This is a genomic window from Bradyrhizobium sp. WSM1743 (genome assembly GCF_000473065.1).
GTDB lineage: Bacteria > Pseudomonadota > Alphaproteobacteria > Rhizobiales > Xanthobacteraceae > Bradyrhizobium.
This window is the reverse complement of the sequence record NZ_AXAZ01000002.1, coordinates 1-115343: the sequence shown is the minus strand read 5'-3', so window position 1 is coordinate 115343 and position 115343 is coordinate 1. Positions and strand designations below refer to the sequence as shown.

Annotated in this window: 99 protein-coding genes and 9 pseudogenes; 75 read left to right on the top strand and 33 right to left on the bottom strand. The window is 58.8% G+C overall.

The window, feature by feature from the left end; genetic code table 11:
- Positions 1-189: 189 nt before the first annotated feature.
- Positions 190-885 carry a secretin N-terminal domain-containing protein gene (locus tag YU9_RS0102745; protein ID WP_245266287.1) on the bottom strand — a complete coding sequence of 232 codons (696 nt, stop codon included), beginning with the start codon at positions 883-885 and terminating at the stop codon, positions 190-192.
- Between the two features lie 120 nt (positions 886-1005).
- Between YU9_RS0102745 and YU9_RS47355 the strand changes: the two genes are divergently transcribed.
- From YU9_RS47355 to YU9_RS0102685, 13 genes are all read left to right on the top strand, one after another.
- Positions 1006-1572: a nodulation protein NolB gene (locus YU9_RS47355; protein ID WP_245266286.1), complete on the top strand. Its 567-nt coding sequence runs from the start codon at positions 1006-1008 to the stop codon at positions 1570-1572.
- An 8-nt stretch (positions 1573-1580) separates the two neighbouring features.
- Entirely contained in the window at positions 1581-2432 is an 852-nt protein-coding gene (gene sctJ / locus YU9_RS0102735) for a type III secretion system inner membrane ring lipoprotein SctJ (RefSeq protein ID WP_027571382.1), read from the top strand.
- An 11-nt stretch (positions 2433-2443) separates the two neighbouring features.
- A complete protein-coding gene (locus YU9_RS40760; RefSeq protein ID WP_036016860.1) occupies positions 2444-3076 on the top strand; it encodes a hypothetical protein in 633 nt (210 codons plus the stop codon).
- Positions 3073-3693 (top strand): type III secretion system stator protein SctL, encoded by a 621-nt coding sequence (gene sctL, locus YU9_RS0102725; protein ID WP_027571380.1) that lies wholly within the window; start codon positions 3073-3075, stop codon positions 3691-3693. Before YU9_RS40760 ends, sctL begins: the two co-directional genes overlap by 4 nt.
- Positions 3690-5045, top strand: a complete 1356-nt coding sequence (gene sctN, locus YU9_RS0102720; RefSeq protein WP_027571379.1) for a type III secretion system ATPase SctN — start codon at positions 3690-3692, stop codon at positions 5043-5045. The genes sctL and sctN overlap by 4 nt, the downstream gene beginning before the upstream one ends.
- On the top strand, positions 5021-5548 hold the full coding sequence (locus YU9_RS0102715; protein WP_027571378.1) for a hypothetical protein: 528 nt from the start codon (positions 5021-5023) through the stop codon (positions 5546-5548). Before sctN ends, YU9_RS0102715 begins: the two co-directional genes overlap by 25 nt.
- Positions 5549-5554: 6 nt before the next feature.
- On the top strand, positions 5555-6676 hold the full coding sequence (sctQ, locus tag YU9_RS0102710) for a type III secretion system cytoplasmic ring protein SctQ (protein WP_027571377.1): 1122 nt from the start codon (positions 5555-5557) through the stop codon (positions 6674-6676).
- Positions 6669-7334: a type III secretion system export apparatus subunit SctR gene (gene sctR / locus YU9_RS0102705; protein ID WP_027571376.1), complete on the top strand. Its 666-nt coding sequence runs from the start codon at positions 6669-6671 to the stop codon at positions 7332-7334. Before sctQ ends, sctR begins: the two co-directional genes overlap by 8 nt.
- 2 nt (positions 7335-7336) lie before the next feature.
- Entirely contained in the window at positions 7337-7612 is a 276-nt protein-coding gene (locus tag YU9_RS0102700; RefSeq protein WP_027571375.1) for an EscS/YscS/HrcS family type III secretion system export apparatus protein, read from the top strand.
- Positions 7613-7622: 10 nt separating this feature from the next.
- Entirely contained in the window at positions 7623-8444 is an 822-nt protein-coding gene (sctT, locus tag YU9_RS0102695) for a type III secretion system export apparatus subunit SctT (protein WP_027571374.1), read from the top strand.
- A complete protein-coding gene (locus YU9_RS0102690) occupies positions 8441-9478 on the top strand; it encodes an EscU/YscU/HrcU family type III secretion system export apparatus switch protein (RefSeq protein WP_027571373.1) in 1038 nt (345 codons plus the stop codon). Before sctT ends, YU9_RS0102690 begins: the two co-directional genes overlap by 4 nt.
- A 168-nt stretch (positions 9479-9646) precedes the next feature.
- Positions 9647-9928, top strand: coding sequence for a hypothetical protein (locus tag YU9_RS47350; RefSeq protein ID WP_156951639.1), 282 nt, complete (start codon positions 9647-9649; stop codon positions 9926-9928).
- 328 nt (positions 9929-10256) lie between these two features.
- Positions 10257-11789, top strand: coding sequence for a S10 family peptidase (locus YU9_RS0102685; RefSeq protein WP_084298887.1), 1533 nt, complete (start codon positions 10257-10259; stop codon positions 11787-11789).
- 3643 nt (positions 11790-15432) lie between these two features.
- Here YU9_RS0102685 and YU9_RS45355 read toward each other — a convergent pair.
- The 6 genes and pseudogenes from YU9_RS45355 to YU9_RS0102650 all read right to left on the bottom strand — a co-directional run.
- Positions 15433-15663, bottom strand: a pseudogene (locus YU9_RS45355) (IS66 family transposase); the annotation flags it as partial.
- Positions 15664-15881: 218 nt separating this feature from the next.
- A complete protein-coding gene (gene tnpB, locus YU9_RS45350; protein ID WP_084298886.1) occupies positions 15882-16055 on the bottom strand; it encodes an IS66 family insertion sequence element accessory protein TnpB in 174 nt (57 codons plus the stop codon).
- Positions 16056-16548: 493 nt separating this feature from the next.
- The gene (locus YU9_RS40745; RefSeq protein WP_245266285.1) at positions 16549-18681 is read right to left on the bottom strand and encodes a hypothetical protein; all 2133 of its coding nucleotides are present in this window, start codon (positions 18679-18681) and stop codon (positions 16549-16551) included.
- A 1246-nt stretch (positions 18682-19927) separates the two neighbouring features.
- Positions 19928-20590, bottom strand: coding sequence for a CpaD family pilus assembly lipoprotein (locus YU9_RS0102660; protein ID WP_027571369.1), 663 nt, complete (start codon positions 20588-20590; stop codon positions 19928-19930).
- A gap of 10 nt (positions 20591-20600) precedes the next feature.
- Complete coding sequence (locus YU9_RS0102655; RefSeq protein ID WP_027571368.1) at positions 20601-22052, bottom strand: type II and III secretion system protein family protein; 1452 nt, start codon at positions 22050-22052, stop codon at positions 20601-20603.
- A 28-nt stretch (positions 22053-22080) separates the two neighbouring features.
- Positions 22081-22770, bottom strand: coding sequence for a response regulator transcription factor (locus YU9_RS0102650; protein ID WP_027571367.1), 690 nt, complete (start codon positions 22768-22770; stop codon positions 22081-22083).
- Positions 22771-24926: 2156 nt separating this feature from the next.
- Here YU9_RS0102650 and YU9_RS47340 point away from each other — a divergent pair.
- The 13 genes and pseudogenes from YU9_RS47340 (at position 24927) to YU9_RS40725 (ending at position 43759) form a co-directional block, all read left to right on the top strand.
- On the top strand, positions 24927-25193 hold the full coding sequence (locus YU9_RS47340) for a hypothetical protein (protein ID WP_156951638.1): 267 nt from the start codon (positions 24927-24929) through the stop codon (positions 25191-25193).
- Positions 25194-25629: 436 nt separating this feature from the next.
- Complete coding sequence (locus YU9_RS0102640) at positions 25630-26070, top strand: VirK family protein (RefSeq protein WP_027571366.1); 441 nt, start codon at positions 25630-25632, stop codon at positions 26068-26070.
- A gap of 2367 nt (positions 26071-28437) precedes the next feature.
- Entirely contained in the window at positions 28438-29778 is a 1341-nt protein-coding gene (locus YU9_RS0102625; RefSeq protein WP_027571364.1) for an NtaA/DmoA family FMN-dependent monooxygenase, read from the top strand.
- Between the two features lie 43 nt (positions 29779-29821).
- Complete coding sequence (locus YU9_RS0102620; protein ID WP_051380322.1) at positions 29822-31510, top strand: ABC transporter substrate-binding protein; 1689 nt, start codon at positions 29822-29824, stop codon at positions 31508-31510.
- 4 nt (positions 31511-31514) lie between these two features.
- Positions 31515-32471 carry an ABC transporter permease gene (locus YU9_RS0102615; RefSeq protein ID WP_245266284.1) on the top strand — a complete coding sequence of 319 codons (957 nt, stop codon included), beginning with the start codon at positions 31515-31517 and terminating at the stop codon, positions 32469-32471.
- Positions 32468-33331 (top strand): ABC transporter permease, encoded by an 864-nt coding sequence (locus tag YU9_RS0102610; protein ID WP_027571361.1) that lies wholly within the window; start codon positions 32468-32470, stop codon positions 33329-33331. Before YU9_RS0102615 ends, YU9_RS0102610 begins: the two co-directional genes overlap by 4 nt.
- A complete protein-coding gene (locus YU9_RS0102605; protein ID WP_027571360.1) occupies positions 33332-35056 on the top strand; it encodes an ABC transporter ATP-binding protein in 1725 nt (574 codons plus the stop codon).
- Between the two features lie 894 nt (positions 35057-35950).
- Positions 35951-37432, top strand: a complete 1482-nt coding sequence (locus YU9_RS0102595) for a pentapeptide repeat-containing protein (protein ID WP_027571359.1) — start codon at positions 35951-35953, stop codon at positions 37430-37432.
- Positions 37433-37629: 197 nt separating this feature from the next.
- Positions 37630-38511, top strand: a complete 882-nt coding sequence (locus YU9_RS0102590) for a pantoate--beta-alanine ligase (protein ID WP_027571358.1) — start codon at positions 37630-37632, stop codon at positions 38509-38511.
- 331 nt (positions 38512-38842) lie between these two features.
- Positions 38843-40084, top strand: coding sequence for a cytochrome P450 (locus tag YU9_RS0102585; RefSeq protein WP_027571357.1), 1242 nt, complete (start codon positions 38843-38845; stop codon positions 40082-40084).
- 230 nt (positions 40085-40314) lie between these two features.
- On the top strand, positions 40315-40659 hold the full coding sequence (locus tag YU9_RS0102580; protein ID WP_245266283.1) for a hypothetical protein: 345 nt from the start codon (positions 40315-40317) through the stop codon (positions 40657-40659).
- Between the two features lie 697 nt (positions 40660-41356).
- A pseudogene (locus tag YU9_RS40730) lies at positions 41357-42990 on the top strand (hypothetical protein).
- Between the two features lie 508 nt (positions 42991-43498).
- Entirely contained in the window at positions 43499-43759 is a 261-nt protein-coding gene (locus YU9_RS40725) for a hypothetical protein (protein ID WP_051380321.1), read from the top strand.
- Here YU9_RS40725 and istB read toward each other — a convergent pair.
- Positions 43754-44552 (bottom strand): annotated as a pseudogene (gene istB, locus YU9_RS45050) (IS21-like element helper ATPase IstB). The gene YU9_RS40725 and the pseudogene istB overlap by 6 nt on opposite strands.
- A gap of 79 nt (positions 44553-44631) precedes the next feature.
- Positions 44632-45896 (bottom strand): annotated as a pseudogene (istA, locus tag YU9_RS50970) (IS21 family transposase).
- A 1285-nt stretch (positions 45897-47181) separates the two neighbouring features.
- On the opposite strand from istA, the gene YU9_RS45345 reads away from it, so the two are divergent.
- Entirely contained in the window at positions 47182-47877 is a 696-nt protein-coding gene (locus YU9_RS45345; RefSeq protein WP_084298885.1) for a GntR family transcriptional regulator, read from the top strand.
- Here the strand turns inward: YU9_RS45345 and YU9_RS0102535 are convergent.
- From YU9_RS0102535 to YU9_RS47335, 4 genes are all read right to left on the bottom strand, one after another.
- A complete protein-coding gene (locus tag YU9_RS0102535; RefSeq protein WP_027571355.1) occupies positions 47786-49483 on the bottom strand; it encodes an ABC transporter ATP-binding protein in 1698 nt (565 codons plus the stop codon). The two genes, YU9_RS45345 and YU9_RS0102535, sit on opposite strands and share 92 nt — an antisense overlap.
- Positions 49470-51101, bottom strand: coding sequence for an asparagine synthase-related protein (locus YU9_RS0102530; protein ID WP_210163509.1), 1632 nt, complete (start codon positions 51099-51101; stop codon positions 49470-49472). The genes YU9_RS0102535 and YU9_RS0102530 overlap by 14 nt, the downstream gene beginning before the upstream one ends.
- Before the next feature lie 20 nt (positions 51102-51121).
- Positions 51122-51679, bottom strand: a complete 558-nt coding sequence (locus YU9_RS45340) for a lasso peptide biosynthesis B2 protein (RefSeq protein ID WP_084298884.1) — start codon at positions 51677-51679, stop codon at positions 51122-51124.
- Positions 51680-51751: 72 nt separating this feature from the next.
- Positions 51752-51898 carry a hypothetical protein gene (locus YU9_RS47335; RefSeq protein WP_156951637.1) on the bottom strand — a complete coding sequence of 49 codons (147 nt, stop codon included), beginning with the start codon at positions 51896-51898 and terminating at the stop codon, positions 51752-51754.
- Positions 51899-52702: 804 nt separating this feature from the next.
- On the opposite strand from YU9_RS47335, the pseudogene YU9_RS49695 reads away from it, so the two are divergent.
- A pseudogene (locus YU9_RS49695) lies at positions 52703-52914 on the top strand (IS256 family transposase); the annotation flags it as partial.
- Here the strand turns inward: YU9_RS49695 and YU9_RS40705 are convergent.
- Positions 52911-53330, bottom strand: coding sequence for an SET domain-containing protein (locus YU9_RS40705; protein ID WP_036016935.1), 420 nt, complete (start codon positions 53328-53330; stop codon positions 52911-52913). The pseudogene YU9_RS49695 and the gene YU9_RS40705 overlap by 4 nt on opposite strands.
- A gap of 193 nt (positions 53331-53523) precedes the next feature.
- Here YU9_RS40705 and YU9_RS49690 point away from each other — a divergent pair.
- The 3 genes and pseudogenes from YU9_RS49690 to YU9_RS45335 all read left to right on the top strand — a co-directional run.
- A pseudogene (locus YU9_RS49690) lies at positions 53524-53769 on the top strand (DDE-type integrase/transposase/recombinase); the annotation flags it as partial.
- Positions 53770-54100: 331 nt separating this feature from the next.
- Positions 54101-54740, top strand: a pseudogene (locus YU9_RS47330) (IS3 family transposase); the annotation flags it as partial.
- Between the two features lie 77 nt (positions 54741-54817).
- On the top strand, positions 54818-54922 hold the full coding sequence (locus YU9_RS45335; RefSeq protein WP_084298883.1) for an integrase core domain-containing protein: 105 nt from the start codon (positions 54818-54820) through the stop codon (positions 54920-54922).
- Between the two features lie 555 nt (positions 54923-55477).
- On the opposite strand, the gene YU9_RS40685 is transcribed toward YU9_RS45335, so the two are convergent.
- Together YU9_RS40685 and gspD are read right to left on the bottom strand one after the other, a co-directional pair.
- Positions 55478-56110, bottom strand: a complete 633-nt coding sequence (locus tag YU9_RS40685; RefSeq protein WP_371259098.1) for a tetratricopeptide repeat protein — start codon at positions 56108-56110, stop codon at positions 55478-55480.
- Positions 56100-58307, bottom strand: a complete 2208-nt coding sequence (gene gspD / locus YU9_RS0102500) for a type II secretion system secretin GspD (protein ID WP_036016852.1) — start codon at positions 58305-58307, stop codon at positions 56100-56102. The genes YU9_RS40685 and gspD overlap by 11 nt, the downstream gene beginning before the upstream one ends.
- A gap of 1385 nt (positions 58308-59692) precedes the next feature.
- On the opposite strand from gspD, the gene YU9_RS0102495 reads away from it, so the two are divergent.
- Genes YU9_RS0102495 through YU9_RS0102450 form a run of 10 tightly spaced genes read left to right on the top strand, consistent with a single transcriptional unit; the run spans position 59693 to position 67864 of the window.
- Positions 59693-61345, top strand: coding sequence for a GspE/PulE family protein (locus YU9_RS0102495; protein ID WP_027571351.1), 1653 nt, complete (start codon positions 59693-59695; stop codon positions 61343-61345).
- A 9-nt stretch (positions 61346-61354) separates the two neighbouring features.
- Entirely contained in the window at positions 61355-62566 is a 1212-nt protein-coding gene (locus YU9_RS0102490; RefSeq protein ID WP_027571350.1) for a type II secretion system F family protein, read from the top strand.
- Between the two features lie 21 nt (positions 62567-62587).
- Positions 62588-63100 carry a type II secretion system major pseudopilin GspG gene (gspG, locus tag YU9_RS0102485; RefSeq protein WP_084298881.1) on the top strand — a complete coding sequence of 171 codons (513 nt, stop codon included), beginning with the start codon at positions 62588-62590 and terminating at the stop codon, positions 63098-63100.
- Positions 63093-63554 (top strand): prepilin-type N-terminal cleavage/methylation domain-containing protein, encoded by a 462-nt coding sequence (locus YU9_RS0102480; protein ID WP_027571348.1) that lies wholly within the window; start codon positions 63093-63095, stop codon positions 63552-63554. Before gspG ends, YU9_RS0102480 begins: the two co-directional genes overlap by 8 nt.
- Positions 63526-63936, top strand: a complete 411-nt coding sequence (locus tag YU9_RS0102475; RefSeq protein ID WP_027571347.1) for a type II secretion system protein J — start codon at positions 63526-63528, stop codon at positions 63934-63936. Before YU9_RS0102480 ends, YU9_RS0102475 begins: the two co-directional genes overlap by 29 nt.
- The gene (locus tag YU9_RS40680; RefSeq protein ID WP_156951636.1) at positions 63933-64664 is read left to right on the top strand and encodes a type II secretion system protein J; all 732 of its coding nucleotides are present in this window, start codon (positions 63933-63935) and stop codon (positions 64662-64664) included. Before YU9_RS0102475 ends, YU9_RS40680 begins: the two co-directional genes overlap by 4 nt.
- Complete coding sequence (locus YU9_RS0102465; protein ID WP_027571346.1) at positions 64664-65602, top strand: general secretion pathway protein GspK; 939 nt, start codon at positions 64664-64666, stop codon at positions 65600-65602. Before YU9_RS40680 ends, YU9_RS0102465 begins: the two co-directional genes overlap by 1 nt.
- 2 nt (positions 65603-65604) lie before the next feature.
- Positions 65605-66666, top strand: coding sequence for a PilN domain-containing protein (locus YU9_RS0102460; protein ID WP_245266280.1), 1062 nt, complete (start codon positions 65605-65607; stop codon positions 66664-66666).
- Positions 66663-67223 (top strand): type II secretion system protein GspM, encoded by a 561-nt coding sequence (gene gspM / locus YU9_RS0102455; RefSeq protein ID WP_027571344.1) that lies wholly within the window; start codon positions 66663-66665, stop codon positions 67221-67223. The genes YU9_RS0102460 and gspM overlap by 4 nt, the downstream gene beginning before the upstream one ends.
- Positions 67220-67864: a hypothetical protein gene (locus YU9_RS0102450; protein ID WP_051380318.1), complete on the top strand. Its 645-nt coding sequence runs from the start codon at positions 67220-67222 to the stop codon at positions 67862-67864. The genes gspM and YU9_RS0102450 overlap by 4 nt, the downstream gene beginning before the upstream one ends.
- 427 nt (positions 67865-68291) lie before the next feature.
- On the opposite strand, the gene YU9_RS0102445 is transcribed toward YU9_RS0102450, so the two are convergent.
- Complete coding sequence (locus YU9_RS0102445; protein ID WP_027571342.1) at positions 68292-68777, bottom strand: prepilin peptidase; 486 nt, start codon at positions 68775-68777, stop codon at positions 68292-68294.
- Between the two features lie 827 nt (positions 68778-69604).
- On the bottom strand, positions 69605-69847 hold the full coding sequence (locus YU9_RS0102440; protein WP_027571341.1) for a hypothetical protein: 243 nt from the start codon (positions 69845-69847) through the stop codon (positions 69605-69607).
- A gap of 616 nt (positions 69848-70463) precedes the next feature.
- On the opposite strand from YU9_RS0102440, the gene YU9_RS40675 reads away from it, so the two are divergent.
- From YU9_RS40675 to YU9_RS0102395, 5 genes and pseudogenes are all read left to right on the top strand, one after another.
- Positions 70464-71549 (top strand): M20/M25/M40 family metallo-hydrolase, encoded by a 1086-nt coding sequence (locus YU9_RS40675; protein ID WP_051380317.1) that lies wholly within the window; start codon positions 70464-70466, stop codon positions 71547-71549.
- A 104-nt stretch (positions 71550-71653) separates the two neighbouring features.
- Complete coding sequence (locus YU9_RS40670; protein WP_156951635.1) at positions 71654-73288, top strand: M4 family metallopeptidase; 1635 nt, start codon at positions 71654-71656, stop codon at positions 73286-73288.
- A 272-nt stretch (positions 73289-73560) separates the two neighbouring features.
- Positions 73561-73806, top strand: coding sequence for a hypothetical protein (locus YU9_RS47325; RefSeq protein ID WP_027571340.1), 246 nt, complete (start codon positions 73561-73563; stop codon positions 73804-73806).
- A 1135-nt stretch (positions 73807-74941) separates the two neighbouring features.
- Positions 74942-75877: pseudogene (locus YU9_RS40665) on the top strand (transposase); the annotation flags it as partial.
- Positions 75878-76255: 378 nt separating this feature from the next.
- Positions 76256-76438 carry a hypothetical protein gene (locus YU9_RS0102395; protein ID WP_027571338.1) on the top strand — a complete coding sequence of 61 codons (183 nt, stop codon included), beginning with the start codon at positions 76256-76258 and terminating at the stop codon, positions 76436-76438.
- A gap of 2641 nt (positions 76439-79079) precedes the next feature.
- On the opposite strand, the gene YU9_RS0102375 is transcribed toward YU9_RS0102395, so the two are convergent.
- Both YU9_RS0102375 and YU9_RS0102370 read right to left on the bottom strand, forming a co-directional pair.
- Positions 79080-79463, bottom strand: coding sequence for a hypothetical protein (locus tag YU9_RS0102375; protein WP_027571335.1), 384 nt, complete (start codon positions 79461-79463; stop codon positions 79080-79082).
- Positions 79464-80483: 1020 nt separating this feature from the next.
- Entirely contained in the window at positions 80484-80732 is a 249-nt protein-coding gene (locus YU9_RS0102370) for a hypothetical protein (protein ID WP_027571334.1), read from the bottom strand.
- Between the two features lie 1036 nt (positions 80733-81768).
- On the opposite strand from YU9_RS0102370, the gene YU9_RS0102355 reads away from it, so the two are divergent.
- The 8 genes from YU9_RS0102355 to YU9_RS0102320 all read left to right on the top strand — a co-directional run bounded on the left by YU9_RS0102355 (position 81769) and on the right by YU9_RS0102320 (position 90509).
- A complete protein-coding gene (locus tag YU9_RS0102355; RefSeq protein ID WP_156951634.1) occupies positions 81769-83154 on the top strand; it encodes an ABC transporter substrate-binding protein in 1386 nt (461 codons plus the stop codon).
- Positions 83155-83224: 70 nt separating this feature from the next.
- A complete protein-coding gene (locus YU9_RS0102350; protein ID WP_027571331.1) occupies positions 83225-84187 on the top strand; it encodes a carbohydrate ABC transporter permease in 963 nt (320 codons plus the stop codon).
- An 11-nt stretch (positions 84188-84198) separates the two neighbouring features.
- Positions 84199-85059 (top strand): carbohydrate ABC transporter permease, encoded by an 861-nt coding sequence (locus YU9_RS0102345; RefSeq protein WP_027571330.1) that lies wholly within the window; start codon positions 84199-84201, stop codon positions 85057-85059.
- Positions 85060-85073: 14 nt separating this feature from the next.
- Positions 85074-85997, top strand: a complete 924-nt coding sequence (locus YU9_RS0102340; protein WP_245266279.1) for a ribokinase — start codon at positions 85074-85076, stop codon at positions 85995-85997.
- Complete coding sequence (locus tag YU9_RS0102335) at positions 85994-86764, top strand: SDR family NAD(P)-dependent oxidoreductase (protein ID WP_027571328.1); 771 nt, start codon at positions 85994-85996, stop codon at positions 86762-86764. The genes YU9_RS0102340 and YU9_RS0102335 overlap by 4 nt, the downstream gene beginning before the upstream one ends.
- Positions 86757-87584, top strand: coding sequence for an HAD-IIA family hydrolase (locus YU9_RS0102330; protein ID WP_027571327.1), 828 nt, complete (start codon positions 86757-86759; stop codon positions 87582-87584). The genes YU9_RS0102335 and YU9_RS0102330 overlap by 8 nt, the downstream gene beginning before the upstream one ends.
- Positions 87584-88696 (top strand): ABC transporter ATP-binding protein, encoded by a 1113-nt coding sequence (locus YU9_RS0102325; RefSeq protein WP_027571326.1) that lies wholly within the window; start codon positions 87584-87586, stop codon positions 88694-88696. The genes YU9_RS0102330 and YU9_RS0102325 overlap by 1 nt, the downstream gene beginning before the upstream one ends.
- Positions 88697-88754: 58 nt before the next feature.
- A complete protein-coding gene (locus tag YU9_RS0102320) occupies positions 88755-90509 on the top strand; it encodes a phosphoenolpyruvate hydrolase family protein (RefSeq protein ID WP_245266278.1) in 1755 nt (584 codons plus the stop codon).
- Positions 90510-90513: 4 nt separating this feature from the next.
- Here YU9_RS0102320 and YU9_RS0102315 read toward each other — a convergent pair whose 3' ends face one another.
- The 4 genes from YU9_RS0102315 to YU9_RS0102300 all read right to left on the bottom strand — a co-directional run bounded on the left by YU9_RS0102315 (position 90514) and on the right by YU9_RS0102300 (position 94237).
- The gene (locus YU9_RS0102315; RefSeq protein ID WP_051380314.1) at positions 90514-91065 is read right to left on the bottom strand and encodes a hypothetical protein; all 552 of its coding nucleotides are present in this window, start codon (positions 91063-91065) and stop codon (positions 90514-90516) included.
- 669 nt (positions 91066-91734) lie between these two features.
- Positions 91735-92733 (bottom strand): NrtA/SsuA/CpmA family ABC transporter substrate-binding protein, encoded by a 999-nt coding sequence (locus tag YU9_RS0102310; RefSeq protein ID WP_027571323.1) that lies wholly within the window; start codon positions 92731-92733, stop codon positions 91735-91737.
- Positions 92734-92750: 17 nt separating this feature from the next.
- Positions 92751-93470, bottom strand: coding sequence for an ABC transporter ATP-binding protein (locus tag YU9_RS0102305; RefSeq protein ID WP_027571322.1), 720 nt, complete (start codon positions 93468-93470; stop codon positions 92751-92753).
- Positions 93467-94237 (bottom strand): ABC transporter permease subunit, encoded by a 771-nt coding sequence (locus YU9_RS0102300; RefSeq protein ID WP_156951659.1) that lies wholly within the window; start codon positions 94235-94237, stop codon positions 93467-93469. Before YU9_RS0102300 ends, YU9_RS0102305 begins: the two co-directional genes overlap by 4 nt.
- A 404-nt stretch (positions 94238-94641) precedes the next feature.
- On the opposite strand from YU9_RS0102300, the gene YU9_RS0102295 reads away from it, so the two are divergent.
- From YU9_RS0102295 to YU9_RS0102285, 3 genes and pseudogenes are all read left to right on the top strand, one after another.
- Positions 94642-95736 carry an LLM class flavin-dependent oxidoreductase gene (locus YU9_RS0102295; protein ID WP_027571320.1) on the top strand — a complete coding sequence of 365 codons (1095 nt, stop codon included), beginning with the start codon at positions 94642-94644 and terminating at the stop codon, positions 95734-95736.
- Between the two features lie 106 nt (positions 95737-95842).
- Positions 95843-96193 carry a hypothetical protein gene (locus tag YU9_RS49685; RefSeq protein ID WP_027571319.1) on the top strand — a complete coding sequence of 117 codons (351 nt, stop codon included), beginning with the start codon at positions 95843-95845 and terminating at the stop codon, positions 96191-96193.
- Positions 96194-96277: 84 nt separating this feature from the next.
- Positions 96278-96460: pseudogene (locus YU9_RS0102285) on the top strand (ATP-binding cassette domain-containing protein); the annotation flags it as partial.
- A 17-nt stretch (positions 96461-96477) separates the two neighbouring features.
- Here the strand turns inward: YU9_RS0102285 and YU9_RS50965 are convergent.
- Together YU9_RS50965 and YU9_RS40650 are read right to left on the bottom strand one after the other, a co-directional pair.
- Complete coding sequence (locus tag YU9_RS50965; RefSeq protein WP_051380313.1) at positions 96478-96846, bottom strand: hypothetical protein; 369 nt, start codon at positions 96844-96846, stop codon at positions 96478-96480.
- Complete coding sequence (locus YU9_RS40650) at positions 96818-97582, bottom strand: FAD/NAD(P)-binding protein (RefSeq protein WP_051380312.1); 765 nt, start codon at positions 97580-97582, stop codon at positions 96818-96820. The genes YU9_RS50965 and YU9_RS40650 overlap by 29 nt, the downstream gene beginning before the upstream one ends.
- Before the next feature lie 1145 nt (positions 97583-98727).
- On the opposite strand from YU9_RS40650, the gene YU9_RS48825 reads away from it, so the two are divergent.
- Positions 98728-98928 (top strand): hypothetical protein, encoded by a 201-nt coding sequence (locus YU9_RS48825; RefSeq protein ID WP_027571317.1) that lies wholly within the window; start codon positions 98728-98730, stop codon positions 98926-98928.
- A gap of 124 nt (positions 98929-99052) precedes the next feature.
- On the opposite strand, the gene YU9_RS40645 is transcribed toward YU9_RS48825, so the two are convergent.
- Positions 99053-99883, bottom strand: a complete 831-nt coding sequence (locus YU9_RS40645; RefSeq protein ID WP_051380311.1) for a polysaccharide deacetylase family protein — start codon at positions 99881-99883, stop codon at positions 99053-99055.
- 766 nt (positions 99884-100649) lie between these two features.
- Between YU9_RS40645 and YU9_RS0102260 the strand changes: the two genes are divergently transcribed.
- From YU9_RS0102260 to YU9_RS0102250, 4 genes are all read left to right on the top strand, one after another.
- Entirely contained in the window at positions 100650-100886 is a 237-nt protein-coding gene (locus YU9_RS0102260; RefSeq protein WP_027571316.1) for a hypothetical protein, read from the top strand.
- A gap of 98 nt (positions 100887-100984) precedes the next feature.
- Positions 100985-101119: a hypothetical protein gene (locus YU9_RS50730; protein ID WP_256375852.1), complete on the top strand. Its 135-nt coding sequence runs from the start codon at positions 100985-100987 to the stop codon at positions 101117-101119.
- Between the two features lie 136 nt (positions 101120-101255).
- The gene (locus tag YU9_RS0102255; protein ID WP_027571315.1) at positions 101256-101495 is read left to right on the top strand and encodes a hypothetical protein; all 240 of its coding nucleotides are present in this window, start codon (positions 101256-101258) and stop codon (positions 101493-101495) included.
- Between the two features lie 74 nt (positions 101496-101569).
- Positions 101570-102034, top strand: a complete 465-nt coding sequence (locus YU9_RS0102250; RefSeq protein WP_027571314.1) for a hypothetical protein — start codon at positions 101570-101572, stop codon at positions 102032-102034.
- 58 nt (positions 102035-102092) lie between these two features.
- On the opposite strand, the gene YU9_RS0102245 is transcribed toward YU9_RS0102250, so the two are convergent.
- A complete protein-coding gene (locus YU9_RS0102245) occupies positions 102093-102524 on the bottom strand; it encodes a hypothetical protein (protein WP_156951633.1) in 432 nt (143 codons plus the stop codon).
- A 388-nt stretch (positions 102525-102912) separates the two neighbouring features.
- On the opposite strand from YU9_RS0102245, the gene YU9_RS44515 reads away from it, so the two are divergent.
- Positions 102913-103482: a potassium channel family protein gene (locus YU9_RS44515; protein ID WP_051380310.1), complete on the top strand. Its 570-nt coding sequence runs from the start codon at positions 102913-102915 to the stop codon at positions 103480-103482.
- Here the strand turns inward: YU9_RS44515 and YU9_RS47315 are convergent.
- The 4 genes from YU9_RS47315 to YU9_RS0102225 form a co-directional block, all read right to left on the bottom strand.
- Positions 103479-103631, bottom strand: a complete 153-nt coding sequence (locus tag YU9_RS47315) for a hypothetical protein (protein ID WP_156951632.1) — start codon at positions 103629-103631, stop codon at positions 103479-103481. The genes YU9_RS44515 and YU9_RS47315 overlap by 4 nt on opposite strands.
- A 63-nt stretch (positions 103632-103694) precedes the next feature.
- Complete coding sequence (locus tag YU9_RS47310; protein ID WP_156951631.1) at positions 103695-103850, bottom strand: hypothetical protein; 156 nt, start codon at positions 103848-103850, stop codon at positions 103695-103697.
- 420 nt (positions 103851-104270) lie between these two features.
- The gene (locus YU9_RS0102230) at positions 104271-104504 is read right to left on the bottom strand and encodes a hypothetical protein (protein ID WP_027571312.1); all 234 of its coding nucleotides are present in this window, start codon (positions 104502-104504) and stop codon (positions 104271-104273) included.
- A gap of 207 nt (positions 104505-104711) precedes the next feature.
- Positions 104712-105044, bottom strand: a complete 333-nt coding sequence (locus tag YU9_RS0102225) for a hypothetical protein (protein WP_027571311.1) — start codon at positions 105042-105044, stop codon at positions 104712-104714.
- 1496 nt (positions 105045-106540) lie between these two features.
- On the opposite strand from YU9_RS0102225, the gene YU9_RS0102215 reads away from it, so the two are divergent.
- The 5 genes from YU9_RS0102215 (at position 106541) to YU9_RS45310 (ending at position 108988) form a co-directional block, all read left to right on the top strand.
- On the top strand, positions 106541-106924 hold the full coding sequence (locus YU9_RS0102215; RefSeq protein ID WP_156951630.1) for a hypothetical protein: 384 nt from the start codon (positions 106541-106543) through the stop codon (positions 106922-106924).
- Positions 106925-107061: 137 nt separating this feature from the next.
- Entirely contained in the window at positions 107062-107397 is a 336-nt protein-coding gene (locus tag YU9_RS47305; protein ID WP_027571308.1) for a hypothetical protein, read from the top strand.
- A 259-nt stretch (positions 107398-107656) separates the two neighbouring features.
- Positions 107657-108136: a hypothetical protein gene (locus YU9_RS0102205; protein WP_156951629.1), complete on the top strand. Its 480-nt coding sequence runs from the start codon at positions 107657-107659 to the stop codon at positions 108134-108136.
- Positions 108137-108370: 234 nt separating this feature from the next.
- Positions 108371-108721, top strand: coding sequence for a hypothetical protein (locus YU9_RS0102200; protein WP_027571306.1), 351 nt, complete (start codon positions 108371-108373; stop codon positions 108719-108721).
- A gap of 117 nt (positions 108722-108838) precedes the next feature.
- A complete protein-coding gene (locus tag YU9_RS45310; protein WP_245266277.1) occupies positions 108839-108988 on the top strand; it encodes a hypothetical protein in 150 nt (49 codons plus the stop codon).
- A 31-nt stretch (positions 108989-109019) separates the two neighbouring features.
- Here YU9_RS45310 and YU9_RS40620 read toward each other — a convergent pair whose 3' ends face one another.
- On the bottom strand, positions 109020-109661 hold the full coding sequence (locus YU9_RS40620; RefSeq protein WP_036016843.1) for a hypothetical protein: 642 nt from the start codon (positions 109659-109661) through the stop codon (positions 109020-109022).
- 1008 nt (positions 109662-110669) lie between these two features.
- On the opposite strand from YU9_RS40620, the gene YU9_RS0102185 reads away from it, so the two are divergent.
- From YU9_RS0102185 to YU9_RS0102155, 7 genes are all read left to right on the top strand, one after another.
- The gene (locus YU9_RS0102185; RefSeq protein WP_027571304.1) at positions 110670-111035 is read left to right on the top strand and encodes a hypothetical protein; all 366 of its coding nucleotides are present in this window, start codon (positions 110670-110672) and stop codon (positions 111033-111035) included.
- Positions 111032-111322 (top strand): hypothetical protein, encoded by a 291-nt coding sequence (locus tag YU9_RS0102180; RefSeq protein WP_027571303.1) that lies wholly within the window; start codon positions 111032-111034, stop codon positions 111320-111322. Before YU9_RS0102185 ends, YU9_RS0102180 begins: the two co-directional genes overlap by 4 nt.
- A 31-nt stretch (positions 111323-111353) precedes the next feature.
- Positions 111354-111794, top strand: a complete 441-nt coding sequence (locus YU9_RS0102175) for a hypothetical protein (RefSeq protein ID WP_027571302.1) — start codon at positions 111354-111356, stop codon at positions 111792-111794.
- 72 nt (positions 111795-111866) lie between these two features.
- The gene (locus tag YU9_RS0102170; RefSeq protein ID WP_027571301.1) at positions 111867-112529 is read left to right on the top strand and encodes an SOS response-associated peptidase; all 663 of its coding nucleotides are present in this window, start codon (positions 111867-111869) and stop codon (positions 112527-112529) included.
- Between the two features lie 21 nt (positions 112530-112550).
- Positions 112551-113567 carry a hypothetical protein gene (locus YU9_RS0102165; RefSeq protein WP_027571300.1) on the top strand — a complete coding sequence of 339 codons (1017 nt, stop codon included), beginning with the start codon at positions 112551-112553 and terminating at the stop codon, positions 113565-113567.
- Positions 113564-114109 (top strand): thermonuclease family protein, encoded by a 546-nt coding sequence (locus tag YU9_RS0102160; RefSeq protein WP_027571299.1) that lies wholly within the window; start codon positions 113564-113566, stop codon positions 114107-114109. The genes YU9_RS0102165 and YU9_RS0102160 overlap by 4 nt, the downstream gene beginning before the upstream one ends.
- Before the next feature lie 97 nt (positions 114110-114206).
- Positions 114207-114629: a hypothetical protein gene (locus tag YU9_RS0102155; protein WP_027571298.1), complete on the top strand. Its 423-nt coding sequence runs from the start codon at positions 114207-114209 to the stop codon at positions 114627-114629.
- The last annotated feature ends 714 nt before the right edge of the window (positions 114630-115343 follow it).

Genomic DNA, 115343 nt, shown 5'->3' with positions numbered 1-115343 from the left:
GGTGGTGGCGCGCAGCAGCGGCCGCGAGCAGGTGGTGTTCGGCACGGTGGCTGCCACAAACAAGGCAGCCGTCCAGACCTCGCAGGCTCATGCTGGGGACCTTAGCTTTCGAGAAGCTGACGAATCGGATGAATATAGGCTGACGCCGGATGGACCGACTTCGCTCGAAGCGGTTCGCATCTTCGACCATCACTTCTGGCCTGGACCGGCTTCGCGCGAAATGCCCTCCTGGTGTGGCGTTTCGAGAGAACCTTCCGGCCGCCCGTCCCGAAAGACCGTGCTCGAAGAGCCGCGAAACAACATCAAAACCGACTCACGCTGTGGCTTTTCGACCGCGACGGGATTGCGCCGGGCCTGCGCCTCCGCCATTAGGCCCTTAAGGGTCTGGTCCACCAGCGCAACAAAACGGGGTGGGCCAGAAGCAAGGATGAGGCCCTCTCCCGGAGCCGGTTTCACGATATAGCGCTCATCAGAGATGTTGAGCGCGTCGAGCGCGGACTTGAACGCATCGAAGCTGATCGGGTTCAACACAATCAACCGGCTTTGCGCCTCCTGGGCAGCGGAGATGTAAAGGACCAGCCCGTCGTAATACCACTGAAGATTGTAGAGGGCGGTCAAACGGTCGAGGAATTCTCGTGGCGGCAGGTCCGGCATTCGTCCGCGAATCCGGCCCCTGACCTCGGCGCTGACATTGACCCTGATATTGAGATTGTTTCCGAACTCCTGCAGCGCCGCGGAAAGATCCTGATCGAGAACGGTGTAGCTATAAGAGGCGGACGGCAGTGAAAGGGATGCGCCAAACGAGCGCATCATTCCGAGACAGACGAAAACGCCGACACAAAGAATGCTTTTCAAAATTTGTACCATGGTGGATCGCGCGAGCATTCCTGGACGCCTTCCGGTCATGATGAAGTTGGAATTTCACCCCGGCTTGGAAGCCAAACGTGATCTTTAGATGACGCAGTCAGCCCGATCTTCGTCAGGTTTTCGTCAGCTCTCCAGCCTATGAACTTCATCGGTTCGTCGGTCAAAACGCCGAGGTCTCATCACACAAGCACAATGACTCATTCCTTGTTGTTAGGCGCAACGCCGATCTCTCCCAATTCAGCCGACTGTCTTTCCAATGCCTGCTCGCCGGCAGTTCTTGGCGAGCAGGTGCGCTTTGAGCAGTCCCTGGCGCAAGTAGCTTCCAATCAGGGATCTGCTTCCTCGCTCGCGGGCAGGCCCGCAGCGCCTCCGCCGATATTGGAGGTCCAGCGCACGAATGTGCTGGCAAATCCGCCGGGTGACCGAATCCTCCAAACCCTTTCGAGCATTTACCACGGCGGTGCCATTCCTTCGGCGATTGCGCCAGCTGCCGTGACTGGCGTGCAGCCTGGGCCGGCTACGCAGCCGCTTTTGCAGACGGACAGCGCCGGTGCGCATACGACTGTTAAACCGGTTGGAGCCGACTTCGATTCGATGATAACGAATCTGCGAGACGTATACAGAGACGTCATTCAGGTTTCTCTCGTCTCCAAGGGCACCAGCGCTGTCAGTTCGTCGCTAAATAAGCTGCTGGCGGCCGGCTGAGTGCGTCGATGACTGGCGTGATGAAAAGGGGGAACTGTGGCGGCCGTCTTCGCATGTGTCTTGCTCTGCCCTTTCTCTTCCCGCTGATCGGCTGTAAGGCTGATCTCTACACTAAAATTCAGGAGCGCGAGGCCAATGAGATGCTCGCGCTTCTCCTTGGCAAGGGCGTTGATGCTGTCCGTGTTGTCGCCAAAGACGGAACCAGTTCAATCCAGGTCGAGGAAAAGCAGCTCGCCTATTCGATTGACCTGCTAAATGTTGAGGGGCTGCCGCGCCAATCCTTCAAGAATCTCGGCGAGGTGTTCAAAGGATCGGGCCTCGTTGCCTCACCGATCGAGGAGCGGGCACGTTACGTTTACGCTCTAAGCGAAGAATTGTCGCGCACCATCAGCGATATAGATGGCGTCCTTTCAGCACGTGTCCACGTCGTTCTGCCGAAGAACGACTTGCTGCGGCAAGATGCGACCCCATCCTCGGCCTCGGTGTTCATTCGCCATGGCTCCAACGCGAAACTCTCGGCCCTGTTGCCGCAGATCAAGATGCTCGTCGCAAACAGCATTGAAGGGCTGTCTTACGACAAGGTCGCGGTCGTCTTCGTGCCGGTCGAGCGCGCTCCGCTCGAGCAGTCGGCCGCGCCGCCAGCCGCTGCGGCTCAGTCAGCCAGAGCCGGTTCAATGCCGTTACTTGCCCTTGCTGTGGCCGGCGCCGGAGCGGTATTCGGCATCGTAGCTTACGTAGTGCTGGGCCCGCGTATGCGTCAGTTTGGACAATCATCGCGCAAGCTGAGCATGTTCGGTAGACGCTCGAGTGTGCCTGCTGAGCAATCGGCTGGCAAAAAGATGATTGTTGATGCGACATAGTCGGGACGCTCATGTCGGCATCGATGTCATCCACCGAACCCAATCGTTCCTTCACGCTCGCTGCCGATCGGCTGCGCGAGCTTGCTGCCTCGGTCGATCCCAGTCGTTTTGCTGGGCTTCTTGACCCGCTGCTTTCGCCTTCCACAGTGGTTCGGCTACAGCAGAGCGCCCGGCTGCAGCCAAGACTGGCGGAACTGCTGCTGGGCAGCGAGGTGAAGGTGGGCAGCGCCGACTGGAACGAAGATCCTCTCCTCGGCCATGAACCGCGCCGGGCTGCGCTGCTCGCGGGCAGCATCTGGCATGCACGCTCCATCCTCAAGCTGGTTTCCAGGCACGATCTGTCGGTATTGGTCGAGATGATCGGGGCCGAAGCGCATGCTTTTGCAGTACGACATCTATCCAGTGCCGTCGCAACGACCCCTATCGTCGATCCAGAGCAATTGGCCCGACAGATCGAATATGACGGGCATGCTTGTCTCGGCGCCTGGCTCGAAGAGGCTTCATCGCTTGATCGTATCCGCGTGCTTCTACGCTTGCCCATTGGCACGGCCGCGGAGAATCCTGCTGCTGAACACCGTAGCGCAGCAGGCCCGCTACTTTCCCAAGTCGTGGCCCATTTGGGCACAGAGGCTGCGAGGGCATGACGGCCGATGCCCCAGCATCGCCCGCGGCCCCGCAGATTCGGCCTCTTGGACCGCTGATCCCAGCAACGCAGCTCGAGATCTGGCACGATGCCGTACGGGCGCGGGACGCTGCCGAGAGGCATCTGCAGCGGGTTCGCGGTTGGGCACGCCAGGCGTATGAGCGGGAACGGGCGCGGGGCCGCGCCGAGGGCGCAAAGGCGGGCGCAGAGGAAATGGCGCGGCTGATTGCCCAGGCTACTTGTGAACTGGCGCAACGGAAGGCGGTTCTGGAGCGGGAATTGCCGCAGCTGGTCCTTGAGATCCTTAGCGATCTGCTTGGCGCGTTTGATCCGGGCGAGATGCTGGTGCGCGGCGTTCGTCATGCCATCGAACAAAGATATAAGAATACGGAAGTTTGCCTTCACGTGTCCCCAGTGAAAGCCGACCTGCTGGCCAGTGAGTTCAAGGACTATGACGGACTGGAGGGGCGGCCGAAGGTCAGGATTGAGGCGGATCCGGCGCTGAGCGCGGATCAATGTGTCTTGTGGAGCGAGTTTGGCAATGTCGATCTCGACCTCGACGCGCAGCTGCGAGCGCTACGTCTGGGGTTTGGTTTGTCGCAGGAGGGTGAATCGTGACCGTGCAACGACCAACCCATGATGCCGCTGCCGCAGAAGGAACTGTAAGGGCCGCACTCTCATCCTTGAGATCTTCCGCCAAGCAGATCGATACACGCGCCGTCCGCGGCCGGATAACGCGGGCAGTCGGCACGCTGCTGCACGCTGTATTGCCGGAGGCGCGGGTCGGAGAACTATGCCTATTGCGGGATCCTCGCAGCGGATGGTCGCTCGAGGCCGAGGTGATCGGTCTGTTGCCGGACGGGGTGTTACTCACGCCGATCGGGGACATGGTGGGGCTGTCCAATCGTGCGGAGGTGGTGACGACCGGGCGAATGCAGGAAGTGGCTGTCGGCCCCGATTTGCTCGGCCGCGTCATCGACAGTTTTGGCCGTCCGCTCGATGGCAAGGGCCCGATAAAAGCCGGCGAAGCCCGCCCGCTGCGCGGCAGGGCACCCAATCCGATGAAACGGCGCGGGATTGAACAGCCGTTTCCGCTCGGCGTCCGTGTCCTGGATGGTCTTCTGACGTGTGGAGAAGGTCAGCGGATCGGAATCTATGGTGATGCCGGTTGCGGAAAGTCGACGCTGATGTCGCAAATCGTAAGAGGCGCCGCGGCCGACGTCACCATTGTTGCGCTGATCGGCGAACGTGGTCGAGAGGTGCGTGAATTCATCGAACGTCATCTAGGCGAGGCCCTTCGCCGTTCCGTCGTTGTGGTGGAGACCTCCGACCGTTCGGCGATGGAGCGGGCCCAATGCGCCCATATGGCGACGGCGCTGGCCGAATATTTTCGTGATCAGGGCCTTCGCGTCGTTCTGTTGATGGATTCTTTGACGCGCTTTAGCCGCGCCATGCGTGAAATCGGCCTTGCCGCAGGAGAGCCGCCGACCCGGCGCGGTTTTCCGCCCTCTGTTTTTGCGTTGTTGCCGGGCTTGTTGGAGCGCGCCGGTATGGGCGAGCATGGCTCTATTACGGCCTTCTATACCGTGCTTGTCGAGGGTGATGGTACGGGTGATCCAATAGCGGAAGAATCACGCGGCATCCTTGACGGCCATATTATTCTCTCGCGCGCGCTGGCCTCTCAAGAGCATTTTCCGGCTATCGACGTGCTGTCGAGCCGCAGCCGCGTCATGGAAGCCATCGTGTCCGTGCCCCATCGCAAGGCGGCATCCTTCTTCCGTGATCTGCTCTCGCGCTACGTTGAGGCTGAGTTCTTGATCAAGGTCGGTGAGTACAAGCAGGGCTCTGATCCGCTCACCGATCGGGCCATCGCCTCGATCGAGGAGCTGCGGGCCTTTTTGCGGCAAGGGCAGGGCGAGACGTGCAGCTTTGAGGAGACGGTCGCATGGATATCGCGTCTGACCGCCTAAATCCCGTTCACGCCTCGAAGCTGCGGCGCGTCAAGGACATGCGGGAGCGAAGCGCCCGTCGTGAATTGTCCAACATGGAAGGCAAGCGCCATCTCGCGATTCAAGCTGTCCAACAAGCTTGCGAACATCTTGCAAATGCCGAGGGGCGCCGCGCAACAGTCGAGGCGGAGCTCCATCGGGAGATGCTAGCGGCCGATGCGATATCGGTCTGCGAACTGCAGCGACGCTATCATCTCATCATCGGGCGGCTCACAGACGAGATCGCAGCGGCGCAGCGAGTTCTTGACAAGGCCCGTGCTACTCAAGAGCAAGCTGAGGCTGCGGTTCTTGAGGCGAGGGCCGTTTGGACCAAGCGTTCAGCGGCGAGCCAGAAATGGCGTCAGATCGATGGCGACGTTCAGCGCATCACGAATGCTCATTTCGAAGCCGCCGGCGAAATCGAAGCCGATGATGAAGTCTTGCTACGCTACCGGCGAGCGCCCATCAGGGCGGACGGGAGGTGAGCCGACGTGATTGCAGATCCTCTTTCGCGGGAGCCAGGGGCCTGCGACGCGGAAGCCGCACCGGCGACATATCGGCCGGCTGAGCCCGCAGCCTTTATGCCGACGCTGACCCTCTCGCACGCCGTGGCCTCTTGGCTTAACGAGATCGCAGCGTTGCGTGCGCCTCTGCAAGGCCGCCTCGGCGAGAAGCCGCTATCTGTGCGGGTGAGCCGAACCGTCTGGCAGGCGGAGCCGGCTGCGACGTCGATGCTTGACTGCGTCTTCGAAGTAAATGGTGAAACCTTGATCCTATCCTTGCCCGGTCCGCTCGTGGAAGCGCTGATTGGAACCGTGCAGGATGGCCTTACCTTGCCTTCTGAGCCGACGCGTTCGCTGGTCCTGGAACTTGCGATTGAGCCCTTGCTTGCTACGCTGGAAAAATTGACGAAGCGGGATCTGCAGCTTGTTCGCACCGAGGAAGCGCGGAGTACGAAGCCTTATCTTGAATTTGATGTCGCCTATGGTGATCTCGCCAGCAAGGCTAGGCTGCTTCTATTCTCGTCTCTCGACGGTCTGACGCCGCCGGTCTTCCGCGCCCTCGGTGAGTTTTTTGGCCGATCGCCGCGACAGAAGGCCAAACTGCCTTCCGAATTCCCGGTCATCGTTGCAGGCCATATCGGCTCGCTCCGCGTCGCGATCGGCGTTCTTCGCCAAGCAGGGCAAGGCGACGCGCTGCTCCCGGACGCAATTCCCCTCGCGCAAGGCCAGATCATTCTCGCTGCAGACCGATTGTGGGCCCCTGCAGAGATCGGCGGCGACAGGCTGGTGCTGCGAGGACCATTCCGATTGCGATCCCACCCCTTAGAAAGTGGAGATATGATGCCCCAAAGCCAGGTGCAACAGCCGCCCCCGTCAGAGGCGGATATCGACAGCATCGAGATCACACTCGTATTCGAATGTGGCCGCTGGCCAATGCCGTTGGGAACCTTGCGAACCATCAACGAAGGCCACGTGTTCGAACTTGGCCGGCCTCTTGACGGGCCGGTCGATATCCTTGCCAACGGCCAACGTATCGGCCGTGGCGACATCGTGCGGATCGGCGAGGAGCTGGCCGTCAGGTTGCGCAGCAGGTTGGCGCTTAATGGCTGAGATCCAACCCAGCATCCTTGCGCTTCTGGCGATAACCGTCGGACTTGGCCTCCTGGCCTTTGCTGTCGTCACGACTACCGCCTTTGTCAAGGTGTCGGTTGTTCTCTTCCTAGTGCGCAATGCGCTGGGGACTCAATCGATACCGCCGAACATTGTCCTTTACGGAGCGGCACTGATCCTGACCGTCTACATCAGCGCTCCGGTCTTCGAGCAGACCTACAACCGCCTTACCGATCCGCAGCTTCGCTACCAAAGTTTCGATGACTGGGTAACGGCCGCCAAGGAGGGACAGGAGCCGCTGCGTGCTCATCTGAAGAAATTCACCAATGAAGAGCAGCGCAGCTTCTTCCTGTCGTCCACTGAACATGTCTGGTCGGAGGAGATGCGCGGCAGCGTAACGGCAGATGATTTCGCCATTCTTGTGCCATCGTTTTTGATTTCCGAACTCAAGCGTGGGTTCGAAATCGGCTTTCTTCTCTACCTTCCCTTCATCACGATCGATCTGATCGTTACGACGATTTTGATGGCCATGGGTATGTCGATGGTGTCGCCCACGGTGATATCTGTCCCCTTCAAGCTCTTTTTGTTCGTCACTATCGACGGCTGGTCACGTCTCTTGCACGGGCTGGTATTAAGTTACACGACGCCAGGAGGTTGATCATGAACGAAGCCAGCATCCTTACGCACCTGAGTCAATCGCTCGTCCTCTTCATGATCTGGGTTCTGCCGCCGCTGCTGGCAGCTCTCATCTCCGGACTGATCATTGGCCTCATCCAGGCGGCAACTCAGCTTCAGGATCAGACCCTGCCACTGACGGTCAAGCTTCTGGTCGTCGTCGCCGTGCTCGCCGTGTTTTCTCCCGTGCTCAGCGCTCCACTGATCGACCAGGCCGAGCACATTTTCAGCCAGTTTCCAGCACTCACCGCAAGATATTAGCAGAGCTTGGATGGCTGGCCTATCACCGGCAGAGGCGCAAGCTCTCGTTCAGGGCACGATCGAGCTCGTCGCCGCAATGGGCCTGAGTGCGGCCCGCGCCCTCGGCATCATGCTGGTGCTTCCCGTCTTCACCCGAGCGCGTATCAGCGGCCTGGTTCGGGGAAGCCTGACGATTGCGATCGGCCTGCCGTGCCTTGCTCACATCAAACTAGGTCTGCAGGACCTTGACCCAAACACGCGCCTGGTCAGCGTTACCATGCTTGGCCTGAAGGAGGTGTTCGTCGGTCTTATGCTCGGCATCCTGCTCAGTATTCCACTATGGAGCATACAGGCGGTCGGCGACATCATCGATACCCAACGAGGAATTTCAAGCCAAGTTGCGGGGGAGGATCCGGCGACGCACAGCCAAGCGTCCGGGACCGGGCTTTTTCTCGGTGTTACGGCAGTTACGATCTTCGTTCTGGTCGGCGGGCTGCAGACCATGGTCAGCGGCCTTTATGGCAGCTACCTAGTATGGCCTGTCTATCAGTTTCTGCCTGCCGTGACAGCGCAAGGGGCAATGGAATGTCTGGCCCTTCTCGATCGTATCATGATGACGACCTTGTTAGTCGCCGGGCCGGCGCTGATCCTGCTGCTGCTGGTCGATATCTCGGTCATGATGCTCGGCCGTTTTGCATCTCAGCTCAAGCTGAACGATCTCTCCCCAATGATTAAGAATGTTGCATTCGGCGTCATCATGGTGAGCTACGCCGTCTATCTGCTTGAATACGCCGGAGCTGAAATCCTGACCTCGAACAATATGCTCGAGTATCTGAAGAAGCTGTTGAAATGAGCTCTACGAGTGAGGAGAAAAAGCTTCCTGCGACGCCCAAGAAGCTGCGCGATGCCCGCAAGAAGGGACAGGGCGCGCGCAGCTCGGATCTGGTGAGCGGCATCAGCGCCTGTGCCGGTTTCGGCTGCCTGTGGTGGCGAGCGGGTGCGATCGAGGACAAGTGGAAAGAAACAGTCCAACTGGTCGATAAGCTGCAGGAGCAGCCGTTCACAAGCGCGGTGCCACAAGCGCTCAGCGGCTTGCTAGAACTTTCGATTGTAACTGTCGCGCCGCTGCTCGCCGCTGCCGTGACAGCAGCTCTTCTGGCCAATGTCCTGGCCAATGGCGGCTTTATGTTTGCTTCGGAGCCGCTCAAGCCGAAGCTCGAAAAATTGGACCCCATCAAAGGCTTGAAGCGCATCGGCTCTAAACGTTCAGCCATCGAGCTTGGCAAGACGCTGGCTAAAGTGGTTTTGCTTGGTGCGACCTTCTTTCTCATCGTAACCGCGAGCTGGAAGACCCTCGTGTACCTGCCAGTTTGCGGCATGGGCTGTTTTGGCTTCGTCTTCACCGAGGTCAAAGTGCTGACTGGGATTGCCGCGGGAGCTTTTCTGGTCGGCGGATTGGCTGACCTACTAATCCAACGCTGGTTGTTTATGCAGGACATGCGGATGACGGAAACGGAGGCCAAGCGGGAGAACAAGGAACAGCAAGGCAATCCGAAGGTGAAGCGTGAGCACCGGCGGCTGCGGCAAGAGTCGGCCAACGAGGCTCCGCTCGGCATCAGTCGGGCCACGCTGATCGTGCGGGGATCGGCAACGTTGGTTGGGCTGCGCTATGTTCGCGGCGAGACCGGCGTGCCGGTCTTGGTCTGCCGTGGCGAGGGCGAAGCTGCTTCACAGTTGCTTGGTGAGGCGCGCGCGCTGCGCCTCAACATTGTGGATGACGATGTCCTGGCGCGTCAGCTGCTCGGCAAAACAAGGCTCGGCAACCCCGTTCCCTCGCAATATTTCGAGCCGGTCGCAAAGGCACTCTATGCCGCTGGGCTGGTCTAGATCATTATCCTGACGCTGCGATCCGCAACGTGCGCTCGATGGAGGTAATTCTTGCGATTAAACAGATCCAGCCGCGGGCCCATACCGCTTGCTGGATACTCATGAGATGCAATCCTGGCTTATGCAATCGCCGAGCCGTTACTGAGTATTGATGAAGTTGTGTCATTCATGGCGATCATCGATGTTAGTCTGCCTGCGGCTTGTTCAAATGCATCACTGAAGATTTGGCGCGAAAAACTGTTTTGGATCGTTGTAGCTGTGGAACGCGGCACCGAACAATGTTCCGTCTCTGAGTTGCTTGAAAAGGCGCAGCAAATAGAAGCGTTAGCTCCAGATCACGGTCTTTGCAGTGACGTTTGTATCAAAGGGCCGCGCAATCGTGAGCCATCCAGAAAACCGCGAGTTCTGGCTCGAGCCATTTCAACGGCTTTAATCATGGCTCTTGAATAGACCCAACACTTTCTCGGCAGCCCCAGGGTTCGAAGGTTAGTCTCGAACCCAAATATCCCACAAGACAGGAAGCGGCTGGGTGGTCCAAGTTGGGAAGCGGTTACGATGCAGACTTTATACATTGCGGCCTCAGTAGGTGGGTTTGCTGTAGCTTGGAGGGCCATGTCATTGGCTAGATAACTCGCGCAACCGTTCGCAGGGCATCCGGCGATTGTGACGGCTACTGGATTTGGTAGGTTTGTTGTCTCCCGGCCCTGAGCTAGTGGTTAGAGCCGCTTTGACAGATGGGCCTCGCGCACAGGGGGCGCGCCGGGACAGGGGAAACTCGATGCGATTGACCGCGCTGGGCCGTACCTTTATTGCAGCCATCCTGTTTGCCTGTGGGGGAATAGGCAACGCGAGGGCCGACGATTCGGCGCTGCCTGTCCAAGTCATGACGCCGGCCGGCCAGAAGGCCGGCGCCGGCCAAACTCCTAGTATGCCGTCGGCGGCCGAGCAGCATCGGCTGCCGCCGGACTCCAGCACCAGACAAACGCTTGAGCTTCCTGGCAGGACACTCTCTTTCCTCGCGACCGCCGGCTCGATCCGTCTGTTCGACGACAAAGGCGAGCCGCAGGCCGATATCGCCTATACGTCCTATCAGCTCGACGGCACTGATCGCGGCACCCGTCCGGTAACATTCTTCTTCAACGGCGGACCGGGCTCATCATCAGCCTGGCTGCAGCTCGGCAATGCCGGACCGTGGCGGTTACCGATCAATGCGGACGAGGTCACGCCATCGAGCTTTCCGGAGGCGAGTCCAAACGCGGAAACTTGGCTCGATTTCACTGATCTAGTGTTTCTCGACCCCGTAGGTACCGGCTATAGCCGATTCGTGGGTGCCGGCGATGATGTACACAAGCGGCTCTATTCCGTTGATGGCGACGCCAATGCGCTCGCACTGGTGATCCGCCGCTGGCTCGAAAAGCATGATCGACTATTGTCGCCGAAGTACGTCGCGGGCGAGAGCTATGGTGGCATTCGCGGCCCAAAGATTGCCCACCAGTTGCAGATGCGGCAGGGCATAGGCGTTAAGGGTCTCATCATGATCTCGCCAGTGTTCGACTCCAGCGTCCGTGCGGGCCTGTTGGGATACGTCGCGGCGCTGCCAAGCTATGCCGCGACCTTCCGTGAAGCTAAGGAGCCGGTCAAGCGAGCCGATCTCGCTGACGTGGAGGCTTATGCACGCGGCGAGTTTCTGGTCGATCTTATGAAAGGCCAGCAAGACAAGGAAGCGACCACGCGTCTGGCCGACAAGGTCGCGGCGCTGACCGGCATCGACCAAGCGGTCAGTCGTAGGCTCGCGGGCCGCGTCGAACTCGCCGAGTTCCGCCGTGAGTTCGATCGTAAGAACGGCAAGCTAATCGGCAATTATGATGCCTCGGTGCGTGGCCTCGATCCGTATCCGGACTCCGGTTTCCACGTTTCCGGCGATGCCTCGAGCGATACGCTGCTAGCACCTCTGACCAGCGCCACTGTCGATCTCCTTACGCGCAAGCTTAACTGGCGGCCGGACGGCTCCTACGAGCTGGTCAACGGCTCGGTCGGGCGGGCTTGGGACTTCGGCCGCAGCCCTCCGGAGTCGGTTTCGCAGCTGCGCCAGATCCTTGCAACGGACCGAAAGTTGAAGCTGCTGGTCGGGCACGGCCTGTTTGACCTCGTCACGCCTTATCTCGGATCACAGATCGTGCTCGATCAATTGCCGCCATTTGCCTCGGCACCGCGCGTCAAACTTATAGTCTATCCGGGCGGCCACATGTTCTATTCACGAGACACCTCGCGCCAAGCTTTTCGTGCAGAGGTCGAAGCGATGATGAAGTAGCGGCGATGGATTGGGCGTAAGGTCCGGCGCTAGGTGAGAGCCGGCCAATGCGCATTTCCGTCTTAGTGTCCATTAATGGGTTCGGATGCGCCGAGCGCCGGCGCAGCTCGTGCTATGACACCGAAATCGTCTGCTTCTGGAGAGATGGAGGCGCGCGGCGGCAGTTGCGCATCATGGCCGCCTCGCGGAAAACACCAGCAATCCGCAATGAGCCACCTGTGGCGAGCTGATACTGTAGCGGCAGCTTCGTTGCCGGATGTGCGCTGCAGCCCGCAGTCGATTTAGCTTCCGGCTATACATGATACAACCCAGGCGCGGCAGCGCCTGGGCGGCTTTTGGAGTATCTCGGTGCCTTTAACTTAGGGAGCTCACGGCGGCGCAACCGCTAGATCTCCTGCAGACCTGGCTTCATCTATCGTGGCCAGAAAAGGCTTTTGCCGCGTCGGTGCCGAACTCCTTCATCAATTCCGCAGAACATTGTCATGAACGTCCAGGTCGCGGCCCGCTTGCGCCTACCGAGACCCCGAGGCTAACTGTAATCTCCTCCCCTTCCATCCGGCTCCATTCCGCCTTCGGGTCGCCCGTTCCAAATGGAGCTAAAAGCCGGCACTTTCCACCTTCGAGAAAAGAGTTCCGCTTTAGGCAATGCTCAATTTGAGCCTCTCGCGACCATGATCAAAGTTAAACCCGGCCAACTTACATCATCAACGGCGGATAGATCCCCACCCATTTTGGGGAGGTCTTCGCTACGATTTCTTCGGATATGCTGCTCCGCTGACCATAGTTTTCCAAGACAGAGCGAAACACACATGACTCAACGCGTGGATCTCGGACCCGGCAAGGCAAGAATTACCAGCGCCAAGAAACTTGCAAATCGTTCCGATCAGGGGCTTCTCAACGCCAGCGGCCAAAGAAATCTTTACGAGAATTACTCGTGCAACTACGCAACTCGGACCTGCATTCTTTCCCCAATGGCAGGAGCGGGGGCGGATACACTTGACCCTGAGCGTTAAGTTCGACGAAGGCCCGATAGGAACGTTCTCGCTCGATTGAGCTCTTGACGCATGACGATGCACGAAAGCTCTCGCGCGATCCCCAAGTTGCGATTTTCCGTAGGTCGCGGGCGCAGCATCGCGGTGTCCAGTCGCGTTGCCCTAGCCCGACAATGGCGCATCGCTGCAGTGGTGGCCTGAGAGCCGTGAGGACACAAGAACATCAATGAGCGCTAAGAACATGCGATAACTGGAGTGGTGGTTCTCACCAACACGTGTTTTGAAGGAAGCCTATGCAGGACCGCTCAATGGGAGAGAGGTGATGATTCGCTGCCTGGTACTGACATGGCCGCGTTCGATGAGGAGGGCTTATGTCCGCGGGCAGACATTGAGGCGGCTCGCCCGATCTGCGCAAAGCATACGAACCGTCTCTTCGCCAAAGTTTGCACGTCTGATGCTGAGAGCCGTCACCAGACCCGCAATCATGCTGTTTCGCCATGGTCCACTTTGGCACGAACATTCTCTCGACTAATAAAGCGCCGGAAATAAGTGCAAAGTGGGCGAGCAGCATCTCTGACCGCAGGATGCGTCGGAGCCCATTGCGGCCGGGTTGGAACAGTAATGGCAGCCAACGGGACCCATACTCGTTCGTGCGTTACCGGATCGCGTAACTGGGCGATCTTGTTCGTGCGAATGTCCAGCCACTCGAACGAACGACCATGGACGGCGACAAGTTGAGCCGGCCGCAGAGCAGCGAAATGATCCGCACAAGAGACCCTTATCATTGCGGCGCAACCTGACATTAATGTTGTGCAGTCGGTTTAAGATGATGCCGCCCACTTGTTCAACTGCAGGAAGGAGGGACTTGACACTCGGCAGGTGACCACACGACCTTCTCGCCGCTTCGATCGAATCTCTGCAGCCCTACCCATTCAGCGAAACTAACAAGCAACATACCAGCACCAGCAAGGCCGGACGCAAACTGACAATCTGGAGACGCTGGCGGGAGACTGTCTTGCCGATCACGAGACCGGGAGGCGCCCAGCCTATTAATGTGGCGCGAGGGGCCGCTGTCGGTTGAGCGCTTGTGCTATGGACATCTCAAGATTAGCTAGGGCCTCCAGCTGCTCGGGCCGGCGCTATACGAGCTGATTGCGGGAAGCTAGCTGCAAGTGACCCGTCCGGGGGCACGCACAGGACGGGTCAAAAGCGGGGGCCGTAATTTGGGGCGAAGGTGAGCTGAACATAGAGGCACACGGCGCGTGGCTCTCGCCAGGACATTGGGTACACGCGCCGTGTGCGTTCCGCAAAGCGCTCCATGGAACGACATCTGCTACCCGCGGGATGTCTGTGCACTTCGGGCAGCAATGGCATAGCTGCGCTAGCTGACGAGAAGCTGACTACCGATATCCTCGGCAGCCGCTCTTACTTTTGATCTGGAAGACGAAGAGGGGTTTACTGGAGAGATGGGCCCATGAAGCGACATGGAACGCCTCATGGCTTGCCCCGCTCGCAGTTTGGTAAAGCGCGCTCGATCACTTCGAGGTTTGCGGGGTATCATCGCCTCCCGTCCCATCATGTAGAGCACAGCTTCATGTAGGTCTCGGTGGGTCGGCAATGCTGCGCGCAGCGCGACCACCGGCACAACCATGTCTCGATTCCGATCGGCTCGATCATGCCTAGCCAGCGCTACGCTTTTGGGCAAGCGAGCGACGGCGGCTCCGAGGGGATGGCTCGGCCGGACCCCATGATCAATTTTGCTGAACTTGACGCACAGAACTTCTCATCAGCCTGCTGGGAGGAAACGCACGGCGGAGCAGCAATTCTCACCGCCCTACACAAGCAAATACTGTCCGCCCACTTTGCAATAGAACTGCTGTATCTATCATTTTGCGGAGAATAACGCGCTCTTGGATCGAGAGACGGCTCGGTAACATGGTCATGTTCACGAGGAATGCCTGCCAGCTAGACCGCTACTTTGTAAGCGGTGGGACGTATTTGGTCCGGACGCGCCTGATGCGCGATCCACGTGGTAAACTCTCCTCCTCGAAGACCCGCACGAAGCCGGATGTCATAACCGGCGATCAGTCATAAAGCTTGCAGTGGATTAGCTGACCGCTCTCCGGTCCGTCGCGCCGCTGTAGCTGCCGCTGATCGTAAGCGGCGCCGAACGGCCTTTTGTCTGGACCTGAACGTCCTGACGTCTAGTGGCACGCTGCCCTGGGGCCCCTTCCATTTGTGAATTGCCGCGCGGGTCTGTCAGCTTTCAGTAAGCTCGCCCGGATACAGAGCTGTTGAGGTTGGCGGGATGTGGCAGGGACAGTGCTAGCGCACCAGAACGGTCGGCGCCGAGTCATGTTTCTCGTCAGCCTCATCAGCAGTGCGGATGCGGCAGGAACCTTTCTTCAACTCAGCCCCCCGGCCGGTAGGGCCCGGACCGCGCCCGCACTGCTTCCAAATTACGGGCTGATCCCAGTTCTAGTAGCTATGCCCGTTCTACCAGCATGACCTCCCGGTCAACTTCTTCCGCTACTTTGAGGCTGGCTCTGCGGGAGTCAGCGGCGCGTGGCAGGGACAGCACTTTCGCAGGCTCGGCAGTGACAGCACGCCAGAGCAACGCCTTTCCAGGAGCCGAGTCGTAAGCGGCAAGCTATGCTCGCAGGGCCGAGCTTCTTCGATCGTCGGCCGAACCGGGCGCGGTCAAAGGCCTTCAGGATCTGTGTCAGCCGCGCGATGCGCGCATCGGCATCGGCGTTGCGGGCCTTGAGATCGTCGACCTCGATCTCCAGCGCTTCGACACGGGTCGCCTTCTCAGCCATGGCAAGCACCATAGCCTTGAGCATCTCTACATCATTCGGGAGGTCGAGATCGGGCGGCGTCATTGACCCGACCAGAGCACATTTGCTCCGGCTCTCTCGTCCTTTCAGGCCGCTGATTCACTTCGCCGCAGCGCTTTTACCCAACAATCTCCGGCGCCTGACCGGCACAGCCCGGACCCGCTTCCAGTCCGTCCCATCCACCAGCGGCATCAACTGCGCGGAGGTGAGCTACCCGATGTTGTCCGATCCGCGGCCAGCAGAACTTCGCCTTTCGAGGCGTTTCAAATGAGGCACACGCCGGAGCCATCCGACCATACGATCTTGATTCGCTCGGCTCTTTTGAACACATAAAGCGCCCCATCGAACGGATCTGAGCCCGCATCGCGGACAAGCGCAACAAGGCCATCGATGCCCTTGCGGAAGTCGACCGGATGGCTGGCGAGGAACACCTTCACACCGGGGGATCAGGCGTTCCCGGCTGAGCAGGCTCGCAGGCTGCTGAGAGGTTTGGAGTTCCGATTACGCCTCGAAGCATACCAGTTTGCTCAATATGTTCGCGGTCGAGATCGGCGTGCTCGCCCGACAATGTCTCGACTGCCGCATCGACAGTTATGCCCGTCTCGTCAGAGAGACCGCTCCATGGGAAAACATCGCAACGCCGAGCGCGCACGGATCGATCGGATGTTCACGACCGAGAAGGCGCGCGCCAAATTAGGCCGTGCTCTATCCCAAGATATCTTACAGAGTGCCGAAAGCACAAAAGAGTCAAAATCTCTGTGCCCAGACGCTAGGTGCCGACGAGCCCCGTTCAGCCAAATTGCGGCCGATGAAAGAGAAGAACGCGGCCTCCCGGTAGGCTTTCGGCCGTGTAGGGCTGACCGTGGATAAAAAAAACGGTCATTGGGACATCCCGACTCGGCAGAAGACCTAGGCTCTGCAGTATATCGATCACGACAGGCGAAGCCTCTTGGGAGCCGTGCGTCCAGTCGTCGGCGAACAACTCTCCCAGTTCAGGCACTTGCGGGGGGCCTGACGGCTTGATGCCGGCGCGGCAGACGGCAGGGCAAAATTTTGCGCCAGCGCCGAAGGAACGTGCTCACGCCATTCGAAAGGTGCCGGCGAATCAAACCCTGGCGCAAGCACACCCGGCGTGGACCTAGGGTGATGAATGAGTTGAACGTCGTTGGGGCCTTCCGGTCCCAAGATGGCCGTATAGCGTTCGCCGCCAATCTCGTAATTCATAACTGGATGTTCCGCAACAGGCAAGAAGTCCCACTCGCCCAAGGTGGACAGCATCATGTCGGGGGCCAGCTGGGTGCGATGGGAAAAATCCTTGGGAACGGCGAACGAAACATCAAACGTATCGCCGACAGCGGGAGACCGCAGATGGATGAGCTGAACATCATTGGGCCCTCCCGGTCCCAACACGGCCGTATAGCGTTCACCGCGAATGTCGTAGGTCTTTACCCGCTGTGCTGCATCCGGCAAGAGGCCCCAGCGGCCAAGCTTGGTGCGCATCATATCCGGCGCGGCCTGGGTGCCGTGGGAGAAATCCTCTGGAATGGCCAAAGACGCATCAAAGATGTCGCTGGCTGCGGAGAACGTCTGCTCAAGCGTGGTCTGGGCCGCAGCGCCTTCTTTCATCATCCGTCCAAAGTGGTCTTCAGAGGCGGAATTCGGCTGCCGCGAGCTCGGCTGCCAAGTCGCGGCATCGAACAGCGCTTCCTGAGCGAACGTTTGCGCCGGCGAGTGGGCGATTGAACTCATCGTTGGCCAGGGCACCGGTGTATCGAACGTCGTCGGCGGCTGGAGGCCCTCGCGATCCGCGGCATCGAAAAGCGCTTCCTGAGCGACACTCTGCACCGGCGAGTGGATGTTCAAACTCATCGTTGGCCAGGGCAACGGTGCATCGAAGGTCATCGCTGCTAGGAGGCCCTCGCGATCCGCGGCATCGAAAAGCGCTTCCTGAGCGACACTTTGCACCGGCGAGTGGGTGGTCCAAGTCATCGTTGCCCAGCGCACCGGTGCATCGAAGGTCGTTGCCGACGGGAAGCCCTCGCGATCCGCAGCGTCGAAAAACGCTTCCTGAGCGACACTTTGCACCGGCGAGTGGATAGTTGAACTCATCGTTGGCCACGGCACCGGCGCATCGAAAGTCGTCGCCGGCAGGAGACCCTCGCGAGCCGCCGCATCGAAAAGCGCTTTCTGGGCGACATTTTGTATAGGAGGATGGGCCGGAAACCCGATTGCATGCCTGACCTGCGGAGTATTGAACCCGGACGGCAATGAGCCGCGCCCATCTGAAACGTTCCCCATCGGCTGCTCATCGGCCGAGCGCATGGGCGAGGGGGCGGGCGGCTGGATGACTTGGCGCGAGCTTCCTCCGCCCAAATTGTTCTGCCGGGCAATCGCGCGATAGTCGCGGAGCCCGTTCAAGGCGGCGAAGACCATCTTGTCATCCGGAAACAACCGGTCGGCGTAGCCAAGCAGTGTATTGTCACTGAGCTTGGCAATGGACAAGGGGCGGAGTGCTGCCGCCAACTTCCGCAGACCGCTCGCATAGCTGTCGGCCGTATTCGCACGGAGCCGTCGACCGAAACCTGCCGCGACGGCCTCCCTGATGAGGCGCTCATCGTCCCTGGAAGCACGATAATGCGATGAGATGGGGCGAGCGTTGGCATCAGGCTCGCGGTACCGAGTGACCATCGACAATGCAGCGGCGATGACTCTGTCGTTTGGCAGCAGCTTCCTGGCGTAACTAACCAACGTATCGTCATCGAGGCCAGAAATTGATTTGCCAGACTGCTTCAGCGCGTCAGCCAATTTGCGCAGCCGACGATCATAAATACTGATGGTCGTGGAACTCGGCGGTGGCCCTCGCTCGAGAGCAGCGCCAGACGCTGCCTGGATAAGGCGATCGTCCTCCTCAGTGACACCATAAAGCTCTCTGTGGGGATAGATGGGGCCGCCCCCTGGCGCGTTTAGCAGGTGCTGCTCAAATGCCGCTTGTGGCTGTTCCACGGTGGCAACTGACGCAACGGACCCTGTGTCGGCTGGGTTGATCGTGTTGAATCGGTCCATGGTCAGTCCGCTGGCATCGCTCTCTCGTTATTTCGCTACTCACGTTAGCTTTCCAAAACCTGACGTGGTCGATCGCAAAAGGTGAATGATGGCCGGCATGTGCCTTCTCCAAGGCTGCAGCATCGCTCGTGGCGGCCAAAGAAAGCGCCGATGAAAAATACGTCTTCAACTGAAAGCAATGCGTTGTGTGCTACTCTACCGACGTTCTCTCCACCTTCAGATCGCGATCACGGCGCTATGATCACGAGCACTGGTCCCATTCGGCGGGCTTTCGATTGGTCGGCGGCATCGGAACCGTTAATTTTTCGCACTCTTCCGTGTTCCTGGCCAGCATTCGAAGGTGACGTGCGTATTTAATGAAGCTCGCAATCTCTGCTTTCTTGTCGCCTGGCGCGAGAATAGCCGCGAAACGAAGCCATTTGTATACCAACTCGGTTATCCGTGTTCGCTTTCTGACACCGGCGCCGACACGTTGGGTGGCACCAGCTCAGGGACTACCGGGAGCCCTCGTCCAAGAAATCAGAGGCCGAGCGCGTTTGACTGCTGATCGCACTTTCGTTGCCATTGAGAGGCGATGATAACTTGTGAACCCGGGTGCATTCAGACAACCAGCACAAACCACGCTCTTATTCGGTTAAACCGATGTGCCCTTTCCGGAGCGGTAGCTGCCGTACTCCCTCAATAGGGCGTTCCATTGATCGGATGGGACGACGATGAGGCAAAGCAGCCGCCGAGCACGTTACCGAACTGGCGACTGGAAACGGGTGCCCACTAGCCATAACGGTTACGCCAAACGAGCGACGTGGACGCAATGATCGCTGATCTGGGGTCATGCGAACACCCATGCAACATGGAATTGCGCGGTATGCTCTTGCACATTCCCCTGGCGTGCTGTCGACATGCCTAAGTTACGCTCTTGGACACGCCTCATAGATCGTAGGCACTCTCGCTTCTTCCCTCAGCGCCGATGATCTCGGGGAGGCGACCTCCGGTGACGCTTTCCCTGTCGAAGCGTTCAGGGCGTTTGATGGCAGCCTTATTGAGCACGCCACGTGGAAATTCTGGACGAGATCGAGTGGTGCGGGTGAACAAGATAGGCCAATCGTTCTCGATGAGAGCCAAACCAATCGCTGCCCCATGTGCCAGCAATGGGGGGCGGCTCGAAGTCGCGCCGTGTTACGGGCGTGGTGACGACGCTCAAGCGCAAGGTGTTGCACAGCGAGTTCGGAGACGCGCCCAAACCCGCCTATCTGAGCTGCTGCACATTCCGTGTTGTCGTTCCCGCCGCGTCCGGCGCTACCGTGCCTACTCCATCTTCTCCGTTGCTCTTATTGCGCGGCGCGGAGGTACCGTAATTGGCAAGAGCATTGGCGGCGCGATCGCCATTACTCGTGAAGACAGACCGATTGTCCAGCAAGTCGAGCGGATCGTTCACCATGACTGCCAGATTGTTTCTGGTCGAGCAGCCAAGCGTTGGGTCGAATGAATTGTCGTTCACGGCAGGTCCCACGATCAAAAGCGATGGACAGATCGGAACATGGGCTTCAAAGGTGATCGCCTCGATCCTCACGCCGGAACGGGGCGGTAAATCGACCTGGGAAGGGGACAGCCGGATGTTATAGGGAGCAACGCCCATGGCGCGGGCCTCGTGCGCCGCTTGGGCCATGAGCCTAGGTGAGCCGGTGACATCCACATGGAGTGCGTCCCGCCGGCCGCCACTGACGTTCGCGATAAAGCTCCGCAGCTGAAGCTTTTCGGAGCCACGAAGGCTGTGCAGGAACAAGACACGTTTCCTCTGCTCGACCTGTATTGCTTGTTCAGCCGGCCCGAGATGGATCGACGCACTATTTGCGCAGCCACCCAATGTTGCCCCAATAACGATCAAGTGACACAAATATCGCGAGGTCATTTGACAATCCTTATTCGATGATAAATCCGGCGCTGCCGGTCAATCCTGGTGTGCTGGCGCGAGGCGCATCGCGATCTCGCGCCGGCCGGGCCATCGTGTTCGTCAAAATCCGCCCCGCGTCTGAGGGCGGTGAGATGCGGTCGCTTGGCGCACTCATCTTGTTCGGGTTCGATGCGGGCCGCACGATGTAGGGCGTGACAATAATGACCAGCTCGGTTTCACGTTTTTGAAACGATGAGGAGCGAAAAAGCGCACCCAGGATCGGCACATCGCCGAGCCAGGGAAACTCGCCGATATCAGAGTTGAAGTTGCGCCTGATCAGGCCGCCGATTGCAAAGCTCTGACCGCTGGCGAGTTCGACAACGGTGCTCGCCCGCCGAGTCGAGAGGGCAGGGACCGCCATGCCATTGATTTTGACTTCGCCTTCGCTCGACAGTTCGCTGACTTCGGGCTTCACACGGACATTGATCTGATTGTTGTTGAGCACAGTCGGGACGAATTCCAGGCTCACGCCGAACTGCCGGAATTGGACCGAAACCTGTCGATTATCCTGCATGACCGGGATTGGAAATTCCCCGCCGGCGAGGAAGCTTGCGGCTTCGCCGGACATCGCCGTCAGATTCGGCTCAGCCAGGATTGAGGCGAGGTGCTCGCTCGCGAGAGCGTCGAGAACAGCGCTGAGGTTGGTGTTACCGGCGCTAAACCCGATCCCGATCGTGCCACCGCCGCCGGCCGCGCCGGACCCGCCCCCTTTGCCGGTGACAAGGAAAGCGCCGTTTGGGCCGGAGGCGGTGAAGTTGATATTGAGATCCTTTACGGCGCTGCGGGAGACTTCTGCCACCCGTACGCTGAGATTCACCTGCAATGAGCCGGCGACCTGGATCTTGTTGACAACCAGCGCCCCCGCCCCAAGAAACTGCTCAGTGACCTTCCTGGCGGTCTCGACGACATCGGCATTGGGCGCCGTACCGCTAAGGATCGCGCCGCGCGGAGTATAGCTGACTTGAATCGGATAGTCGCCGACTTCGGCCTTCAGCGCCGCCCGCAGATCCTCGATCGGTTGGGTAACGATAACACGCAGCTCAGCGAGAGCCTCGCCATTGTCGTTCAGGGCGAACAGGCTCGTCCGTCCGGACTTTTTGCCAAAAACAAATATCGTGGTGTTCGAAGGCGCCTGATAATCCGCAATCGCCGGGTCGGCAATAAAGATGCTCGCAGCCGGTGCGGTCAGATGAACTGTCTTGCCCTGTGAGGAGGTAATGTTGAGCGTGCCGGTGCTGCCTGGCGCCGCGCGTAGCAGTTCTCCTTTGCCATCCCGCTTTGTCTGAGCTGTGGCAGCAAGCGGAAATAGCAGAGCGACTGCGCACAGCACGTAGCAGAGGCGGCGAAAAGCGGCATACTGCAGCGCGCTGGCGACCATCGTCGGCTCATCAGCCCCGGCGGCATTGTTAATGACGTTCAAGGGAGTGTTGCTTTCAGGTTGGGTCGGCTTAGGCAGCCGATGCTGCGCCAATGAGTTCAAGGGTGTAACCGACGCCGCGCGCGGTCTTGATCCTTAGCGTTGCACCCGCCTGGCTCAAATGCGCGCGTAAGCGGTAAATCCCGACTTCCAGCGCATTGGTCGAGACCTCGTCGTCAAATGCATACAAGCTATCTTCGAGCGATGCGCGCGGCACGGTACGGCCGGCGCGGTTGAGCAGATGTTCAAGAATGCAGACTTCGCGGCGCGCAATTCTGAGGATTCGACCACCGACCGAGACCTGTCGCGCGATCGGATCGAAATGCAAATTCCCAAATGTCACTACCGGCGCCGTCATTTGCGTTGACCGTCGCAAAATAGCCCGCATGCGAGCAATGAGTTCGTCGATAGACACGGGCTTGGGCAGAAAATCATCCGCGCCCGCATTGAAAATCGCAATCCGCCGTCTGAGATCATTGAGACTGCTCATCATCACGGCCGGCATTGACCGTCCCTCGCGCCGCAGCTGCTTCAGCCAGTCCAATCCGTCTCCATCGGGCAAATCCGATTCGAGCAGGACCATGTGGTAGTTCGCGCAATCGAGCGCGGTCGCCGCCTCATCCAGCGTGCGTGTCACGTCGACGGCGAAGCCGCAATTTAAGAGGGCTTCCTTCACGTCGCGGGCAAAGCCCGCATGATGATCAACCAGGAGAATTCGCATTTCATCGGCTCTCGTCTATCCACGTCAAGACCTGAGCGCGTCACGATTGAACATGGGGCTCGATGGAACTGAGAGGCGGCTGGATTGGTGCAGCCAACTGTTTGCACGCAAAATGTCGACCGCCTGAAGTTCCGTCGCGCCCGAGGTCCTCTCGTGTGGCCGCAGGCCAGCGAAAGCTGCGACCGATCCAATCGAGCTCCTCGGCGTTGTCATCGCGCATAGATCCAGGTGGCTACACCAGCACCATTTCGTCTTACGGGTGCACGGCGCCAGAATGATCGGATCTCGACTTTGGAGTTGGCGTGTGCCCAGCAAGGGCCAGATGGCGACCGCCAGCGCTTTGCTCGCGCGCTGCATCTTGATTCCCTTGCGAGGGGATCGGCGCTCCGTCCTTCGATCTGCACATAGGCGATGTCGGACGCTCGCCCCGGAGAGGAGCAGTCCAGTAGCGTGACGGGGCGGAGCGGCTGAGCATTGTGCTTTTGAGACGTTCGCAATTCTTGCTACCTGTCAGGAAGAGTACACGCGAACGGGTTCTGTGTCGCGGGGCTGTCGGAAATCCTACAATCTGACGCTAGGTGAGATTCAAGTGCCTTTGACCGCTGGCAGTAGCAGTGCTCTCGAACTCGCAAGGTGTCTGGAGCGATGACGACAGGTCCGAAACCAGACCTGTCGCAGGCAGTCGTCCTTGCTAGCCCTTAAGGCGTGACCTCACGCTCGTCCGACCGATCTCATGGTGCCAATTTAGCAAGGAGGCGGTGGCGAGCCGCGTGAGGCTTCTAGGACGCGTGGGAGCTAACTTCTGGGATGCAGACGTCCGAGCGCGCAAGCCGATTTGATCGGCAACGGACTGAGAAAGGAATCGATTGCCAAACGACATTCTTGAAGGCTGCCTCCATAGATTACGATCGAGTATGGGCCTTTTAGGCAAGATCGGCAAAATCGATTGTTTTGATGGAACGCATCCAGATCGCGAATAGGCCGCTCTGCGACGGTACGGCTCAGCCGCTGAGCGACACTCCATTGACCTGATCCTTGATGTGATCGCACCCGAGCTCTTTTGATTGATCGCGCGGTCGATGGCGGGTCGATCTGGCGAAGGGATCGATGCTCCGCCTTAGTGGCTCACGTCATCCGAGTGTCCCGCCAAATGTGTCGATGGCGATCGGATCGATGCGGACGGCCGCCGCACTCCAGTGGAGAGCCGTGGAAGAGCGACCAATGGTGCGAGTGTGTCCTCCTCCACAGCGTCGGATACTTCTTGGGATGTGGGTGCGCCTTCGTCTGTTGCGCAGCTCAGGAATGGGTTGATCTGAACGTTATTCGCAAAATCCTTATCGTTGTTCGTGAAGCGGCGCCGCTGGGACTGAGCTTTCCTTAGGGTTCGTCCTGGTCAACATCAAGGAACCTGCGAGAATGGCGCGGTCGCCAGTCGTCTAAATCGTCAGTCTCCAGTCTCCCCCTTGTAAGGGTTGTCTTCGCTGGCGATTCGGTAATTCTCCAAATCGCCGCCCAGGAACAAGCGCTCGGTCTCGGTGCTTGGCGTTCTGTCCAGTGAGCATATCAAATCCACGTCCGCATGGATGTTGTCCTGATCCTCCACATTCACTCCAAGGCCAATACTGCTCAGTGCGTCGTTGGGCGTCCAGACCGCGGACTTTGGTACGACGTAGGTGTGCAGCGTGTTCGCGTTGTTGGCGATCGCTCTCGCTCAGGGGTCACACGACACGTTGAGTTTTCAAGGGTCTTCGACCAATGACACGAATGGAGAAGCCGTCTTACCGCGCATATGCCATCCAGCCGGGCGCGCTCCATGGGATATCGCTCCAAAGGATCTCCCATGGAAGAATGATCCCGCGCCGTGTTAAGGACATGATATTGCACATGTGCTGGCTTCGGTGCGTGGTTTGCAATCGCTGTCGATGCAGCTTGAGATATGCGCCGATGCCGCTACATGGTCGAAAATGTGGTCCCGGTCGACACTGTCGTCCCCCGCTGGCGCCCATCGTGCTGATTGTCGATCGGCCAGGGCTATCTCGTTCTTGAGCGTTTCAAGAGTGGCGCCCGTTAGCGTTGCGGCAAGCCAGGCGCGCGCGCTGACAAATGATGCGGCTGGATAGTGACTGGTTTCCGGCGCGCCTCATTCGGCGCACTCGATGACTCAGCAGGATCCGGTGTTTGGTGAACCGAATGCAGGCCATGTAGCTGGTCTTCAAATTCTGCTTAGTGGCCGACAGCCGCACCGGTCAGCTGGCTTGCCCTACCTGGTGCGGCTGCGGCAGCGCATCGTGACCGTCAGCGGAGGCCTCTGCGGCATTCCGTGGATCGATGTTCATCTGTTTCTTCTCGCAAAATGGTTGTTGGCGTCCATTTCATTGCAAAGACAGCTTTCGACGGGGCGAAAAGGATGCTGTTTGTTTTAGATGAGGATTGACGGATCTAATGAGCCGAGCTCAGCCGCCCTAAAGCCGCAAGTTGGCGCTGCATTGCGCCATCTAAAAGTGTATTTCGAGAGGGTTGCGGCAAGGACTTGTTACTGGCGGCGTAAGGTTCGTGCCAGTCTAAGTCCGGACCTCTCGTTCAGGTGGCAGATACCGGCGCCGTTATGTTTTCTAATGGCTCGGCTCGATGAATCATTTCGCACCATGACGCTCGCGAGGAGGCGGCTTCAGCAAACCTGACCTACGATGTTGTGACGTCGGAATAGCCGTCACAACCACTTGCGTCTGATTGTGACTGATTGTCTTTGTTCGAAGTGCGACGGCGTTTGATGTCCGTAATCCGCCAAGCGGCTTGCGACAACGGTCTTACGACGCTGCGCTTACGCGACCTGTGATTCCTGTGGAGGGAGAAGAGCATATGAACTTAACTGGCAGAGCCCTGTTGATCCTGTTGTCCGTGCTTTCTGCGACAACCGTGAGCGCGGTGGCTAGAGCCGATGAGACCTCGCCGAAATACGCCGAGGTGCTCAATGCATTGCAGACGGGCAAGAACGTGAAAGTCATGCTGGATATGAACCGCTGTACCACCGCCGAGGGCGGCAAGCCCGGGCCTGCGACCCAGGCCGGGTTGGTCATCAATGCCTTCAGGGTGACCGCCCAGAACGGCATCAGCTTTGCCAATGCGCACCAAACGGTGGATAGCTCTGGACATGCCGTGACCGAATACATTCGTCACAGCCTCAGCCGCGAGGGCAAGCTTACCGTACGGGCCTCCAAGCTTGTCGTCGGGACCACCGAACTCGTGAACCAGGGCGAATTCGTCTGCGAAGTGCCTGATGGGGCAAGATTCATCTGGTAGACGAAAAGCACCGCGGGAATGCGCGTTGGCCTTGATCCTCTAGGGGTGTGGACGACATCGCAAGCCATCGCACGACAGTCTCGATAGTGACGACGGCCAGATCGTTTCTGGCCGTCTTTCGTCAGGGATGGCCAGGTTGCACGAACTTGCGTCAGTTCGCTCGCTGCACCCCTGAGGGGCTGGCGATGCGCATGGGATCGTATAAATCGCCCCGGTATGCTCGTATGGCCAGGAGCCAGGTCCTCACACTCAATCACAGCGCATATAGGCGTCGACAAGCTGTCTTCCCATTTTCATCAGCGTTTCCCGTGAGGACATATTTTTCCAACTCATTCGATCTGCTGGCGGCGATGATGATCTTCAGCCAAGCCAGGGTGTGGGCAACGCGCCTCGTATTTTATAGCCGGAATTCCCGGAGCTTGTCGCCTGAAAGGGGCGTAACGGCGATGTGGGCCCAAAAGTTTGATGATGCATCCTGCTGAGATCACGCTGGAACTGGCCTAGTGGCGTTTACTTAGAGCCTGCCCCTCGCTCGGACGTAGGTCTATCAGCGCTGGAGCCGGCTCCGCTCGGGCGGCGCCATCATCAACGACGAGCCGCTCGTGCACCCAAATTGCGGCCGATGGAGAAGAAAGCCGCCTCCGGGTAGGCTTTCGGCCGTGTATGCCGTCATTCTGTCTGGTCCTTTCGGATGCCGGAGCAAGCAATTCCTAGAAAGGGAGCGCAGCATTCGGTGCGCCGCGGATTGCTTTCCTGCTCAGGCGATTGCAAGTCCAGCATCGGCCATTTGTCAAAATGCTCTAGACGAAGCTCGTATCTCATCGCCAATAAGGCGCCGAGTTCGACAATCCGCTACCGAAAGGGGGACTGGTCTGCCCGTCGGCTCGCCTTTCTACACGTTTACCGCAGTTTGGTGCCATAGCCGCCACAAACATTCTCGTTGCGTCTCGGCACACGCCAGATGCCGGGTTCGATGCCTCTTGCCAAATTGCTCTGTTGAAGAGGCGGGGTTCGGCTCGGACCAAGCATTCGATCCTGGACCAAATCGACAATCCGTTTCAGCCGGCTGTGCACGAGCGCAGATATTGGGGTTCCCACGGCTACATGCGTCGTGCCGATCGGCAACCAATGCCTTACCTTTGCCACCAAAGATGGTGGCCGGGACCAGCCATCGCTATCAGAGCCGGGTGGCTCACTGACTTGCCACACAGTCTGTGATCTACTTTGAGACCCTACAATATAACGCTGCGTATATTGGTCGTCGTGTTCCTCCGGTAGTTTAGCAACAGCAAGTGGAGTAGCGTTCACTTTCCAGCGGTGCCCGGTGGCAGGCGCAGGCCAATCCACTGACCGTATTGCAGGGAAGTCACGCTTTCGGGTTTTCCTCGGTGTACTGGCTCCGCGGTCCCCGGCTAATTCACTACCGCTTTCGTTTCGGACCATGAAGTCTCGTCTCCACCTCCTAGAAGTTGGCACTTCTTAACGTCCACGCAGAGATCCGGGCAACTGCTGCGTTCTGCGACCTACATAGTCGCCTAGCAAATGATGGCCGAGCCCTTTCCAACCAGTCAGGCCTTTTCTTACAACGAGCATCGCGAATTTCGAGTGTTTCATCGCACTATTAGATGGTTTCCGAGCGCAAGCTTGCCGGCTGCTCTTATTTGCCAAAGTCGGCAGGTAAGCTGCTGATCAACACTGTGGCGCCGAATGTCTAATGTCTGATGTGTTCTCGAACGCATCTATTCATGGTCGATCCGTTTCGAGCCCCTCCTGCAAATTGAAGCCAGTGCGATCGTAGCATCGGTTGTCATCCGTGAGCCTGATCAGGGATCAGGCTCTTGAGAGACATCGCTAGAGAAGAGGATGCCAACTGAGGCGAGTATAATGGAATACTCAACTATTGCGTTTGGCTGCGTTCAACCTCTACACATCCTTTCGTGACTGGCGCTCGCGCCGGCGGCGGGAGTCCAGGCGCTTGTGATTGCGAAGACGCGTTCAAAACGCCTTCCAGCGAAAGTGGCGGGCATCTTGATGAGCTATGGAGAACCAATATGAAGGCGCCGCTTTGAAGCAGCTCAGCGTTGGAATCGAGTTGGACGCACCTGGGCGCTATTGGGCGTGCGTCGTGGTCGAAAGCCTCCTGCGCCTCGTCCGCTGCGAGAAGGTGCCAAGAGGTAGCCAGGGCGTCTTTAGTGATATCCCTCTCGCACCAATGAGCGGCTTGTTATTAACCTCCTCAAGATGGCTGTTCGCGAGCATTCAGGGCGGGCCTTCGAGAGAGCGCAGGGTGGTCCCCGAGACCGCTGGCAAAGATCCAATTGTCAAGACGTATCGAGCGGCTAAGCCGCCGCTGCATTCGGGGGTGTGATGTCTTCGATCGACCCTATGCTCCATATCGGCTTAAATCTCCATGGTGCTGGCGGTCACTCTGCCGCGTGGCGCTGGCCGGGCACAAATCCAAACGCGTTTTTCGATATCGAGCACTACGTCCGGGCTGCGAAAATTGCGGAGCACGGTCTGCTGGATGCCGTATTCCTCGCCGATACCCCCGCGATAAGTTCCGACATTACGCACCAGCCGCCGCTCAATGGGCTCGAACCCACGCTGGTCCTCACTGTGATTGCCCGCGAAACGGAGCGGATTGGGCTGATCGCCACCGCATCGACAACCTACAATGAGCCATACAATCTCGCCCGGCGTTTCCAATCGCTCGACGTCATCAGCGGTGGCCGCGTCGCGTGGAACGCGGTCACGACATCGAGCTCCGCGACGGTGGCGAACTTTGGCGGTCAAGAGATCGCACGAGCGGATCGCTACAGACGCGCCGAGGACTTTGTTGAAACCGTCCGTGCTCTCTGGCTAAGCTGGAGCGAAGAAATGATCATCGCGGACCAGGCTGCGGGAGTTTACGCAGATCAGAGAAAATTCCGGCTGCTCGACCCTGATACGAATAGTTTTGGCATCAGAGGCCCACTTACACACCCCGCTTCGCCTCAAGGTCATCCAGTCATCGTTCAAGCGGGCGGTTCGGATCCCGGATTACGGCTTGGCGCGCGCAGTGCAGATGTCGTGTTTGCGGCAGCCGGGGATTTGACAACGGCGCTGCAGGAGGCCGAACGCCTCCGTGATCTCTCTCGTCAATTCGGCCGCCCTGCGGCTCCGCTCATCCTGCCAGGTCTTGTCACCTGCATCGGCGGAACCGAAGAAGAGGCAGCTCGTCGCAAAGAGCAATTGGACGCGTTGCTCGATCTGGAGCGCGCCATCGCCGCTCTTGCACGAAGCATGGGCCTTGCAGTCGAGAAACTCAGCCTGGAAAGCCCCATCCCTGAAGAGATTTTGCCCGATGCAGATAACGTCCCGTTTTCTGTCGGTCACCATCGCACGATCGAGACTCTGGCGCGTCAAGGCCGGACCGTCCGCGAGATCATCAGCAGCGTCCAAGCTTTTGGCCACCGCGTGCTCGTGGGCGCACCCGAGCAGATCGCTGATTCGATTGAGGCCTGGTTCCGCGCTGGCGCGGTCGATGGCTTCAACATCATTCCGGACGTGCTGGCCGACGGCACTGCGGCCTTTGTCGACCACGTCGTGCCACTCCTCCAGAAGCGTGGTCTATTTCGCACAGAATATCGGGGGGAGACATTGCGCGAGCATTTGGGGATTCCCCTCCACATCGAACCAGCAAAAAAAGCCGGTACGTCAGCGGTCTGACGCTGCTTTCTCCCGTCCGCATTCATTGCCCTGGAGCTTGGATATGTCTGTATCGGATGCGCAATCATCGAGGCGTTTCAGCCGCCAGTCGAACCATCGCGGAAGAAAAGTCGCGGCTAGCCTGTTCGTGCTCCAAAGCTTGTCACAGTTCGCGCCCAGTGGCCATGCCCAAGAGGCGCCGGCCGGCAACGTCAAGCGAGGCGGCGTTATTCGTTACGGGCATTTTCAAGAACCGGCGTGCCTGTTCGGAGGATGGGTGCAGCAATGGTATCTGCAACGCCAGTATAGCGATAATCTGGTTGCCCGCAGCGAGGATGGCCAGATTGTGCCATGGCTGGCTGAGTCTTGGACCATTTCCGACGACAAAAAGGTATACACATTCGAGATTAAGCCGAATGTAAAGTTCACCGACGGGACTGCCCTCGATGCGCAGGCCATCGCTGACAATATCAACGGATGGCTTAGCAATGACCCCGATCTTCGCAACCCGACTGCCGCTCCTTATCTCGGCGATAGCTTCGAATCGGCAAGGGCAATTGCTCCTCTGAGGTTGCAGGTAAAATTGAAGGTGCCGTTCCAGCCCTTGCTGAACGTGTTCGCCCAATCCTCACAAGGCATTCTCTCGCCATCGGCACTCAAACGTGGCCTTGCGGTGAATTGCGAGAACCCTGTCGGCTCAGGTCCATTCATCGTCGACAAGTGGCGCCATGGGCGGGAAGTCACCTTCCGCCGCAATCCCGACTACAATTCGGCGCCGGCCACCGCGAAACATCAAGGGCCGGCTTACGTTGAGGGGATCAGCTGGAAGTTTCTGCCAGATCAGACTGTCCGATACGGCTCGCTGATCACAGGGGAGACCGATGCTATATACGATGTGCCGGCTATCGCATGGAAGGACGCCAATTCCCGCTTTCCAGTATTGCGGCACGTTACCGGTGGCACCCCTCTGCGCCTGGCGTTGTATACGGCCCGGCCCCCATTTGACGACGTGCTCGTCCGCAAGGCCTTTGCCTATTCTACTGACCGGAAGGCCGCGGTCGACACATCCTTCCTCGGCTCTTTGCCATTTGAAGGTAACGGTGCGCTAAGTCAGAGCTCGCCGGAATACCTGCGTGAGCTCGGGCAGTCCTATGCGTACGATATTCGGAAAGCCAATCAGCTGCTTGATCAGGCGGGTTGGACTGAGCGCAACCTTAACGGCGTTCGTATTAAGAACGGCAATCCGCTCATCGTGCGCATTTCCTATTCGTACGCGTTTCTCAAGCCCGATGGCGAGCAAGCCTTGCAAGTTATCCAGCAGCAGGCAAGGGCGGCCGGTTTTGACGTACGTCTTCAACCCACCAATCCGGCTGATTTCTTCGCCGGAAAAAACCTAGGGCCCAACGATTATGAGATCGTGCTTCTATATTGGGTTGCACCCGGTGCTGAGATATTCCGAATTTCGTGGAAGCCGGACCAGAATGGCGAGCCCAATCGCTTCAATCCATCGCGCTTCCAAGATCCGACACTTTGGGAGCTGATCCAAAAGGCGGAGCAGGATTTCAATAGCGCTGAACGTACCGGCCTTTATCAGCAGGCGGAACGGAAGATCGTGGATGAGGCTCCTGTGATTGGCCTTACGGTGCTGGATGTGACTTTGGCCACCACCCCGCACCTGAAAGACGTGTGGCTGGACCACGGGTCAGTGGGCGAGCCCGTCTTCTATGACGCTCATTTCGACGAGAAGAAATGATACCGTGAAGGTCGTATCCCACAATCCGCTTGTTTGGTTCGCGCGCCGTATTTTATCCGGTGTGGCCGTCGTGTGGGCTGCAGCAACATTTACGTTCCTAGTTCAGTGTTTGATGCCCGGCGATCGCGCGCAGATCGTCATCAATGTGAGGAGTGGCGACGTCGGGCCGGCACCTGCGGCCGAGCTCGCAACGATCAATGCGAAGTATGGCTTTGATCAACCGCTTGCCGTTCAATATGGCAAATACATATTGCGAATCCTGCATGGAGATCTTGGTGAATCATACCAGCAGCATCGACCCGTCGCGGCGATCATCGCAGAACAGATTGGCCCCACCATTGTTCTGGCGATCGCCGCGCTGCTGATGGCTTGGGTTATTGCGATCTTGACCACTCTGTTGATCGCCGGCAGAGACAACATATGGTCGAAGCTGCTCAGCGGCGCGCAAATCTTCTTGGCAACCGCACCGCCTTACTGGCTAGCTACAATTCTGCTCGTCGTGTTCGCGGTAAACTTGCGCATTTTTCCAGTTGTCGGAGAAAGCTCGCCGATGGGACTCGTTCTCCCAACACTTGCTCTGGCTCTCGAACTGTCCGGCGTTTTCGGACAAGTCGTTCTGAACGAGTTCACGCGCGTGCTCGAGCAGCCCTTCGTTACGTCCGCGCGGACCCGAGGTATGAGTGATTTCGGCGTCAGGCTTCACCATGTCTTGCGCCATGCTGCATTGCCCGGCGTAACCTTATCAGGCTGGGCGCTCGGCAAGCTTCTTTCAGGGGCGATTTTGATAGAAATCGTTTTCGCTCGCCAAGGGCTGGGTGGAGTTCTTGTTGCCGCAACGTCCTCGCGAGACGTTCCGATTGTCTCGGGGGCTGTTTTGATCTCTGCGGGCCTATTCGTCACTGTTAGTATGATTGTCGATCTATCTTATCGGATGCTCGACCCGAGGATTAGGTTGACATGAGCATGCTCGCAGAAGTGACCGTGTCTCGGCCGCTCAGAGAACTCCTGGCATTCGCCCGCCATGTTCCCGTCCGAGTTGCTGCCTCGCTTATTATCATTTGTTTCTTTGCCCTCGCGGCGGTGATGCCAAAGGTGCTACAGACGCACGACCCGTTCGCTATTGATTTGAGATCGTCGTTGCAGTCTCCTTCGATCGCCCATTGGTTGGGGACAGATCAACTAGGCCGGGATCTTTACTCCCGATTGCTGGAGGGGGCAGGCCAATCGCTTGCCATCGGACTCGGCGCGACCGCGCTGAGCATGTCCATTGCACTCATTCTCGGCGTCGCCGCCGCACTTTCTGGTGGCGTGTTCGACAGCATCCTCAGCCGGATCGTCGACGTGCTCTTCGCAATCCCCACGCTCTTGCTCGCCCTTGTGTTCGTGACCGTTTTTGGGCCGTCGGTATTGACTGAAGTCATAGCTGTTGGAATCGGCACAGCGCCAGGCTATGCGCGCATGATCAGGGGCCAGATGCTTTCCATCAAAGGAACAGGGTATGTGGAAGCCGCCAAGGTGCTGGGCCATCCATTTCCCCGTATCGTCTGGAGGCATATTCTTCCCAACGCCATGAACCCGCTAACAGCAATGATGACGATCGGCGTGGGGCAGGCCATTATCTGGGCCTCCGGGCTTGCCTTTTTAGGGCTTGGCGTCGCTCCGCCGGCCCCTGAATGGGGCGCGCTGCTCAATGCCGGGCGGAATTATGTGATCTACGCCTGGTGGCTGGAGATCATACCCGGTCTGGCCGTGACAGCGTTTGCCCTCAGCGTCACCATCGTCGGGCGCCATATACAGGACCGTCTGGAAGGAAAAAGCTGAATGTCGCAGGTTCGTCCCAAGCCGGTCTCGCAGCAGGCAGACCTCCTCACGGTCGACTCGCTGCGTGTTTCCTTCGGGCGCGAAATCGCGGAGAAAGCGGTTGTGCGCAGTATGTCCTTCTCCCTCCGACCGGGACGGTGCCTTGCGATCGTCGGTGAGTCCGGCTCGGGTAAGAGCGTAACTGCCCGGGCTCTCGTAGGCCTAGCTGGTCGCAACGCCGATGTCCATGCACGCCAGCTGAGCTTTGACGGGACGGACCTGATCGGCCTTAACGATCGTGGCTGGCGGCGCATTCGCGGCAATGAGATTGGCTTTGTATTACAGGATGCACTCGTCGCGCTTGATCCGCTTCGCCAGATCGGCAAAGAGATCGGTGAAGGCTTGCTCCTCCATGGTGCGGTGTCATCACGCGAGGAACTCGCGCAGCGCGTCATTGCTCTTCTTGAGCTCGTCGGTGTCCCTGAGCCCGAGACCAAAGCCCAGCAACTGCCGCATCAATTATCCGGCGGCCAGCGTCAACGGGCTCTCATCGCTGCAGCACTTGCGCTTGATCCACGCGTCCTTATCGCCGACGAGCCGACTACCGCTCTTGACGTGGCCGCGCAAGCTCATGTGCTGGCACTGCTCGAGGAGACCAAAAAACGGGGCAAGGCTCTGATCCTGATCAGTCACGATCTGGCAGTGGTCTCCCGCGTGGCGGATGAGATCCTCGTCATGCAACGAGGCGAGGTTATCGAACGCGGCACCGCCGCCGAGTTATTCAAAGATCCGCGACACCCCTACACCCGCCAGCTGCTGGACGCCGTGCCATCAGGCCGGCCGCGCGGCTCACGACTGGCACCATCGACTATTGTGCGTTCGCCTGGCCGGCAAACGCAGCCCCCCGTGCAATCGCTGCCGAAATCTCGTCCCATCCTGCTCGAAGCGACAAGTCTGGTGAAGCACTTCAAGGGCCCGGATGGCACTCTGCGGGCGGCCGTGGACGGCCTCTCCTTCGAACTGCGATCCGGCGAGACTTTGGGCATCGTCGGCGAATCTGGATCAGGAAAGTCAACGATGGCGCGCATGATCCTGGCGCTCGACGAGCCTGACGAGGGAGCCGTTCAGTTTGCAGGCCGGCCTTGGACCACGCTCGCTGAACGCGAACGCCGGGCTCGGCGGCGGTCCATATCGATCATCTACCAGGATCCTCTTGGCTCGTTTGATCCACGCTGGACTGTCGGACGCATCATATCCGACAGCCTCTCGAGCGACGTTGAGACACGGCGCAAGCGGCAGGAGCGCGTTATCGAGCTGCTCGATATGGTCGGACTCTCCCAAGCCTTGCTGGACCGACGGCCGCTCGAACTCTCCGGCGGTCAGCGCCAGCGCGTTGCGATCGCCCGCGCGATCGCACCAAATCCTGCCGTAATCGTCTGCGATGAACCGGTTTCGGCGCTCGACGTCTCAATCCAGGCCCAGGTCTTGGACCTGCTCGGCGATTTGAAGGACCACCTCGGCATAAGTTATCTCTTCATCTCGCATGATCTTAGTGTTGTTCGTCATATCAGCGATCGCGTCATAGTTATGCGCCGGGGGAGAATCGTCGATAGTGGCCCCACTGAAGAGATATTTCGTAATCCACTGTCTGAATATACCAGGAGCCTTATCGCGGCCATGCCGCGTCTTGTGCGCGAGCAAGAGATAAGTCAATCATCTACGATCCTCGAAGAAGGCATCGCATGAATGCCTTCGAATTCGATCCTTTATCATAAAAATGTCTGTCTCCGATCGCGTGGGTATTCGCCTTGCGCGCCGATTTGGCGACAATTGCGCGCTCATTCATCGCTCGACCAGGACAGCTGTGGCACGGGTTCCCATTAGATGGACCGGCGGGCGCGCGGAGCAGGGCTAGCCGAGTTCGAACAGTCGCTAACTGTGAGGTCGGCGATCCGCAAGTGTCAGATTGCAAGTCATCGATTGGTGCCCGCAAGGACACGCGGCTCTTGCTCTGCGCGCAAACGAGCTCGGAATTTTCGCTTTCACGATAGCCTTGCGAACATGGTGCGGTCTCTGACAATGAGACCGTGTTTGTCAGGTTCAAAACATTCGGCGTCAATATCGATTTCATGACGCCTATTCAGCCCTTAATTGCGACTGATGCGGCTGGCACGGTCATTGCTATCGAAAATGAGGTAATGCCGAGTAAGGGCTGAGTGCAGCCCTAGATGAACGATCACCTTTCTGACCGCAAGCCGTGGTCCATTGAATGGAAGCAAGACGTTGAATTTTTCGCATTCACTTTGATGGAGAGCGATGTGGATTTTCCTGCGAGAGCCCACGAGGCAAATCGCAACTTCTGGACATATCGTCACTGTCAAACGACCGTTGCGTTGCCAGCGTGGCCGGTCTCCGTGAACAATCGCAGCGAGCGGCAGTGGGGGCGCATGACGAGAATTCGGCTGACGGGCTCAAGCGTGCTGGCTGCGGAGGCCACCGACACAATAGGTGCCTCATCGATGCATCTTGTCGCCATTTCGCCGACGAGTTCGCCACAAGTCGCATGGCGTAACTCCAATGACGCGCAAAAAGAGGTCAATAACAGACCCCTCGTAATCCGGGCAATACGGAATCGTCGACATGTCGCAAACAATCGGTGCTGATAGCGAGTGCACCGCGCATGAAGGGGCAGAGCACTGGTCAGAGTCGAAAAACAAACTGTCATCAGATGGCGAGTTTGTTCGGTACTGGAGCAGAGCTCCCGATCGGCTGCGCGCGGTGGCCGCTGTCGGGAGCCGAACCGAGGAGGCGATCAGAAGGACTGGGATTGGTTTGCAGCTATCCTCCGAGAACTTTAACGGTCACGACCTGTCAGATTTCCCGTTGCGGCGCTGTACTCTCAATCGTGCGCAGCTCTACGGAGCAAAGTTGGATCGGGCAGACCTCTCTGGGGCGAACCTTATCTGTCCAGGGCTAGAGAGGGCAAGTTTCCGCGGGGCCAAGCTCGATTTTGCGTATATGCACGCGATTGCAGCGCAGGTCTGCAATTTCGATGATGCCAGTCTGCGCAGTGTCATTGATGCAACCGGCAGTCTGTTTCACGGTTGCAGCATGAAAAGGACACGCTTTGACAACGCGATGCTCAGCGGACTTCTCGTTTACCAGTGCGACGCGAGTGATGCTGTATTTGATGGCGCGGAATTACAGGGGTCTACCATCAATGAATGCTTCCTTCCTTCCGCTTCCTTCCGCTTCGCCAAGCTGAGCCAAGTCACGATCACGAAGGCGCATCTGGCGGCTTGCTCGTTCTTCCAGTCAAAGGGGGACTGTTTATCGATCGTGCGTCCCACATCAGTCGACGGTCTTGCCCTAGAAGGCGCTCATCTTCCGTATCTGAGACTCTCAAAGGTGAGCGGTCGCATTACAGCGAGAGCCCTGAGCGCTCCATTTGCCGATGTTCACCTGTCAAATCTTTCAAGTGCGGAGCTTGAGCAAGCAGACTTGACGAAGGCGCGGCTGCTGTCCGTAAGCTTGTCCAACGCGAACCTAATCGGTGCTGTGTTGGACGGTGCCTCTATTCATTCCTGTCAGCTCGATGGAGCGGACCTGTCTCGGGCATCAGGCGAAAGCATTTCGATTACAGAGAGCACAATGCGAGCCTGCAAATTGACGGGCTTTCGTGGCCGCTGTGCCTTTGTGCGCGACTGCGATCTTGAACATGCAGACTTATCCCAGGCTTACCTCTACAGGTCGATGATGACCGGTGATCCCCCGCAATCAATGGCATTGAATCACGCAAATCTCGAAGGATCCAATCTCGTTCAGGCATATCTCGCCGCGGGAATGGCCGACATCAACCTTGAGGCAACGCGCATCGCCTACGTTCGCATGAACCAATCGTCGTTGCGCGACGCGAATCTGAGTGGGATATCGCCATTCCAGGCGAGCTTCGTAAAGGTCGACTTCTCGGGCGCCAAGATAACCACATTCGAGCCACCGTTCTTTGCAGACCGATGTCCGGGACTGCAGACCGCTTTGAAGGGTGATCAGCCGCGCGAGCCATCAAGCTATCTGGCTGAATTCTCATCGTTGATCAGACGTGGTCGAGAAGGGTCAACCTGACTGCTTTGGAAACGCAAAATAGAAGGGATTGCCCGTGAGCTTAGAGCAGCTTGGTGCGGTGGTCCGAACTGTGAGCGGGCGTTAAAGCTCTTTGGGGCTCGTTGGCGTGCGCCGCCAATACGACACCCAGGGCCGACCTTCTGCGATCCGACCGATCAGACTACTCTTTCGGCGTCCAACATACTGGAGTCAAGAAAATGCATCTGGGATGTCTTTCCACAGGCAAAGCGTTCATCCGTGAGGTGGCGAGAACAGGTCAGACTATTGGGACGGTACACACTCTGGGCGCGCTGCATCTTGGGCATGCAGAACTGATCAGAAGAGCGGCATCGGAGAATGACGTCGCGATTGTCACAGTCTACCCGAACAAGACCCAGCTTAGACCGGGCGGGAGCTACGATTTCGATTTGGACGCTGATATTGGATTTGCCCTACGTGCGGGAGCAACCGCCGTGATTTCCTCGAACGACACCGAAATGTTCCCGCCTGGCTATCGAACGTTCGTATCGCAAGGCGACTATCATTTGCGTTTAGATGGGCCTGAGGCGTACTTGAAGGAAGCCGTTACGGGGGCAATCCGCTGGATTTGTTATGCGCGACCAACTCGCAGCTACTTCGGTCTCAAGGATATCGGTCAGGCGATCCTGGTGAAGCGCGCTGTCGCAGACTTGCTTCTTGATTGTGAGATACGATTTGTACCGACCGTGAGATACAGGAACGGAGTGCCCATTTCGTCGCGCTTGCGACGATTTAGCCGATCCGAACTCGATGAGCTTTCGTGTCTCTTCACGGCACTCAACCATTCGAGGAAAGAGATCGCCCAAGGAGCGTCGAGCGTGAAGGATCTTGTCGCGTCGGCTACATCTCAAATAGCGTTCCGACAGTTTAAACTCGATTTTGTTCGCATTGTTGGCGCTGATAGCTTCGAAGACCTGGAGCAGGTCCAGCTCCCTTTCATAATTGTTGCAGCAGCAACGGCTCATGGCCTCAGGGTCTTCGATAGTATCTATGTTCCGGATCAGGATACACTCCTGAATGGTCCTCCGGATGTCTGGATCGATCTGCCTGAAAAGTCCTAGCCAGACGATTATGCATGTCGTGATTTTGACAAAAGTAGCCACTCCGGCCGCGCCTGGACGCAGGGGCTACCTTATGACTGTGCATTCGGCTTTACGCTGCCTCCAGCGCACAGCCACCGTCCCACCAGCGGTGAAGCTCTCTCGATCCACTGAGTAGATCGACTTGAAAAGTCAATCCGATCCGGACAGCCCGATATGGTAGGGTCGGCTAGCCGCACTTTGAGATACTCTGCTTGAGCAGCCCGTCGCAGCCAAACGCTACGGCAGCTCGAAACGGTGAATCGCGACCTTGGATCCGTAAGCTCTCGAGAGCAGAATCTGCGGAGACGAAATGAAAAGGCGATTGGAAGATTGTAGAGCTGACGACGCGTGTGTTATCCCGCTAAGCAATCTCGATGTAAGCGAGCCCAAGCGCTTTCAAGACGACAGCATATGGGGTTGCTTCGAGCGGTTACGAAGGGAAGATCCCGTTCACTACTGTCAAGAAAGCCCTTATGGCCCATATTGGTCCCTGACGAAATACCGGGATATCGTAGCGGTAGATACAAACCACAAGGCATTCTCGTCAGAGCAAGGTGTCACTATTGTCGACGTGCCTGTGGAGCACTGGACCCACAGTTTCATCAAGATGGGACCTCCCCAGCACGCCGAGCAGCGCAATACCGTGAGTCCGATAGTCGGACCGGAAAACCTGACGAAACTCGAAAGCTTGATCCGCTCTCGGGTCAGGGCGATTCTAGACGGCTTGCCGCGCAATGATGCCTTCAATTGGGTGGAGATGGTCTCCATCGAGTTGACGACGCAGATGCTCGCCACGTTGTTCGACTTTCCATTTGAGGATCGGCGACTCCTGACCTATTGGTCGGACGTAGCTGTTGGAACTCCGAAAGCAGGACATGAAATCGACAGCTGGGATAAGCGAAACACAATCTTGTCCGAGTGCCTGGACTATTTCACCCGACTTTGGAACGAGCGCATCAATACCGAGCCGCGCCTTGACCTGATTTCCTTGATGGCGCACTCGCCCGCCACACGCCATATGAAACCGAGTGAGTTTCTCGGGAATCTGATTTTGCTGATCGTTGGGGGGAATGACACCACGCGCAACTCGATTACCGGCGGTCTCCTGTTCATGAGTCAGTATCCCTCCGAACTGCGAAAACTAACCGAGAATCCCAAGCTGGTCTCGAGCGCCGTGTCCGAGATTATTCGATACCAAACGCCGATCGCACATATGCGCCGCACCGCCGCGACGGATAGCATCGTAGGTGGGAAACAGATCAGGAAGGGCGACAAGGTCGTCATGTGGTACATCTCCGGCAACCGGGACGAAGAGATCATTGAGAACGCCAACAGTTTCGTCATCGACCGCAAGAATGTGCGGCAGCATCTCTCGTTCGGTTTCGGCATCCATCGCTGTCTTGGTCGACATCTTGCGGAACTGCAGTTGAGAGTCCTCTGGGAAGAGATTTTGGGTGCGGGACTGGAGGTCAAGGTTGTCGGCGAACCCGAGCGAATTGCGTCCAACTTCGTGCACGGCTATTCCGCTCTCCCCGCGCGGATTGCAGCCTAAGCCCTGATCGCGCCGGTCTGGCAGCCGGCACGCGGCTGGCTTGGGCTCGTCCTACCATCTTCGCTTCTGAAGCAGCGAAGATCGTTCCATCGACGCGAAACAGTTGCTGCATGTCGGGATCTAGTCATCAGTCGGGCAGATGTTTGAAGTGTCCGTGAGGAGCGATAGTGTGGCGCGCGGACTCTCCTGGCTGCCTTGGATGGCTGGAACCGTAGAGGCCGATGAACTTGATGTTGAAGATTGTAGCGGTGGCAGCGATTTTCCTTGGAGAAGCGCTTTCGATATTCGCCGAGTTGATTGCATCACGGCAATTTGGAAAGGCCGGCGGTGATCTGGCAATGCTGTTGCCGATGGTTTTCCTGATATCGTTCGGTGGCATCCTCCTCGTGTTCGGATACGCGCTGGGCTATATGCATCTGAAGAATATCTGGATCATTGTCGCGATATCGGTGGGAGCTATTCTGGTAGTGGAACCGATACTCACCCTTCTGCTCTTTAGAGACGTGCCGACAGCCGGTTCGCTGATAGGGCTGATGTTCGGCGCGATTGGTACGCTCGCTGCCATTTTTCTATGAGGTTGATCCGACGGCCTGGGTGGAGCCCGGCCTTGGCGAGATGTAGTTTGAAGCGCACTTGGGCGACGTCGATTTTGCTCGATTCCATGGGGAAAAATGTTGTTTCTGATCGGCGTTCAGCGTCTCGTCACAACGGGTGTATGGTGGCTGGATTAGTAACCTCTTCGGTCGAAGTCTCCTTACCGATAGCGGACGAGTCCAGCGGTCGTAGGTCTGCCAATCGATATACGCTGGCCATTTCTGCCTGACCACAATTCAGCGTTAGGAGGCGAGCGGTCTCCTGGCTGCTCTGCAGCGTTTGGGATGACTTGGCCCAGTTCGCTTGCATAGAGGCAGGACATTGGGGCGGGATCATCTCGCGGGCAGGTAGTCGGGCCCCGGCCACGTCTCAGCTGATCACATCGACACCGATGCGGCTAGTTCAGTAACACGAGGAGCTGCGATGGAAGTGGAACTCAAGGTGACATCTTCTTTCTTGTGCATCCGGATGAATGCTCTTGGTCAGCTAGTCGTCAGCTAGGCGGCCTATCCAGACAGGCTGCACACTCTCGACAATTCGGAAGGTATTGGCCGAGCTGATCGATCACAGGTAGAGGCGGCGGGAGCGGACAGCACCGGGGAATTGAGCCGTTCGAGCCTGGAGCCTGGTCTCCTCCCTGGGGAACGCGGTCAATCCTTTGATGCCGTCGTGGAGCGGATGCGCTCTGGGCCTCAAGACAGAACCGCGGCTTCAGATGTGGCGGCGCCAACGCGCAACGAGATCAAGGCAGCAAAGCGAAATATGGACAGCCTGCTTGAGAAGTTTGAAACTTGCCGTCGAGCGGCCACGCAACCCTGCAACTTGCAACAGGCGCAAGAGCTGATTGATCGAGTGGTCGAAGCAGGCTCAACAGTTCTGGAGTATTACGCGAATCTGCCTGCCAGTTTGGCGCGTCGTATCCTGCCCGACGATCAGGCTCGCCGGCTCCGCGATGACACGCTGGATGCGGGCAGCCAATGTAACAAATTGGCCACCCAGATTCTTTACCCACTTGAGAACAGGAGAAAGCAAGCAGAAGCCCTGCTCGACAATGTCAAAGACACCGCTACGCCCGACCAGCTCAGCCGCGTCGTTGCGGGCGTCGCGAACCAGTATGCTGCCTGCATGGAGTGGTGGGGAAAAAAGGCGTTGCGCTTCGAGCGGATGCAGTCAGTCTGTGCGGCTACTGCCAACTTGCCGAGCAGCACGCCCGAGATGCGCGAGGCGGAAGAGGCCCAACTCAGGCTCAATACGGGCTGGGCGCTCAATACCAAGTGTATGTATCTGCAATCGCGGATCGCTCTCGCGCAGCTCTTGATTGAGTCGCAAGCGAGCACGTTAGCACCAGACGTGCGAGCCGTCCTGATGGACGAGAGCGGGCGCCGCAGCTCGTCAGGCCCGGTGCCGCCAGGGCCGCGAGTGGCAAGGTCATTGTGCTCTCGGATCTCGGTACAAAGAAACTCGCCACGGCGGAGGAGGCAGCAGCGTCATCCTCTGCGACCGATCACCTCCAGATGTGGCAGGCTCCGCCCTCTAGGAAAGCACTGCCGGGATTACTTGAGAGATTGGACGAGCTGCTGCAGTTCGATCTGCCGGCTCAGCAAAGCGCCGCCTCGCAAGCGCGGCAGATGAAGCCCGAGGACGCCGAATACGTCTTGAATCGCGTGATCAAGCGCTTGCAGACGCAGTCCTCCGAGATTAAGGCCTGTGTAGCCGCGCTGGAGGAGCCTCGACGACGGGGCCTGCTCACGGCTGCGCAGGTGCCCGAAGTGCACGAAAAGATAGTTCGGCTCCAAAGGATGCGGTCCGAGGTTCAGGGGCAAGCAAACTCATTCAACGCGCGAAAGGCAGCAATCACGAGCGATTGCATGAAGAGCTATGCGTTTCCATCGCAAAACTACCTTGTACAGTTACGGGAAGCGGGGGAACTGGCGTCAGTGGATCCACCTCGCGCCTTGAAGGGAGAGCCAGGGACGCTGTTCGAAATCAAGCTGCAGCCCATGGCGCTGAGCAGTGGTGCGACGCCAAGGCCGATGTGGGTGCACATCCATACCAAGCGGCCGGTACATGCCTGGCAATTGGCAATGCTGGGCGATCGCGAATTCGCCGCTTGCCACGTGAAGTCCGACGAACAGCGCGGCTACAATCAGCACTGGCAGAGCGCTCGAGCCGCCGAGCGCCACGAGAATGTCGTGATCCACCGCGGCAAGCTCACCCCTGCGTTCTGTAGGTCCTTGTTGAGTACCGCGGACGGTCGTTACCCGTGGCCCCTCCTTCCCGATGCGGAGCAGATGGCTCGACTGGGAATCTAGTGAGCTGGTCGTCTTGCGGCAGTGTGAGGTTCAATCGGGCGAGATAGTCCGCAAAGCCGCTACCCTCCCGGTCCCGCAGTGTCACCACGTGCTCGGGGCGGTCGAAGCCTTGCGGCTTGGCCTAGAGCTCAGCCGAACAAAGCCGCCGTAGTCCTTCTCGGCCATCAATAACTCGCTTGTCCATCTCGTCCGGAGGGTGCCGCAGGGGCCTTGGGTGCGCACTTCGTTCTCGAACCCGTGCAATTCACTGCGTCCCAGCGCGCAAGCGAAGTCCGGGGTACAATGCGCAGTATGCGAGTGCTCCGGGAAATGCGCGGACGACGTTGAGCCGGAGAGAGGGCGGACCACAAACGGCTTCGCTTGTTCTTCGCGGCTCAATTAAGCCCGCGGAGATGTTCAAACTTATTCATTCCGTAGATAGAACCAATCACGAAAATCAATTTTACCATCGCGGGGTCGTCATATAGATCTTAGAGGACGGCTGGGCCTATACAAGAAGGACTCTCGAATGAAAAAATTGCTGTTTGTAGCTGCGAGTGTCGTCGCGCTTGCGACGGCGGCGGTACCGACTTTTGTCGCTGAAGTTGCCGCGCAACCGGTCGAAGCCAAGGTACAGGTAGCCGATACATCATATCCTGAATGCGAGGAGGACCCGTTGGATGGTATCTGCGATCTCTTCTTTTGCTTGACCGACCCCGCGTGCGTCGAACACCATCCGGAACTGTCCCCTTTGCGTCATGAAGAACTGCCCCCACCATCTGGGTCATGATCTCGGTTGAAGGTTGTTTCCGACGGTGACGGCCGGAGGGAGGCGGAGCCGACCGGAGCGCCGTCACCGGCGGGCGGCGGCTGGAGGCCGCTCTTGCGCTCGACGCGGAGCCGGTAACTGTCGCCGCGGATCGTCAGCACGTGGCTGTGGTGCAAGAGCCGGTCGAGGATCGCGGTGGCGAGCACGGGATCGGCGAACACGGTGCCCCATTCGGCAACACTGCGGTTCGAGGTGATCAGCATGGCGCCAGTTTCGTAGCGCCGGCTGACCAGTTGGAAGAACCGTGTCAGGTTCCAGCGGCAGGTAGCCGAGCTCGTCGACTATCAGTAGCTTTGGCTTCGAGAGCGCGAGAAGTTTCTCGTCCAGACGCCGTTCGCCATGCGCCTTGGCAAGGCCCGCGACCAGCGTCGTCGCGGTGGTGAACTGCACCGTGTACCCGGCCAGGATCGCCTCGCGCCCGAGCGCGATCGACAGATGCGTCTTACCGACGTCCCGGCGGTCCGAGCAGCAGCACGTTCTCGCCGTTGGCGATCCAACGTGACGCGGCCAGGTCGCGGATCTGCTTTGGATCAATCGACGGCTGCGCCTCGAAGTCGAAGCCCGCCAGCTCCTTCACGGCAGGGAAGTGTGCGAGCTTCAGCGCCATCTCGATGCGGCGATGATCCTTGCGGGCGATCTCGCGCTCGCACAGCAGGATCAGCGTCTCACGCACCGACAGGTTCGCGCGCGCCGCCTCGTCGAGCAGGCTGTCGAGCTGATCGCGGATGCCGGAGAGCTGCGATCGCGCCAGCATGGCATCGAGCGGATCGGCCGTTGCTTCCACTATCTTCTTCTTTGCCCGCGCGATCAGAAGGTCCTCCGACCACAGCTACTTATTCGGCAAGAGGGCGTAACAACGACGGCGGTGGAGACGGCGGCAGCACCGCCGCGATCTCCGCTCGGCGGACCGCGCCGTTGCAGCCAGCAACACCATCCAGATGAGCGGAGTCGACGATCCGCAGCCGGCCCCCTCCGATTGCTTGTGGACCGCAACCTGGTGCAACCCATGGCGGATCCGCAGTTCGCCGGCCGCGATCGTCACCGCCACGCGCTCGCCGATAAGGCGCCACGGCACCGAGTAGCTGTTCGTGTCGATCTCGCCGGCGCAATCATTGCCGACGACACGGGTCAGTTCAAAGGATCCGAACGACGGTTGCCCGCCGAGCGGCTTCAACCGATGTATCTCGTCACGCGCGAAGCGGATGATCGGCGCCTCGCCGGTCGTGCCGTGGATACAAACGTTCGCAACCTCACGCTCCCACCTGTCGAGATGCGCCTCGAATGCTTCCCAGCTTGGGAAGGAATGACCGGCGATCGCTTCTTCACGTAGAGGACGCCGTTCTCCGTCTTGCCCTTCGTGCGCGCCCGATATGGCGCGCAAGCGCGAGGACAGAAGCCCCAATGCTTTGCGAAGGCTATCAGCTTGTCGTTACACTGAACCGACCGGCTCACCGCGTCGTGGCGCACGACAAGCGCCCGAGGATTGTCCATCAGCACTTCCTCCGGCACACCGCTGAAGGTCGTGAATGTGCTCTCGAGCCCGGCGAACCAATGCTCCTGCCTCTCGGCCCGCACGCACATGGAGCCGTCGCGAGTGTCCAAGCGTTGCCACGAACACGAATGCCTTGACTTTCGCCCCTCCGATCTCGACCAGGCGCTCCCCGAAGTCGATCTGCAACTGCCGGCCCGGCGGCATCTCAAACCGCGTCGTCGCCAGCGCATCCGCGTTCAGCGCTTGGCGATAGGGCTGCACGGCGCGTTGCAGCGCCCGCCGGCTGACGGTCACGCCTTTCTCGGCCAACAGGTCCTGGCGCACCACGTCGGCATTGCCGCGATGCCGAATGAGCCTCTCGCGCAGCCAACCCTCAAGGCCGTCGAGGCGCTTCGGCCGCTCAGGCGACTTGAACGGCTTCACCCTGCCCGCCGCCACGTAGTCCGTCACCGTGTGATGGCTGCAGCCCAGCTGCCGCGCAATCCGCTTCACACCCCACCCGCACGCCCTCAGGCGCAACATCTCCGCCACGTCATCCGGCGTCTTCATCACCTGCCCCCGTGGATCACTCCACGGCGACCCTTCAGTGATTCGTTCCTGCTTCATTCACTCTCTCCTCAGCTAACGGAGGAGGGGGCAATTCCTCGTGACGCCGAGGGGGCAGTTTTCCGTGGCACGCGACACGCGTGCGTGAAGCCTGACGGAAAGCAGACCAAGAGGGCGGCACTTGCCCGGACTTAGCGGTTCGTTGAAATTGCTCTGTAAAGGAAAGGGAAGGCTACGGCGGCCTGGGCCTGGCCGGGAAGCGATATCCAGAGGCGCCTTCAAGAGCCCGCTGGTCGCGTCTTCCTCAGCGCTGCGCAACCGTCGTACGGGAATCTGTGTTGCACTGCTTAATTTTTTCAAGTAGTGGGTCGCGAACTGGACCTTCTGGTAAGGGTGCAGCTTGATGGCGTGCCTCTCTCGCGCGTTCCGCGATTTTGTTTGCCAGTTCCTCCGTCTCGCAATCCATCTGAACTGGCGGCACCTTCGGCAGATTTGTCGATTGCTCGGCCATAGCTTTTCTGTGTCTCTGCGTGCCAGGTCAGGTCGCCCGCATCTTGATGCAGCCGAGGGTATTGGCAGGTTCGTTTCCCCGCTTGAGAATCAACGCCTTCGGGGTGTCGGAAAATTTTGAGGCCTTCATCGTCTGTCGCTCCTCCCAGCTGAGGATTCGGCGGCGAAAACTCTAGCCGAAAATGGTCCAGTTTGCCGGCCTCAGATCCCTTGAATCGCACGTAGCGTCAAGTTGTATCTCAGATGGCTGGGGAGGGCCCCCGACCACACCAAGGTTAGCCGAGTTAGTCCGCACATTGCCGAGCAACCATTTGGAATATCTTCAGCATCTTCGGCGAGCGAGGAACTGAATTGGAGTCACGATTTTCGACCAGCGGATCGGGTGGTGCGGATGACGTTCCATTTTGATAACGGAAGCAGGACCATGAGGAACGGCGGAACTCAATCTCTCGATCGCGCCCGACTCGCTAATCATGATCAAGGAGGAGCGCGAGTGCGGACGCAACATCGTGAACAGCGAAACCAACATGTTGGCGCCGACGTCGGCACCAGTGGCAGCGACGCGGCTTCTTGGGCGAGTTGCACAATGGCAGAAATGCCGCTCGATCATCGCCTCTACCCGTTCCGACCGCCCAATTCCGATTTGGACATACCCACCTCGTACTCGGCAGCAGAGGTTCGTGGCCCTGAGCGGACGGCCTGCCATGGCGGCCTATCCTAGCAGCGATTTCGCCGCGGACCGGACCGCGCATGGCGTCCGGGGCGGCATGAGCTATGCCAAGAGGTGAGGCTCCCTTGGCCGCCTCAGTCAGGACGCTTGAACGGGCGAATAATCATGGCTTTTGAGACACAGCATCCAGTATTCCAGGCCTTGCGCGAGCGTCTATTACTGGGCCATTGGCTACCCGGCACAGCCTTGAAGCCTGCCGACATTGCCGATGAGCTTCGCGTCGGAGTTTCGCCCGTACGAGAGGCTTTGATACGGCTGACTGAGCGCGATGTGGTGCAAAATGTCGACCACAAGGGGTTCAACGCCAGGCCGATCGACCCACATCAAGCCATCCTGTTCTGCAATATGCTGTCGCAAATGTATGTCGATAGCATCAGCGATTTCACCAAGGCGAAGCTGATTGATGAAGTGGCGGCAAGCTTCTGCGGCGAAATTAAGCCCATTTACGCAAGCAATGAGGATCCCGCCAAACTCTTCTTGAAAGTAGGCGAGTGCTATCGGCGCGCGTTGCTAGTCAAACAGCATCGCCACATTGCGGATCACGTCGCGGACGTCGTTTATGTCTACCTTTCGCGCGCAATGGGAACACGTACGTACTACAGCGATTTGCTTGTCGAAAGCCAAAGTATTAGTGCGTTGATGGTCGAAGGGCAGCACAAAGGCGCAGCCCGTGCCATCCAGGACTTTTTCAGACGCCGGGTCACCGAAGTTATGCGAGCACAGGCGAGGCTCTCGCGGATGCCGACCACGACAAATCGAGCACGTAGTCATGTGGACTTATCACGCCCCGACGGTGCGTGATTGCTATGATCGTCGTGTCTGACGCGAGTTGCCGAAGTTCGGCGAAGATTCCGCGCTCGGTCTGCTCGTCCAACCCGGAACTGGCCTCGTCGAGGAGCAACAGCCGAGGCTTTGCGATGAGTGCACGGGCGATCGCAAGGCGCTGCCTCTCGCCGCCGCTTAGCAATTGGCCCCGCTCGCCGACGCGGTAGTCCAAACCGCCCCGCAAGGAGGTCACCTTATCAGCCAGATGGACGCATTCTAGGGCGTGGAACACGTCCGCATCGGAAAACGGGCGGCCCAGCAGAACGTTTTCGCGGATACTCAGATTCATCATCATAGGCTCTTGGGGCACGTAACCTACGTGCGCCAAGTAATCTTCCGGATCGATCGTGGCCAGGTCCAGAGAGCCAACGCGTACCAGGCCGCTGTAGCCTCGATGCATTTTTAGTAGGAGTTGCATAAGCGTCGATTTGCCAGCGCCCGACCGTCCGATGATGAAGTTGATAACGCCGGGCTTGAACTCGCCCGTTATCCCGGAGAGAAGCGGCGAGGCGGCTCGCTCATAACCAAACGAAAGCGCGCTGATGGAAATGGTGAGTGAGCCCGATATCGGCATAGTACGCTTGAGCATAGCGGGTCGTGCCGCTGGGGCATGGGCATCAAGCAGCGCCTGCAGCGGCCGGGCCAGGCCACGCGCAACGATGATGTCCCGAATTGACATGCCGATAAGCTCGAAGGGCCGGTTCAGTTGAACCAGGATCATGCTCACCATGACGAGCCCACCTATCTCGCCTGACCGGTCATAGAGCCACAGCGAAAGCCCCAAGATCGAGGCATACTGAACGAACAAGAGGGTCGCTTGCAAAGCGCCATAGCGCAACCGGGCGCCATAGAACGAGAGCCAAGCTCGGCGCGTGGCGGCGGCCCGGCGGGCATACAACTCAGCTATCCAGGGTTGAGCGCGGAACACCCTGATCGAAATGATGTTTTCGATTGCATTTCCTAAAACATTCGAGCCCTCGTTACTTGAGGCCTGCGCCTCAGCCTGATACACCTTTGTAACTCTATTGCTCTTCCACGTTATCAACACAAGGACGACGCCGTAGGCTAGAACGAACAGCGCCACAAACCAATTTGCTGCTCCACCGACGGCAAGGAACGAGAACGCAACATCGGCGACCCCGCCCATCAGCACCATCAAATAGAGCTGGATGTAGATCTTATTGGACTGGTGCCAACTCTCTACCATTACCGAAATCTTGCTCGGATTGTTTTGAGCAAACAGCGATCCCTCGGCACTCACCAGAGCGTCCATGATCTTCTTGCTGGAGCGATTACGAACGTCCTGTTCCAGCCTGTTCGACAGAACCGCCTTGACCTCCTGCAAGCACCGAGCAAGCGCGGTCGTAACGGCAAACAGCAACAACAAACTGAGCGTAAGAAGCGGCGGCGCGCTGGCCAGCCGGGCGACGGCGCGTGAGAGCAGGAGCGGCCCGGCGACCGCGCTGGCAGACGCTGCAATGGTCGTGAGCAAGAAGCCCGCGACAAGAAGGCGGGAAGATTGCAGGCTCGTCTTGATGATGTCCCATTGGAGCGAGGGCAAGAGCGGCTTACCCCAGTTCATGAAGGTCCATCCAATCGGCAACAGCGCAGAGACGAACGAGTGCAAACGCTGAGTCGTAAGACAAATTGTCGATAGCTGAACGGAGGAGATCGCGGGAGATCAAGCCTTGCCGATACAATGCACTACGCTCGACACGTGACACCAAGGCACCATACTCGTACCGCATTAGCATGTCGCGCCCGGCACCTTTGCCAACCCGATAGTAGATCACGTCGGGCAAGTGTTCCCGGAAGGCCTCGCGCTCAAGTGCACGATCAATTCCATTTGAGTGATGATGTCGGCGAGCCGTGACGAGACCTGCCTTGATGAGCGGCCAGAACACAAAAGCCTTTCGCTCTTCTACCGCAATGTCTCGTAGCGCGATGCGATTGAGCTCCGCATGACGCATGCCGAAGAACTGAAACAGTCGCGTCGTCGGCAGGTGGCGTAGGGACCTGGCGCCTGGTACGAGCTCTGCACCGAAATCCGGCCGCACTGACGCGACAAGCGACTGTGGCCGATGATCACCGAGCATATGCCGGCGTAAGTCCCGGCCGCTCCGACCGGTGATCACCTCGCGAAGAACACGCCAGACAGACGCTCGAGCCTGAATCGCAAGGCCGGCGAGCTCGCGCAATGCCTCTTGTGGCGATCGGGATTCGGCAAGCAGCTCTCTGGCCATCGTCAAGCGGCGCATTCTGAGAAATAGTTGATCGCCTCCATCTCCTGTGAGCACCAGGCGCGATCCTGCGGCCTGCGCAGCCTCGTGAAGTTGAGCCGTTGTGGGGATCGTGGCCGCTAGCTTACAAGGTCGCGGCGTTGGAGCCAGCAATTCTGACGATAGGTGGGTCATCGACGAGCGAGCATTCGTTTCGACATAGGTTGGCGCGCCGCCCACCTGCTCGGCTAGCGCGGCAAAAAAGAAGCGTTCGTCACCATTGACGTCCGTCTCTGAGTAGCTGTTCAGGAGGGAAAGGGGCCTGCCTCGGTGGAGGTCGGCCGCAGCCAGCGCCACTACCGACGAATCAAGGCCCCCGGAACATTCAATACTGAAAGCACCGCCATAGCGGCGCGTTTTGTGAGCGACGCTCGCTGAGATCAATTGGCGAAAACTGGCCACGTCATCCTTGAAAGAGACCGTCGAGGTGTTGAGCCTGGCTACGGCGCCAGCCAGAAAATCGACTTGCCGAAAAGTCCCCCTTGAGACGATGAGCGCCGCGCCGCTCAGTAGCTCAAAAATCCCACACAACCCTGTTTCCGGGGTCAACCAGGACGCGTTGCATATCAGGCCAGTCAAATAGCCAAAGTTGAAGGCGTGGCGTTGCCCCAAGGCGGCATCTGGCAGCTTCAGTCCTGCCCAGCACTCAATCTCATCATTTCTGACCTGGTAGAAGATGGAGATCTCCGAGAAAGGGGGGCGTACGATCGCCATGCAACTCGGCGTGCGAACAATGAAAGCTGCATCGCCAGCGTACCGATCCTGCAACAAGGCGACAATCTCCGGCAGAGACATGCCTTTGAAGTGTCTTGGTTCCAATTCAGTCGGCATGCCGGTGTCGGCGTCAACAATATCGTTGAGCACCGTGATTTCCACGCGGCCGTTTACAATGATGGTGACAAGCTCCTTCGCTGAATTCAAGAGCCCGTCTACATTGAGTCTCATTTCTCGAATCTCAAGATGACGCTGTAGTCCTCCACAGCACGCTTCGCGTCGTTCAAAATGAGATCGCCAGATTGCAGCCAGGCGTGGGCTCTGAAAGGTGGCTGCTTCACACCCACGAGGAGCTCGAGCGATGGGATGTAGGGATAGAAAAACAGATAGCCCCCTATGGAATCCTCAAGACAGCGCGGGCGGCGGAACCGAAGATTGCGCAGATGTTGGAATACGCCGGCGTAGTAATGGATTCTTTCGACTCCCATGGACACCGGTGCCGTACCCCGACGCGAGGCACGTAAAAAGTCGAGTTGACGAGCGATGATCTGGCTGCGAATGAAACGAGCAGCATGAGCCGCACGCGCATAGTGCCACACCAGATGGAGGGGTGGGAGAAAGGCTGGCGGTGAACTCAGGCAATCGCGCAACTTTGCCGTCGTCTCGGTTAGCCGTTCACGCTCCTCCGGACAAGCTGCAGATGTGCTCGCCATGCTGTAACGATTGGATTGCAGGTCGAGGCTGATCCAACGCCCGTTAGACCACGCATGAAATATGTCGCTCACAGCAGCGATCCCTTGCCCACCGCCTCTAACTGATGGGATGGGCCGAAGCCCATCCCATCAAGACGGTCCGCGTCAATCGGACTCATCCACGTAATAATAATCGCCGGTCGTGTGTTCTGCGCGCCACGAGCCCCCAAAGCCTTTTGTGAGCTCGGTGGCGTCCCCGAGGTCCTGCACCGTGTCATTGATAGCGGTTTCATTGATAGCGGTCGTATTCATCCACTTTCTCCATACTGACCGGCATATCGCCAGCGCGCGGACGCTAGCATCGGGATGTAAAATAGGGCTTTTATTTTTTGAGTATGATGTCGATCGATTCGAAAAATAGTTTGAGGTTACGGAGAATGCGGGAGTTGGGCGACGAGGCAATTAGGTGGCGCTTTTGCCGCCAGCGGCTGAAGGGACGATGATTCGATCACCTATGATCATACGTACGCCGAGCCTTCCAGGATTAGTCCGAGAGGAAGGTTTCATCGCCAGGTTTCATCAACAGTCGCGTTTTACAAATTCCAACTGGCGTTTACCCCAGGTCTCCCGCACCCTAAGGCTCAATCCAGGTTGAAGTTCGCTGGGGCCTACAACAATGACCAGAACATGAAGCGCAACCGCTGTTCAAAACAGATGGTGTATTCGGTCCTGATCGCCTGGCCTATGTGCCGAGTAGCCCCTTTTGCCTGGCGATCATGAACCCGTTCATTGGAAGGAGGAAAGCCATGATCTACGTCGGCCGGGATGTTTCCCTTAATTGCTTGCGATATGCGAGGTCGACGGGACCGGGAAGGTTGTTCTGTGCCTTCGATTGTGGGCACCTTGAGCCTTGGACCAGTCAAGTTGAGCGGGTGGGCCTGGAAGCAGGACCGACTTCAGAATGGCTGACGCGAATTAATCGGGACCGGGGCTTCCGGCCGTTAGTTTGCCCGCCAGGCAAGGCAGTGCTTTCAGCTATGCCGGTGACGACCGACTGGAACGACGCGCGTGGGATCGCGCAGTTGTGGTTGTTTCAAACCCGTCCATGTCAACGTGAGCGCGTTCGCGACCGTGCGCCACCACACAATGCGCGCCAAGGAATGTCTGTCGAACAAGATGGCGCTCGCTATGATCTTCAAGCTCGGGAGGTCGCCGAGAAAAGCTGGCCTCGTGTCAATGGGCACAAAAAGTTGCCGAAACTCTCCCCATGTAAATTCGCCGACGGAATAGAAGTCGCCAGACCGCAGACTCAATCCGCTGCCGCCTAGCCTCTTGGGGCGCCAACATTCGGCGATAGCTCTTTAACCCACGATAAGTCGCACCTTGGATCGAACGACAAGTAATCGCAAGTCAGTTCTTCGCCCGGTTGTATCTCACGGGCTGTGAAAATTCGGCAATGATCGTCTTGGTATGTGTTTGGCTGACTGCTGTGATTCATGAAACGGGCGTTGTCAGCATTGTACTCTAGAACACCATCATCAACGTCGAGGTCTCTTGGATAGGCATGCTTGTCCAGTAAAGCTTGAAATGTTCGAGGTAAAGTTGCGTACTGTTCAGGTGTCACGGCAATGTCAACGATTGGATTATGAATCCAAATCAATGCACCTTTAGGCAAAAGAGTAGCAGAGAAAAGTCCAATACCGCCAAACTGGTCTGGCTTCAAAATAGTTTCAACAATCAACACTGAAATATCTCCCAAAGTCACTAACACCAGCAAGCTAACTAACCTGGGCCATGCGATCTCCTGCAAAAGCTGGTAGGGTGTTTAATCGGTCTCCGTCACAATCTCGATTTCTCTTCGATCTCTGCGTTCGTTTCGGCAGCGGCTGCTACGGATCAGGATCTCGGCTGTCGCTCCACGAGGAGATGCTGCAGGACTGGCGCCACGGTTTGCCTTCCGCGGCACCGATGTCGTGGAGGTGCTGGAAAGAGCCTGGAAGAAAGTGGGATTCCCGGTAACGTTCCGCGTCGATCACGGCAGTGAGTTCGTGTCGCGCGAACTTGACCGGTGGGCGTATGAGCGCGGCGTCACGCTGGACGTCTCGCGGCGCGGCAAACCGACCGACAACGCGTTCATCGGCTGCTTCCGGGCTGAATGCCTCAACGCTCACTGGTTCCTGTCCTGAAATGGACCCCGATTTAGGGACCACGTGCTTAGTTGGAAAGGGCTGCTCCGTTTGATAGACGGAGCGCATGATGACGAGGACGAGACACAATATCGACGCGGCACTGAAAGGCAAAGATCGCACTGGAAGCCGTGCGGGAGCAGGCGTGGCCGATTTGGAACCAGATCTATGCCTGGAAGAAGCAACTGCTGGAACAGGCGGCGTGGCCTTTGACGCGGGTGTCGGGCGGGAGAGTGAGGAGGCTCGCGAACGCGAGATCGAGAAGCTGCACGCCAAGATTGGACAACTGACAGTCGAGCGCGAGTTTTTTAGCGCGGAGGTCCGGACAAGGCCGAACACGACGAGGCCGGCGCCGGGCCACAAGATCTATCCCTATCTGTTGCAACATGACGATCGACCGGCCGAACCAGGTGTGGGCGGCCGAGATCACGTATCTGCCCATCGGCCGCGGCTTTCTTTATCTCGTCCCCATCATCGACTGGGCGAGCCGTGCGGTTCTGGCGTGGCGGTTGTCGAACACGATGGACGTCTCGTTCTGCGTGGCGGCTCTGGACCAGGCGCTGGCGAAGTATGGCACGCCGGAGATCTTCAACACCGACCAGGACAGCCAATTCAGCAGTGCGGCCTTCACCGGCGTGTTGGCGGGCGCAAGGATCAAGATCTCCATGGGTGGCCGCGGTCGTTGGATGGACAACGTCTTCATCGAGCGGCTGTGGCGGTCGCTCAAGCATGAGGACATCTATCTCAAGGGCTATGCCGACGGCCGCGAGGCCAAGGCAGGGGTCGCGAGCTGGATCGCCTTCTACAACGATCGTCGCCTTCATCAGGCGCACGGCTATCGCACGCCGATGGCGGTCTGGCGCGAACGGATGCAGGCCGCGAAGGCTGTGGACATGGTGGGCAACGCTGACGCGTTGACCACATGCCCACAGCAACTGCAGCAGACAGAGTCTCTAGCAGCGGGATAGAAAGGGATCAGGAGCGGTCAGTTTCCAACTAACAAAACGGTTCAAGCGGTCCCGCTTCGCGGGTCCATTTCAGTCCCTTGCGGACGCCCAGCAAAAAAGTGGAGACTCGGCGCAGATACTACAATGAAGAGCGGCCCCACGGGGCGATCGGCAATCGACCGCCGATTTTGCTGCAAACCTAGGTCGGCGCGACCAGCCTGCCAACGTGACAGAGGCGCAAAAATCTAGTTTTGGGTGGTCCAGAATTCGGTCTCGCTACAACACGGCGAAAAACTCTAGTTCTGGATGGTTCAAGGTTCGGCCTCGCTGCAAAAAACTCTGAGACTCTAACCGCTGCTGGATGAAAGTTGAGTGGCAAGTGCGGGACAATTTCGCGGCGTATCCAAAAACGATGCGGCGACGCGTGACCGATCTGTCGCCATTGAGGTCGTTTACTTGGCATCACGGATAACGGCCGTGACTTCCTCTCCCGCTGCATCACCCGCTGGCGTCTCTGCTCCAGCAATGCTTCCCGGAGCAATTCCATGATTCCGACGACTCGGCTCGAGCTTTTCGAGGCCGTCTCAGGGCCGGCACCAGCGTTTGGAACGATGCGCCATGAATGACGCTTTCTGACCTGTGATTGGTAGCATTGGCTGGGACCGTGGCACCGCATCCGCACGAAACCGGCAATCACCCCCCACCCGCCGCAGAAGACCTTACGGCTGGAAGGCGCGACGCCTTTGCTATGGGTTCAGCTAGGGCTTCCCGGCTGTACCACCGCGAGCGCCTCTTGATCGAATAGCCCCGTGCGCCGCTTGGTCCTTCGAGAACTGCAAGGGGGAGCTGCGCGTCCGGCCTGACCATGGACCTGGTGTCCACGCCCGCGCGCATGCCTGACCTTGCGCGATCTGATTCGTCGACATTTTGGAAGCAATCGCGTTGCGCAATCGGAGAAAATAATCCCTTTGAGCGCTGCGGGCCTGAGCTGCCGCAATATTCATCCATTTGTAGGCGAGAACGACATCCTGCGGAACGCCATGACCTTTGTCATACAACAGTCCGAGCATCGCCTGCGCAAATGGAATTCCGGCATTTGCGGCCTGAATATATAGGCCGACTGCAGCATCGTAGGCTTTTGGTGCGCCGAATCCGTTTTCGTCCATGAAACCAAGCATCGCCTGTGCTTGCGCGTTGCCGCGTAAAGCAAGTGGGGTGAGCTGGCGGACTGCTTTCTGATAGTCCCCATTTGCATAAGCACTCCTTGCCGATGCAATGGCGTCTGCGCGTGCTGGCGCCAACGCGACAAGCAGAGCCATCATTTTCGCCAGCACGAACCAGATGATGTCGCGTCGAGCCAACAGCGGGATATGGCAATGATCAGCGGACATTGCGGACACGCAAGTCATCTGTAATGCTCGCGCCGACTGCACCGCGAAGCTTCGAACGTAGCTCCTCTGCCAGCTGATGCGCATCGCTGCCGGTCTGGATGATCTGGGGTCGAATGAAGATGATCAACTCCGTCCGCTCCCCCTTTTTTCTCTGGTGTGAAAACACATCGCCAAGGCCGGGAATCTCGTCAAGTAGCGGAATGCCGCTGCGCTTCCCATCGTGGCCTTCACTGATCAGTCCGGCCAGGACCACGGTTTGGCCGTTTGCCACAGAAACCGCGCTCTTCACCCTGCGCTGGGACACGGTCGGCGTAAGCTCGGTTGAACCGGCCGAGGATACGTGGCTGATCTCTTGTTCGATCTCGAGACTGACGTGCCCACTTGTGGTGATACGCGGCACAACGCGAAGAATAATGCCCGTGTTGCGGTAGTCGATAGTACTAACCACAGCGCCGTTTTGCGACAGATAACTCGTTTTGCTAGTCTGGACCGGAACGACATCGCCGACCTGAAGGGTTGCGGGCTGGTTGTTGGTGACAACGAGCGACGGATTGGACAACACATTGACGCTGGTCACCCCGTGCAGCGCATCGAGGATAATCGCCGGCTGTGACTCCGATCCGATCAGGAAGTTGAAGCCCGGAACGCGATTTAGCAACGCGTTCGCTGCCTTACTCACTGCCCCGCTGGTCGAGGTCGACGTAAGGATAGAACCCTGGTCGGCCTTCAATCCAAGCTGCTTGCTAGTCAGATAGCTCTGGACACCGTAACTCAGCTCGTTGGTGAGCTTTACCTCCGCGATCGTCGCCTCGATGCCGACCTGCAGCACGGGTTGATCGAGCTGCTTCAAGGTGGAACTGATGATGCGATAGTTTTCGCGACTGGCATAGATCAAGACAGAGTTATTCACGATATCAGGGGTGATCCGTACGTTGGGCATGACCGGCGGTCCACCCCCGGTTGGCGTATCAAGTCCACTGCTGGCGTCCGTTCCGTTCGACGAATTCAAGCCTGATGGGAAGGGGTTACTTACGCCGTTGCCGCCCGACGTGGGGGTGGACAGGCTGGGGGACGGCGCGGACGTATTGGCCGATAGCCGTTCGGCGGCCGAAGTCGTGCGAGCGACCTCCTTATCGGCGATGTCGTTCGATGTCGAGGCGCTGCCCACGAACATCTGGTTCAGCACCTTAGCCAAGTGCCGGGCGTCACTATAGCGGACACGATAGACACGAACGCCGGTTTGAGCCGAGTCTGCCCGATCGAGCCGATGGATCCAAGTCGCTACGGTCTGGAGCAAGGGCGGCTTGCGCGTTACGACCATGATGGCGTTCAACCTGGAGACGATTTGAAGTTTCACAAGGTCATGACTGAGCCCGTTGTCGCCGGAATCCAAGATACTCTCGAGCTCTGCGATCAGAGGCTCTGGCGCGGAATTGTGGATGGGATAAATGCCTACCGATTGGCCTTTCATCCAGTCGACATCAAAGCTCAGGGCGGTTTCGACGGCGATTCGCCGCTCGGGTCCGGTCCCCTGAATCAGAAGCAGGTTTCGCGTGGGGTCCGCACGTACGCTTCCCGCGCGGGTTGCAAAGCTGTCCATCAGCTTGAGGATAGTTTTCGCTGCAACATATTGCAGCGGTACCACCGACACTCCATAGCCGGCTTCGGAACGACGAGCATCAGCATCGACGTGGCCGGCTCCAGTGGCGTTGCCAAGGGGCGTCACTTTGTATCCGCCCGTATCGCGTACCAGCGCAAGGCCGGAAAGTCGCAGCGCGCTTTCGAGCACGAAAACGATGTCAGATCTGGGCACCGGTCGTGCGGACGCCAGGCTGACTGTGGCCTGCTCGCGTGGATCGATGGTATAGCCGAGACCGAGAATGTCCCCGAGCATCACCTTTACCACAGTGGCGACAGGCATGTTCTCGAAGTTCAGATCATAGCCGGGACCATTTGGGGTCTGCTGCGGCCGCGCCTCCGTAGCTTCGGAGATCTCTGAACCCAAATAGGTGCTGCTTGCCACACCGTCTGAGTTAGGCGATGCTTGAAAAGACGCGATTGGCTGTTCGCTGCGCGGCAGGATGTCGAGCGATCGGACTTTGTCGAGCACCTCCAAATCGGCGGGTGCTGTCGTGGGTGTGCCGTTCGTGACGATGCTACATGAAGCAAACAGAAACATTGCCGCGATAAGCAGCATGTTGCGCGCGACCCCACTGCACTGGCTGCGACTTACTGGAAGACTCACTGGATTTCTGATCCACTTAGGCTAATGATGGATGTGGCTTGGAGCTCCGCGGCAGATTTACTGCGACAGCCGGCAAGGTGGGTGCGCCGATCCGCCGCGATTAGCCACTTCATCTCGATAGCCAATCGTTTGAAGTTGAAGCCATTGCGCCGGAGGAGAGGTGATCTCGCGTTTATCTTGCCGAAGCACGAGTTCGATCGATTATGTCCGGCCGACTCATCCTGCTATCGGTTGCCCGCCCACGTCGCCTTTGAAGTGCGGTGGAATGGATGACCTGTTTGCCCGTTTCAGTATTTGATGCGGTTGAAGTCGCTCCGCCCACATCGACGTTACTGAAGAGCCGGATGGCGAGCCTGAAGATGCGCAATGGCAAGAAGAGCTCAAAGTTGCGGCGAGCGCCCCGTTTGCGGTGTAGTTCGTCGCAGTCATTATCTCGTACCCTTTGAGTGGCCAAGCGTCATAGTATAGGAAGACGTGTCGTTGGCGCTCGCCACCGGCGGGTTGGAAAGCTCAACGCCTCTCCAAACGACGGCCTCGTGCGGATAGCGTTTCAAGTTTTGGCTGATTTGACCACGCGCCTCACTCGCCGGCCGCGGTCGCCGGGATCGAAGGCTCAGTGCCAGCGCCACAGATGTCGTCCAGAAGTAGCCGTGGCAACTCGTGAACGTTCATCGATGCGCCGCATCAGCGTCGGATCATCGCCTGGTTAGCGACGGGTAGCGGCCCATAGGCGCTTGAGCGGACAAGACCGAGCAACTAGCAGTGCCGGCGACCAGCGGCTTTCCATGATTGTTGCGCCGTACTTGCCGCTGCCGCTCTCGAACGTTCGGGCCACCGGCTCCAGAAGTTGCCGCTTTCGTTGCCCTGGATGCAGCTGATAGCGCTGCGTCAGATTGGCCTCTTGTTGCATGCCTCTGCAGCCCCTTCAGCGCGATGTTTGTATTCAGCGCCGCATCAACCGTTCGTCTCGTGCTCTGGGTCATTCTCCCCTCTGTCGCTTTCGGCGGAGCGGCCCAAGTCAAATTGGCCAACCGGTCAGAGTCTCAGGGCCGCCCCAGCTTTAAGTCTTCAGCAAGGACTGTACCAAGCTGCAGGGGCGACATGCCGCCGCTCTGAATGTCGCGTTCGCGACGGAGCTGGCGCATTATAGAACTTCTTGTTCGGAGTCGAACACTAGCGCATTCGAGCCGACGAAGCGCGCGGCTCCCCGTCGGACGATCTGCCTAAACAACATTGCGCGCCGATGTCAGCGTCCTCACAATTTGGCATGTGACTTGCCAGAGATGTTTGACGAGTCGACTCGGGTCCGATGCCGACCCCTGGGCGCGGATCATGTTATGTGCGGTACATCGTCAACGCAATTCATCGAGCATCTCCGGCGCATGTGTTCGGCGCACCCGGAGGGCGACGCTCAAACCGGTGAGCGGCCGACGAGAACTTGGGAGATGTTTGACCTATCGGCAGATTCATTTGCCGACGAAGCCGCCCGCTTTTCTGGTCTCGAACGTATTACGCTGCGGGAAATGATGGCGGCCGCTCCTGCAATCGACCAGTTTTCGCCAGCCTTTCTTCGCGAAGTGGTCGCTTTTCCTCATCGCGTTTCGGATGGCTCACCCGTCTTTGCCATGGCGGATCCCACCGACCAGCCCTCGCGTAGAGCCGCGGAGCTGGTGTTCGGGGGGCCGACCTCATTTAAGGTAGCTTCGATAGAGGACATTGCTATCTGTCTCGATCAGAAGCTCGGGGTTGCGGAAGAGAGGGGGCACTCCGCCGTTCAGCAGCTACGCGATGACGATATCGAAAGTCTGCGCGACCTGGCGAGCGGCGCGCCCGTCGTGCGCGCGGTCACTGATCTGCTCGAAAAAGCCCTCGAAATGCGCGCTAGTGACATTCATATCGAGCCGTTCTCAATGGGCCTTACGGTTCGGCTGCGCGTCGATGGGCTGCTTCGTGCCATTCAGCCGCCAGCGGGTGTGCTGCCCCAGGCAGTCATCTCTCGCATCAAGATCATTGCTGGGTTGAACATCGCGGAACGACGGCTGCCGCAAGACGGAGCTGCGCGAATTCGGGTCGGCCGCGAGATCGACGTGCGTGTTGCTATCATGCCGACGCAGTATGGCGAATCCGCGGTTCTGCGCCTTCTGCCGAAGGACCGCTCCCAGCTTGCAGTAGACCGTCTCGGCCTTTCCGAGCGCGATGAGGCTGTTCTGCGCAGGCTGATCACGGCTCCGCACGGCATGATTGTGGTCACAGGACCGACTGGCAGCGGCAAAACGACAACTCTTGCCACCATAATGTCCATGCTCAATGTGCCAGAACGGAAAATCCTGACGGTCGAGGACCCCGTGGAATACGACATCCCCGGAATCAATCAGTCGCAAATCAAGCCTGCCATCGGGCTTACTTTCGCGAGTGCACTCCGCTCCTTTGTTCGTCAGGATCCCGACGTGATCATGGTCGGTGAAGTCCGAGATTCGGAGACGGCGAATGTGGCCGTCCATGCCGCGCTCACGGGACATCTTGTGCTCACGACGCTGCACGCCGAAACGGCCGCGGCGGCCGTGCCGCGACTGCTTGATCTCGGTGTGGAAGGCTATCTTTTGCGATCGACTTTGCGTGGCGTCATCGCACAGCGGCTGGTGCGACAACTCTGCGAGCATTGCAAGGCGCCGACACCGTTCGGCGATGATGAACAGAGCCAGGACACCAGAGTGAGCCGCCTCGGACTATCTGCAGGGGAAATCATGTGGCAGCCGCGGGGCTGCGCGCGCTGCGGCCACAGCGGTTATCGCGGTCGGATAGGAATATTTGAGCTCCTCGAACTCAGCAGCGGTTTGCGTGAGCTGATCGCCGATAATGCCGATGGGATGGCAATCGATCGCGCGGCGATCGGCGAGGGGATGACGACGATGCTGGACGATGGGATTGCCAAATGCCGCGCTGCAGTCACAGCTCCCGCTGAAATTCTTCGTGTTGTTGCTGCACGCTGAATTAGGATTATGCCAAGCTTTCGCTATCGAGCGTTGACCCAGTTTGGAGAGATCGTTGCCGGCTCGTTGGTCGCATCGACGCAAGCAGAGGCCGAGCGCCGGATTGCATCTCTGCATCTGCTACCGATTGAAGCCGTGGAGGAGGCCCGTTCCGCGTCGGTATTTCGCCGCGGATTCTGGCCTAACCGCCCTTCATACGCGGAGGTCACGAGTTTCACGCGCGACCTTGCGCTGCTTCTGAAGGCGGGAGCGCGCCTTGATGACGCTCTTGATCTGCTGTCAGGCGATTGCGATGTCGGCCGGATGCGGCCGGTGATTAGACGATTGAGGCTGGCCGTGCTTGGCGGCGAAAGCTTTACCGACGCAGTTTCCGCGCAACCTGATCTGTTTCCGTCAATGTATGGCGCACTCATGAAGGTCGGTGAAGCCTCTGGTACGCTCAGCCAAGTCCTTGAGGTTCTGGCGGCGGAGCGTGATCGGACCGAGGCAACTCGGCGGAAGCTCAGTGATGCCATGCATTATCCGATCTTCGTTGTGCTTGCAGCGGGGTGCGTTATGCTGTTCTTCATTCTGGCTGTGTTGCCGCAATTTTCTTCAGTGCTGCGCGATTTCGGCGGCCGCGCCGACCCGGCACTTGGCTTCTTCATGGAAGCCTCTGATCTGATGCGAGCTAACCGCGCTTTGCTGCTGACCTCAGGCGCGTTCGTCCTGGCCGGGGGCTGGTGGCTCATGCGGCAGACCAAGGTGCGTGCTTCGATCGTCGCTGCGCTTGCAACGCTGCCTGTAATTGGAAGAATCTTCGTCTTCCACCGCACGAGCCTGTTCTGCCGGAACTTGGGTCTGTTGTTGGGGTGTGGCGTTAATCTCACCGCAACGCAGCGCATTCTCGTCGACGTGATGTCCGTGACCTCGTCTCCTGCCCCCTGGATCGAAGCGGTTGATCGCGTTCGGTACGGCGGCAAGCTGTCGCAAGCGCTGGCAGAGTCCAACGTCCTCCCGCCCATGGCGGTTCGGATGCTACGGCTGGGCGAGGAGACCGGCGAATTACCGGTGCTGGCCGGCCGAATCGCGGAGTTCTATGAGGCGAAACTCCAGCGCAGCCTTGATCGTGTCTTGGGAATGGTCGGGCCAGCCGCAATACTGACGATCAGTATTGTCGTCGGAGGCCTGATCGTTTCGGTCATGACGGCGCTGCTTTCCGTCACGCAGCTCGTCGACTGACGAAGCGCAGAGGAGATCAGCATGACAACAGAATGCCAGCCGGTCGCGGAACGTCGTGCATACCAATCGAGACTTATATGGCGTATTCCAGTGGAGGCCCCCGAAGGCGAGCGCGGATTTACCTTGGCCGAGATGCTGGTTGTGATCACCATCATAGGGCTGATCATGGGGCTGATCGGGCCAAGGGTCCTCAATTATCTCGGGGAGTCCAAGGTCAAGGCAGCCAAGATCCAGTTGCAGAGCTTCGCGAGCGCACTGGACCTCTTTTATCTGGACGCGGGTCGTTATCCCACGGCATCCGAAGGGTTACGAGCCTTGGCGAGCCGGCCCGCCGGCATTACGGCCTGGAACGGCCCGTACCTGAGAGGTGGCGCGATTCCCGCCGATCCCTGGAATACGCCTTATGTGTATCGTTCCCCGGGCGAGCGTGGGCCATACGAGATTATATCCTATGGCGCCGACGGTCAGGAGGGAGGTAGCGGCACGGCTGCCGACATCATGCTCGGTGCGCAGACGAGTGCACGCAATGAATGATGATCAACGCGGCTTCACATTGCTGGAGGTGGTTTGCATGCTCGCGATCACCGGAATGATCGCGGCCGTGCTATTGCCGTTCGTGCCGCGGCAGACCTCCAAGGCAAGGCTGCAGGCCTATGCTCTTGCGGCCGCCTCGATTCTGAAAGCTGACCGGGCGATGTCGGTCGGCGGTGGCGTCAGGGTAGATACTCTGGTTGATCCGCCAGGCCGGGCGATTCGTTCGGGCGCCAGCTCTGCTGCTGTCCAGGTGCCGGACGACGTTGAATTCGAGGCGATATTGCCACGCAGCTGCAACCAACGTCCGGTCTTATCGACGATCAGTTTCTTTCCCAACGGCCTGTCCTGCGGTGGTGCGATTGCGCTCTGGCGGGCTGACCTGCGTGTCGAGATCAGGATCGACTGGCTGACTGGGAGGATTGAGGTTGTCTCTCGTTCCATCATCAAAGGCTGAAGAGAGTGACGCTGGCTTCACTCTGATAGAGATGCTGGTCGCGCTCGCGGTGCTCAGCCTGTCACTTGGGTTAATTGGCAGTGTCGTATCAACTAATATGCGTGCCGTGCGTAAGATCGAGGAAAGGGTCTCAGTCATCCAAGAGACGAGCGTAGCTCTTGTCACCGCGATTCCCGACCGTGATCGGTTGCTACTGGGTACATTGCGCGGTGCGTCCGCCTCCGGCGAGTGGACTGTTCTGGTTGCGCCGATCGGAACGGGTTGGGACGTCGCCGCTGGTCAGGCAGGCTGGATTCCTCGCATGGTGGAGCTGCGTCTCCGTTCGGCATCGGGCGCCGTCGTCGATGTGCGCACAGTGCGACTGGCGCGGACTGCAGGATGATGTGTGCGGCATCAGAACATCGTGACGAGCGAGCCGGTTTCACCCTGATCGAGGCCCTGGCTGCGCTTGCTGTCGCGGGGCTCGTGATGTCGGTGCTCGCGACGGTGTCGTCGCAATTGTTTCCGGCGTGGAATCGCGGCGTCAATCGTGTTCAACGCGCGGAGATGATCGGTTTGGCGCTGCGCCGAATAGCCAACGATCTTTCTGCAGCGGAGTTTGTTCCGTCCAATCGCGACCAGACGCGGCCGCTGTTTGAAGGGGGAGAGCTGGGGGTGACGTTTGTTCGCAAGGCGATTGGACCGAATGTCGGGCCCGGCCTTGACATCGTCCAGATTGCCGAAACTGCTAACGGACCCGATGTTGCGCTCGTGCGCTCGCGAACCCCCTTCACACCGTTGCCCGTTGGCGTTTCACTTTCCGAAACTCTTCATTTCGCCGATCGAGTGGTACTGCTTACTCCTCCCTTCCGACTGTCCTTTGCCTATGCGGATGCGAGCCTTGCTTGGAGGCCGGATTGGCATGAGGCGGGTCGGCTTCCTAGTGCCGTTCGCTTGACTATTCTCGATCGTAGTCGGGGCGGATTAGCCATAATGTCGCGGGTGGTCCGGATTCATGTCGATGCTCCGGCTGCGGCATGTATTGAAAACGAGAGGGACTGCGTTAGCTCGAGGCCGGACGAGCCGCAGCCGGGCTCGAAGGCCGCTTTCGGTGGCGCGCGGAGCGATTGATGTTGCAATCGAAAGGGCAATCGTCGCGGAAGGCTGGCCCTCGGGATGGCTTCATCCTGGTGGCGGTGCTGTGGTTTCTAGCAGCCTTGGCCGCACTCATCGTGGTATTCTCAAACTACCTTTCGAACTCGGCGCGAGTCTTGCGGATTGATGATGACGCCCTGCAAGCAGAAGCGTTGGTGGCTGCCGGCGTTGAGCTAGCAGCGTATCAGTTGCTCATGGCGAAAAGTGAGGAGCGGCCAAGGCGCGGTGGATTCAGCATCCGGATCGGCGGTGACGTTGTGGCGGTCTCGTTCTTAACCGAGGCCGCCCGAGTCGATCTCAATGCCGCGCCGAAGGAGATGATCGCCAATCTCTTCAATATCCTTGGCGCAGACGCCGAAGCGGCGCAGGATTATGCCGATAGGGTGGTATCGTGGCGTACCAAACCGGTGGATAAGGCGGCTGCGCGATCGGAAGAGGCGCTTTATGCAGCGGCGGGACGTAAATATGGACCGAGGCTGGCCCCCTTCGTCCATGTCGACGAGCTACCGCTAGTGCCGGGGCCGCCGTCCTGGCTGCTTGATCGAGTGATGCCGTTTGTCACCGTCTTCAGCGGCTCGCCTGGGATAGACATCTTGGCCGCCCCCGCGGAGGTGGTCGCTTCAGTTCCGGGAATGACGCCGCTGATCCTGAAGGATTTCCTCGCCTCACGAGAGGCGTTATCCGCCGATCCGGCTGCTATTGCGCAGGCGCTGGTACCCGCAAGTGCCAGGGTCATCGCGGGAAAGAGCAACGCGTGGAGATTGCGCGTGTCATTAGAGGCAGCCGATGGCCGGCGGAGGTCGTCGGTGGTTGTAATTGAATTGGGCGAAGGGAAATTGCCTTATCGAGTTCTGTCGCACGAGGACGAGGGCACGCAAACACACGACGCGCGCGGCGCGCGCCGTGGGGCATGAAGATGGCAAGTGACATGGAAACGGCGCTTACCGCCTGGTGTGCCGTGGTGGCTAACGCTCTTGAAGCGATCGCGAACCGTGTCCACCGGCGCCGTCGGGTAAGCGCTTGCCACGACGGAGCGGATGGGCTGACGCTACAGCTGCTGCAGCACTCCGCACGCAAGCTGCAGCCCGAGAATGCCCATGTTCGGCTGGCCGGCGACCATACCCTGCCGAGCAACTGGATTGGGGTCCTGCGCGGGTCCGTAATGGACATTTACCTCACCCCAAACCAAGTTCTGGTTCGGCAGCTCGACTTTCCAAAGCAGGCAGAACCATTTCTAAACGGCATGATCCGTTCACAGATCGATCGACTAACGCCTTGGAGTGCCGAACAGGCGCTCTTTGGTTTTAGTGAACCTCAGTCGGCACCCAAGGAGCGCATCGGCCTCATTTTAGCAGCAGTGTCGCGTGCCACGGTAGAGCCGCTGGTCCAGTTCGCGGATCATGTCGGAGCTGCTACAGTCGCGATCCATACACACAGCGAGTTGTCCTTGCATCCGATTACGCTTTTCAGCGCAGGTCTTCGTTCGGCGATCTCCGGTCGCCGAGACCTTGCGAAACTCTTGAAGTTTTTTCTGCTCGGCGCTGGAACTGCGACTGCATTGGTGCTGATAGTAACCATGGTGCTCAGCACCAAAGCAGACGCAGCATTGCAAGAACTGCGCAGCACGATCGCGCGTCAGCGGGCAGCAGTCAAGGGCGATCCGAGCGAGGCTGCATCAACTGCCGGCGCGCTGCTCACTCGGCGTAAGCAGACTACGCCAGCGACGGTCTTGGTTCTTGATCATCTTTCGAGCATCCTGCCCGATGGTACATATATCACCAAGCTGCGTGTTCAGGGCGATCGGCTGCAACTGATTGGTCTGACTCAGGACGCCCCGACGCTGATTCAGCTGATCGAGCAGTCACCGCAGTTCAGCCGAGCCGCATTCTTCGCACCGACAACCAGATCATCGAACGAGCCCGGCGAGCGATTTCACCTCGAGGTTCATGTGAATGCCTATTTCAGGGGAAGCACATGAGGGGATCCGCTCTCTTTCGGGAGGCATTTCGGTCATCACCTGCCGCAGCCGCGTCGGGCTATGGTATCGTAGTTCTCGCTTTCCTCTGGGTGATCGCAAGCGCCATTACCGATCTACTTGCGCGATATGACCAGCTCCACGACGCTGGAGAGCTATTGGCTCAGTTCGAGGGAGGAGCGGTTCGGCCTGATCGCCGCGGCGAGCCTAATCTGACTGGGCCTAAAGGCTCGGCCTTTCTCGAAGGAAAGACTGTGACCGTTGCAGGCGCTGCACTGGTGCAAAGGGTGGTGGGCGCCGTCACAAAAACCGGGGGCAACGTTCTGTCGACCGAGGTCGAACTGCAGGGTAACCATTCGAAAGCAGGCTTCATTAGTGTAGTGACGAGTTGCGAGATCGAACAACCAGCCTTGCAGCAACTGCTCTATGATCTGGAAGCCGGTCTTCCATTCCTCTTTGTGGAGCAACTCTTGGTCGAGACGTTGACCGTCACGACCGCCCCGCCAGGAAAGCTGCGCGTTTCGCTGACGGTGTCGGGCCAATGGCAGGAACGCAAATGATGCGTCCTGTCGCAACGATTCTTTTGGCCGCCGTCGTATTGGCCATAACAAACCTGTCGGTCTGCGCGGCCATAGCGGCTGTGAAAAGCGAGAAAGTGACAGACGCTGGTCCGATAGGGCAGCGGGAGGGTGGGGCAGGAGTCGACAAGCCTGAGCCCTCTTCATTGACCGTCAACTCGGTGTCGGCGCCGAAAGAGCCGGCATCCAGTGCCAATCCCTTGTGGGGGATTCCGTTGATCCGGCTATCCGCTACCCGGGATCGTCCCATCTTCTCGCCCTCACGACGGGCGCTGGTCCCCGTGTCGACGCCGGTTGCCGCTGTGCCCGTGCCTCCGCTGTCCTCCAAGAGACCGGAGAAGCCGGCGCTCTCGCTGGTTGGAACGGTTGTGGGAGGTTTCGAGAGCTTTGGGATCTTCATCGATCAGTCCAGCAAGCTGTCGCTTCGGATGAGGGTCGGCGAACAGCATGATGGCTGGGTGCTACGCGAGGTGCGAGCTCGCGAGGTGATGTTGGAAAACCCCTCCAAGAGGGCGATCATGTCTATGTCTCAGCCTGGAAAAGGAAGTGAGGGAGAGATCCAGCTATCACCTTTGAACTCGACGACCCCCGAACAGGAGCTGGGACCTCGACAACTGCAGTAGTGGTCCAATCCAACATCCGATCCTCGAAACAACGCCTGCGTTCGGTCTTACTGTCATTCTACGAAGTCGCGGAATGAAAGCGTGTTGCCTTCACGCACTCTCCGCTGCATGGATTCAATGCCCGAACGCATTCGGCGAGTTGGCCTCGCCTGTGCCGTGACGACGTTCTCGGCCGGATTCTTGGTAAGCGCGCTAATTCGTCAAGGTCCAGGAGCTAGTCGTGAGCATGCTGTTGCTCGGGATCCCGAAAACCCCTTCGTATCTCAATGAATCCCGCAATCGCCGTTGACATCAGTTTTCGTGATGATGTGACCTCTCTTGCGCCAGAGAGGTTGCAGAGGCGATGCAGCACGGCGCGTTGTTGTGCCGCTGTGAATGTCCGGCAGTATTCTGCCTGGCGGGAATAGAACATCCAGTAATTGACAGCCTAGAAAGGGATACTTGCAACACTTGTCTGCACAGCGAGCACGACGAGTAGGCCAACGACCAGAAATGGTCCGAACGGGATCGACGTTCGTGCGGTGACGTCTTGCCCGACAACATGGAGACAGAGTACGACAAACAGCGCCGCGACGCTTGCGGCGAGCAGCAGAATCGGGAAGTCGAATGGTCCAGTCCAAAGCGTAGCGGCGGCCAGGAACTTGACGTCGCCAAGGCCGAGCCCTTGTATGCTGCGCCAACGGAAGTAGAGTTCTCTCAACAGCAGGAGCAGGGCAGCGATTATCAGGCCTTGGCTGCCCGCGATCAGTGGACCAAGAGCACCCTCCATCGCAAACGTCCTCGCAAGTCCCAGCGCTGCGATCAAGCCGTTGATCCAATCAGGGATGATGCCATAGCGGAGATCGGTCCAGATCAGCCAGCCACACGCGAACAGCAGCAGCGTGTAACAGATCGTGTTAGTCAAGTTTGTCACGAAGGGTGCGGCATGACGACAACATGGAGCGGCGGCTCACAATGCGAGCAGGGGCCACAAAGATTGACCGCGGCGATCCAACTTCCGAGCACCGGGGTGGCCAGACCGCGCGCGTTGGCACCGGGACTCGGTTCGGCAGAACTTAAAGGTGAGCGCCATGAGAATGTAATTGCGATGCACATAGGGATGCTACGACCCTAGCCGGGCCGCAACCGGCATGCAATGACTGAGGAGGGACGCTGCTTGGACCGGTCGCCTACGGTCAAAGGTTGGTGACGGTAGTCCCCGCACGACAGCGGCGTGGGAATGCCTAGCGCCGTAGCGAGCAGCAACCAAGCAAGGGAATCATCTCGCATTCATCCCGCTCATGGCGCGTTTTCGCGCTTCTTTGGATCGTCATTCGCCTCGGAGGGCGAGTGGCGGTTTCGTCACACACAACCCAGCTAACCGCATGTCGGCCTCCCTGGTTTGACCGAACAAGGGCAGTCCAGACGAGGATTCGACATCAGCGACACATTCACTCGGCCGCTGTACAGGCCCCGGGCCGCGGCGGAAGGGAATAGTTTCGTCTTGATTGTGTCTCCCTCGACGACAACCGCGATCCAGGCCTCGGAGTGCCGCATTGCGATCATCCTCCTCTCCGCAAGCGGCGCGCCTGGAGAATGTAGCGCTGGCAGCCCAATCTGCGGGGACCATCTATTGAACGTACGCGCATTTACAACAAGAGCCTGGCGCTAGGTTTCGACTGGGCTCCCTGCCACACGCAGAATATGGCGCAGTGAGAATTTGATCTCGCTAAGGCAACGCTGGCAGCCGTCCGAGTTCTTTTAGGTTTTTGATCCGGCCTGCTCTAATGCGAACGGTCCTGTTTGAATTAGCATCAATCCGGTGCGGCTGAGCAGGACAAAGCCACCTGCCCGCCCGGCCATTACAAAGCGCTCGCCGGCGTTCAGTTGCTGCTGGCGCAACTCGCCGTGAGCGCCGGCTCGTTCTGAACGATCCAACACGAGCACAAAGCTCGCTACTTGCGGGACCTTGAGAACCGCGCCAGGGCTAGTTTGGGTCGCCATTTAAATTGGTTCTCCATCTATAGAGAACTTGATGGCGCCGGATTCCCACCGCCGGCTCCCGGTCCTGCAATTCGGTGCGCTCAGCGGCACCGGTCGCACAGTATCTGAATAGTCCCGATTTCGTCGCTAACTCTGCAACGAATGTCGCTCACTAGCCGTGGCTATTGTCAGGTCTAGCCCAACATCGAGCTACGACGCACCCAGATGCTACGAAGCACGCGCAATGTTGGAATTTTCGCTTTGGCACGCCGCTTGCTCTGTTCGCACGACCACAGCAAATCTCATAGAGAACATCATCTTCAGGCGGACCAGCCGCGACTCATCGCTGAACGACTAGTTGTCCGGCAGCTGCTGTGACGGTGCGTAGCGAGGTTGCGTCATCAGCATGCTCATGCGTCGGCGAAAAGGAGTAGACATGAAAAGAGGGAGTTGCTCAAAGACAATTCTAACTGCTTTAGCCATGTTGCTGGTGGGTAGTCCCTGTACTTACGCACAATCCTCAAGGCTTTGGGTTGTCACAGGCGACAATGTGGCAGCTGCCGCGCAGCGGTCTCTTGCGAGCCGACAATCAGTTGCGGACGATCTCGTTGTTCCCACGTTTCAAGTGATCAACCGCATGTCGGTTGCTGACATCGCTGAAAGAGACCTGGACAACTTTTCAAATTGGATGCACAGCGCATGTCCGCACTGCGGCGGCTTCACTGTCCACGCCTCGCGCGAGGCGGCCCTCAAGGAGGTGGACAACCCAGCTTACAAGCCCGGATTTCGCTACTTAGCTCCCCTTCCGGAGACGCTTGATCAGCAGAGTACCGTGAGCCGCGCCCTTGACCGCGTTAAGGGCGATAAGATCCTCAGCACGATCACAATGCTCCAAGGTTTCGGGACGCGACATTTCCAAACACATAAAGGGCAGGAAGCGGCTGAGTTTGTTCGTAGAGAATGGGCGAGCCTGGGGCAGGAGCGTCCAGACTTCACGGTCGCGCTACTTTCGCACGACTGGGTTCAGAACTCGGTTATCGGAACAATCCGAGGTGCGTCCCGGCCGAACGAAGTCGTGGTGATTGGCGCACACATCGACTCGATTAACAGCAGGAATAAAGAGAACGCCAAAGAGAACGCGCCCGGTGCTGACGACGATGCATCCGGAGTCGCGGTCGTCACAGAGGCGCTTCGTGTGCTGATGGAGACGGGATTCAAACCGCAGCGGACCATTCAGTTTATGGCCTACTCCGCAGAAGAGGTGGGGCTTCTAGGTTCCGCGAATATTGCGGATAGCTATGCGACCGAAAGCAAAGAAGGGCCCCAGGTAATTGCAGTCTTGCAGTTTGACATGACCGGCTTCATTCCCAGCCGTGACGCCCGGGACATCTACCTGGTGAACGATTACACCAGCCCCGAACTAAATGGTTTTCTCACGAAGCTCCTAAAGGAATACAATCATTCTGGTGCTCATGCGATCACACACGGTGAAACTAAGTGCGGCTACGCATGCTCTGATCATGCCTCGTGGACGAGAAATGGCATCCGCGCAGCCTTTCCGTTCGAGGCTCCGCTCGGAGGGAGTAATCCACACATTCACACTTCGGAGGACGTAGTCTCCAAGTTGGATGCAACAAAAGCCGCCCGCTTCGCCAAGCTCGCAATTGAGTTTCTGATCGAAACTACAAAAGGCGTCGATGGGCGTGAGAGCTATCGCAATTGATGATGGGGGGATGACATTGGATATGCAGGTTAAACCAGATCGCAGCAATTGCATTCGCTACTTTCAATGCAGCGAAGCGATTGATCGAGCTTGAGGAGAGTGTCATGCGTCATAGCCGTATCCACGCACTCTCGTGCTTTGTATTGAGTGCCTCGCTAGGGGCAGCTACCGCCGCCGAAATTCGTGAGGTGAACAAGGTTGTGCCTCAAACCGGTCCCCTAGGTGAAATAGCTCGAGGAGGATCACCTGAGGCCTCCGTTGCCGGCTTGCTCGAGCTCGATACTTCTTCGTCGCTTAAGGTGCTGCCTAACCGTTCCGGCGCCACCCTCCGCCTTGAGCAGCAGCACAACGGAATTCCCGTGTGGGGTCCGCAGATCGTTGCCGAGAGATCTGCTGATGGCACGAGAATTGTTGCCTTAAGCGGAACTCTTGCCTACGATCTAGGTCCGGCCCTGACCGCCAAGATCACCAAACAGCAGGCGCTTCAAAAAGCTAAGGAGATTGTGCTCTCCTCTGCTCCTACGCTTCGCGGGAGCAGCCACGAAAACGAAGAGGCCGATCTCGTGTATGTCGTTCAAAAGAATCGCGAGGTTCGGCTTGTGTACCGCACGTCGTTCTTTACAACTGTCCAGGACGGCACAGCAGGTCCACGCCCGACACGTCCTGTGTTGTTTATCGATGCTATTACAGGCGAAGCGGTGAGTTCCTATGAAAACCTACAACACGCACAAAAAGGAACGGGGCCTGGGGGAAATGCCAAGACTGGCCAGTACACCTATGGAAGCGAAACCGTTCCGCCCTTCGAAGTGAGCGAGCAGGGCAGCATCTGTCAAATGGATAGCCCAGATGTTTTCACCGAGCACATGAACTTCTCTGACAAAGGTACGAACAAGCCTTTTGCGTTTAGGTGTTACAACAACGCAGGGGATGATATCAATGGCGCGTTCTCACCGCTCAATGATGCACAATTTTTCGGGAAGGTTGTTGTGGACATGTATAGGGACTGGTACGGCGTCAGTCCTTTGAAGCAGAAACTGCATTTGCGCGTACACTTCTCCAGGAATGAGGACAACGCATTTTGGAATGGCAGCTCAATGACGTTTGGCGATGGGAAAACGATGTTCTACCCTCTCGTGGGCTTGGATGTTGTTGCCCATGAAGTGTCGCATGGTTTCACAGAGCAGAATTCCAACCTCGAATATCGGTACCAGTCAGGTGGTATGAATGAGTCGTTTTCCGACATGGCAGGAGAAGCTGCCGAATCCTATTACTTCCAGAAGTATGGCAATACATTCGGAAGATCGGGGTCTGACTTGACCGTGGGCGCGGATGTTACCCAAAAAGCCGGGACGTCTTTGCGATATATGTGCGACCCGCCACAGGATGGCCACTCTATAGACCACGTCTCCGAATACTATGATCGACTGGACGTTCACTATTCCAGTGGAATTTATAACAAGGTGTTTTGTATCCTATCGAAACGCTCTGGTTGGGATATCAGGAAGGCATTTCACGCGTTTGTTGTCGCGAATCAAGACTACTGGACGCTGAACGCCACGTTTCAAAATGGTGCCGAAGGGGTGCTCCGGGCAGCGGATAAACTGAAGTATCAAACCAAAGATGTCGTCTTTGCATTTGAGCAAGTAGGGATTAGTTGCGCGATGGCTGCATCCCAGGGCGAAGACAAACCGCATTGGGTCTGTGTCTCTGGCGGGGCCGCTGCCAGCTCAGTAAACTGACGGCATATGGTTTCCTAGGCCAGGACCCGATCTCGTTCGAGCCCGAGGGATCGCTGGCGCATTGATTGGGGGGGAATCAGCGCCATGCAGTAAGCACTCCATCGCTCCAGTCTGGTGCCGCGTGGAGTTGTCGTAGAGAGTACACGCTTCCAGAATGAGAAGCCGTCACCGGTTCGGGCGTCCGGAAATGTCGGCCTATGTCCATCGTGCGGGGTACGTCGTCGGCTCCTATGCGGCGTGAGCGACGTTCCAGGACATGCGCGCTTGGCGCGATGATCCGGCAGGCGGGCCAGTACATTGGCGAGATTGAACTTGCTGCCATCGGTGGCGGCGCCTCACCTTTGCCAAAAAACCATCTCTTGGCAGAGTTCGAGGAGCAAAGAGGGGGCGCGACGCCGACCGCAGGCTCCGCAACCTCAAAGCTCATCATCTCGGCCAAACCGAGCGCATCGAGAAATACGTCGATCACCCGAACAGGGCCGCTCTCGTCAATGAAGTCATCGAAGTATTCGGGCTGAGCGTTCGCTTTCCACGATCTGCTTCTTCATGAAGCGCCTCATCAATTCCCCTAGAAAATCACAGGAGAACATAACAGCAGCCCAGTGTTGTCACTGCCGCGCCGAGATATTGGCGTCATCCGCGCGACGCACGGCGCGGCTGGACTCCATTGTCCCGCATCTGGGTCTGGTGCTTCGCGGTCGACGGATAGGAGCTTTGCAAAACGGCTGATGCTGCCAGTAAGCAAGGACACGCCTATGCGTTTCGTCTGACGCCCCAGCCGTTCGCAGGCCGATTGTCAAGGTCATCTGCAATCTCACCGGGCCCGACTGGGCGGCGCATGAACGAATGGCTATGTTCTCCGCGTCGAGACCCTAGAGCGGAGATGAACGCAAGTAGACTTTCATTTCCCTGAATCGAAAGCTCACCTCAAGGGTTCATGGCCAGCAGTTTATCGAACCATCAACCAGTGCCTGCATTACTTGTTCGGCCCGTTCCTTGGACAGCTTCTCGGCCAAGCTGTGGTCCTTTAACAGCGCCGGCCCCTTGCGTTCTCGATCATAAACCATCCAGCCGGTAGTCCCCCTTCGAACGAGGAACCTGGACTGTTGCGGAGGTGATTCGTGGCTCAACAGTTCCTCCTACATTGACCCGTTACGAAATCACGTCGGGTGTCCCAAGGAAAGACGACCCTCGTGTCACGAAAATACGCCGCGCCCTTTATTCCTGAGCCGGGACACTGAAATTTCCCACGCAACAAACGCACTGCATGCCCTGTGCCACTGGCCAAGGCATCTTTCGATGCGGCGTTCGTCTATGCCACCGCCGCAGAAGGGGCATGCAAACGCCTCGTGAAATTGATCACCTCGCCCGAGGCCAGATGGGTCCATGACCCCGGCGTGACCGCATCGGTCGTGAAGGCTTGCGCTATCAGCTAAGGCAGAAGATTGTTGCTGCGATCGTCAATTTAGGCGGGCGGGAAGTCCGAAACGCCTCGCCGGTTCGCGCCGGCGAGCCTTGGTCTACGACTTGTCTCGGCATCAACTGCGATGTGATGTCATTTACACATGATGATCGCGATATGACTTGGATGGAGGTACCAGCTTCGGTCGAGCTATCGCCGAAAGGTTAGTGACCGCGGGAAAGGCGGCCATCGTGGGGGTGCTTGACGGCTCCACTTCTCCACCGAAGGAGCGATATACCGTGTCCAAAGATAACATCATCAAGTTGATTCCGCCAGGAACCGTCGCCGATCAACTCACAGAAGTCTTGCGCATGGCGCACGTATCCTTCTTGCCCAGGCGATCGAGGGCGAGATCGCGGACTTTCTCGGCAAGCATGCCGATTTGAAAACCGTGGACGGCCACCAGCGCATCGTCCGCCACGGTCACCTGCAGGAGCCGGAGGTGATGACCGGTATCGGTCCAGTCGCTATCCGTCAGCCGCGTATGCGCGATCGCCAGGCGGACGCCTCCGATCCCGACCGCATCCGGTTCTCACCGTCGATCCTTCCACCCTACATGCGGCGTTCGAAGTGGATCGAGACGCTGCTGACGATCCTTTACCGGAAGGGGATCTCGACCGGCGAGGTCTCGGAAGCGCCGGCTGCGCTGCTCGGCAAGGATGCTGCCGGATTGTCGCCTCGGCGATCAGTCGCCTAGGAATGGCTAGCTCGACGAGCGCACCGCGTGGCAGAAGCGCGATCCGTCGGCGAAAGGCTACGTCTACATTCGGGCTGATGGCCTCCATCTCAAGGCCCGGCTCGAGGTCGAAAAGTGCATCCTCGTGCTGATCGGCGCGACGCCGGAGGGCCGCAAGGAACTGGTTGGCTTCACCGATCTGGAAGGGGGCCGGCGAGGTCTGGCCGAAAACGCGCGAGCAGCGCTGCTGGTTGCACAAGACCGCGAACGTGCTCGCCAAGCTGTCAGGAGCCCGCAGCCGAAAGCCAAGCGCGCGTTGCAGGAAATCTGGATGGCTGAAACGAGCGTCGCCGCCGAGCTGGCGGTCGACGTCTTCATCGAGAGCTACGCGCTGAAATACGAGAAGGTGGCCGACTGCATGAGCAAGGATCAAAACTCGCTGCTCGCTTTCTAAGATGTCCCGGCCGAACACTGTGACATTCAACGACGGGATCGAGGTCATCGCCAAGCCGACCGACCATCAGCCCACAATCGCCGCGGCCTGACCGGCATCGCCGTCACCAAATTTGGCGATAGCTTGCTTCGGTCCCGGAGATCCTGATGTCAAAGAGTTCAAAGCCGGAGCAGCTACAAACACTGCCACGGTTTATGCAGTAATCTTAGAGCTTCAGCAACTATCTGCGTCAAAAAACAAGAAGGGCATTGCTGGCCGGCTTTCCGCGGAGGCGCTGAATGCAGATCTCAAGAGCTATAACCAGGACACGAGCAGTGGCGGCAACGTCGGGCAGCACGGGCTCAGCTGCGGAAGTCGTCGGTCGGCGCTAACGCGATGGAGATCGCGCTCGGTATCCCGACCATTGCTGATGCCGAAGATACGGCACTGACAGACTGGAGGCGGATCGACGACGCCACTGCGCAGCGCGGCCTTGGCCAAAAGAGCTTTCTGCGGAAGGCCGCGATCAGGATGTGCATCTGGGGCAAATGGACGACACACCCATCTGCAGCCAGCTAAGCTCAGCCCACGCGTGTTCAACGGGGCGCCGGAAGCAGCCTCCGAGCATGCTTCCCCTGTCTTGGGACTTGAGGAGGCCCCGATTGATGGCAATGCTGTAAAACGCAACGGCAATAACACCGTTGGTGTTCTTCGCAGCTTTGGGCCGCCGGCGCTTCGCAAAGAAAAGGGAGATGGCTGTGCGGCTCAACGAGGAGCCGCACAGCGATGATGCGCGCAAGTTAATCGGGTCGGGTATCGCTGACCCGCACCGCCCGGAACCGCGCTAAGCTCGCAAGAGTCGCTGGAGCAAGCTTTGGTCCATTACAAAGTCCAATACCGAAGCTATGTGGACGGGCTCCTGGCTTGAGAGTGCCCCTCGGCATCTACATTCTCGGGTGATGAATGAGCCGAACGTCGTTGGGCCCTCCCGGCCCCAGGAGGGCGGTGTAGAGCTCGCCGCGAATGTCGTATTGCTTTACCGGCTGCCCCGCGTCCGGCAAGAGGCCCCAGCGGCCGAGCATCGAGAGCATCGCGTGCGAGGCCGGTTGGGTGCCGTGCGAAAAATTCTCGGGAACGCCGAATGATGCCGCATAAACCGCGCGGGCCGCGGGGGACGTCCTCTCAGCCCTAGAGGACGCCGGAGCGGCTTGCTCCATCGAACGTCCAAGCAGCGCTGGTGAGACTCGATTTGCTGCTGCGCGCTGGGCTGCGGAACGTTTTCCGGTCGAGGTCCGAAAGGAATGGCAGGGCCTGGCGCATCGAGTGGGGTGCTTGGCCTCATCGCCGCCGCGGGCACGAATAGCGCCGTGTAGCGGTCATTGTGAACGATAAAGCTGTTGGGTCGGCTGTCCCGGCTCGGCGGGATGCCGCTACCGTCAAGCGCAGCCGACGCGTGCTGGTCGCCCTGCCGGAAGTTGAAGGGACGAACGACCGCTCCTAAATTCAGGGTCTGCTGATGGCGCGCGGTTGGCTCGAGAAACGATGATGGGCCGGCGTCTTGCACCATCGCCCACAGCTGATCCTGATCGTAACCTTCCTCCGGAAGGACCAATGGCGAACTGTCCGCTGGCCCGAAAGGCGATGGTGCGCCCGCGCTTTCCATCAGCACACGGGCCATTGAATTGCCCGGCTCGCTCAGCTGGCGCTCAATGGCATCCAGTTCCGGCTGGCTTAGCGTTCTCTGCCTCTTCGCAGGCCTCAACTGCCCGCTGTAATCCTCACCCATGAGGGGCGCGTGACTTGAAAGGGGGGCACTCCCGATGAGTTCGTTCGGAGCCGGCTGGTAGCCGTCGCTCCAGTTGAACTGACGAACGGCTTCTCTGGGATCCGGTGCTTGGTGGTCGTGCGCGGTTGGCCTGAGAGACGATGCTAGGACGGCTTCGCCGATCATCCCTCGCAGCGAATCCTGATCGTGACCTTCCGCACTCAGCTCGCTCGGCCAACTCGAAGCTTCCGGCGCGCTGTGCTGCGCAGCGACGTGCCCGACGCCTCTGGTGACTGCGTTTTCGGGACGCGGACCGCTGGCCCCAGATCCCAACGCCTCGGTGAGTCTACGGTCTTCGTCAGGCAGATGAGGATAGTAGCGATCTGGAGACACAGGAACCCCTGCGACGGCTGTGGTATCAAGCTGCGGGACTTCATCCAAGTACGGCTCAAACTCCGCTTGCTGCTGTTGCGGTTGTGTCACCGCGGCGTAGTAAGCAGCGAAATCCCGGTCGAATGGGTTGATGCTGTTAAATGGGTCCATATCCCCCTCCGTTTGAGCCGGTTCGCTATCCTGAGCAGATTCGCTCTCTGGTTCTCCCTCTATTAGGATCAGCTGTCGGCAAGCTGACGCGCTTAGAGACTTGAGTGAGCCAAATTGGCCAGCCCGACTCCCACACTCGCCCGAGGGACGCGCCAAGGATGCCGGATTGCATTTTTCGGAAACAAACGGCGTCGGATTTGAGCGGTGCGCTCAGGCGATCAAGGCCGGCCAATGGCGCGCCGACCAACGGGCGGACGGCTGGGTTGGGCATCGCAGTCGCGAAGACGCTGGGCCTGTACCGACAAGCGGGATGGGGCCAAGGTCGTGGCGCTCCTCAAGAGATGGCGGCAACGAACAGCCAAGCGGGGAATGCAAGCAAAGCCGCTCAGACCACCTTGTCTTCAGGAGACGTTGGCATTACCGATGCCGCAATTCTCGCCGGTCTCAGCATGTTCTCAATCTGTAGTGCCTCGATAGCAATCTCAGGTTGTTGATAGAGGAGGCGACAAGGCCTTTGGTGGCCCTCACGGACATGATCGTGTCTCAGGATGAGCCCCCAGTGAGGCAGCGGGGTCCTGTGGCTTCAGACAATGTCGGTCTGGCTGCAATGTAACCTAATGCGGCTCGGGTGCGAGCTAGCGCGATTCCAGCATCAGCCCGGCCTTAAGCAAGGGAAGCTACTACTGCCACTTAAGCCGCTCACCAAGTCGACTTCAACTAACAAGAAAGCTACCTAGAGGCCGGAACTAGTGCCGCTGTGGGTCTTTAGCCGCCGCTCCTCATTGCCTCGACACTGGTTCGGGCGAGCCCCTAGTCGTCAGGCTTCAGAAGGGCAAATTCCACACCAAATAGAGAAGCGCAGCAATGGCCCCCCAGAAAAGTATGCCGCGGAAGATGAAAGCGAGCGTCATGTTAATCGCCGTCTCGCCCAAGCCGCTGCGCCATGGCGATTCCATCGATCGCGTCTGCCAGTCCTTCTAAGAAAACCTCATACCATGCATCATCATCGGGAAGTTCCCACTCTCGTAGGCTGCCGACGTAACGGGTCAGAGCAATAACGCCCGCGATCGTCGTTGGCCTTGAGCGGATGAGCACATTCGCATGCTCCGCGAGAGCATGGTTCCTTTGACTGCTGATTTCGTCGGCGGCATCAAACTCGGGCCCATCGAGCTTCGCCGATACGGATAAGGCCGCATCGTAATGCGCCGACAGCTCGCGATGACGCTCAATCACTACGAAGGTGAGGTCCCGATCGGCTGCAACAGTCGACTGGGTGGAAATTTCCTGCGATGACAATGTTGGCCCCGAGCGAGTAGCGGGCCTATGTTAGCATCGCGGCAATGACGATAATCAGCGTAGAGGGTCCTTCATCTGCGGTATTTCTGCTCGATCGATTGGGCATTCAGACGAGGTCACCGGCTCCATTTGCAGATCTAGACGTTTCGGGGACAATCGCACGCCTTACTCGCGCCGGAAAACGGCTCGGCTCCAGTTACCCCCCGCGTAAAGCTGCATATTTTGCGCGAATCAAAGGTTGTTATCACGCATCGGCTGCGCTTGGATACGCTTGCACATTTGAAGGAGGCGGGCGAACATGAAGTTGATTGCAATAGTTGCCGGTCTGTTGCTGCTCGGCGTGATCGGACAAGCAAACGCACGCGGAGGACATGGAGGGCGCGTCAGCTACGGCGGCGGACATCACACTACCAGTCATGGCGGCAGCTATTTGGGCGGGTCCGGCTCATCACACCGTGGTGGGACTTATCTCAATTCGAGAACTGGCAACCGTTACGGCACTCATCGATAACGAGCGACAGGACCCGAGGCGCGGCCATTCGATGGGCGTTTTTACGCGTGGGTGCCGCCGGTCCCCGCCGACATTTTTCATCCTTATTCCGACGTGCCTGAAGACGGCATCGAGGTACTGGCCTACGACTACGTTGAGGCATTTGCAGAAAAGTTTCAGGGCTTTGGCCGAGCGAACGCGACCGCGCGATCTCTACGATTTCGTGAATCTTTATCGAAACTCCGATTGTCGAGCGGACAGAGTGTTGTCTCGACAAGCGCCAGGAACGACCGCAGCTTCCGGCTGCGCGACGGATGCTTTCGTCCCCTTAGGCGAGTCATAAAATGATCTCAGGCTGATCGCCTGCCTCTTGGGGCGCGTGCCCAATATCGTTGTGAGGCAGAGACGGCCGCCTCGCGACGTAACGATAGGAATCGAATTAGAGGCTTTCACCCGTTCTGTCGACATAAGATAATCTGGACTTCGGCATCGCGCTTGCCGAACTGCAAGCGCGTCGAGATCAGATATATTCACTCGACCTCATGGTATTCGGCCCGGTCGAAATCCGAGCCGAACAGCGCTGCTGCGGCGTCGTAGAGCGCGATGGTATTGACGGTTGACTGCATGGCATACCAGGCGCGCAATGCCTCGATCGCCGATCCATGGGCTCGCAACGATCGCGCCGAGGCTTGGCAATCGAGCACCTCCAGCTTGGGTGCCTCCAGATTGGGGGCCTCCCGCTTCGCGCCGCTCTCGAGGATATTCCGATCGACTGTCATTTCTCCGCCTTCACCGTCCTAGTTGGTCCGCCAGAATCTATGCGCTCGCTAGCAGCCAGCCAGTCTGCGCCGTGTTGACGGATCATTTCGCGATGGGACCGTTTGATGAGGGCGCGCTCGACGCAAAAGCCGGCGGTGACTGAAGCGGCTAGCGCTAGGCCGCACGCAACGTAGTCATCCAGCAAACTCCAAACTATGTTACTGCCGGTGACGACGACAAAAGTGAGTGCCATGACGGTACTGCGAAATGCCCTAGCCATTCTTGTTCCCCCAGCCGATCGGCGAGGGATGTTAACATTGCAGCCAGGACGTTCGGCGGCGTTTAACGGGCAGGATCCGTTGTATTTCTGCTGGATCAGCTTGTGGTCGCGCGCGCCTAGAGGCCCCTCAGCGGTGTGCCAGTTCGCGCGAGGGATCTAGAAGGCGTTCCACGCTCATCGAACCTCTCGCCGGCTTGAACTGCCCTGCGACGATGCCATGTGGCCGCAGGTCAGACGAACGACTCCAAAGAAGTGGCGGCGGACGAAGTCGAAAAGCCGGTGACTTTGAGGAAAGCAGATCAGACACTTCCCCACGCTGCCGGCGCAGCGCTTATCGTACCGCCGTTCGGCCAGTCGAGAGACCAGATTCGGTGCGATGGGAGATTCCGAAAGGTCGCGACAATGTGTCGTTATTCTGCAGCGAGTTGTCGTCTGTCTTGAGGCAGCCGCTCAAGAACAAGATCGCCGCGTCTGTAATGAGCGGCGGGATCAATAGAGCATTTGAACCAGCTGCTGATGCAAAAGGGCGAGCGGCTGGCCAGGATCGCCTGTTCTTTGCGGAAGTGGCTTCGCGGGGCCTGAACATGCGCCTGCAGTGATCATCTCCCACTATGGCGCTCCTGTGATGGTGCTTTCTTGGCTTACCCAATGTTACCCAACTTCGATCTGAATGGGTGGATATGGGCAGAAAATGACGGTTAGCGTTCCCAACACTCGTGGCCCCAAATGAGGAGGGCACGTGAATTTGCAGGCCAATGAGCCCGGAGGAGGGACTAATGCCAAGGACGCCAGCCGCTTTGCGCGGCCATTCTGCTCATTTTGTCAAAACCGCTCTGATTTGCACAACGCTCTTGGCCGGTGCGGTCGCATCTTTCGGCCACGCCAAAGCGGAGGATATCAATTGGCGCCAGTTCGAGGGCGCTTCGATTGTGTGGGCATACGATATCCATCCGTATGCTGACGCAGTCGCAGCGCAGCTGCCTGAGTTCGAGAAGTTGACAGGCATCAAGGTGACGCCCGAGCTTTATCCGGACGATGCCTACTGGAACAAGCTGACCATCCAGCTGAGCACAAAGTCGCCCTCGTGGGACGTCGTCGGTACTGGGATTCAACCAGCTTGGGATCTCGCGCCCGGTCAACTGCTCGAGCCGCTCGATCGATACCTGAACGATCCCAAGCTCACCTCGGCAAGCTATGATTACAAGGACTTCTTCCCCGCACTGCGCGATGCGCTCACATGGGAGATCAAGGGCGGGCAGATCGAGGCCGGCCGGGGGCAGGTGTGGGCCATCCCGCACGGTTTCGAAAACATCCAATTGTTCTACCGCAAGGACATTCTGGACAAGCACGGCATCAAGGTCCCGACGACTCCGCCGGAAATGTCCGCCGCTTGCGAAAAGCTGAAATCTGCCGATCCCGGGATCACACCTTTGGGCGTGCGGGGAGTGCGCTTTTGGAGCAGCATCCACACGGCCGCAATCTCGATCGCCAAGTCCTATGGTGTGCACGACTTCGTCGTCAAGGACGGCAAGTTGGAAACCGGTCTCGATTCGCGCGAGTCGATCGCCTTCCACAAGGATTATGTGGAGATGATCAAGAAGTGCGCTGCTCCATCCTTTGCCAACGACAACTGGTATCAGGTGGTCGATGGCATCAATTCGGGCCGGACCGCGATGGCGATCGATTCCAACATGTTTGGGTTCTGGAACGACGTCGCGGGCAAGCCCGCGTCGGGCAAGATCGCATTCGCTCCCCCGCTGCGCGCTCCGAACGGCAAGAATTTCGAATCGAACATCTGGATCTGGTCCCTGGCCATGAATGCTGCCTCCCAGAAAAAGGGAGCGGCCTGGCTGTTCATTCAGTGGGCGACGTCAAAGCAGGTCGGGCTGAACGGAGCCGTCGCCGGGAAGCTCGTCAACTCTCCGCGCGCTTCGACCTGGAGCGACAAGGTTTGGCTCGACTACGCGGCCAAACCGGAATTCACGAACTTCGTGGATACCTTCAAAAGCGTGCAGGACAGGGCAGCGCTCGCCTTTACGCCGCGCGTAGGGTTTGCCGAGGCCATGAACGGCTGGGCTGTCGCCATGCAGAAAATGGTCAATGGCGCGGATGTGAAGGCGACGTTGACCGACCTCGCCTCCGTGATCCGCTCTTCCATGTAAGGCGATCGGGGGGGCGGCATAAGACTTTGCCGCCCCCCACCACGCCCGAGTATCTTTTGAGAAGTGAGCGATGGACCTTCGAGGCACCGAGGCAATCGTGACGTTACAATCATCGGCAGGCCAACTGGCACCATCCAAAAACGAGCAGGTGCAAAGCGCCGAGCAGCACGCGCTTGACTGGTGGAGCCTTGCTGCGATTGCGCCCGCCATCATCATCCTGCTTGGATTTCTCTTTCTGTTTTTCTATGGGGTCTTTCAATCGCTGACCGATCTCAAGTTTGGTCGTCCTCTGGTTCGCTTCATTGGATTCACCAACTATGAAGTGGCGATCAAGACCCAGGATTTCTGGAACAGCGTGCGGGCGACTATGGCGTATGCCTGCTCCGCAGTGCTCGCGGAAGCGTTTTGTGGGCTTGCGCTTGCCAAATTGTTCGCAAGTGGGGTGTTCCTTGCCCGGCTGATGCGACCCGTCATTCTCCTTCCGTTGGTTCTGCCGCCAATGAGCGTCGCCTTGATGTGGACCACAATGATGGATCCGCAGAATGGGATCCTGAACTATTTGCTCTCGCTTGTTGGGATCGGCCGGTTCGCATGGATTTCAGACGCCAGCACGGCGATGTTCTCGCTGGTTCTCATCGACATATGGACTTATACGCCATTTTTCGCGCTGATCATCTTCGCCGGCTTGCAGGGCATCAACGATGAGGTCAGAGAAGCTGCGCGGGTCAATGGGGCGAAGGGTTGGGCAACGTTCCTCCACATCGAGCTTCCGCTCATTGCGCCATACATCCTGATCGCCGCGGTATTTCGGCTGATCGAATCGCTCAATCAGTTCGATATCATCTTCGGAACGACGCAAGGAGGCCCGGGTGACAGTACCTCCGTGCTCTCGGTCCGCGCCTATATCACGGCCTTTCAAAATCTTGCCTTCGGGCGTGGTGCAGCGCTCATGGTCGTCAACTGGTTGATCGTGCTTATTGGGACTTTGGCCCTGGTGAAATTGTGGCGCTCGGTCCGGCAGCGTGTAAGCTAGAGGAGGCTGAGATGCGGCTAAATCGCTCAACGCCTGCAAGCGTGCTCCTCAATTTGCTGGTTCTCGCCTGTACGCTGATCCTGACATTTCCGCTGGTCTGGATCGTGATGATGTCGCTGAAGCAGCAGCCGGAGGTCATGACCTGGCCGCCGCGCTTCATCTTCAAGCCGACTCTCGAAAACTTCCGCGTCTTGTTCGATGCAGCCCAGGCCGGGGCAACAAGCTACGGCACCATCAAGGTTGATTTCCTGACGCCGGTCACCAATAGCCTGGTGATCTCGCTTGGTGCGGTGCTCGTATCGCTGATCGCCGGGGTGCCTGCAGGCTATGTCCTGGCGAGGCGCGATATCCCGATGAAGGAGGACATCGCATTTTTCATGCTGGGCTTTCGCTTCGCGCCGGCGCTCCTTGTCGTCATACCTCTGTTCAGTGTGTTCCAGACGGTCGGTCTTTATGACACCTATTTCGGTATGATCTGGGTCTATCAGGTCGTCACGCTGCCGATGATCATCTGGCTGAGCCGTTCATATATCGAGGACATCCCAAAGGACATTGAGGAGGCGGCGGCCATGGATGGTGCAAAACCATTCCGGGTTGTCTGGTACATCGTCCTTCCGCTTCTAAAGCCCGGCTTGATAGGCGCTTCATTACTCATTTTCCTGCTTGCGTGGCACAACTTCGCACTCGGCCTGATCCTCAGTTCGACGAAAGCACCGGTCACCGTCGCCCTCCTCAAGCTGCTCAATCCGGGCGTTCAGTTCTATCCGGTCATGGCTGCGGGTCTGGTGGTGACCATGATTGTGCCGGTCGTGCTGATCATCCTTGGCCAGCGTCATCTCGAACGTGGTCTTACCTTCGGGGCCGTGAAATGAGCCCGAGGCCATTGATGTTCTTTGGAACGACAAATCTCGACCTCTGCTTCAACGTCGAGCGGCTTCCAACGCCCGGTGAAAGCCTGATGGGAAGCTTGAAGCGGCATGCGGGAGGCAAGGGCGCCAATCAGGCGGTCGCCGCCGCTCGATTGGGCCTTCGGCCGAGCTTTTACACCCGGCTAGGCGATGACGACGACGGTCGATCATTGCTGCAAGCGCTGCGTGAGGCAGGTGTCGGTCTCGATGCAGTGGCGGTGTGCCCAGGGGAGATATCGGGTTCAGCTCTCGTCCTGGTCGGTGACGATGGCTCCAACATGATCGTCATAGACCCCGGAGCCAACGCAAATGTCACACCAAGCATGGTCGAAAAGGCCGCCGAATTCATTGAGCGGGACGCAATCGTCGTTGCCGAGATGGGCATGCCGGTCAACGCCCTCAATCACCTCTTTGCAATGAAGAGCGTCAAAGGCTTCGAGCTCATTTTCAATCCGGCCCCCGTGAGGGCCGGCCTATCGGCGGCGGCGTGGAGGAGTGTTGATTTCGTCACTCCAAACCAGACCGAGGCTTTCGAGCTCACCGGCGTCGAGGTGCACGACTTCGACAGCGCCGCTCATGCCGCCGGAAAGCTCCTTGATCTCGGCCCGAGAGCAGCCCTGATCACGCTTGGCGCGCAGGGCGCCTACTACGCCGATGCCAGCGCGTCTTTTGCGCTCCGGGCATTTCCTGTGAAGGTCGTTGATACGACCGCTGCAGGCGATGCCTTCAATGGAGCCTTCGCAGCCTCTCTTGCTCAGCGGCTACCGATACGGCAAGCGGTCAAGAAGGCCCTTGCAGTGGCAGCGCTGTGTGTAACGCGACGCGGCGCGCAAAGCGCAATGCCAAGCAGCGAAGCCGTGGACGAGTTTCTCAAGTCTCAAACTATCCTGGAGTTGGAATGACTGAACAGTTCTCAGTTGCAGACAGGACCGTGCTCGTGACCGGTGCGGGTGGAGGCATTGGCTCAGCCATTGCCAATGCTTTCCGTCAAGGCGGTGCGAACGTCCTGGCAACCGACGCAAATGTGGAAAACCTCCGGGACATTCTAACGCGCTTGCCGTACGGCAACGGTATCCTGCCGATGAGCATGGATGTGTCACGAGAAGACGATGTCGGCAGGGTGCTTGATGAGATCGCCAAGCGCTTCGGCAGGCTCGATGTCCTGATCAACAACGCCGGAATAAAATCGGCTCAGCCGCTTCTGACCGGCAATGCCGATCGAATCGAAAAAACCATCCAAATCAACTCCGTCGCAGTGCTTCGCTGCGCCAAGCTAGCTATCGAGCGCTTCATGAAGAGCAAGGGCGGCCGGATCGTCAATGTCGGATCCTCGTTGTCATCGCAAGGCGCAGTTTTCAACTACCAGGCTGGCGGCGCCGACTATTGTTTGTCAAAAGCCATTGTGCACGATGTGACAAAGCTGCTCGCTTATGAATGTGCTCCGCTCAAGATCAACGTCAATGCAATCGCACCCGGGATTATCGACACGCCCATGCACGGGCGCCCTCGCGAAGAGACTGAAGCGCGTCATAGTGGCCGGATTCCACTGGGCCGGGTCGGATTGCCGGAAGATATCGCAGGCCTCGCTGTGTTCTTGGCTAGCCCCGCAGCCTCCTACATGACCGGGCAGATTGTCCATGTGAATGGCGGGATGCTGATGAATGGTTAGCACAAGCTCCACCTTCAACTGGCCGCCAATAGATGGGATCATCTCCGATCTGGATGGTGTCGTCTATCGTGGCAGCACCGCAATCGCGGATGCCATAGAAGCGTTTGCGCGATGGCGGAAAGCCGGCGTGCCGTTCTGTTTTGTGACGAACAATTCCACGCATACCCCTGAGGACGTCGTCCGAAAGCTGACGGGATTTGGCCTCGCGATCGCACCGTCACAGGTCGTGACAAGCGCCATCACGGCTGCAGAACTTATTCGAACGAATTATCCGGAATTGACGAAAGTCTATGTCATCGGCGCTCCGTCGCTTGTCACGGCCATGCGCGAAGTCGGGCTGGAGATCACTGACCGGAGCCCCGAAGTTGTTGTGATGGGGCTTGACCGGGATATCACGCACGAGAAGATGCGAATTGCCGTTGAGGCGATCCTCAATGGCGCTGTCTTCATCGGAACCAATCCCGATCTTCTGTTGCCGACGGCCAACGGGTTCGAACCTGGGGCTGGTGCGACGATTGCAGCTGTAGCTGCCGCGACGCAAGTGCAGCCTTCGATCGTCGGAAAGCCGCAAGTGCCGATGATCGAGACAGCGCTCTCACGCCTCGGTACGAACCGAGCTTCGACGATTATGATTGGAGACCAGGTTCTTACGGATATTCAGGCCGGAAAGAAAGCGGGGCTTGCCACGGTGCTTGTTACAACCGGCGTGCCGATGCGTCAGGATCCGTCCCTGATGGCCCCCGACTTCATCGTATCGAGCTTGCGCGAGGTTGAGGTAAGTGCCGCTCGCGCGGCTCGCCCACAACAGAGGAGGGCATAATGGCCGATGTTCGCCTGGAAGGTTTGAAGAAGGCCTATGGGACGATCGAGATCCTGCGCAATATCGACCTTGCGATTGATCACGGCGAATTTGTCGTCTTCGTCGGTCCATCCGGATCAGGCAAATCCACGCTTTTGCGCATGATTGGCGGGCTCGAGCCCATCAGCGGTGGGCGGCTCCTCATCGACAATGAGCTCGTCAACGACATCGACGCGGCCGATCGTAACCTCGGCATGGTCTTTCAAAGCTACGCTCTCTATCCGCATATGACGGTCAGGGAGAATCTGGCCTTTCCCCTGCGCATGGCGAAAGCCTCGAAAGCCGAGATCGCCGCCAAGATAGCCAAAACAGCGTCGCTCTTGCAGATCGACCATCTATTGGATCGCAAGCCTCGACAGCTTTCAGGCGGGCAACGCCAGCGCGTCGCAATCGGGCGCGCCATTATGCGAGAACCAAAAGTGTTCCTGTTCGATGAGCCCCTGTCCAACCTGGACACCGAGTTGCGCGTGCAAATGCGGGTTCAGATCGCCAAGCTCCACAAGCAGCTCGGAAATACCATGATCTATGTGACGCATGACCAGGTCGAGGCGATGACCATGGCTGACAAGATCGTCGTGCTCAAGGACGGCAACATCGAACAGGTCGGCAGCCCGCACGATCTGTATCACAGTCCCGCTTCGCGCTTTGTGGCAGGATTCATCGGCTCGCCCAAGATGAACTTCCTGGGCGGCAAGGTCGAGGCAGCTCATGAACATGGCATGGACGTCCGGTTGAACGCCGGGCCCACGATCTCCGTTCCGGTTCAGCCGGACCAGATGCTGGTTGGCAAGCCGGTCACTGTTGGAATTCGCCCGGACGACTTCTCCTCGTCAATGTGCGGGCAGCAGGAGATCTCGATTGAACTTGGGGTCGATTTCGTCGAGCATCTCGGCAGCGTCACGTACATCTACGGTAATGCCGGAAACGAAGCTCTCGTCGCCAGGGCGCCACAATCCGGTTGGCCCAAAGGCGCCTCCAAGCTCACCCTCACCGCCGCTCCAGCCGATTGCCACTTGTTCATGAGCAATGGAAAGGCGGTACGGCGGTTGCACGCACCGGCGAGTTGGAGCTAGTCTTCACGTAGAGCCGTGCGATGATGCGCGGCTCAGAATCGACAGGCGGACGGCTGAGGTGAAGGGAGCCGGTATCAGGCAGTTCTTCCGCAATTCCCGTTCGTTTGTCCTTGGTGCGGGGATCGGGTCGGGCATGACCGCCAGGGCCGCCGAGCGGGCGGGGGCCGATTTCGTGCTCGCCCTCAATGCGGGCCGTTTTCGAGCCATGGGTGGGGCCTCACCTGCCTCGATCCTCCCAATCCGCAATAGTAACGAATTCGTGGCAAGCTTCGGACGGACCGAAATCCTGCCCAGCACGAAATTGCCGGTCTTCTTCGGCGCCTGTACCTTCGACCCCGAGCTCGATCTTGATCGTTGGCTCGATCGAATCATCAAATGGGGATTTGCCGGTGTGACCAACTTCCCATCGGTCATACACATCGACGATGAGCGCAGATCATTGCTCGAGAAGTGTGGTCTTGGTTACTCCCGGGAAATCGAGCTCCTCGTGAAAGCTGCAAAACGCGGCCTGATGACGATTGCCTATACGCGCAGTCAATCCGAGGCGCGTCGAATGGTCGAAGCGGGCGCCGAGGCCATTTGCATCAACTTCAATCTAAACCGCGGGGTTGAAAGCGAGTCCGATCCATCGATCAGCCTGTCTGAACTTGCAGCCCGTACGAATGCCGTTGCGCGCGTTGCTCAATCCGTCAACAAGAGCACAATCTGCCTGCTTGGTGGGGGCCCGATCACAAAGCCGGACGAGCTCCTGGACATCTGTCGCGAGACCGGAATCCAGGGATTGATCGGAGGCTCTTCGCTGGACCGCGTGCCTCTGGAGATGTCGGTCCTCGAGGTGACGTCGGGCTTCAAGACCATCCACCTGTTGCGCGAGAAGGTGGATCTACTCGAACGGCAGCTGCAGTTGAGTGGTTTCAGGCATGGCGTGATCGCGCAGTCCTCGGCAATGAAGCGCATCCTCGAGATCACCAAACGCGTTGCGGCCACCCCCCGCCCGGTCCTCATCTGGGGGGAGGCTGGCTCCGGCAAGCGTAGAATAGCATCCCTGGTTCACGCGTTTAGCGACCGCAGGCACGCCAAGGCGACGCTGTTTCATTGCCGTCCCGGTCCGGCAATGGATATACTTGGCCCGTTGTTCGGCGCCGAGCGTCTTGAGAGCGGCAAACGTCAATTGTCACTCCTGCAGGCGTCGAGTGACGGTGCCGTCGTGCTATTGCATGTCGACCAACTTTCGCGCGATGGACAGGAGCGCCTTGCCGATTACCTCGAGACAGGCGGATTTACCCCTCTGAACGGGGTAACTGTCATGCGTTCCAATGCCCGGATCATTGCGACCGCGACCGTGGCCCGAGGCGCTGGCCTTGAAACGGTTCTGTGCGCGCGGCTTCTCGACCTTTTTACCGGGCTGGATGTCCAATTACCTTCGCTACCCGACAGGCTTGAAGATCTGCCGCAACTCGTTCAACACTTCACCGTCGAAGCCAAAGGAGATTCTAGCGCCCAGACGCTCACGATAGAAAACTCTGCATTCCTTGCGCTCGCCGGCCACGATTGGCCAGGCAATTTGCGCGAGTTGCGGCAGGTCGTGAACCAGCTCGTGACCCTGCCATCAAGTCACATCACCGGTGAGGTGCTAAAGCCGTTGTTGGAGCCACCTTCAGGCGCACGGCCCGCGGCCTCGCTGTCCGAGCGAGACTGGATTATCGAGGGTCTGAAGAGAAACCGGCTTCACCGCGGCAAGACTGCTCGCTCTCTCGGGCTTTCGCGCAAAACCCTCTACAACAAAATCAAGAAACTGCGGATCCTCGAATAAGGCCTCATGCCCGTCGGAGCGGCTGCTTGGCCGTGGCGGCCTGCTCCAGGGAGAACTTCGGTACCGACGACGATCCAAGAGAGCCAAGGCTTACGAGCCTGATGTCCGATCCAATCGGCAGCTCAAGCGCCTCGGGTCGCAGATGGACGGACCCATCCAGCTGTGAACCTAGCCGTTGCTCGGCTGCTGTCATCCTTGCCTCGTCCGCCGCGACAAACAGGACTTTGAACCCTCGCCTTGCAAACCACTCCATACGGCGAAGCTCGAGCTCCTGACCGCGATCGAGCGGCACTCCTGCCGGTGTCCGTTCGATCATGGAGGCAGGCGGAAAGTTCGTCACTCCGGTCATCCTTGCAGCTTCCAACAAATCCCCAAGATCTTCCCAGCATGCAAACGGGTCGATCATGACGATCGCCGCATAGCAGGAAGGGGGCACTTTGGGCCCCGCTTGCAAGTCCCGCAGGAGACAGTCGTTCCAGTCGATGACGGGAAGCGTGGCCATGACTAGCATGGCGTTCGGTGGAAGGGTCCGCAGTGACGGCGCATAGATCGTCATCTGATCACCGCGAGACGCGGAGAGACTTGCGGCAAGGCGACCTAAGACATTGGCTCTCACGGTTTCTACCCAACCCTACCCAATTGATGCTTCAGCCGATCTTACACGCCGCTTCATGCAGGTCTAGACCACGACCTCCGTCCTGCTTTCTTTGGCGCAGGAGCGAGGTTCGGCTGGGAAGGGATGGTCGTCGGCGCCGTCTCCTGCTGGCTGCTTAATTGGGCTCTCCGCGCCTGTCCTGCGTGCCGGATGCGATTTGCTGCAGCCTACTGAGCGAGCTCCGCTCGCGGTGAAAGAGGGTCCGTGAAGCGTCTCGGGTATGAAAATTTCGGGCGAGCTATCCACGCCCTAGGGATCCGCTAGCAGACCGGCTCGTCTGCTTCCTCCCTGACTGGCGCCGCTGCTGGAAAACTCCGGCAGCGGCATCTTTTTGAAGCGGAGCGCGCTTCGCCGCGCTGTCGGGAACTGGTGTCGCGGAATTGGACGGCTCGCGACCGTGCGGGAGCCCAATCCATCAAAGATCCGCCGGCTACGCTTGCCCCAGTCAGTTCAGAGAATTGCTTCGAAGGCCTCCCGTGACGGTGGCCGCCGTTATGCGGGGCTTCCAAAGAATGGGCAAAGACTGACTAGTTCATGCGTGGATCCGGCTGAGGCTAGGGCGGCGTTGGTTCAGAGCTGAGCCAGGTAATCGCTGACCTTGACTGGCTCCGGCAGCACCTTGCGCGCGACCAGCCAATCGGTGGCCTTTTGCAATTCGGACAGGAATTTCTCGTCGTTGACCGGGAAGTAGCGATATGTCCGGTTCAGTGCGATGAACTGATCGCGCACCTGGTCGCTGTATTTGCCGGCCTTCTGCGCGATGTACTCCGCGTCCTTGCCGTTCTCCGAGATCCATTTCCCCTCGGCGCGAAATGCTTCGTTGACCGCGCGGACCAGCGCCGGGTTTTCCGTCGCGAATTTGCGCGTGGTGAGATAGGAGGTGTAGTCGATTTGGAAATCCAGGTCGCGGCCCTCGAGGAAGATATCGTGCGCCTTGTATTCGAGCCGGGCGATGTCAACGCCGGGGCTCCACATCGACCACGCGTCGACCTTTCCGGAGGCGAGGGCCGGTGCCGCATCCGGCGGATTGAGGTAGACGAATTTCACCGCGGAGCGATCGACCTTGTGCTTCTCGAGCGCCGCGACCAGCAGGAATTCGCCGAGACCGGAACGGTTCACCGCCACCGACTTGCCGACCAGATCCTCAATCCTGTTGATGCCGGAATCGTCCTTCGCGATGATCGCGGTGGTGCGCGGCTCGTAGACCACGAACTGGGTGAACACGAGCGGGGAGCCCGCGATGATCGCGGCCAGCGCCGGGGTCGTGCTGCCGCCGAAGCTGAAATCGGCGCTACCGCCGGTCACCGCCTGCAGCGTCGGGGCGTGGTTCGGGAACGGCCCCAGCCATTCGACCTTGATGCCGTCCTTGGCGAGCAGCTTCTCGAATTGGCCGCGCTCCTTGGCGATCAGGTTCAGGCCGCTCAAGCCCCAGGTCAGGCGAACGGCGTCAGTGACACGGCCGGTCGCCGCCTCCGCCGTCTGGGACAGGTCAAAGCCCGCCAGCGCGCCGATGCCGAAGGCGGCTCCGCCGAGGAAACCGCGGCGGGAAGGGTTTGCGAATTTAGACATGACAGGGTCCTTAGAACTCAGGCAGGGATGGGGTGGGAGGCGACGACGCCGAGCTCGGCCAGCAGCTCGGCGCGCGCAATCGACCGCGCACCGCTGGTGCGATGCTCGAAGGCGATCCGACCATCGCGCATCACCAGGATGCGGTCCGCAAGCGCAATCGCTTCATCCACGTCATGGGTGACGAGGAGCACGCCGGGCCTGTGCGTGGCCACCAATTCGCGCACCAGATGGTGCATGCGGATGCGGGTCAGCGCGTCGAGCGCGGCAAAGGGTTCATCAAGCAGGAGCAACTCGGGCTCCTGCACCAGGGCGCGGGCCAGCGCAACGCGCTGCGCCTGTCCGCCGGAGAGGTTGCGCGGCCAGTCGTCGAGCCGGTCACCGAGCCCGACCTCGGCCAGCGCCGCGGCCGCACGCTCGCGGACATCGGCTACCTGCAGGCCGAGTGCCACGTTGCGCCACAGGGTGTCCCAGGGCAGCAGCCGGTGCTCCTGGAAGACGACCGCTGGGCGACGTGGTGCGGCGATGCGCCCGCCGTCGACCGGGTCGAGCCCGGCCAGCGCACGAAGCAGCGTGGTCTTGCCGCAGCCGCTTTCACCGAGCAGGGCAACGAACTCGCCGCGTTCGATGCGCAGGTTGAGGTTCTCGATCACGACGCGGCTGCCGTAGGCGCGACAGAGATGTGTCACGACGACGGCCGGCGAAGCCGCGGTCGAAGAGGGGGCAACGTGCAAGGTCATCGTGCGCCCCCGTAGTTCGGATGCCAAGCCAGCAGGCGACGCTCGAGAGTGCGGGCGATCGCGTCGGCTGCGACGCCGATCAGCGCGTAGATCACAATCGTCAGCACGATCACGTCAGTGCGCAGGAATTCGCGCGCATCCATGGCGAGGAAGCCGATGCCGGATTGCGCGCCGATGGTCTCGGCCACCACCAGCGCCAGCCACGCGGTGGCCAGTGCATAGCGAACCCCAGTCAGGATCGAGGGCAGGGCGCCCGGCAGGACAATGCGCCGGATCAGGTCCAGCGTGCCGAGCCCTTGCACGCGGCCAAGCTCGATCAGCTTCGGGTCGATCTGCCGGATCCCGAGCGTGGTGTTGATATAGATCGGGAAGGTCACGCCAAGCGCGACCAAAAAGATCTTCTCGGCTTCGCCGACGCCGAGCCAGACGATCACCAGCGGTAGCAGGGCGAGGAACGGTATCGCACGGATCATCTGGACGCTGCGATCGATGGCGGCCTCCGCGATCCGCGAAAAGCCGACCAGGATGCCTAGTGCGAAGCCGATGCTGGCGCCGATGGTAAAGCCCCCAATCGCGCGCAGCAGGCTGATGCCGAGGTCGTTCAGCAAACTTTCCGAGGCCGCCAGCTTGAATGCGGTCCTGAGCACCTTGCTCGGCGCGGGCAGTACCTGCGGCGACAACCAGCCGGCCTGCGCCAGCAGCTCCCAGACGATGAGAAGCACGACCGGAGCAAGCCACGACAACAGTAGCAAACCGCGCCGGCCGATCTCGAACTGAACCGTCCGAGCGCGTGAGACGGCATTGTCGCTGGGCTGCGCGGCATCGAATGCGACCGATGAGGCGGTCTGTTCGAGGTTGCTCAAGATGAATTCGTCCTTGTTAATAGCTGCGCACGATAGTCGTTGATGGCGTGCGGCGCATGTCATCGTTCACCCGGTCGGCAATGTGTCGCCATTCGAATGAAAACGTCGTTCACGCGCCGCAAACTGTCCCACGATTTTCGGCGGACAGAAATAGAGTGGTTTTCCAATTGTCGTTTGTTCCGGAGTTTTCTGATTTATCCGTGTGCGCAACACGACAAGGAAAATCTTTTGATGCGGCGTCGCTTGATCTCTCGCCGCGCTTTGCGGAAAACGGGTCAATGCGAAGGAGAATTCGGGAGAGACAGCCGATGACGATACGACCGCTCCGTTTTGGCATCTGGGCGCTGGTGCACGGTTCGCGCGCTGCCTATCAGGATCCCGAAGAGCCATACGATGCATCATGGGAGCGCAATCGCGATCTCGTGCTCGCGGCGGAGGCGCTGGGTTACGATTCCACGCTGATCGCGCAGCATACGATCAATCCGCACCAGGAGGATCTCGATCAGCTCGACGCCTGGAGCGCGGCGGCCGCACTGGCGGCGCTGACCAGCCGGATCGAGATCATCGCGGCCATCAAGCCCTATCTCTACCATCCGGTCGTGCTGGCCAAGCTTGCGCTCGGGATCGAGAACATCAGCCAAGGCCGGTTCGCCATTAATCTGGTCAATGCCTGGAATCGGCCCGAGCTCGACAGGGCGGGCATCGGTTTCGCCGAGCACGACGCCCGCTATGCCTACGGCCGCGAATGGATCACGGTGGTCTCGCGCCTGATGCAAGGCGAGCGGCTGACCTATAAGGGCGAGCATTTCGACGTCCGCGACTATGTGTTGCGGCCGGCGAGCCTCTACCGGCCTCGGCCGTTGATCTATGTCGGCGGTGAATCCGAACCGGCGCGCGCATTGGTTGCCGATCACGGCGATGTCTGGTTTATCAACGGACAGCCGCTCGAGGATGTCGCCGGCTTGATTGCCGACGTGGCGGCCCGGCCGCGTGCCGGGGCGCCGCTCCGTTTCGGCCTGTCCGCCTTTGTCATCACGCGCGAAACGCACGCCGAGGCGCAAGCCGCCTATGAGCGGCTGCTCGATCTGTCGAAGAAGGATGCGCAGATCAAGGCGATCCAGAAGCAGAACACCGACCCGAAGGTCGTCATGATGCAGACCATGCAGAAATCGGCGAGGGTCGGCAGCAATGGCGGGACCGCCGCGGGGTTGGTCGGCAGCTATGACGAGGTGGCGGCCCGCATTCGGGCGTTCCATGCCGCTGGAATCGAATTGTTCATGCTGCAATTCCAGCCGTTCGAGGCGGAGATGGAGCGTTTTGCCAAGGAGATCATCCCGCGGGTGCACGCGGCGCCGCCGACCAAAGCCAACGACAGGCCGACGCTCGTGACCGGCGCCCGCTAAATGGCGCCAGTGATGCCGATGGGACACGCGTGAGAGACTGAAACGCGGGCGGCCACCAGCAAGACAAAAATATCGGTCTCCGCTGGCCGTCCTTGCGCGGAATCTCGTGTCGCGCCTCATCGCAACGGCGAAACATCCGGTATCCGGCGACACGGATCTTCTTCCGCCGGTAAGGGCTGAGAAAGCTTCGTCCACCGATTGGGGCTATCCCTATCCGATGGACGAGCGCGGCCGGTCGCAACGCAACTCGCTGCAGGGGCCTGAATGTATGCGCCTGATGCTCAAGCGCACCAAGCAGGCCGGCGTCACCATCCTCGATCACAGTCCTGCGCTCGAACTGCTCGTGGACGACAGCGGCGCCGTTGCCGGCGCCAACGGCCTGCGCAGGCAGAAGCATGACCGCTGGACGGTCTCGCTGCACCCGAGCGGCCGAGGCCACCTGCAACTGGATGACTGAATGGACGCACATCAATCCCTGACTGCGGTGCGGCCTATCGAATTTCTGCCGCCCGTCGCACCTGCACCGGCCGCAAACGACGCCATGGTGCGGTACGAGGCGGCCTCGAAGGTCTATCGCGCCTACCGCGACAATCCCAGCGTGCAGGCGCTGCAGGACATCGATTTTGCAATCCCGCGCGGCTCGATCAACGGTGTGATTGGGCGCTCCGGCGCCGGCAAATCGAGGCTGGTGCGGCTCATGAACGGGCTGGAAAAGCCATCGACTCCAGCCGGCTTCGGCAGCTAGACGCTGGTGAGCTGACGACGGGTTCCGGCGATTGCTCGCTGTCGGTTTTGGCCAGCCGCGCGGCATTGGTTGCGGATATCGGGGATCGCAATGATCTCCAAGGCGGCGCGGGTCACCTTCGCCGCCAACGGGGTGAGCTGCCACTTATAGATGGCTTGGGTGATCCGCCCCTCCAGTTCGGGCGCCATACGATGGCGATGCACGTCCCACCAGGCGCGCGCGTGCTCCAGGAAGCGACGCTTGGAGATCGGTGAAAGCTCGCGCCATAGCCGCTGGGTATACGGACGGAGACCGTCGATGACACCGCGCCAGTCTCCTCCCTCAGCGATGTGGCGGTCAATGCGGTCCCGCAGCCAGCGCAGCAACCTGTTGATTCCGGCGCCGAGCGGAACCTCGGTCTCCGCGCACAGCATCGACCCGGCGATGGGGTTTTGCGAGCAGGCCTCGCCGCGACATCGCGATGATCGGCGCTCGGTGCCCATCGCGGAGCAGCGACAGGACGTAGTCGACCATCATCAGTCCGGTGCCGAGGATCAGAACCGTTGCATCGGGGGAGATGGGAGCGGCTGAAGGCGGCGCCCAGGGATCTGCATGCCCCGGACTGCTAGCTCTTGTGTCATGTCCGGTCGCGAGGACGACGGTGTCTCCGAGAAGCGCGCGGCCATCCTCCAGAGTGACCAGGACGTCGGCGTCGCTTTCGCTGATGCCGACGCAAGTGCCATGCACGATCGAGAGAGATGGCGCGTCCGCCGGATCCGATGCCTGCTGTTCGAGCAGGCTCGCGATGTAGTCGCCATAGATGCGCCGAGGCACAAAGCAATAGGGATCTGGACATGCGGGCACAACCACCTCGCGTGAGAGCAACCAGCGCCAGAAGTGATCCGGCTGGTCTGGCAGCGCGCTCATATTGGTGACGCGCACATTGAGCAGGTGGTCGGGGTTGTCGGTATGGTAGGCGATGCCACGGCCGATCTCGGGGCGCTGTTCGATCAAGGTGACGCGAAGTTCACGCACTGGCTGGTGCAGTAGCTGATAAGCCAGCAGGACGCCGCTTGCGCCGCCGCCGATGATGATCACGTGACGCTCGCCGGAACCCGTCATGCTGTGGCTCTACCGATCAGCCGGCCGCACACGATTGTGCGGTGCTAGGGATAATTTTCAAAGTGCCGTTACGTGACCTAATTTCGGTGCTGGATGCGGTGGCGCCAGCGTGGAGTTGGGCCACTATTTCGACCCAAGCGTGGTCGATGCGTGAGGCGCGGTTAGCCGTGCGGCCCGAATAGAAAGAGCTCGTGGAGATTATCTCGTCCGTCGGCCGCCGCCGAGCGCGCAAGTCTTCGGCGCCGTCTCTGTACTCGCCGAGTCATACGACGAAGAACCTGAAGCCAAGACGCTGTCGGCTGCATAGACTGTCCTCCGCATTGCAGATATTGTGGAACATAGCATGTCTTGGTGCGGGCCGGACCCGAATGTCGGCGGTTTATGCAACGTTGAAACCGAAAACGCGCGGCAGTTTCCTTGCAGGAAGATAATTCCGCCGGCAGGGGCGCCAAAGAGAAATCCATTCTTGCAGACTGACGTAACGACGATGAGCCACGCGCGATGCTGTCGTGTTCCACGTTGCGCGTGTGACATCGGTGATCGGTTTTGACCTGAAAATTCACGTTGGGCGGGAAGCCGGCGCGTTTCGAACAGCAAGCGGCGGCCAACCGACATCGCCATAACTTTGCTCCTTTTCGATCTGCCGCAAAACACGGTGTCGCGCCGAGGCGCCAACTTTTGGATATCCATTTCATTGACGGTAGTGCTGTTCTGCCGGATATTGAACCGACCAGATTGTGCTGCTCAGGGTCACCGCAATGCGAACGAAAGACGGACAGTTGATGAGTGACATGCGACGCCGCATGCCCCATCGCTGCGTCTCGGCGGCGACCGGCGTCTGTTGTTGATCGTATCGACAAATCCAAATCCATCGACAGTCAGACAGGAGCGCCGAAACCCGGCGATCGACCACTCATGTCCCGAGCCTATGTTATCGAAATATCAGATCGAACCGCCGGTATCGTTGTCGCCGACGAGCGCGGCTTTTGCTTCTTCTCGTCGGAACGTGCCTTTGACAGCCTTGATGGCGGTCATTTCGGCTCCGCTCGGGCTGCCGAGCGCGCGGTGAGGGCGCTTCTTGATCGACGACGGCAGGCCGACGGCACGGTCGCAATCACTCTTTGATCAAACCTGAAAGGACAAACATGATTACGAGACGAGTCATTGTCACCGCAGCGCTCGCGCTCACCGCGTTGGCGGTCGTCCCGGCGCGAGTGGAAGACAAGCCTGCCGAGATCCGCATCGGGACGCAGAAGGGCGGCCTGTTTCCCCGCGGCGCCAGGCCAGCCGCCGAAGTGGGGCAGCTCTTGTTTCGCTTTGGCGCGGGGGCGTCCAGGGCGGCATGATCACCGTGCCGCAGGAACAGCTTCGTCACCGTGAGGCTTCGCAAATCGAACCCGATCAGGCCACGATGTCGTCCGTAGCCGTCTGTGCCCCCAGGAGTTGATCTCCGACACTTCTCGCGCGCCTTCACTGCGGGAAGGCGTGGTGCCAAGACGTCAATGGGGCTTCAGCGCTCTTGGCGGCAGCCGGCACCAGATGCACGATCCGATACCCGTTCTGATGCAGGTAGCGCAGGAACCAAGGCAGCATGGCCGCCGTCCGCGCCTGCGCATCATGCAGCAGAATGATGCCCTTACGAGCGGCCTCGAGCCGCTCGATCAGGATTGTGAGCTCCTGCTCTGGAGTTATGTTCTCCCAATCGCTCGCCCAAAGGTCAGCTCCGAACACGACAATTCCGCGCGCCTGCAAGAGATCGAGCGTCGCAGGTGTCGCGTCGAAGTAGGGGAACCGGAAGAACGGTGTCGAGGGCATTTTGGTAGACACACCGTTGAGCGCCATTTCAACGGCGGCTATACCGCGCTCGATGTCCTCAATCGCCTGCTCGAACGGGACTTTCGACATCATCGGATGCGACCAGCTGTGGTGCGCTACCGTGTGGCCCTGGGCGGCCATACGCCGCACGAGCTCGGGAAATTCCGCCGAGGATCGGCCGACCAGAAAGAACGTGGCTCGCGCGCATTCCTGTGCGAGCGCAGCCAGCACCCTATCCGTGTTCGGCGGTCGCGGTCCGTCATCGAAGGTGAGGACGACTTCATGGTCCGCCAGAGGAAGCGTCTCTGGAAAGCTCTTCAGCCCCACGCGCGGGAAAAGCGTGGCATCGACAGCGAGCACCCGCGTCGCGCCGAGCGCATCCCGCCGATTGCAGCTAGAGGCGTCTGTCACGGCCATGCCGGCGAGCAACGCCAGCCCAGCGCAGCCGATGCGAAAAGCTAATGTAGGCAGGCGCAACTCTGTCATTGCGCTTTGTGCGACCTCGATCGGTTGGTGAGCCCCGTGGTGCTCAGCAGACTATCCGATCGGCATCGCGGGATTTCGGCGCATCGAGACTATGTCGTGCGCAAAAAGGTCGTTCAACGTCCGTTATCCGCCCGAACCGCTCCCGCTGCCTGACTTGCTGCTTGAGCTGGGGTAGCTGGCTTAGCTCGGACAATCGCCGCTGTTCGATTTCGCAAGATCAGTGCACCCCGCGTCCGCAGCACGTGCGGCCGCGTGTCAGCGGGTACCCCTTGGCTGTTCCAGGCAGTCGAACTCTGATGATCTTCACTGCCGCGACGTATGTTTCCAGATCGGCTTGTGAGAGGCCGGGGCGGCCTGGATAACACCCGAGCTGACGAGTGACCCCGCAGATGTCTCACGTGGCTCGTCGAGCAACGCAGCACTTGAGCAGCTTCGCTTTCCGTCCACATCTGCGAGTTCCGTTTGATTCTGCGCTTCATCGCGCGATTCAAACACGGTGCACCTTTGTGTGTCGATATAATTGATGACTCAATACGTGTCCTACAAAACAATGCAACTTAAACGTTGACGTGGCCGAATGGCATTTCGTATTATCGCGATGAGGTCCAGAAAACCTCGTACGGCAGGCGTAATCGTTTTCCCCAAAGTCGGGAGTCCTCGCGCGTATGTCTAGTTTCGCAAGCCTAAAGGCGCGAGGGAGCGCCTGTCGTTGCTCTGGCTCCGGACGACTATCTCGCTCTCAGAAAGATCGACGGAGAAAACGACAATGAAAGCGGTAACAAAACAGAAGCCGGACAGAGCTTGCGCCAAAGAGTTGAAGATTTTGGCGCGGGTCGAAAAGGATCTCGAAAATGCGCGCGGCTCCGGAGCGGTTGAAGACGTCTTCCTTGGGCTTGAGGAAATCTACTCGATGCACATGCGCACCGAGCATCAAAGCGTCCGAGCAAGATGCGAAGCCATCTTGCGCGCCGGCAGTTTGCGAAGGCGTAACTGTCGATCGTAGAGCGCTCCGTAAGGAGCGCTCTACGTATTTGAACAACGCGACCGGAAAAAGCCGGCATCTGATGGCCCCGGCACGCTCCTAAAAGGTGGTAATAACCCGTGCGAGACCTGATCACCGAAGCCTTTGACAGCGTCATCCGCCGCGAGATCGCGGAAGCGGACGACGTTCGCAAGGAAATCGCCCGCGCCACGCCCGGAAGATTGTTCCCTTCTTCCGAAGATGCTCAATCGTAAAGTTCACCGTCGACGAGGACAATGGGGAGCTGATGCACACTCCCTCTAATGACCAGCCTGGCCATCATACGTATTGGAAGAAGGCAGACGTCGTGCTTACGGCTGACGATTTTTCGTTGTTCCTTGGTCCGGAAGCATGACCTGGCAGCCTGACCATGAGGGATTTCCACCTTGGAGCGACGATCCGCTCGTGCCGCAAGAGGTTCTTTACTCTTTCGACGGTCCCGTTGTTTTCGTTGCCCAGGTGGGGCTCTCAAGGACGCTGTTCGTAAAGTTCGATGAAGGTGACGAGAACAGCTTCTTTCACGCAAGCCAGATCGATGACGACCACTTGCTCGCTCTTAGAGCCGGCAAACTGTCGCTACGAGAGCGCTAAGCTCCGATCAGATTTTTGTCGTTGAGCTCACCCCAGATCTGCACGTAAGTCGCTATTGGAAAGACGAGATCCGGTTGTGGAGCGAACGGTTTCTTCCCGCTCGGCGCATCGGTTTGATGCCTCAAGCTAAGCTGATATGGGATTCGCTTATCGAGGCGAGAGCGTTGCTTGCATTGACATTTCAGTGGGTGTCGCTCGGCAGATCTCATATGCCCGTCGGCATGCTGACGGCTCTTGTGAACAAGACGCACGAGACGGCGCGCCGCATCCTCTTACCGCCAGGCCTTCTCAACTTGAAAAGTGCATCGATAGAGTTTCACGTCGCGCCTCCGAAATTCAGCAGTCTAGTGCTCGCGCTTCAGGCCCCCGTAGTGCGGAAGAAGGTTCTGCAAAAGCGTCGATCGGGTGAAGATGCTGCTGAACGGCTTGCCTCCGAGATACAATCCAACGGAAGCGATTTCGTCGATAACATCTCCGAACCATCGGCGTCTGCCGAGAGAGGCGAGATCAGCCTTGCAATGGCACAGGAACACTCTTGAGCAAATTCGCAGCATTGTGCCCACCGAGAGAAACAAGCTCTCTGAACTGGCGATCACATCAAACACAGACGAAAAACGATCGCTCGTCGTCGTAGGCCATGAAGCGGGCGACAAAATAGTTCGCGCCAGGAAGTTGATTGAGGTTCACCCAGTCACCGATCATGGTCGTATCATCCAGACAAACGATAAGCGGTGCACTGTTGCCTATCAGTCGGTACGTGGAAACGAAGTGACATTCACGCTGGACGCGGACTCTTTCCGAAACATGGAACAAGAGGATCGCCTGAAGTTGGGAAACCGCATAAGAGCTGTGGGCCACCTTGAACGCCGAGCCCTCGCGATTCGCTCGTATTGACAGAGCCACTTTGGACTGCGCCGCCGCCTCAAATGAGTTACTGCGCGCCTCCCAGAGGGCTGAGGCCTCCGACCAGCATGGCCCTTGCACTCGCCCTCGAGTTGCGGGAAATTCAGTTGGGGGATGATCGATCATGCCATTTAAGCCAGGGGCTCGGGACGGATTTCGCGCTGCCTTGCGTTGGCTGCGGACAAACCTTTTGTTGATGCTATTTCTTCTTCTGGTTGTTTTACAGTTCATGACGTGGCGGTCCGTCGTTGAACTTGCCCGCGAACTACCCGAGATCCGCCGGATTGCGGCACTTACAAGCCGTGCATGGTTGAATTGAGCGAATACACGTTGCGACAATTGCGGCCGCGCTGACATGAACCGCATCGGCCGCGGCACTGCGATTTGCATGCTCATCCTGCTGGGCCTAGCGGTAGTTTGGCAATTGGCACGCTGAAGTGCTTGCGCTCGCCCTGCGGTTGCGGTTCACTCATCAGACATTTTTTTTGGGCGATTGAGATCGTGGGGGAAACCATTGTTGCTTAGACTAGGACGGCTGTTTTCTCGATTTCTTGCGCTTATCGACCACCATACAGAGGCACTGCTCTTCATCCTTTTCCCGATGTTCGCAACGCTAGGGTTGGGGCTCGTTCTGTTTTTCCTGCGATGGGACGATTTCACGAACGAGATTGGCTATTGCTGGTTCGTGATGATCCTATGTCTGCTCACGTCGCTCTCGCTAATATTGGGGTTCTTTGTTCTCGAGATGCGCCCAGGACAGTCGTTCTGGATCTTGCTAGCTCAGCAAATCGCTTTGATCTTCGTATTCGCCGCGATGTACAGAGGGTACGGGCTGATGTACGGCGGGCCAACGCCGCCGCCGCTGCCAGACGGCTCGCTTCGAGTGGATGCGCCCGGTAGAAACGCGATGTATTTCTCGATCGTGACTTGGACGACGTTGGGCTACGGCGATTTCACGGCGCTACCCGAAATGAGAATCATCGCAGGGATTGAGGCTTTGACCGGATACGTCTTTTTCGGTCTGATCGTTGGCCTCGCGACCCAAGCCGTTTCAGGCTTAGGTCGCTCAGAGCTCGATAGCTAAAAAATAACGCGGATCGTGACTGCCAAAGTTATAACCGCCGTAGTCAGCGCAAACACGCGTACAGCGAGCTTATCCGGGTGGTCTGTGTCGGTGAGCAGACGCCAGCCGTCCGAAACTATACGAGAACCGGTAGCGATCAGCGCGGTCATGCCAGTCCTCCTTTGCTTCCTGCGTTCCAGCTTGTATCCGATTCGCTCTTTCGGAAATCCGTTTCAAAAGTTTTCAACGAAAGCATTAAAAGAAAGCATTAAAAATTCCTTGAGCCAAATCACAGACAGCAAATCTTCCGCGTCGCCTCGAAGGCGGCGCAGAACCACGCGATACCGGAGAAACGCCGTCGCGCCGGCAGCGTTCCGCTGTTCCAGCACTCCAGGTGGCTCCAGATTCCGCCCTCGGAAGCAGCCTTCGGGGGCGATCAGTTGGCATTTTTGCCTTGCTATGATCGACAGCGTTTGAGCGGCATTCGCCGAGGTTGGTGCCCGCTTTTGCGACCCCATATGGATCAAACGGGTGTACCGTTCCGGCGTTGGCGATGCTCACCGCCTGTCGTTTAAGTGGCTTGAATTCTTGCCCAAGAACGTAGGGGGCGCAAGCCCTATTTCAAGGGGCGTGACCGTCATGTAACTATTTGGAATTACGTCGAAATTTAGCCTTACCCTCGGTTGGTTCCCTTGAAGGGCATGCAATTTGTGCGGGAATCAGAATGATTTAACCCCTAGATTTTCCGAATTCAAAGTTCGAGATCGTCCCTCCCGCAGCGTGCTGACCCTCGGCTTTCGCTGCTTTGGTCATGGCGAAACTATCCTCATGGGCTGGTCGTCGCTCAGGTCGATGACGTAGCCGGCTCTGGCCTCGATGTTGACGTTTACCGCAGGGGCTCCCGCCGGCGAGTGACCGGTCAAGCCCAAGATGAAGCTGGACGCGCGGTCGCGCACCATGTCGTTGGCGCTGTCGAGCAAATCCACTTCGTGGCACCGGCGCGCGCTGCTCATCGCCAGATTGCGCGCGACCTTCTCCTGCAACAGAGCTGCGATGTGCGGCCTGCTGAGCTCGCGCGACAGATGCTCCCGGGAAAGGCCCGCTTGCTCTGCGGCTGCCGTGATCGTGTCCTGGCGTCGCCGCGTACCATCGCGTCGATCGCGGCTCGGACCTTGGAGATCGGCTTTGGCTTGTCGGGCTTCTCAGCCGTCGGCCGGCTGGCAGGCAGGTTACTGGTCATCGGGTCTGCCTCAGATCTTCGTGTTGTCGACGATGAGCCCGGTGGTGGGCGTGCCGCCATTGTTGATGGCATTTGTACATCCGTTTGGATGAATGCGACCGAGCACGGTTACATTGGCAGTGCTACCGCCCTGGCGCGTGACAACCGAGCTGCAGTTGGCCCCGCCGGTGATCTGAAAGAGTTGCACCGTCGTATTGCCGCCCGAGATGTTGACGAAGATCGGTCGGTCCACGTTCTCGGAATGCCATCCTGTCACGTTCACTGCGGCGCCAGTGGTGATCAAGAGGCCGACGCCCGGATATGCGGACCCCCGCAACGCTTCAGGAAGCATTGCCAGCTTCATCCCGAGTGGGATGCTGAGGCGATGCGCTTGGCGAGAGCCAACTTCAAGGCTGCGGATGCGTCAAAAGGATCGAAAGCGGGCAGAACGCATTGTAAGGGCGGCGGCCAAAGAGCGGTGCCGAGCTCGAAATACGCGTCTCGGCACCGTCTATTGTCTAACCGAGCACTGAAATCCCGGTTGGCGTTTAGAATGCAATGGCTATGCCACAGCCTTGTGACGGCGGGGCTTCTGCGTCGGCACCAAACTCTGGCGAACAAATCAGGAAGCGGCGTGTTGCGTCCGCGTTGCGCGCAGTGGTTTGTACTAGCTGGTAACGGCTTGATTTTGCTCGCTGTGGCTTGTAGCGGCGCGCAACACAGAAAGCAGGCCAGAACGAAGCCGATACTTCGTCAACAGATGATCTTGCGAGGAAAACGCTGGCGATCCCGGCAGAAAGGGCAGGAGCCTTTTCTGTCAATGGGTTACAGCGACTAACGCTCTCAAACTCGAATTCTTGTTTTAAAGCACTTCTGAGCCGAGTGACTAACGAAGGCCCGCGCTGCGGCTGACCCCGCGCGCGGGCTTTTTGCGTCCATAGCCAGCCCGCCTAGAGGGCCGATCGCCGGGACCATGACCGGCGTGGAACAAGCCGGAGGGCACCGGCAGGAAGAACAGGACGCGGCCCGGACAGGAGCCGCACGCGACACGCGGCCACTGGATCGGCTGCGATGCCGCCGCCGTCAGATGAAGTAGCGAGAGCGCCGACCGGCTGACCCCGGCGCGGACTTTCCGGGAGTACCCACGGGAAGTTAGCTCGCCGATCCAGTGTGTCTGCGCACCGTGGCTCCATGCCGTCATGCAGACGACGCTTCGCCCGCGTAGGGCGAAGTGTGCCCCGCCTCCCGTTCTCCCTCCGTCATGACGAAATGGGAAAGGGCAGGCTGCCGGTCGCTGTCCGCGAGCGAAGCGGAGCGCCGAGCGAAGCGAGGACAGGGAGCGCGAAGCGGCGGGCCTCTCTATCCGGTCTAGGACTGCATCTGTTTCGGTTGCGCGCGAGGCAGGCGGCGGCAGGTGCGGTAGCGCGCAAATCAACTGGCGCACATGCGCCACCTGCCAAGCGCACCGGCAAAGACGGCAACGCGGCACGTTACGGTCGAGCGTTACGGTCGCACCGTGACAGGGTAACGCACCGTGACACCGGAACGCGAACGGCGTAACGTAATGGCCATGCTGCTACCTCTCGCCCAATCGTGGCCCGTGCGCTGCTGCAAGTGCGGCCACACCGCCGTCATCACCGCCGCCATCGCCGACCTGGCGGCGAAGCAACTGCGCTGCGGCTGCTGCGGCACGCGGCAGAGCTTCACGCCTGAGAGTGTGGTTCGCTCGCCGCGCAGACCGAATGGACGCCGGGCGAGGGCTGAACGGCGGGCGGCCTATCTTGGGAATTCCCAAGATGCCCGCGACCCGATGCCGGACGATCGGCTCGGCGACGTGGCTTGGGCAGGCTGATCCTCCGAATGCTCAACATCGAATGGCACACGGCGGGCACAACGCGGTTGACCCTTTGCGTCCGTCGATATGCCGTCAAGTTTGCCCGATCGCAGCGCGGACGCGATGGCAATCGGCGCGAACGGCGCGAATGGGATCGCGCGACGCCAGAAAGGCGCGAGATGCTTTGCCCTATCCTCTGGACCGCACCTTTCGGCTTGATCAACGTCATGCGGCGCGCCGTACCGCTCACGCGGGAAGATCAGCTTCAACGGCTCGCGAACGACGATTTCCCCGATTGGGATTACATGCCGGGCGGTCCCGGAGAGCCGTTCGAGTACAAAGAAAGCGATTGGGGATATCTCGATGGCCGGCTCGTCGCACTGGACTACGCCGGGGCGAGCGATGATTAGGTTGGGTCGGCTGCCCGCGTGGTTGCCGCGGGGACGCCGTCCCGCGCCATGAGCTTCGCTGCATTTTCTTTGCACCAAACCTGAATTGTCCTAAATATCCGGATATTACTGGTGCGCTAAAGTGGAGCAATTCGATCATGGCAAGATGGACTTCATCGGTCGACGAGGTTCGGCATATCGCGAAGATTTCGGCCGAAATGCCTATAGGCGGACTGGTCTTGCTCTCATTGAAAACCGGGGAAGTCGTTGAGGGTGTAATGGTCCGAGCCGCGCAGGGTAACAACGGCGGGCGTGGCGGCGGCTGGCAGTACTACGGTGAGGTTGAAGTTCTGATGAAGGATAGGACCCGTGCCGTGATCGATTATCTGGACATCAAGGGCGCGACATCTGCTTGGAGCGAGGAAAAGAGCAAGGAGTATGAAGCGCTCGGTCTGATCAAGGTCATCGATTATCCGCCCGGCACACTGCACTGATCGCGGTGGGTGCACGACCAAGAACGCGAGAGCCGTACAATTGGCCGCCGGGCAAGGGGAGTTGCCGACGTCAAGGCAGTCAAGCTGCGCGGCCGACTTGGTGAAAGGCTGCCGCCCTCGTGGCGGAATGGTCCGGCGTGCTGCGGACGATCCGGGCGGGCAAGCTGGCCGTACCTTCGCGGGCCACGGTGTGGCTGCCGCACCTGACTGCTTGACGTGGCGGCAACTGATGGCGAGATCAGGGCGGCATTGAGCGAGGTTGGGAGCGGCACCGATGGCGACCCGGCGTGAGATCATCGCACATCATGAGGCCGGTCATGCCGTAGCCGCCCACCGGCTCGGCGTCCGGATCAAGCGGCTATCGATCAAGCCGGATAACATCGCATCGGGCCGCGCGACCATCGGCAAGACGAGCGACGAGACCTTGATCCTAATCATCCTCGCTGGCCCGTATGCGCAAAAACGTTTTGCGCCGCACTCGGCATGGCGCAAGGGAAACACGGCGCACCTGACAAGCGGTTACGACTTCGGGACCGTCGCCGGGTTGATCGACGACCTGCACGGCAACGGCACAGTCGCCAAGCTGTACTGGCGCTATGTGGAAGCGAAGGCCGAACAGCTTGTTGGCCAGTGGTGGAACGAGATCGAGGGCGTTGCGCGTGCGCTGCTTGAACGCGAGACGTTGACCGGCAACGAGATGAAGCGGGCGATCCTCGCCGCGCATTCTCTCGAAGTTTGAGAAGCGGCGCGGCTGCCGCCGAGCCTGCACCATTGCGGCAACCCGGACACCGGAGTGCGGCTCGCCGCCTGGCAGCCGCGCTCTGATCGCCTGATCGTCGGCTCGATCCCGCCTCGCCGGGGTCGGGCTTTTTCTTTTTGAAACACGCTGCGGCGCCGTGGCCCTCAGCCAAACGGAGGGCTTCCGCACGCTCTCCTGCCTGCTATACCGCATCCCGGCACAGGGGGACACTCGATGAACGACAAACCAAAGACCGGGCGGGTACTTAGATATCTTAGGCAGGTGGAAGCCGAAGAGCTTGAGCGGATGGCGCAGTTCGACGAATGGGTCGAGGAAATGCGCAGGAACGGATGTGCAGATCCGGAGGACCCGGTTGCGCTCGCGAAATGGCAAGGCGAGCAAAACAAGGAATTCGAGGAGAATGTGCGTATCCATCGGGCTTTTGAGCAAATGGAACGGGAGGAAGAGGAAGAGCTCCAACGGATCAAAGACAGTCGCCCATTGGGCGTTCCACCGCCGATCGAGCCTCGAAGCGTCCACTCTCCTGTTCCGCAGCCGCCTTGGAAACGAAAGCTACGGCCCTGACCGAGATCAAGGCCGCCGTGCCACGCGACAAGCGGTGGTGGATCAATGTCGGCTTTGATGATGGATTGACAGCGAAGTGTCTCGATCACGCCGCGTGCAAAAAGCAGAAAACTGATCGTGCCGACCGTCACCGGCAAGGTCTACAATCACAGCAAGCGATTGAAGGAAAAGCGCGCGGTACTCAACGGCGTGGCGGCCGAGTTACGGCGGAACATTGGCGAGCCTCCTGTGAAGGCCATTGATCCCAAGCTGCGGCTCGTGGCCTGATCGGGCGACCGCGACGGTCTAAAGCCTATCGTTAGATTGAACCATCGTCATTTTTTGATGGAGGCTGCTTGATCGGTTGGGTCGGCTGTTTCGCCGACCCAAAGGGTTGCGTGGGCTTGGCCGGCGCAGAGCCATACGGTTGGGTGGGCTTCCTCGCGCTCATTTGGTCCAGCACCGCGAGCGTGCAAACCTTGAAGAGCATTGCGGCCTTGCGACTGCCAATCATGCGCGCGGACCAGCGCGGCTCGTCGCCCTGCGGGTATTCGATCCACATGTAGTTCGCGTCGCCGAATTGGCGCAAGAACTCGTCGATGCCACTAGTTAGTGAGAATTCGACCATCGGATAGCCTTTCTCAGAAACGCCACCGCGCGCGTTGACGACTTGCGAGTATCCGTCGAACCCGACTGTCAATTGGATGTCGATCGAATGATCGGAGGGGAAACGCCAGCTATCTTTCATCATGTGAACCCGGATGCGATCGTCGCCCTCGATGAACTTCACGAAGATGCTGGCTTTCGCCGCAGGGAAATAGGTTTGCATGCCGCAGATCGTTTTGCTGTCGCTTGTCTTGTCGCGATAGGCACTCCAAGCACCGCTCGGGATAGAGACTTGAGCGGCCGCAGTAGTCACTGACAGGGCAATGGCGAAGGCGGTGAGCAGTAGGTTTTTCATTGCAGTAGCGTCTGTTCCTGGGAGCGCGCGCGCAAAGACCGACAATCGAGATCCAGTGCCGGGTAGTCGCGACGAGCAAAAGAAATGGCTCGACTTCAATCGAGATATTGGAAACAGGTCCATCCGGGAAAATCCGGTGCTGGCATGCGGAATGGTTAATCCCGCCGAGTGACCCGCATCCACATAATGGCCCAGCCCCGGTGCGAAGCGCTTCTTAGCGTGAGTTGCGCGCGGCTTGGATACCGGGCTTCTACTTACGTCGAAGGTCTCATGCAGCACTGGGAAAAGTCCCAATTGACGCCCGGCCGATCGAGCGACACCCACGCGGCGCAACGCAATGCTTCTATTTTTTATTGCGCGCGGGACGGTTATTTCTACGTCATCTATCTCTACTCAGGCTCGCCACAGTCGGCCTGCGTGTGAAACCTTGCGAGCCGTTTGCGTTGCGTTTGATCCTCCCGTGAAGCATGATGATGCGCGGCGGGGGAAAGTCATGAGAGAACTGTTTTTTCTGATACTGGCACTTGGGGCCGGGTACTGGCTCTATACCGATTGGCAAGCGTCGGGCAGCATGACGGGAAAAGCATATTACGAGGCCTGTTGGGAACGAGCGAATAAGACAAAGGGCTTTGCGGAGCCAAGTCCGAGCACGCCCTATCAGGCGGGACAATGGAAACAATGCGAGCCCGTTGCTAGGCGTGCCTTGTTTGCGAACGGTTTGATCTTCGCAGGCCTAGCAAAGGACGAAACTGACGAAGACGGACTGCGACTGGGGCGCACATGTCCCAATACTATGAGCGAGGTGCCTATAGGCGGTGTTTTTTACCTTTACGTGAAGGACACGGAAGCCGAAGGAGGCACGAGCGGCATGGACGGAGTTCTTCCTGCTTCATGGACTTTAAGTCACTGGGCCACAAAGCGATGGCCGAAATGCAGCGCGGAACGCGAGCGCCAGGGATATCCTAAGATCGTCGAAAAGGCAGATGGGACATTTGGTTGGGAAAAACCATGTCCGAAATGCAAATGAACCGCATCGGCTTGGGGGGCAAAATGTTCGGACGAAAGAAGACTTCTCGCGGCAGCGCTAAAGAGCACAAGCCATGCTGGGATGATAAGACACAAGCATCGTTTGCAGAACGAGACTGCTTCGACATCTACATCACGAGCGTGACAAAGCGGACCGGCTTCGGCAAGAGCTCTACTCACATCCTAGATGGCAACCACGGATATGAGATATCCGGCTTGGTCAATTACCCACAATGGAAGGTCGAACTGAACTTCGACGAGAGTGACAGCGAATTTGGGATGTGGTTCTACCACACCTATGCACCTACCGGAGCCCAAGTCGACAACCCTTTTTGGAGATTTGGTTGAGCGACCGCGACTACGCCATCCGCGAAGCAATTGCGAGCGCTCATCGTGCTGCACTCGTAAGCGGGCATAAGCGCTCGCTCGTCAGAATTTGGAAGCGTAAGGGGGATGGTATTTTCACCGCGGAAGAAGCCAAGGTCGGCTGGTCCTGCGACAGTCGCTATCCATTGTTGGGCTTGTATGTATGGGAGCAATTTGAAAGCGTGAACCTGCCAAGTTGGGCACTCCCCTTCTCACACGAACGGTTTTCGGCCGAAGGGATGCCCGAGTGGTACGACATCAAACTTTGATGGTCAGCGTGGTGGTCGGGAGAGAGATTAAATGAGCCTCGATCCGACGGAACCGTACTCCGTGGCGAAGGGGTACGTGCAATCAGCTCATGCGATGATGAGCAACCCGCATCGCCTGCAGACGCCAGATGATACGCCCTTTTATTTGGCGTTTCACATGCTCTGCGGTTTCGCCACTGAATTGTACTTCAAGGCGTTTCTCGGCTACAAAGGCTACACCGACGCAGAGTTGAGACACCACAGCATTCGGCACGATCTCGCAAAACTGCGAGACCTGTGTAGGTCCAAAGGACTATTTGACACCGGAGGCGACCTGTTGGTCGACTTGCTGGCCGAAAAACATAAGACTTTCGAATATCGCTATATGAGGTCAACGAGCGTGTTTCGTGCTGTCGACTTACAGGCGATGTTTTCCGCCTTCTCGTCTCTCGACCGAGTAGTCGGCCATAGGGGCCAGCGCAGCGAGAGGTAGGACGCCGGGCGGTTGGTGGAAGTTTCCTAGCGACGGTCCATGGCGATTGCCGCTAACGTAACAGCCTCGCGCATGTGCAATCTCTACAGCGTCACCACGAACCAAGAGGCGATCCGCGCTCTGTTTCGCGTGGTTAATCGCTATGTCGGCAACCTGGCTCCGATGCCGGGTGTATTTCCAGACTATCCGGCTCCGGTGATCCGCAATAGCGACGCTGGCCGTGAGATGGGCTTGATGCGGTGGGGAATGCCGCCACCGTCGCGCACGGGCGGGCCGCCCGTCACTAACATCCGCAACACGACGTCGCCGCACTGGCGCGGATGGCTAAAGCCGGAGAACCGATGCTTGGTCCCGGCCAACAGCTTTGCCGAATACGCACCCGAGCCAAACCCTGAGACGAAGAAAAAGGATGTGGTTTGGTTCGCGCTGAATGAGGACCGGCCGCTGTTCGCGTTCGCGGGCATCTGGACCGAGTTCAGGGGCGACCGGGGCACGAAGTCCAAACCGATCCCCGGCCCACACCTCGTTTACGGCTTCCTGACCACCGCGCCGAACGCAGTCGTCGAGCCTATCCACCCCAAGGCAATGCCCGTCATCTTGACCACCGACGAGGAGCGCGATGTCTGGATGCGCGCGCCGTGGGATGAGGCGAAGGCTTTGCAGCGGCCGTTGGCTGACGATGCGCTCAGGATAGTAATGCGTGGCGCGGACAAGGAAGATAAAACTGCGGCGTGATCGCACCATAGGAGCATAGGTTTGTTTAGCAAGTCCATCGTGTTTGTGATCGGCGCGGGTGCCAGCTATGAATATGGCCTACCGCTTGGCGGTACTCTCAAGGCTGAAATCGCTCAAAAAGTACGGTTTCGTTTTCAGCATGGCAGCTTGATCGGCGGTGATCACGATCTGCTGGATCACATTAGACGGCGCGTGCCGGACCAAGAGCGGCGGAACGTGTATACGCGGGCCTCTAACGTGCTCGCTGCTGCCATCGGGTCTTTCATCTCAATAGATGAAGCGTTGCACTATGTCGGCGCGACACCGGAGGCAGTCGAGGTCGGCAAGATCGCCATCATCGGCCAAATTCTGGAGGCAGAACGAAACAGCACTCTTGCGATATCGAAGGAGACTGGCAGGCTGGACGTGGACCGCGCTGACGGGAAATGGCTATCTCAGTTGCTATCCATGGCCCTTTCACGCATTCAACGATCGCAGCTTAGAACGGCGTTTGACCACGTCACTTTCATAAACTTCAACTACGATCGTTGCATCGAACACTATCTGTATTGGGCCTTGCAAGAGCGGGCGTCCGCCACCGCAGATGAGGCTAAGGAGATCGTACAAAACCTCAACATGATAAGACCGTATGGTTCAATCGGTGCATTGTCATTCAACAGCACCGATCAGCATGCATTCGGAACGACGGCCCAATTCGATCCATTCACGCGCATCGACGCCATGCGGACATACACCGAGCAGCGTCCCCTCCATGACGTTCAAGCTGTAGAGGGAGTGTTAGCTGATGCGCGGATGATCATCTTTCTTGGATTTGGATTTCACGCAACTAATATCGATCTGTTGCAGACCGGGTCACGAAAATCGGGCGCTGCCGTTCTCGGCACGATCAAAGGCATCCATCGCGAAAACCACGATGTCATCCGAGCCAGGATAAAGACCAATTTGCGGCTGGTCGGCGACACCGTATCGCTGTTAGACATGACGGCATCGGAACTGCTGCGAGAGTTGCGCCAGAGAATTTTGATCAGCGTGGAATGAAGCGCGCACTCAACTGCATTTGGCGATTGATTGTGACCTTCGCCATGACCCTTACCGCGATCGGCGAGGTGTCTGCCGTGGACTTGACCGGCCAAGCCAGCATCATCGACGGCGACACGATCGAAATCCACGGCACGCGCATCCGCCTTTGGGGCATCGACGCGCCAGAGAGCGGCCAGCTTTGCCGGGGCGCGGATAGCCTGCAGTACCGGTGCGGGGCGAAGACTGCGAACGCGCTGGATGCGTTCATCGCTGGACGCCCTGTGACGTGCGCGCCTACCGACCATGACCGGTATGGAAGAACAGTCGCGACCTGCGGCGTGGGCGGTACTGACCTTGGTGATTGGCTTGTTCGCCAGGGATTGGCGTTGGATTGGCCGCGCTACAGCAGGGGGCGCTATGCTGCGGCGCAGGATGAAGCGCGGCGTGGCGAGCGCGGGATATGGTCGGGCAGCTTCGTCGAGCCATGGCGGTTTCGCGAATGCGTCAGGCTCGGCGGGCGACCGGCCCGATGCTCCGATGAAGCGGAGGAAAACGGTTAGCAGAGATTGGCGCATTAGGCATTTGGTAGCACTTGCCCGACACAAAAGACTTCGGAATTGTAGCGACAATTTACCATCTGCTGGAGACGACGACACGATGATCCGCTCTGCCACCGCCGCATCGTTTGTACTCTTGTTTTCGGCCGCATCAGCCACGGCCGATGACACTCGGACCTATCAGGCCACATCGATCGAGGCTGTCGACGGCAAAGTTAAATGTTCGGAGGCGGGCGGTTGGCTCATTCAGTCGACCGGACCTTGCAGTCGGTTCGTGCCGCCGCCGCGCCTTGCGGTCGGAGAAAGCTTTGAGGTCAATGGCAAGAAAATCAAGATCGGGTTCATCGCTGTGACAGTGTATGACAAGGATAAACCCGCTAGCCCGTATATGCCAGCTATCAAGGCTGGATCGATGTACTGCACCGCCGCTTCATCGGCCTCACAAATTCCTTCGTACTCGCGCGACAAGAAGGACGAGCATCAGGGCATCTGGCTCTACATCGATCAATGCAGGCCGCTCTAGCGTTCGAAGGTTAGGTGAAACCAACCTCGCGGTCCGAAGCTATGTCGCTCGGGCGATCCTCAAAAGGTACTTTGGCGCTGTCAGTCCGGCGCGGGGACGCGCGACCGCCCCCTGTGAGCGTATTTCACCCGGGCGATTTTGCGCTTTGATTGGAGCGCCGCCTGTGCGTTTTCCGGGCGCAGGCTACTCCGGAGGCAGGCTTGCCGGTAAACGCCGGTAAACGGCTCGCGCCCCATTTACCGGGCAAGAGCAAATGGCGGTCGCTTAGGTACGAGAAGTCTCGACGACCTCGCTGATCAGCTTGCCCGTCGATGCCCGCAAGCGGGACCGCGAACCGCAAGCCCGGACTGAGACGAGCGCCAGCGTGGCCGCAATTGGCGATGTGGCTGCACACTCACGAGGTCGGATCAGTGGACCGTCGCGGACTTGATGTGCTCAGCCTGAGTTCTTCGCATTTGACCCGAATGTATGGTCCGGCCGCGCGTTGCAAGCGGTTTCGTCAACCTGGCAGATGCGGTCTTGCATCAATGTATCCGGCCTCTGATTGGAGCGTGTTGGGCTCCGGGCCATCATGGATATCAGCGCGCATTCGAGCTGATTAGCGGACAGGCCTCGAGCGGGCCATTCGGGTCACCAGTGTTCGCATGCGCCGGGAAGACCGTCCTCCATGGTCGTCTCATCCTCTCGCAGACCTCGGCGGGTAAGGGATGTTGG

Bases quoted from the DNA above. Each gene is read 5' to 3' on its own strand.
- YU9_RS0102745 (WP_245266287.1), bottom strand. From the start codon at position 885: ATGCTCGCGCGATCCACCATGGTACAAATTTTGAAAAGCATTCTTTGT.
- YU9_RS47355 (WP_245266286.1), top strand. From the start codon at position 1,006: ATGAACTTCATCGGTTCGTCGGTCAAAACGCCGAGGTCTCATCACACA.
- sctJ (WP_027571382.1), top strand. From the start codon at position 1,581: ATGACTGGCGTGATGAAAAGGGGGAACTGTGGCGGCCGTCTTCGCATG.
- YU9_RS40760 (WP_036016860.1), top strand. From the start codon at position 2,444: ATGTCGGCATCGATGTCATCCACCGAACCCAATCGTTCCTTCACGCTC.
- sctL (WP_027571380.1), top strand. From the start codon at position 3,073: ATGACGGCCGATGCCCCAGCATCGCCCGCGGCCCCGCAGATTCGGCCT.
- YU9_RS0102715 (WP_027571378.1), top strand. From the start codon at position 5,021: ATGGATATCGCGTCTGACCGCCTAAATCCCGTTCACGCCTCGAAGCTG.
- sctR (WP_027571376.1), top strand. From the start codon at position 6,669: ATGGCTGAGATCCAACCCAGCATCCTTGCGCTTCTGGCGATAACCGTC.
- YU9_RS0102700 (WP_027571375.1), top strand. From the start codon at position 7,337: ATGAACGAAGCCAGCATCCTTACGCACCTGAGTCAATCGCTCGTCCTC.
- sctT (WP_027571374.1), top strand. From the start codon at position 7,623: ATGGCTGGCCTATCACCGGCAGAGGCGCAAGCTCTCGTTCAGGGCACG.
- YU9_RS0102690 (WP_027571373.1), top strand. From the start codon at position 8,441: ATGAGCTCTACGAGTGAGGAGAAAAAGCTTCCTGCGACGCCCAAGAAG.
- YU9_RS47350 (WP_156951639.1), top strand. From the start codon at position 9,647: ATGGCGATCATCGATGTTAGTCTGCCTGCGGCTTGTTCAAATGCATCA.
- YU9_RS0102685 (WP_084298887.1), top strand. From the start codon at position 10,257: ATGCGATTGACCGCGCTGGGCCGTACCTTTATTGCAGCCATCCTGTTT.
- YU9_RS40745 (WP_245266285.1), bottom strand. From the start codon at position 18,681: ATGGACCGATTCAACACGATCAACCCAGCCGACACAGGGTCCGTTGCG.
- YU9_RS0102660 (WP_027571369.1), bottom strand. From the start codon at position 20,590: ATGACCTCGCGATATTTGTGTCACTTGATCGTTATTGGGGCAACATTG.
- YU9_RS0102650 (WP_027571367.1), bottom strand. From the start codon at position 22,770: ATGCGAATTCTCCTGGTTGATCATCATGCGGGCTTTGCCCGCGACGTG.
- YU9_RS47340 (WP_156951638.1), top strand. From the start codon at position 24,927: ATGACTCAGCAGGATCCGGTGTTTGGTGAACCGAATGCAGGCCATGTA.
- YU9_RS0102640 (WP_027571366.1), top strand. From the start codon at position 25,630: ATGAACTTAACTGGCAGAGCCCTGTTGATCCTGTTGTCCGTGCTTTCT.
- YU9_RS0102625 (WP_027571364.1), top strand. From the start codon at position 28,438: ATGTCTTCGATCGACCCTATGCTCCATATCGGCTTAAATCTCCATGGT.
- YU9_RS0102620 (WP_051380322.1), top strand. From the start codon at position 29,822: ATGTCTGTATCGGATGCGCAATCATCGAGGCGTTTCAGCCGCCAGTCG.
- YU9_RS0102610 (WP_027571361.1), top strand. From the start codon at position 32,468: ATGAGCATGCTCGCAGAAGTGACCGTGTCTCGGCCGCTCAGAGAACTC.
- YU9_RS0102605 (WP_027571360.1), top strand. From the start codon at position 33,332: ATGTCGCAGGTTCGTCCCAAGCCGGTCTCGCAGCAGGCAGACCTCCTC.
- YU9_RS0102595 (WP_027571359.1), top strand. From the start codon at position 35,951: ATGTCGCAAACAATCGGTGCTGATAGCGAGTGCACCGCGCATGAAGGG.
- YU9_RS0102590 (WP_027571358.1), top strand. From the start codon at position 37,630: ATGCATCTGGGATGTCTTTCCACAGGCAAAGCGTTCATCCGTGAGGTG.
- YU9_RS0102585 (WP_027571357.1), top strand. From the start codon at position 38,843: ATGAAAAGGCGATTGGAAGATTGTAGAGCTGACGACGCGTGTGTTATC.
- YU9_RS0102580 (WP_245266283.1), top strand. From the start codon at position 40,315: ATGTTGAAGATTGTAGCGGTGGCAGCGATTTTCCTTGGAGAAGCGCTT.
- YU9_RS40725 (WP_051380321.1), top strand. From the start codon at position 43,499: ATGAAAAAATTGCTGTTTGTAGCTGCGAGTGTCGTCGCGCTTGCGACG.
- YU9_RS45345 (WP_084298885.1), top strand. From the start codon at position 47,182: ATGGCTTTTGAGACACAGCATCCAGTATTCCAGGCCTTGCGCGAGCGT.
- YU9_RS0102535 (WP_027571355.1), bottom strand. From the start codon at position 49,483: ATGAACTGGGGTAAGCCGCTCTTGCCCTCGCTCCAATGGGACATCATC.
- YU9_RS47335 (WP_156951637.1), bottom strand. From the start codon at position 51,898: ATGAATACGACCGCTATCAATGAAACCGCTATCAATGACACGGTGCAG.
- YU9_RS40685 (WP_371259098.1), bottom strand. From the start codon at position 56,110: ATGTCCGCTGATCATTGCCATATCCCGCTGTTGGCTCGACGCGACATC.
- gspD (WP_036016852.1), bottom strand. From the start codon at position 58,307: ATGCTGCTTATCGCGGCAATGTTTCTGTTTGCTTCATGTAGCATCGTC.
- YU9_RS0102495 (WP_027571351.1), top strand. From the start codon at position 59,693: ATGTGCGGTACATCGTCAACGCAATTCATCGAGCATCTCCGGCGCATG.
- YU9_RS0102490 (WP_027571350.1), top strand. From the start codon at position 61,355: ATGCCAAGCTTTCGCTATCGAGCGTTGACCCAGTTTGGAGAGATCGTT.
- gspG (WP_084298881.1), top strand. From the start codon at position 62,588: ATGACAACAGAATGCCAGCCGGTCGCGGAACGTCGTGCATACCAATCG.
- YU9_RS0102480 (WP_027571348.1), top strand. From the start codon at position 63,093: ATGAATGATGATCAACGCGGCTTCACATTGCTGGAGGTGGTTTGCATG.
- YU9_RS40680 (WP_156951636.1), top strand. From the start codon at position 63,933: ATGATGTGTGCGGCATCAGAACATCGTGACGAGCGAGCCGGTTTCACC.
- YU9_RS0102465 (WP_027571346.1), top strand. From the start codon at position 64,664: ATGTTGCAATCGAAAGGGCAATCGTCGCGGAAGGCTGGCCCTCGGGAT.
- YU9_RS0102460 (WP_245266280.1), top strand. From the start codon at position 65,605: ATGGCAAGTGACATGGAAACGGCGCTTACCGCCTGGTGTGCCGTGGTG.
- gspM (WP_027571344.1), top strand. From the start codon at position 66,663: ATGAGGGGATCCGCTCTCTTTCGGGAGGCATTTCGGTCATCACCTGCC.
- YU9_RS0102450 (WP_051380318.1), top strand. From the start codon at position 67,220: ATGATGCGTCCTGTCGCAACGATTCTTTTGGCCGCCGTCGTATTGGCC.
- YU9_RS0102440 (WP_027571341.1), bottom strand. From the start codon at position 69,847: ATGGCGACCCAAACTAGCCCTGGCGCGGTTCTCAAGGTCCCGCAAGTA.
- YU9_RS40675 (WP_051380317.1), top strand. From the start codon at position 70,464: ATGTCGGTTGCTGACATCGCTGAAAGAGACCTGGACAACTTTTCAAAT.
- YU9_RS40670 (WP_156951635.1), top strand. From the start codon at position 71,654: ATGCGTCATAGCCGTATCCACGCACTCTCGTGCTTTGTATTGAGTGCC.
- YU9_RS47325 (WP_027571340.1), top strand. From the start codon at position 73,561: ATGATCCGGCAGGCGGGCCAGTACATTGGCGAGATTGAACTTGCTGCC.
- YU9_RS0102395 (WP_027571338.1), top strand. From the start codon at position 76,256: ATGGAGATCGCGCTCGGTATCCCGACCATTGCTGATGCCGAAGATACG.
- YU9_RS0102370 (WP_027571334.1), bottom strand. From the start codon at position 80,732: ATGACAGTCGATCGGAATATCCTCGAGAGCGGCGCGAAGCGGGAGGCC.
- YU9_RS0102355 (WP_156951634.1), top strand. From the start codon at position 81,769: ATGCCAAGGACGCCAGCCGCTTTGCGCGGCCATTCTGCTCATTTTGTC.
- YU9_RS0102350 (WP_027571331.1), top strand. From the start codon at position 83,225: ATGGACCTTCGAGGCACCGAGGCAATCGTGACGTTACAATCATCGGCA.
- YU9_RS0102345 (WP_027571330.1), top strand. From the start codon at position 84,199: ATGCGGCTAAATCGCTCAACGCCTGCAAGCGTGCTCCTCAATTTGCTG.
- YU9_RS0102340 (WP_245266279.1), top strand. From the start codon at position 85,074: ATGTTCTTTGGAACGACAAATCTCGACCTCTGCTTCAACGTCGAGCGG.
- YU9_RS0102335 (WP_027571328.1), top strand. From the start codon at position 85,994: ATGACTGAACAGTTCTCAGTTGCAGACAGGACCGTGCTCGTGACCGGT.
- YU9_RS0102330 (WP_027571327.1), top strand. From the start codon at position 86,757: ATGGTTAGCACAAGCTCCACCTTCAACTGGCCGCCAATAGATGGGATC.
- YU9_RS0102325 (WP_027571326.1), top strand. From the start codon at position 87,584: ATGGCCGATGTTCGCCTGGAAGGTTTGAAGAAGGCCTATGGGACGATC.
- YU9_RS0102315 (WP_051380314.1), bottom strand. From the start codon at position 91,065: ATGACGATCTATGCGCCGTCACTGCGGACCCTTCCACCGAACGCCATG.
- YU9_RS0102310 (WP_027571323.1), bottom strand. From the start codon at position 92,733: ATGTCTAAATTCGCAAACCCTTCCCGCCGCGGTTTCCTCGGCGGAGCC.
- YU9_RS0102305 (WP_027571322.1), bottom strand. From the start codon at position 93,470: ATGACCTTGCACGTTGCCCCCTCTTCGACCGCGGCTTCGCCGGCCGTC.
- YU9_RS0102295 (WP_027571320.1), top strand. From the start codon at position 94,642: ATGACGATACGACCGCTCCGTTTTGGCATCTGGGCGCTGGTGCACGGT.
- YU9_RS40650 (WP_051380312.1), bottom strand. From the start codon at position 97,582: ATGACGGGTTCCGGCGAGCGTCACGTGATCATCATCGGCGGCGGCGCA.
- YU9_RS48825 (WP_027571317.1), top strand. From the start codon at position 98,728: ATGATTACGAGACGAGTCATTGTCACCGCAGCGCTCGCGCTCACCGCG.
- YU9_RS40645 (WP_051380311.1), bottom strand. From the start codon at position 99,883: ATGACAGAGTTGCGCCTGCCTACATTAGCTTTTCGCATCGGCTGCGCT.
- YU9_RS0102260 (WP_027571316.1), top strand. From the start codon at position 100,650: ATGAAAGCGGTAACAAAACAGAAGCCGGACAGAGCTTGCGCCAAAGAG.
- YU9_RS0102255 (WP_027571315.1), top strand. From the start codon at position 101,256: ATGACCTGGCAGCCTGACCATGAGGGATTTCCACCTTGGAGCGACGAT.
- YU9_RS0102245 (WP_156951633.1), bottom strand. From the start codon at position 102,524: ATGATCGATCATCCCCCAACTGAATTTCCCGCAACTCGAGGGCGAGTG.
- YU9_RS47315 (WP_156951632.1), bottom strand. From the start codon at position 103,631: ATGACCGCGCTGATCGCTACCGGTTCTCGTATAGTTTCGGACGGCTGG.
- YU9_RS0102225 (WP_027571311.1), bottom strand. From the start codon at position 105,044: ATGAAGCTGGCAATGCTTCCTGAAGCGTTGCGGGGGTCCGCATATCCG.
- YU9_RS0102215 (WP_156951630.1), top strand. From the start codon at position 106,541: ATGCTCAACATCGAATGGCACACGGCGGGCACAACGCGGTTGACCCTT.
- YU9_RS47305 (WP_027571308.1), top strand. From the start codon at position 107,062: ATGGCAAGATGGACTTCATCGGTCGACGAGGTTCGGCATATCGCGAAG.
- YU9_RS0102200 (WP_027571306.1), top strand. From the start codon at position 108,371: ATGAACGACAAACCAAAGACCGGGCGGGTACTTAGATATCTTAGGCAG.
- YU9_RS40620 (WP_036016843.1), bottom strand. From the start codon at position 109,661: ATGAAAAACCTACTGCTCACCGCCTTCGCCATTGCCCTGTCAGTGACT.
- YU9_RS0102185 (WP_027571304.1), top strand. From the start codon at position 110,670: ATGTCCGAAATGCAAATGAACCGCATCGGCTTGGGGGGCAAAATGTTC.
- YU9_RS0102175 (WP_027571302.1), top strand. From the start codon at position 111,354: ATGAGCCTCGATCCGACGGAACCGTACTCCGTGGCGAAGGGGTACGTG.
- YU9_RS0102170 (WP_027571301.1), top strand. From the start codon at position 111,867: ATGTGCAATCTCTACAGCGTCACCACGAACCAAGAGGCGATCCGCGCT.
- YU9_RS0102160 (WP_027571299.1), top strand. From the start codon at position 113,564: ATGAAGCGCGCACTCAACTGCATTTGGCGATTGATTGTGACCTTCGCC.
- YU9_RS0102155 (WP_027571298.1), top strand. From the start codon at position 114,207: ATGATCCGCTCTGCCACCGCCGCATCGTTTGTACTCTTGTTTTCGGCC.